A 113,075-nucleotide genomic window follows, 5' to 3' on the forward strand; every position below is an offset into this window, starting at 1 on the left:
AGCGGGCGCATGCGGTCGCCGCGGCCGGCGGCGAAGATCATGACCTTCATCAGAACAGGGCCTCCAGGGCAAGCAGCGTGGCCATGCCGCCGGCGATGGTCCAGCCGACGCTGCGGGTACGCGCGGCGATCAGGATGGCGACCACGCCGGCCACCAGCCGCGCATTGGTTGGGGTGAGCGCGAGTTCGCCGCCCTGCATCAGCAGGTCGGGGGCGATCAGCGCCGACAGCATGGCGGCCGGGACGAACTGCAGCGCGGTTCGGAACCACGCCGGCAGCCGCACGCGGCCTTCCACGGCGATGAATGACAAGCGGATCAGGAAGGTCGCCAGGCCGGCGGCCAGGAAGACCCATAGCAAGGTCAGCGCATTCATGCGACCTCCTTGCCGGCCGGGCCGGCCTGACCCGTCCCAGCCCGGCGCGCGCCGGGGCGGTTGCCGCGGCCCAGCACCAGCATGCCGGCGGCGATGCCGCCCAGCGCCGCCACCATCAGCCCGAGCTTGTGCGGCAGGCCGTAGCAGGCCACCGCCAAGACGCTTGCGGCCACCGCGGCGGCCACGTGCGAGCGGTGCCGGAGACCGGGAACGATGATGCCGATGAAGGTCAGCGGCAGGAAAAAATCGAGCGGCCAGTCGCGCGGCACCTGGGCGCCGACCAGCACGCCGGCCAGCGTCGACACCTGCCAGCTGGCCCACAGCGCAAAGCCGCCGCCGAAGTAGTACCAGTGGCGGTATTGCGCGCGCGGGCCGGTATCGCCCAGCCGGTGCGTCATCGCGGCGAAGGCCTCGTCGGTCAGCAGGTAGGCGATCAACGCTTTCCAGCGGCGCGGCAAGTGGGCCAGCGTCGGCGCGATCGTCGCGGAATACAGGGCGTGGCGCAGGTTGACCATTGCCACTGTCAGCGTGATCACCACCGCGGGCGTGCCGGCGGTCCACAACTGAGTCAGGATCATCTGCGAGGCGCCGCCGAACACGATCGCGCTCATGGCACAGGCCAGCCATGCCGGCATGCCGGCGCCGACGGCCAGCACGCCGTAGATCAGGCCGAACGGCACCACGCCAAGCAGCATCGGCGCGAGCGCGCGTGCGCCAGCCAGCCATTCGCCGAGGGCGGTGATGGAGGAAGTCGGGGCCGGGTCGTTGACGTCAGGCACGCCGTCAGAAGGTATAGCCCGCCGGGCTGGCCACGCCTTCCAGCGCATCCAGCAGGCGGATCAGCTTGCGCAGCTCGGTATAGCGGCCGGCAACGCTGCGGGTGTACTTCAGCACCAGCGGCAGGTTGGCGAGGTAGCCGTCCTTGCCGTCGCGGTGGTACAGGCGAGCGAAGATGCCCAGCACCTTCAGGTGGCGCTGCAGGCCCATCCATTCGAAATCGCGGTAGAACTCGCCGAAATCGGCATTGACCGGCAGGCCGGCCTTGCGCGCGCGCTCCCAGTAGCGGATCAGCCAGTCGAGCTGCTGTTCCTCTTCCCATTCGATATAGGCGTCGCGCCACAGCGAGACCGCGTCATAGGTGATCGGGCCGATCACCGCGTCCTGGAAATCCAGCACGCCAGGATTGGCGCCGCCGTCCAGCACCATCAGGTTGCGCGAGTGGTAGTCGCGGTGGACATAGACCTGCGGCTGCGCCAGATTGTTGGTAAGCAGCGTATCCATCACTTCACGCAGGTCGGCCTGCTGGGCGTCGTTCAGTGTGGCGCCAAGGTGCTTGGCCACGTACCACTGCGGGAACAGGTCGAGTTCGCGTTGCAGCAGCGCGCGGTCGTAGGCGGGCAGCTCGCCGGGGCGGGTGGCGGACTGGATGCGGACCAGCGCCGCGGCGGCGTCGGCATACATGCCATGGGCCGTGGAATCGTCCAGCCGCAACAGGTAAGTCTGGCTGCCCAGGTCCGCGAGCAGCAGGAAACCCTGTGCCAGGTCCTGCGCCAGCACGGTTGGCACGGTCACGCCGGCGTCGCCAAACAGCTGGCAGACATGGATGAAGGGTCGGCAGTCCTCGTGTGCCGGCGGCGCGTCCATGACGATGGCGGTCGGGTGCGCCGGATTGCCGGTGCGTACGCGGAAATAGCGCCGGAAGCTGGCATCGGCCGATGCGGGCACGCAGGAGTCGGGATCGGCGGACCATGCCGGGCCAAGGCCGGACACCCAGGCCTTGAGCTGGTCCAGGCGTGGGTCGTGGGGAAGAGCTGCCATACAGGAAGGGCGCGGAAAAATATCGTGGAGCGGGGGAAGCCGGCCGCGAGGGCAGCTTTGGTTGCCCCGTATAATACCCGACCAGACCCGGGCGCCGGGCGGCCCCCGGGAGGGGCCTTCGTTGCCCCGCAGCCTGCTCTGGCAGGGGCTGGCGGCTTGCAGGCGGCCGCAGCCCACGCCGAGACTGACAACCCGTGCGAATGACCGAACAACGACGAACACCGAATAACAGGGCCTTGCTTTCGCCTGCCCCCACTGGCGCCGCCGCCCGCCCCAGGCTCGCTGGTCGCCTGAACGCGGGCCGGCTGCGCCCGCTGGTGCTGGCCATGGCTGGCCTGTCGGCCGGCGCCCAGGCGCAGATGTCGGGCTCGGCGATTCCGGACCTGGATCAGGTCGAGCCGGTGTTCGAAGCCGCACCGCAGGCGCCCGAGCCGCCCACGGTCTCCGGCGAACTGGTCCCGCGGCTGGCCGAGCCCGCCAAGAAAGCCGAGACCGATTCCAATGCCCCCACCTTTATCGAGGGCGACCGCATGACCGGCTACAGCGAGCGCGGGGTCGAACTCGAAGGCCATGCCGAGCTGCGCCGCGACGGCGGCGTGGTCAAGGGCGACAAGCTGAGCTACGACCAGGATACGGACGAGGCCTTCGCCCAGGGCAACGTGCGGATGTCGCGCAGCGGCATGCTGGCGGTGGGGCCCGAGGCCAAGCTGAAGGTCGAGGCCAACGAAGGCTACATGCTGTCGCCGGACTACTACTTCCAGCAGACCGGCGGCGCCGGCAAGGCCGAGCGCATCGACTTCCTGGACAAGGACCGCAGTACCATCAAGCGGGCGTCGTACACCACCTGCTCGCCCGACAACGCGGACTGGTATTTCAGCGCGAACCAGATCGACCTGGACAGCGACCGCCAGGTGGGCGTTGCCTATGGCGGCGTGCTGAATTTCTTCGGGGTGCCGATCGCGGCAGCGCCGGCGTTCAGCTTTCCGTTGAACGATGACCGTCGCAGCGGCTTCCTGGCGCCGTTGATGGGTTACGGCTCGCGCTCGGGTTTCGACCTGACGATGCCGTACTACTTCAACATCGCGCCGAACCGCGACCTGACCATCTACCCGCGGCTGATGACGGAGCGGGGGCTGCAACTGGGCGGCGAGTATCGCTACCTGGGACAGGGCTACTCCGGCCGCATCCGCGCCGAGTTCCTGCCTGACGACCAGAAGACCAACTCGAACCGCTGGGCCTACTCGATCCAGCATAACCAGAACCTGGCCAAGGGGCTGAACGCCTACCTGAACGTCAACCGGGTCTCGGACGACCGGTACCCGGACGACTTCAACCGCAGCGTGGCGCAGTCCGCGCAGCGCCAGTACGTGCAGGAAGGCGGCGTCACCTACAACTGGCAGGATTTCTTCCTGATGGCGCGGGTGCAGAAGTTCCAGACGCTGCGCCCCAGCGAGCCGTCGTACGAGCGCGTGCCGCAGCTCAACGGCAAGTACATCCGCTACGACCTGGGCGGCTTCGACGTGCAGGTGGAGGCGGACTACACCCGCTTCCGCATCCCGCTGACGTCCACGGGCTTCCAGCAGCCGCAGGGCGAGCGCATGTACATCCAGCCGAGCATCAGCTACCCGATCGTGCGCGCCGGCTGGTACGTGACGCCGAAGGTCACGTTCAACGCGACCCAGTACCAGATGGAGTCGCAGGACAATACGCCCAACGCGCAGACCAATTTCTCGCGCGTGCTGCCGACCGTCAGCCTGGATTCGGGCATGACGTTCGAGCGCGATGCGCCCAGCGTCAGCCGGCTGTTTGGCGTCAACTACGTGCAGACGCTGGAGCCGCGCCTGTTCTACGTCTACACGCCGTTCCGCGACCAGAGCCAGTTCCCGCTGTTCGATACGGTCCAGTCCGACTTCGGCTATGGCCAGATCTTCAGCGAGAACCCGTTCACCGGCTACGACCGCATCGCCGACAACAACAAGATCACTGGTGGCCTGACCACGCGCCTGATCGAGTCGGACTCCGGCATCGAGCGCTTCCGCGGCACCATCGCGCAGCGCTACGATTTCACCGGGCAGCGTGTGCAGATCAATGGCACGCTGGCGGATCCCAAGCCTGGCGCCTCCGACCTGCTCGCGGCGACCACTATCCAGATGTTCCGGGGCTATTACCTGGATATGGGCGTGCAGTACAACCTGGATACCGACCGGGTCAACTACAGTAACGTGGCGTTTTCATACCGCCCCGAGCCGCGCAAGGTCTTCAACGCCGGCTACCGCTACCGCCGTCCGACCGCCGTGACCGACAACACCGCGATCGACCAGTTCGAGCTGTCGGGCCAGTGGCCGATCACGCGGCGCGCCTACGCCATCGCGCGCTTTGCCTTCGACCTGAGCGCGAGCCAGATGGTCGATACGCTGGCCGGCGTCGAATACGCCGCGGACTGCTGGGTCGGCCGCGTGGTCTACCAGCGTTTCCGCAACACCACGCAGGGCTACACCGGGCGGGTCTTCCTGCAGGTGGAGTTCCGTGGCCTTTCCAAGATCGGGTCCAATCCGCTGAACATCCTGCGCCTGAACGTGCCGGGCTACGAGCCCGTGTCCGCCAAGCCGGTACCGACGACCCAGTACGATCACTATGAATGACGGATTAAGATGAAACGTCAAGAATTCGCCGTGTTTTCCTTTCTCATGACGTCGTGGCACCGCCTGCTGCTGCCTGCCGTGCTGGCCGCGATCGCTGTTCCGGCCGCCGCGCAGCTGAAGGCGCCGGGTACGGGGCGTGCCACCGGCATCTTCGTGCCGCAGTCGTCCGACGTCACCGCGCCTGCGAGCCAGCCCAAGCTCGGCGTGCCGCAGCCTGGCGACCAGAAGCGCTCGCAGCTGGTTGACGAAGTGGTGGCCGTGGTCAACAACAGCGTGATCACGCGCCGCGAGTTGCTCGACCGCGCCGACGAGATCGAAGGCCAGCTGCGCGCAGCCGGCCGTCCGATCCCGCCGCGCGCGGACCTGCTCGGCGAGGTGCTGGAGCGCCTGGTGATGGAACGCGTGCAGACCCAGGCCGCTCAGGACGCCGGCATCCGCGTGACCGACCAGGAGATCGACCGTGCCATCGAATCGGTGGCGCAGCAGAACCGCATGAACGCTACCGAGCTTCGCCGCCGCGTGGAAGCCAGCGGCATGACCTGGACCAAGTACCGCGACGAGTTGCGCAAGCAGGTGCAGGTGATCCGCCTGCGCGAGCGCGAAGTCGATTCCAAGGTGCAGGTCTACGACGGCGAGATCGACAACTTCCTGGCTGCCCGCGGCGGCCAGGCCGGCGCCACCGGTCCGACAGAGTACAACGTGGCGCAGATCCTCGTGCGCGTGCCCGAGAATGCCTCGGATGCGCAGAAGCAGGCGCAGCGCGCCAAGGCCGAGGGGCTGCTGAAGCAGGCCCAGGGCGGCGCAGATTTCACGCAGCTGGCGCAAGCCAATTCGGAAGGTCCTGAAGCCGCGCAGGGCGGCGCCATGGGTTTCCGCGAGATCGGCCGCCTGCCGGCGCTGTTCGCCAACTCGGTGGTCGACCTCCAGCCTGGTGCCGTGGCGCCCCAGGTGGTGGAAAGCGCCGCGGGCTTCCACGTGGTCAAGCTGTTGGCCAAGCGCGCCGCGCCGGCGTCCGGCACGGCTGCGGCAGGGAAGATCACGCAGACGCAGGTGCGCCACATCCTGATCCGCACTGGCCCCAACATGCCCGAAGCCGAGGCGCGCCGCCAGCTCAGCACGCTGCGCGACCGCATCACCCACGGCGGCGACTTTGCCGACGCGGCCAAGCGCTTCTCGCAGGATGGTTCGGCACAGAATGGCGGCGACCTCGGCTGGGTTTCGCCAGGCGAGCTGGTGCCCGAGTTCGAGCAGGCCATGAGCCGCCTGCGCCCGAACGAGATCTCCGAGCCGGTGGTCACGCAGTTCGGCGTGCACCTGATCCAGGTGCTGAACCGCCGCGAGACCGAGCTGTCGCCCGAGAAGCAGCGCGACTTTGCCCGCGCCGAGGTCCGCGAACAGAAGCTGCGCGCCGCGTATGATGACTGGGTGCGCCAGCTGCGCTCGCAGGCGTACGTCGAGTACCGCATCAACCGGCAGCGCTGATACGCGCACGTGCCGCTCACCGGCCCTCCCGCCCAAGCCGACATGCCTGACCCGCTATCCCTGGCCATTTCCACCGGCGAACCCGCCGGCATCGGCCCCGATATCACGATCGGGGCGTTGCTGCAGCGCGCCGGGGCCAACCACGGCAACAACGGCGGCAGCGGACACTACCGCTTTCATGTGCTGGGCGATGCCCGCCTGCTGGCCGAGCGTGCCGCGGCACTGGGCGTGACCCATGCCTGGGAGCACCACATCGCCACCGGCGACGTGGTGATCGAGGATATCCCGCTGGCGGTCGCGTGCGAACCGGGCCGCCTGGACGCGCGCAATGGCCGGTACGTGCTGGCGCTGCTGGATGCCGCCATTGACGGTTGCCGCGCGCATGGGAACGCAGCGCCGCGCTATGCGGCCATGGTCACCGCGCCGGTGCAGAAGAGCACCATCAACGACGCCGGCGTGCCCTTCACCGGCCACACCGAATACCTGGCCGACAGCGCCGGCGTGCCGCGCGTGGTCATGATGCTGGCCGGCCCGCAGCCCGCGCACGACAACGCCATGCTGCGCGTGGCGCTGGCCACCACGCACCTGCCGCTGCGCGCGGTGCCCGATGCGCTGTCCATCCCGCTGCTGTTGCAGACCATGACAATCATCGATGCCGACCTGCGCCGCTACTTCGGCATCGCGCGTCCGCGCATCCTGGTCACGGGCCTGAACCCCCATGCCGGTGAAAGCGGACACATGGGCCGCGAGGAAATCGACGTGATCGTGCCCGCGCTGGCGCTGGCAAAAGATGCCGGCATCGATGCGCGCGGTCCCTTTCCCGCCGACACGCTGTTCCAGCCGCGCCACCTGCGCGATGCCGACTGCGTGCTGGCGATGTACCATGACCAGGGGCTGGCGCCGCTGAAATACGGCACCTTCGGCCACGGCGTGAACATCACGCTGGGGCTGCCTTTCATCCGCACTTCGGTGGACCACGGCACCGCGCTGGACCTGGCTGGTACCGGCCAGGCCGAGCATGGCAGCATGATCGAAGCCATCCGCAGTGCGGTCACCATGGCCGGCCATGCCAACGGCCGCCATCCCGATGGCGCCGGCGCCAGCCATCCGGGCCATCCCAATCCTGGCTTGCAGCCGCCTTGCTGAAGCCGGACCTCATGCTGCAACATCGAACCATGCGCTCCAACGTGCACCAGGGCCATGTGGCCCGCAAGCGATTCGGGCAGAACTTCCTGGTCGACGACACCATCATCCACGGCATCGTCAATGCCATCAATCCGCAGGCCGAAGACGTGCTGGTCGAGATCGGGCCGGGGCTCGGCGCACTGACCAGCCCGCTGCTCGAACGGATCCCGCAGATGCAGGTGGTCGAACTCGACCGCGACCTGGTCGAGCGCCTGCGCCGCCGCTACGGCGAGCGCCTGCAGGTACATGCCGGCGACGCCCTGGATTTCGACTTCGGCAAGCTGGAAGTGCCGGACAGGCCGCTGCGCATCGTGGGCAACCTGCCGTACAACATTTCGAGCCCGCTGCTGTTCCACCTGATGCAGTTCGCCGACCAGGTGCGCGACCAGCACTTCATGCTGCAGAAGGAAGTGGTCGAGCGCATGGTGGCGGAGCCAGGCAGCAAGGCCTTCGGCCGGCTGTCGATCATGCTGCAGGTGCGCTACTACATGGAACATGTGCTGGACGTGCCGCCGGGCAGTTTCAACCCGCCGCCCAAGGTCGATTCCGCCGTGGTGCGGATGATCCCGTGGCCGCGCCATCACGATGGCCGCCTGCGCTCGCCGCATGCCGATTGCGACATCACCGTGCTCGGCGACGTGGTCACCGCGGCGTTCTCGCAGCGGCGCAAGGTGCTGCGCAATACGCTTTCGTTCCTGCGCGACCAGGTCGACTTCGACGCGATGGGCTTCGACCTGGGCCGCCGTGCAGAGGAAGTGCCTGTCGGCGAGTATGTCGAACTGGCCCGCCGCCTGGGCGGCGGCGCCGCAGGGCAGGCCGCCTGAAGCCCCAGATAAATGAACCCGAATTCCCGCGACTATTTCGTGCAAGACCGTCCCATGACAGCTCAATCCAGCCAAACCAACCGGCGTCCCGTGATCCTGACCGGCGACCGTCCCACCGGCCCGCTGCACCTCGGCCACTTCGTCGGCTCGCTGCAGAGCCGGGTGGCGCTGCAGGATTCGCATGAGCAATACCTGCTGCTGGCCGACACCCAGGCCATGACCGACAACGCGCACGATCCCGACAAGGTGCGCCGCAACGTGCTGGAAGTAGCGCTGGACTACCTGGCGGTCGGCATCGACCCGGCCAGGACCACCATCACCGTGCAGTCGCACCTGCCGGCGCTGGCCGAGCTGACGCTGATGTACCTGAACTTCGTCACGGTATCGCGGCTGGAGCGCAACCCGACCATCAAGGAAGAGATCCAGGCGCGCGGTTTCGGCCGCGATATCCCGGCCGGCTTCCTGTGCTACCCGGCCGCGCAGGCCGCCGACATTACTGCCTTCAAGGCCCAGGTAGTGCCGGTGGGCGAAGACCAGGCCCCGCTGATCGAGCAGACCAACGAGATCGTGCGCCGCATCAACAACCAGGTCGGCCGCGACATACTGCCGGAGTGCAAGGCTCTGATCCCCAAGTTCGGCCGCCTGCCCGGCGTCGACGGCAAGGCCAAGATGAGCAAGTCGATGGGCAACGCGATCGCGCTGGGCGCGTCGCCGGAGCAGATCAAGGCCGCGGTGCACAGCATGTACACCGATCCGAACCATCTGAAGGTGTCGGATCCTGGCCAGGTCGAAGGCAACGTGGTGTTCACATACCTGGACGCGTTCGACCCCAACACCGAGGAAGTCGAAGCGCTGAAGGAACACTATCGCAAGGGAGGCCTGGGCGACATGGTGCTCAAGCGCCGCATCGAAGGCATCCTGCAGGACATGCTCGCCCCGATCCGCGCCCGCCGCGAAGAGCTGGCGAAGAACCCGGACTATGTGCTCGATGTGCTGCGCCAGGGCACGCAGAAGGCACGCGAGCTGACCCAGCAGACGCTGGAGGAAGTGCGCGACGCGCTGGGGATGTTCTCCTTCGAGGCGCGCCGCTGATCTTGAGGGCGGCCAGAAGAGCCCACCGGTTTTGGGTGCTCCCAGGCCGCCCGAGCTTGCCTAAGCAAGGTGTTCTCCCTCTCCCCTCAGGGGGAGAGGGCCCGGGGTGAGGGGTGGGCTAGCAAGGCGCCACACCAAGCAAGGCCAACGGTTTTAACCCGAACCCTGACGCGCCCCTCACGCCCGCCGATTCACCAGAACAATCCCCGCCAGCACCAGCACGGCTGCCACCGCAAAGCGCGGCCCCACCGCGTCGTGCATCAGCACCACGCCGAAAGCCACCCCGAACAGCGGCGTCAGGAAAGAAAACACCGACAGCCGCGACGCCAGGTAGCGCCGCAGCAGCCAGAACCAAATCAGATAGCTGGCAAACGCAATCAGCACCGACTGGTAGAACAGGCTCGCCAGCACCACGCCGTCGATCTGCACGGTCGCGGTCTGGCCGGCGGCCACCGCCATCGCCAGCAGCAGCACCGCCGATACCGCCAGCTGGTACAGCAGCGTCTTGCTGGCCGGCGCACTCGCCAGCGGGCTGGCGCGCACCACCACGGTGGTAGCCGCCCACAGCGCCCCGGCCACGATGCCCAGCGCATCGCCCAGCAGCGTGCTGCCATGGGCCGACGGCGCTGCGATGCCATCGGCGAACGCCAGTGCCATGCCCACGAAGGCCAGCGCCACGCCGAGCCATTGCCCGGTGTGCAGCCGCTCGCCCGGCACCGCGAAATGCAGTCCCAGCGCGGTGAAGATCGGCGCGGTGTACAGGAACACCGCCATGCGCGAGGCTGTAGTGTGGCCCAGCCCGACAAAGATGCAGAAGAACTCGGCACCGAACAGCAGCCCCGCCAGCAGCCCGGCGTTGAGCGTGCCGTCGCGGCGCCAGATCGGCGTCCCGCGCCAGGCGGCAAAGCCGAACACCAGCAGCGCCGCCACTGCCGATCGCACGCCCGCCTGCAGCACCGCGCCCATCAGCGGCGCGGTTACCTTGATCACCACCTGTTGCAGGCCCCAGGCGGCGCACAGCACCACCATCAGTCCCACCGCCATGCCGTCCAGCGGCCGGCGGGCCAGGGTTTGCGCGTCCACGGTCGCGGTCGATGGACGCGTTACGGGCGGCTGGCGTCGCGGGTGGAATGGCGCTCGATCAGCTCGATCTTGTAGCCGTCCGGGTCTTCGACGAAGGCGATCACGGTGGTGCCGCCCTTGACCGGGCCGGCTTCGCGGGTGACCTTGCCGCCGGCCGTGCGGATGCGCTCGCACGCCGCCGCGGCGTTGTCGGTCTCCAGCGCGATATGGCCGTAGGCGGTGCCCAGGTCATACTGGTCGACGCCGTAGTTGTAGGTCAGCTCCAGCACCGCGGTTTCGCTTTCCGGGCCGTAGCCGACGAACGCCAGGCGGTACTTGTACTCGGGGTTGTCGCTCTCGCGCAGCAGCTGCATGCCGAGAACGCGGGTGTAGAAATCGATGGAGCGCTGCATGTCGCCGACGCGCAGCATGGTGTGGAGGAGTCGCATTTGAGGGCCTTCAACTGTTTTAGGTATTGGAAGGCGCCATTTTAGTGCGTTTGGCCGGAACGCACCGGCTGCTGGCTTAAAAGGTCGGCAGCAGCTCGGGCGGATGCGCGCGCAGCTGCGCGCGGGCGTCGCGGAATTCCGGGAAGATTGATTCCACGGTCTGCCAGAAACGCGGCCCGTGGTTCATTTCCTTCAGGTGGGCGAGTTCGTGCGCTGCGACGTAGTCGATCATCGACAGCGGAAAATGCATCAGGCGCCAGTTCAGCCGGATCTTGCCGTCGGCGGTGCAGCTGCCCCAGCGCGTGGCCGCCGAAGTCAGCGCAAAGCCGGTATGGCGCACGCCCAGCCTCCCGGCATAGACGTCGAGCCGCTCGGCCAGCAGCCGGCGCGCCTGCTGCTGCAGCCAGCCTTGCACGCGGTCCTTGATCTGCTGCTCGTCGGCGTGCGCAGGCAGCGCCAGGTGCAGCACGCGGCGGTCGGCATCGAACAGCAGCGCGCCGATCGGCGACTCCAGCGACAGCGTCAGCGGCTGTCCCAGGAAGGGCAGGCTGGCGCCGTCGCGCCACTGCACCGTGGGCAGCACGCGGCGTGCCTCGCGGTGGCGCCACTCGCCCAGCTTGTTGAAGATCCAGCGCTGCTTTTCCAGGATGGCCGATTCGATGTCGGCCAGCGTGACCCAGCGCGGCGCGGTGACCGACAGGCCGCGGTCGTCGATGGTGAAGCCGATGGTACGCCGCGAAGAGCGCTTGAGCGTGTAGTGCACCGGGCGCTCGCCCACGTGCAGCAGCCGCGCGTTGGGCTGCGGTACCGGCCATGCCGGCTGCGCCGGCACCAGCGGCGCCGCCGGTGCATGGACTCCGGCAGCGGCCTCTGCCAGGGGCAGTTCCAGCTGCGCGCCGTCGGCGTCGGAGGCGGGGCGCAGCAGCTTCATGCGGCAGGCTCTACCCGTGCTTCGCTGCGGTAGCTGTCCGCGTCGATGCGGCGCATGTCGCGCTCGATCCAGTCGGCCACTTCCTGGTTGAGCTGGTCGGCGGTCTTGTTGGCCGAGGCGATTGGGGGGCCGACCGAGATCGTCACCATGCCCGGGTACTTGAGGAATTTGTTGCGCGGCCACACCCGGCCGGAATTGACCGCCATCGGCAGCACCCAGGCACCGGTCTCGACCGCCAGGCGCGCGCCGCCGCTCTTGTAGCGCGTCTTTACCAGCCCCGACGGCGTGCGCGTGCCTTCCGGGAACATGATGATCCAGGCGCCTTCGGCCAGCCGCTCGCGGCCCTGGCGCACGGCCGAGGCGAAGGCGCGGGTGCCTTCCTTGCGGTTGATATGGACCATCTTCAGCATACCTAACGCCCAGCCGAAGAAAGGCACCAGCAGCAGCTCGCGCTTGAACACGAAGCAAAGCGGCCTGGGCATCAGCGCCACGTAGGCCACCGTCTCCCACGCCGACTGGTGTTTGGACAGCAGCACCACCGGCTTGTCGAGCATGCTGTCCATATGCTCATGGCCCTGGATGCGGTACTGGATGCCGCAGATGCCGCGCGCGGCCCAGATCACCAGCCGCGGCCAGCCGCGCACGAAGCGGAAGCGCTGGTCGGCATTCATGAACGGAAACACGATGAAGCAGGTGCAGGCGTAGGGAGGCGTCAGCACCAGCAGGTACAGCGCAAACAACAGGGAACGGAGAAACGTCATGCGTGGGGGCGCAAAAAAGAGGGTCGGTGCCAGCGTCAGCGATGGCTTATTGTGCGGACTCGCGGGTGGCGCCGTCGTTGCCGCCATCGTTGCCGGTCAGCCAGCGCGCAAAGGCGCGCAGGTCGTCATGCACCTGCGTGCCGGGCGGCAGGCCGCCTTTGTCGAGGGTTTTCAGGCCCTTGCCGCTGCGCACCAGGTGCGGCGCGCAGCCGACCGCGACACCGGCCTCCAGGTCGCGCAGCGAATCGCCGACGATCGGCACGCCCCTGAGCTCGATGCCGAAGCGCTCGCTGATCTGCTCGAGCATGCCGGACTTGGGCTTGCGGCAGTCGCAGCCGTCCGCGGCGGTATGCGGGCAGAAGAACACGGCCTCGACGCGCCCGCCAAGGCGCGCCAGCGCCGTGTACATCTTCTCGTGCATGGCGTTAAGCGCGCTCATCTCGAACAGGCCGCGGCCGATGCCGGACTGGTTGCTGGCGATCACCACGCGATAGCCGGCCTGGTTCAGCGCGGCGATGGCTTCCAGGCTGCCGTCGATGGGGATCCACTCGTCGGGCGACTTGATGAACTGGTCGCTGTCGAGGTTGACCACCCCGTCGCGGTCCAGGATGACGAACTTGGGCGGCGTCTGCGGCATGTGCGGCTCCGGTATCGCGTGCTGGCGGCGCTCAGGCGGCCAGCTTGGAGATGTCGGCCACGCGGTTGGCCAGCGCATGCAGCGAGGCCAGCAGCGCCAGGCGGTTGGCGCGCAGCTGCGCGTCCTCGGCCATCACCATTACGTCGTTGAAGAAGCGGTCTACGGCATCGCGCAGCTGGGCCAGGTCGCGCAGCGCGGCGGTGAAATCGCCGCTGGCAAAGGCGGCTTCGACGGCCGGGCGCACCTTCTCGATCGCCGCGTGCAACGCGCCTTCGGCCTCTTCCTGGAACAGCGCCGGGTTCACCGCGCCGACCGGCTCGGTGTTCTTGCGCAGGATATTGGTGATGCGCTTGTTGGCGGCGGCCAGGGCCTCGGCCTCGGGCAGCGCGGCAAAGGTACGCACCGCTTCCATGCGGCCCAGCACGTCGTGCAGCTGGTCCGGGCGCAGGCTGACCACGGCCTCGACCTCGTTGGTGGTGTAGCCCTTGTCCTTCAGGTAGCCGCGCACGCGGTCGTACAGGAAGTCGGCGATGGCATCCGGCGCCGGCTTGACCGCGGCAATGCCCGCGAAAGCCTGCTGCGTCAGCGCCAGCAGCGACGTGACCGACACGGCCAGCGGCTTCTCGATCAGCATGCGCAGGATGCCCAGCGCATGGCGGCGCAGCGCGAACGGATCCTTCTCGCCGGTCGGCTGCAGGCCGATACCCCAGATGCCGACCAGCGTTTCCAGCTTGTCGGCCAGCGCGACGGCGGTGCTGACCGAGCCTTCGGGCAGCGCATCGCCGGCGAAGCGCGGGCGGTAGTGCTCGGAGCAGGCCAGCGCCACGTCCTCGGCTTCGTCGTCGTGGCGCGCGTAGTACGTGCCCATGGTGCCCTGCAGCTCGGGGAACTCGCCGACCATGTCGGTCAGCAGGTCGGCCTTGGCCAGCTCCGCGCCCCGCATTGCGGCCGCCTTGTCGGTGGCCACGCCGGCGGCGTTGAGCGCATCGGCGACATGGCCGGCGATCTGCTGCAGGCGCTGCACGCGGTCCAGCTGCGTGCCGATCTTGTTGTGGTAGACCACGCCGGCCAGCTGTGGCACGCGCGAGGCCAGCGTCTTCTTGCGATCCTGGTCGAAGAAGAACTTGGCATCGGCCAGGCGCGGGCGCACCACGCGCTCGTTGCCGGTGATGATCGACTGCGGCGTCTCGGTGGCCAGGTTCGACACGATCAGGAAGCGGTTGCGCAGGTGGCCTTGGGCATCGGTCAGCGCAAAGTATTTCTGGTTGGTCTGCATCGTCAGGATCAGGCATTCCTGCGGCACCGCCAGGAAGGCTTCCTCGAAGTGGCAGGCGTAGACCACCGGCCATTCCACCAGCGAGTTGACTTCATCGAGCAGCGACTCGGGCATGATCACCTGGTCGGCGCCGGCCTCGGCCAGCAATGCGGCACGCATGCGCTCGCGGCGTTCGGCATAGCTGGCAAGCACGCGGCCGGCCGATTCCAGCTGCTTCGCGTAGTCGTTGGCATGCGTGATCTCGATCGTGCCATGGGACAGGAAGCGGTGGCCCTGCGTCACGTTGCTGGCCTGCAGGCCCAGCAACGACACCGGCAGGATCTCGCTGCCGAACAGCGCGATCAGGCTGTGCGCCGGGCGCACGAAATGCACGGTGCTGCCGTCCGGGCGCTGGTAGCTCATCACCTTGGGGATGGGCAGCTTGGCAATGGTGTCTTCCAGCGCTGCCTGCAGGCCCGCGGCCAGCTCCGCGCCACGCGCGGTGTAGCGGTAGAAAAAGGCTTCTGCCTTGCCGTCCGAGGCGCGCTCCAGCGACTGCCAGTCGATCTCGGCGACGCCGACCGACTTGGCCAGCGCGGCCAGCTTCTTGGCCAGCGGCGGGGTGGGCTCGCCGTTGGCGCCAAGCGCCACCGACAGCGGCAGGACCTTTTCGCGCTGCTCGCGGTCGGGCGCGCTGCGGCGCACGCCCGACACCAGCGCGGCCAGCCGCCGCGGCGTGGCGAACGGCGTCACGGTGGCGCCCGGCTCAAGCAGGTCGCGCTCGCCCAGGCCGCCGAACAGGCCCTGCGCGAAGGCGTCGCCCAGACGCGCCAGCGCCTTGGGTGGCAGCTCTTCGGTGAACAGTTCGATCAGCAGCGAGTCGGTCATGGGTTGCGACATGAATCGTATCCAACAGGTTGTGGCGCGCGCCGCTGTCAGCAGCGCGGCGAATGATTAGGTTCCACTCCGGACAGCAGCCACAGGCCGTTCTGTTGCCGGAATTGCAGCGTGGTGAAGGCGCATTGCGCGGCCGCCGCGGCGCTGGCCGCGCCGTTACTGCCGCCGCGGCTGCCCGCTGCGGGAAAGCGCGCGTCGATACGGCGCAGGCGCTTGTCGTAGCGGATCTCGTCGATGCGCCCGCCCACCCAGAAATCGATCTTCGGCGGCAGCTGTGCCGCCGACCAGTAGGTCTTGGTCTTGCGCCGGGTGCGGCCGTTGGTGGTTTCCACCTCCACCCAGGTCAGCGGGTAACGGATCGCGCTTTCATAGGCGCGCAGCGGCACGCGGTGCCAGCCCAGGTCGCGCTGGCCCGACAGGTCGCAGGCGAACGAGCGCACCAGTTGCGTCCACTGGTCGAGCGCGTTCAGCGACGGGCGCCAGTGGCGCGACATGGCCAGCTGCAGCGCCTGCGGGTCGGCCTCGCATACATTGCTCAGTTCGGCCGGCAGCAGCAACGCCTGCGGGGCGGGGGCGGCCACGGCGCGCGCGGCGGCGGCATTGCCGGCGGCGGACAGCGTGGCGATGGCGAAGGCGCAGCACAGCGCGCTGCGCGCCAGTTGCGTCATGCCCGGGCTCCGCCGTTGCCGCACATCGGGAAGCCGAGGGCCTCGCGCGAATCGTAGTAGGCCTGCGCCACCTGGCGCGACAGGTTGCGGATGCGGCCGATATAGGCGGCACGCTCGGTCACCGAGATGGCGCCGCGGGCGTCCAGCAGGTTGAACGTGTGCGCGGCCTTCAGTACCTGCTCATAGGCGGGCAGCGCCAGGCGCGCGCCGGCGGCCTGGCTCCCGTCGGTGCCGTCGGCGCCTTCGGCATTGCCCATCAGGCGCTTGGCCTCGCCCTCGTGCTCGGCGAAATGGCGGAACAGGATTTCGGTGTTGCTGTGCTCGAAATTGTAGGTCGACTGCTCGACTTCGTTCTGGTGGTACACGTCGCCGTAGGTCAGGCGGCGCGTCTCGCCATTCTCGACCCATTCGGTCCAGACCAGGTCGAAGACGTTCTCGACCTTCTGCAGGTACATCGCCAGGCGTTCGATGCCGTAGGTGATCTCGCCCGTGATCGGCTTGCAGTCGATGCCGCCGACCTGCTGGAAGTAGGTGAACTGGGTCACTTCCATGCCGTTGAGCCAGACTTCCCAGCCCAGGCCCCACGCTCCCAGCGTCGGGTTCTCCCAGTCGTCTTCGACGAAGCGGATGTCGTTCTGCTTCAGGTCCAGGCCCAGTGCCTCCAGCGAGCCCAGGTACAGCTCGAGGATGTTCTCGGGCGCGGGCTTGAGCACCACCTGGTATTGGTAGTAGTGCTGCAGGCGGTTGGGGTTCTCGCCATAGCGGCCGTCTTTCGGGCGCCGTGAAGGCTGCACGTAGGCGGCGCGCCACGGCTCGGGGCCGATCGCGCGCAGGAAGGTATGCACGTGGGAAGTGCCGGCGCCGACCTCCAGATCGATGGGTTGCAACAGCGCGCAACCCTGCCGGTCCCAGTAGGCCTGCAGGGTCAGAATCATTTGTTGGAAGGTCAGCATATGAAGACTAGGTAGTGGCTGATCGGTCGGCTGGGGCGAAGTTGCGCCGCCCCGGCGTACTGGCGGCGCAGCGCGTGCCGGGGCCGCCGCATACGGATTTTGCCAAACCCTGAATTCTATCGGCTTTTTGGCCGCTCGCCCCGATTGGCGGGGTGTGGGCAGGTGCGCGGAGGTGTCAGCGGATGTCGGCCTTTCGCAACGCATGGGGAAAATACCGACCCCGTTTTCAAGTTGCGGGAACGCTAGCCGATAACGTTTTTGTATACAGTATGAGTAAGCAACCCGTTCAGAGTGTTGCGGTTGGCAGGGCTTAGCCGTCCTGCCGGTAGACAATTAATAGTGGGGACTTGGGATCATGACACTCCTTTCTCGCAAACCTTACCTGGTCGCAATCGCGGTCATGATCGCCGCGGCAGCCATATCGGTGGCGACCGGGCTGCTGAACTGACGTAGCCGGCGCGCGCCTGGCGCGCCACGGGTGCCGCGAATTCGCGCGATCAGCGGGATCCGCGGCGGAAAGCCCGACGCGCCAGCAGCGCCACGCCGGGCTTCAGGCTGCGCGCCGCGAGCACCACGCGGCCGCGCCCAGCACCAGCGCAAAGAGCGCCAGCACCGGCGTGTTCCCCCAGCGGATATACGGGGTCAGCCCCTGCATGCCCTGCACCTCGGCCACCAGCGTGCCGACGGTGAAGGTCGGCAGGCGCGCCTGCACAGTGCCGTCCGGGCGCACCACCGCGGTCATGCCGGTATTGGTCGAGCGCAGCATCGGGCGGCGCGTTTCCAGCGCGCGCATGCGCGAGATCTGCAGGTGCTGGTCCAGTGCGATGGTGTCGCCGAACCAGGCCAGGTTGGTCAGGTTGGCCAGCACGTTGGCGGGCGCGGTTTGCTGGCGCAGCGTCTGCGCGATCTCCTCGCCAAACAGATCCTCGTAGCAGATATTGGGCGCCACGTGCACGCCGCGCACCGGCAACGAAGGCTGGTCGAGCCCGCCGCGGCGGAAATCGCCCAGCGGCATCTTCATCATGTCGACGAACCAGCGGAAGCCCAGCGGAATGAACTCGCCGAACGGCACCAGGTGGTGCTTGTTGTAGCGGTACAGCCGCTCCGTCAGCGGCCCCAGCCCGAACACGCTGTTGGTGAAATCGACCGGCGAATCGGCTCCGGCCGCGCCAAACAGCACCGTGGTGCCGCTCTGCAGCGCGTAGTCCCGCACCGCCACGGCGATGTCGACCGGCAGTTCCTGCAGGATCACCGGGAAGGCGGTTTCGGGCGTCACCACCAGGTCGGCGGGCGCGGCGGTGATCATGTCGCGGTATAGCGCGATCGAGCGCTGGATACCGGCGGCCTCGAACTTGATGTCCTGCGGCACATTGCCCTGCAGCAGCCGCACCGTCAGCGGCTTGCCGGCCGGCGTGGTCCAGGCCAGCGGCGACAGCGCGGCGCCAAGTGCCGGTAGCAGAAGTGCCAGCGCCAGCGGCACGACGGCACGCGTGCGCGCACCGTGCCCCAGTCCGCGCACGGCCCCGGCCAGCAAGGCCGCGACCGCGGCCGCCAGCGCCCCGATGCCGTAGACGCCGACCAGCGGCGCAAAGCCGGCAAGCGGCCCGTCGGTATGGGCATAGCCGCCCGACAGCCACGGGAAACCGGTGAAGACAACGCCGCGCAGCCACTCCGACAGCCCCCACGCGGCACCGAACGCCAGTGGCGCCAGCAGCGCCGCGGCCCATGTGCCGGCTCGCAGCCGTGCAGTCTGCCGGTGCCACAGCGCGCCCGCCAGCGCCGGCCACAGTGCCAGGTAGCCCGAGAACAGCACCACCGCCAGCGCTGCCATCCACGCCGGCATCTCGCCGTAGACGTGCATGCTGATATAGAGCCACCAGATGCCGGACAGGAACCAGCCCAGGCCGAAGGCATATCCGGTGGCCGCGGCGATGCGCGCGCGCGGCGCGTCGGCCATCAGTGCGGCCAGGCCGGCCAGCGACAGGATCTGCAGCCACCACCAGTCATGCGGGGCGAAGGCCTGCGTATGGGCAATGCCGAGCACGCCGGCCAGCAGCAGGCGCCCCATGGCGGCGGCGCGCGAGCGCGCGCCGGGCACGCTGCCGGCACCGGCGTCGGCAGCGGCGGCGCCGTTGGGGATCGGGGCGGGACGCTTCATGCGCCGGCAGCGCTCGCGCCGTCAGCGAGGGATTCGCGGCGCACCTGCAGCAGGTGCACCTGCCGCGCGTCGGCGCGCAGCACTTCAAAGCGGATCGGCGGCAGGATGATGACCTCGCCGCGGTGGGGCACGTGGCCCACATGGTTGGACAGCAATCCGCCCACGGTGTCGACGTCGTGGTCGGAAAAGCCGGTGCCGAAGGCCTCGTTGAACTGGGCGATCTCGGTCAGGCCGTGCACGCGCCAGCTGCCGTCGGGCATGAGCAGGATATTGTCCTGGTCTTCGTCCAGGTCGAACTCATCCTCGATATCGCCGACGATCTGCTCGAGCACGTCTTCGATCGTCACCAGCCCGGCCACGCCGCCGTATTCGTCGACGACGATGGCGATATGGTTGCGGTTGATGCGGAACTCGCGCAGCAGGATATTCAGGCGCTTGGATTCGGGGATGAACACCGCCGGGCGCAGCGTGTCGCGCAGGTCGAAGGCGGGATCGGTGTAGTAGCGCAGCAGGTCCTTGGCCAGCAGGATGCCGATGATGTTGTCGCGGCTGCCTTCATAGACCGGGAAGCGCGAGTGCGCGGTCTGCTGCATGAACGGGATGAAGGTCTCCGGCGCGTCGACGATATTGACCATATCCATCTGCGCGCTTGGCACCATGATGTCGCCGGCGGTCAGTTCGGAGACCTGGAACACGCCCTCGATCATCGACAGCGAATCCGCGTCGATCAGGTTGCGCTCATGCGCGTCCTGGAGCACTTCGAGCAGTTCTACGCGGGTGTCCGGCTCAGGGGAGATCAGGTCTGACAGGCGTTCGAGAAGCGATCTGGGGCGATCGACCTGCTTCAGGTAGGCGGGCTTCGAACTGGGATAGGGGTCGTTCATTTCGCGGCGAGCGCGTGGTGGAGATCGACTGAAGGATACACCAAAAGGCTGTCGGTCCCGTGACAGCCGCCGGGTAGCGGCTGCTGAATGTGATGCTGGAGGCGCCAGTCTGGCGCCGCCGGTGCGCCGTCAATCACGCGGTGCCGGTGCGCTCGGCGAGGTAGGGATCCGCGTAGCCCAGCGCCTGCAGGGTCTCGGTCTCGATCGCCTCCATTTCCTCGGCCTCGGCGTCTTCCTCGTGCTCGTACCCCTGGGCATGCAGCACGCCGTGCACGATCAGGTGCGCATAGTGCGCTTCCAGCGGCTTGCGCTGCTCGCGGGCCTCGGCTTCGACCACCGGGCAGCACAGCACGATATCGCCGGTCACCGGGTCGTCATTGTTCTCCGCATAGGCAAAGGTCAGTACGTTGGTGGCGTAGTCCTTGCCGCGGTAGGTACGGTTGAGCAAGCGGCCTTCCTCCTCGCCGACGAAGCGGATCGTCAGCGCGGCATCGGCATACAGCGCCGACTTGACCCAGGTTTCGATCTTCTTGCGCGGCGGCAGGCCGTCTTGCTTGATGCCGTTGCCTTGCTGGATTTCCAGCTCCAGCGCCGGCGGCGTGGCCGGGGTGCCGGTGGTGGTCACGACCGGCGTGGCGGTCACGGCCACGGACAGCGAGTCATGGTTGTCCGGGCGCACCAGCAGGCCGGCCTGCTGGTGGGTGTCGGTGTGCTCGGCCAGCAGCGCGACCACGCCGTCGGCGGCCTGCGACAGGTCCAGCGTCAGGCTGCGGCCGTCGGGCAACTGCACGCGCAGCGCGTGCGCGGTGCTCTTGCGCGCGCGGCCTTCGCCATCGAACAGGGTCAGGCTGACGCCGGGGGCCTTGGATTTCTGGTTTTTCGGGGATTTCAATTACGCGTCCTTGTGCTGGGCGTGGTATTCCTCATAGGCATCAACGATGCGCGCCACCAGCGGATGGCGCACCACGTCGATGCTGGTAAAGCGGGTGCAGGCGATGCCGCGCACGTCGCGCAGCACATGCAGCGCGTCCACCAGGCCGCTCTTCTGTCCCTTGGGCAGGTCGATCTGGGTGATGTCGCCGGTGATCACCGCCTTGGAGCCGAAGCCGATCCGGGTCAGGAACATCTTCATCTGCTCGGGCGTGGTGTTCTGGGCCTCGTCCAGGATGATGAATGCGTGGTTCAGCGTGCGCCCGCGCATATAGGCCAGCGGCGCGATCTCGATCATCTGGCGCTCGAACATCTTCAGCGTGCGGTCGAAGCCAAGCAGGTCGTACAGCGCGTCATACAGCGGCCGCAGGTATGGATCGACCTTCTGCGCCAGGTCGCCGGGCAGGAAGCCCAGGCGCTCGCCGGCCTCCACCGCCGGGCGCGTCAGCACGATGCGCTTGACCGCGTCGCGCTCCAGCGCGTCGACCGCGCAGGCCACCGCCAGGTAGGTCTTGCCGGTGCCGGCCGGGCCGATGCCCATCGTCAGGTCGTGCGACAGGATATTGCGCAGGTACTCGCGCTGCGCCACGGTGCGGCCCTGCAGGCCGGTGCGGCGGGTGTGCAGCACCGGCGATTCGTCGTCGAACTCGCGCTCGTCGTCGTTGCGGTTGTCGTCGTCATTGCCCGGCAGGTAGCTGCCATGCGCGCTGAGCTGGCGTGTCTCGACAAGGCCGAGCTGCACGTCGTCGATCGACAGCGGCGTGCGCGCATGGTTATAGAAGCGCTCCAGCGCCAGCGCGGCGTCCTGCGCATGGTTGCCGCGCACCGTCATGCGATGGCCGCGCCGCTGGATGGTCACGTCCAGCGCCTGCTCGATCTGACGCAGGTTTTCGTCGAGCGGCCCGCACAGGTTCTGCAGCCGGGTGTTGTCGTCCTTGGGGGCGACGAATTCTGCGGAAGGGATCTTCATCGTTCTCGGGTTACTGGCGCACCACGATCTCGCCGCGCAGCGAGTGCGGGAACGCCTGCGTAATGCTGACATCGACCATCTGGCCGACCAGCCGGTCGCGGCCGGCCTGGGGAACACCGGGCAGCGCAAAGTTGACCACGCGGTTGTTCTCGGTGCGGCCATGCAGCTCGGTCGGGTCCTTGCGCGCCGGGCCTTCGACCAGGATGCGCTGCACCGTGCCGACCATGCTCAGGCTGATGCGCTGCACATTTTCCTCGATGGTCGCCTGCAGGCGCTGCAGCCGGCGCAGCTTGACCTCGTGCGGCGTGTCGTCGTGCAGGTTGGCCGCGGGCGTGCCCGGGCGCGGGCTGAAAATGAACGAGAACGAGGTGTCGTAGCCGATCTCCTCGATCATCGCCATCAGCTTCTCGAAGTCGGCATCGGTCTCGCCGGGGAAGCCGACGATAAAGTCCGACGACATCGACATCTGCGGTCGCAGCGCGCGCAGCTTGCGGATGATACTCTTGTACTCCAGCACGCTGTAGCCGCGCTTCATCGCCATCAGGATGCGGTCCGAAGCATGCTGCACGGGCAGGTGCAAATGATTCACCAGCTTGTCGCAGCGGCCGTACAGCTCGACCAGCCGCGAGGTGAATTCCTTCGGGTGGCTGGTGGTGTAGCGGATGCGCTCGATGCCGGGAATCTCGGCTACGTACTCGATCAGCAGCGCGAAGTCGGCGATCTCGGTGGTGTCGCCCATCTTGCCACGGTAGGCGTTGACGTTCTGGCCCAGCAGCGTGACTTCGCGCACGCCTTGGTCGGCCAGTCCGGCCACTTCGGCCAGCACGTCCTCGAACGGACGCGAGACTTCCTCGCCCCGGGTGTAGGGCACCACGCAGTAGCTGCAGTACTTGGAGCAGCCTTCCATGATCGAGACAAAGGCGCTCGGGCCTTCCACGCGCGCCGGCGGCAGGTGGTCGAACTTCTCGATCTCGGGGAAGGAGATATCCACCTGCGACTGGCCGGTGCGCTGGCGGCGCGCGATCAGGTCGGGCAGGCGGTGCAGCGTCTGCGGGCCGAACACCACGTCGACGTACGGCGCGCGCGAGACGATGCTGGCGCCTTCCTGGCTGGCCACGCAGCCGCCCACGCCGATCACCAGGTCGGGCTTGACCGCCTTGAGCGCCTTCATCCGGCCCAGTTCGGAAAACACCTTCTCTTGCGCTTTTTCGCGCACCGAGCAGGTATTGAACAGGATCACGTCGGCGTCTTCGACGTTGTCGGTGGGTTCCAGCCCCTGGCTGGCGTTGAGGACGTCCACCATCTTGTCCGAGTCATACTCGTTCATCTGGCAGCCGTACGTCTTGACGAAAACTTTCTTCATATGCCGATCTCAGTGGTTGACCTGGGGGCATCAGGGTGTTGCAACAACGCGCGGTCGCGTGGGGCACGCCGCGCTTTTCCAGGGACTACGATTTCTGTTTCAGCGCCTTCTGCTCCGGCTCGCTCAGCACCCAGGCGGTCAGCAACTGGCCGTAGAGGTCGAGCTTGTATCGCACCGGCAGCTTCTGGCCTGCCACCGCGGCGGTAGCCAGTAGTTGGTTGTCGGTACCGAACAGGCGCACGCCCGGTGCCACGCCCACGGTCTTGCCGTCCAGCGTGGCGGTCTGCGGCGCGGCGGCCGACGGGGCGGCGAGCACCAGCCTGGCTGCCTGCGCGTCCTCCGGGATCACCCGCACCGGCTGGGCCGAGGCGGCGGCCGCACCGAGCAGCAGGGCGGTTACCGTTACCCTTATGCACGCCAGCCACGGCAACCGCCCGCGCAAGGATCTGGTATTTTCCGGCGCCTCGCGGCGCGTATCACGACCTGCTGGCATGGGGGAACTCCGTCAAGTGAGGCGAAGCGTTGGCGGGAATGGCCCGGAACCGGGCGCAACCCGCCATTTTACTCGCTTGGCGCTTCCCCGGGGCGCCCGGCAAGTCGGCGCTCAGAACAGGCAGGAGGCCTCTTGCAGCACACGCTGCTTTGATACCGTGCCAATGAGCTCACGATCTACCATGTCTCGTACCAGCGGGATCCGGTTGATGCCGTGTGCGGCGAATACCTCAAGCGCGTCGCGCAGGCGTGAGGCGGGCGTCAGCGCCGGGAAGTCGCGCTCGGCCAGCTCCAGCACGCCTTGCTGCGAGCCTTCGCGCTGGGCGCGCTGCACGGCGTGGATCGACAGCGCGCCCAGCAGGCGCCCGTCGAACTGCACCAGATAGAGATAGCGGGTACCGGTCTCGGCGAATTTGTCGGCCGCCTCGGCCAGGCTGGCGTTGGGGTCGAGCACGGTGGCGGTCGGGTCGCACAGCCCCGCCAGCGTCATGGTGCGCGCGTGCTCGGCCGCGGCTGACGCCTGTGCGCGCTCGGCGATCACGCTGTACAGCGATAGCGTCTGGCAGCGCGACGCCGTGTAGTACGCCGCCACCGCTCCGATCATCGACGGCAGCAGCAGCGCCGGCGCCAGCGTCATCTCGAAGACCATCAGCACCGACATCAGCGGCGCCTGGCTGGTCGCCGCCAGGAACGCGCTCATGCCGACCAGCGGCAGCAGCGGCGTGGCGCCGTCGGCGACGCCATGCATGGCCAGCGCCAGCAATTGCCCCAGCGCCGCGCCAACGAACAGAGACGGGGTGAACACCCCGCCGACCGCGCCGGAGCCCATGCTGATCACCGTGGCCACCAGCTTGGCCAGCAGCACCCCGGCCACCGGCACGCTCAGCGGCTGTTCCTGCAGGATGGTCTGGATGGTGTGGTAGCCATTGCCCACGACCTCGGGTACTGCCATCGCCAGCACCCCGACCAGCGCGCCGCCCAGCGCCAGCCGCGCCACCGGCCCGCCCGGCACCGCTGCGAAGCGGCTGCGGGCGAAGCCAGACGCACGCATGAACAGCGCCCCGACGATGCCGGCCGCCACGCCGAGTCCGGCTGCCGCCAGCAAGATATGCGGGCGCAGGTCGGGTGCGATATCCAGCCCCGGATACAGTGGCTGCAATCCGCCGTGCCACTGGCTGACCATGGCGCCGGCTACCGAGGCAAGGAACAGGGGCATCAGCCGCTGGACGGCTAGTGCCCCAAACACCACTTCAGCGACAAAGACGGCGGCGGAGAAGGGGGTGTGATAGACGGTCGCCAGGCCCGCCGCGGCGGCGCAGGCGGTCAGCATCCGGCGCATGTTCGAGCCGCCGCCGCGCTCCAGCCGGGTGGTCGGAAACAGCGAGCCGCACAGCGCCGCCAACTGGATCATCGCGCCTTCCTTGCCGACCGAGCTGCCGCTGACGATGGAGAAGAACGAGGACATGGCCCGCAGCAGCGTGATCCGCACCGGCAGCCGGCCGCTGCCATTTGCCACCGCTTCCATATAGTCGGTCGCGCCGCTGTGACTGCTGGCCAGTCGGTTGGACAGGACCAGCAGCGCGCCGGCCAGGGCACCGCCCACTGCGGGCACCACCACGCGCCAGCCCAGCGCCAGTGCCGCAAAGACGACCACCACGTCGGCATGGCTCGAAAACAGCACCACGCCGGCACCTTCCAGTGCCTCCTCGAACAGCGTGGTCGCAATGGCTGCCACGATGCCGACCGGGATGGCCGCAAAGAGGGTGACTTCCTGGTCTTCAAGGAAACGCAAGCGCATGGCGGACTCCGGGGCGCAGCAGGGCGCCGGGGCAGGCAGGGTAGGCGTGACGGCGGCGACTCGGGGAGGGTCGCCTGCAGAGCCGCCCATGATAGCGCAGCGCCACCTGGCCTCGCCGAGGTGCGCCGCCGCGCATGCGGCACCGCCGCATGTGCAGAACCGGCTCGCGAGGGACTGGTACACTAGCGACCTTTCCCGCGGACGGGCCATTGGCCTGCCAGGCCGGCCTCCCGGCCGCTCCTGTTACCGATACCGAACATCGATTACACGAGCCATCCCGCGATCGGCGCACCGCGTGCGCAGGGATGGCCGAAGCAGCAATTCATGTCTTTTTCCGAACTCGGCTTGTCCGAAAAGATTGTGCGTGCGGTGGCCGAACAGGGCTACACCTCACCGACTCCTATCCAGGCGCAGGCGATCCCCGCCGTCCTCAAAGGCGGCGACCTGCTCGCCGGCGCCCAGACCGGCACCGGCAAGACCGCCGGCTTCACCCTGCCGATGCTGCACCTGCTGTCCGAGTCCGCTGCGGCCCGTGCCGCCGGCAACGCACCGCGCGCGGGCAAGCCGCCGGTACGCGCGCTGGTGCTGACGCCGACGCGCGAACTGGCCGCGCAGGTCGAGGAAAGCGTGCGCAACTACGGCAAGTACCTGCGCCTGCGCTCGATGGTGATGTTCGGAGGCGTTGGCATCAACCCGCAGATCGAGCAGCTCAGGCGCGGCGTCGATATCGTCGTGGCTACGCCCGGACGCCTGCTCGACCACGTGTCCCAGCGCACCATCGACCTGGCCCAGGTGGAACTGCTCGTGCTCGATGAAGCCGACCGCATGCTCGACATGGGCTTCATCCACGATATCCGCAAGATTCTTAACGTGCTGCCGGCCAAGCGCCAGAACCTGCTGTTCTCGGCGACGTTCTCGGACGATATCCGCGCGCTGGCCGACCGCCTGCTGAACAACCCCGCCTCGATCGAGGTGGCGCGGCGCAACACTACCGCCGAGACTGTCGACCAGCGCGTCTACCCGGTCGACCGCGAACGCAAGCGCGAGTTGCTGGCGCACCTGGTGCGCCAGCACGACTGGCACCAGGTGCTGGTGTTCACCCGCACCAAGCACGGCGCCAACCGCCTGGCCGAGCAGCTGGCCAAGGACGGGCTGTCGGCGCTGGCGATCCACGGCAACAAGAGCCAGTCGGCGCGCACCCGCGCGCTGTCCGAGTTCAAGGCCGGCACGCTGCGGCTGCTGGTGGCGACCGATATCGCTGCGCGCGGCATTGACATCGACCAGCTCCCGCACGTGGTCAACTTCGACCTGCCCAACGTGCCCGAAGACTACGTGCACCGCATCGGCCGCACTGGCCGCGCCGGCGCCGAGGGCGAGGCGATCTCGCTGGTCTGCGTGGACGAGCACGCGCTGCTGCGCGATATCGAGCGCCTGATCAAGCGCAAGATCGAGCAGACTGTGCTGCCGGGGTTTGAGGTCGACCCGGCCATCGCTCCCGAGCCGATCCAGAAGGGTCGCCAGCAACGCGGCGGCGGGCAGGGGCAAGGGCAAAGCCAAGGCCGCGGCCGCAGCCAGGCACGCCCGGCCAACGCCGACGGCGAGCCGGCACAACGCGCACGCGCGCCGCGCCAGGCCCAGGACGCACCGCGCCAGGGCCAGGGTGGCCAGCCGCGTCAACGGCAGGCCGAAGGCGGCCAGCGCCGCGGCGGTGGCAACGGCAACGCCGGCAATCATGGCGGCAGCAACGCCGGCAGCAACGCCGGCAGCAACGCCGGCAGCAATGGTGGCGCACGCAGCGGCGCACCGCGCCAGGGCAGCCAGGAGCCGGCACGCGGCCAGCAGCGCGCCGCCGCCCAGCCCGCACGCCAGTCGCACGATGCCGCCCCGGCCCCGGCACGCAACCGCCGCCCGGCGCCGCAGGCTGCGCTGCTCGGCGGTAACCGCAACCGCGACTGACACCATGACAGCGTCCACCGCCCCGGCCGATTCCGGTATTCCCTATGCCGGCCTGACGCCGGAGCTGATGCTGGACGCGCTCGAAAGTACCGGCCTTCGTCCCGACGGGCGCCTGCTGGCGCTCAACAGCTATGAAAACCGGGTGTGGCAGGCCGGCATCGAGGACGCCGCGCCGGTCATCGCCAAGTTCTACCGCCCCGGCCGCTGGACCGACGCGGCCATCCTGGAAGAACACGCCTTTGTGCAGCAGCTGGCCGATGCCGAGATTCCGGCCGTGCCGGCGCTGACCTTGCCCGCGGGTGCGCCGGATGCCGGTACGCTGTGCTACCACGCCGGTTTCCGCTTTGCGGTGTTCCCGCGCCGCGGCGGCCGCGAACCCGCGCTCGACCGCAAGGACACGCTGACCTGGCTCGGCCGCTTTATCGGCCGTATCCATGCCGTCGGCGCGGCGCACCCTTACCAGGCCCGGCCCGCACTGGATATCGACAGCTTCGGCGTTGCCCCGCGCGACTGGCTGCTGGCCAGCGGCTGCATCCCCGCCGACCTGCTGCCGGCGTGGCAGTCGGTCGCCGACCTCGCGCTGGACGGCGTGCGCCGCTGTTACGAACGCGCCGGCGACGTGCTGCTGCTGCGCGTGCATGGCGACTGCCACCGCGGCAATGTGCTGTGGATCGACGAAGACGATGCGCGCGGCGGCAGCCTCGGCGCGCCGGGGCCGCACTTCGTGGATTTTGACGACAGCCGCATGGCGCCGGCGATCCAGGACATCTGGATGCTGCTGGAGGGCGACCGCGCGGCGATGCAGGACCAGCTGGCCGACGTTGTGGCCGGCTATGAGGATTTCGCGGAATTCCGCACGCGCGAACTGTGGCTGGTTGAGGCGCTGCGCACCCTGCGCCTGCTGCACTACAGCGCCTGGCTGGCCAGCCGCTGGACCGACCCTGCCTTCCCGGCCGCGTTCCCGTGGTTCGGCACCGCGCGCTACTGGCAGGACCGCATTCTCGAACTGCGCGAACAGGTAGCCCTGATGGACGAAGCGCCCCTGTGGGGCGCCTGACAAGCGAAACGCGGCGCCGGGCGCGCCGCGTTTCCCGAGATTGCCTTACTTCTTCTCAGGCGCCTTGACCAGCAGCACCGGGCAATCCGCCTGCGCCAGCACGCGTCCGGCCACCGAACCGATCACCGCATCAAAGAAGGAACCGCGGCCATGCGTGCCCATCACGATGGCTTCGGCATTCACCGAACGCGCATAGGCCACGATGCGTTCCGGCGCGAAACCGTGCAGCGCATGCTGCTCGAACGGCACGCCGGCCGCCGACAGGATCTCGCTGACGCCCGCCATCGCCTTGTCGCTGGCCTCCTTGTGCCAGTCGTCGATGGTTTCCTTGCTGACAAAGGCGCGCACCTGGCCGCTCACTTCCGGGGCCACATGCACGACATGCACGGTAAAGCCGTTCTGCAGCAGCTTGCCTTCGGCAATAAAGCGCGCCGCGGCATCGCTGAAGGCCGAGCCATCGGTGGCGAGCACGATATTGGTCATGACGGGAATCTCCTGGATTGGGGGCTGTCGGGACGAGCCAGGTTGAAGAACACCTCCTGACGCTGCCGCCGCGGGGCGTCGGCGCCAACTGAAACCATCATCGCAGCAAGTTTCCCGCTGTGACCCGACTTAGATCAAGTTGGTTCGGAAAACTACGATACCGCCACGGCCTCGCGTGCGATAACCGGCCGCATGGCAAATCCGTCAACCCGGCTGGCAGTTTCGGCCATTGCCGCCCCGGCACCGTGGCGCTTAGCATGGCTTGCGAGCCCCAGTGACAGGCCGGCATGCGGCCGTACTGACGCGGCGCACGACACATCCCACATAGCTGGCCCGGGACCCGGATCCCGGCGCATGGCAACCCGGAGACAACGAAATGAGTGAGCATGGCAAGCTGCTGCCCCTGCGCGGCATCAAGGTGGTGGAATTCGAAGGGATCGGCCCCGGCCCGCTGTGCGGCGCCATGCTGGCCGGCCTCGGCGCCGAGGTAACGCTGGTGACCCGCCCGGTCGCCCCCGACGCGCGCCGCATCCTGCGCGGCCAGTCTGTGCCGCCGGAGATGGAACTGGAGCACGGCAAGCAGGTCGTGCAACTGAACCTGAAATCGCCCGAGGGCGTCGCCGCGGCGCTCGACCTCGTGGCGGGCGCCGATGCGCTGATCGAAGGGCTGCGCCCCGGGGCGATGGAGCGGCTGGGCCTGGGCCCCAAGGCCTGCCACGCCCGCAATCCGCGCCTGGTGTACGGCCGCATGACCGGTTGGGGGCAGAGCGGCCCGCTGGCGCAGAGCGCCGGCCATGACCTGAACTACATCGCGCTGACCGGCCTGCTGTCGATGGCCGCGCGCGACGATGCGCTGCCGATGGTGCCGCCGACCGTGATGGGCGACGCCACCGGCGCGCTCGGCCTGGCCTTCGGCCTGACCAGCGCCATCCTGAGCGCGCGCGCCAGCGGCGAGGGCTGCGTGGTCGATGCGGCGATCACCGACATCGTTGCCATGCTCGGTTCGCTGGTGCAGGTGTCGCGCGCCGCCGGCACGCTCGGCGGACCCGAGCCCAGCCCGTTCCACGATTCGCCGTTCTATGACGTCTACCGCTGCGCCGACGGCCGCGCCATCACGCTGGGCGCACTCGAGCCGCAGTTCTACCGCGAACTGCTCGAACGGCTGGAACTGGCCGACGTCGATCCCGCTACGCAATACGACCGCGCCCGGTGGCCCGCCCTGAAGGCGCGCATCGCCGCCTGCATCGCGGCGCAGCCGAGCAAGCACTGGGAAGCGCTGCTGGGCGGCACCGATGTATGCTTCGCGCGCGTGCTGACTTTGGATGAGGCCGCCCGCCATCCGCACAACCAGGCGCGCGGCACCTACCGGATGTTCCGGCAGGGCGAGCGCGAGGTCCCGCGCTCGGCCCCGGCGCCGCGCTTCCTGCCCGCCGGCACGGAGTGAGCGGCCAGGTCCTGACACGCAGGCCGGCCTGGCACCGCCTGGCTGTTCATCCCTGCGGAATTGCCCGACCGCCGCGCAGATTCTGCTGCTTCCCAGCAGCGAGTATTCCGCGCTTCAGCACGCAGCATGGCCCTTAACCTTGGCAACTACCCAAGCTGTCAAGGAGTTCCAATTGCACCACGCGCTGATCGTCGACGAGCCGTCCCGGTTCCGCACTACGCTGTCCGGTCAACTGGCGGCGGCATTGGATGCCGCCGAGGTGCTGGAAGCCGACGGTGTGCGCGATGCGTTCCGGCTGGTGCGTGATCACCGCCCCGGGCTGGTACTGGTCGATGTCGAGGTTTTCGGCGATCCCGGCGTCGATTTCGTTCGGCGCGTGTCGGCGACCTTTCCCGCGGTGCACGTGCTGGTGCTGTCCGGCACCGACGCCACCGCCGCCCCGGTGCGGGCGCTGCGAGCCGGCGCGCATGGCTTCGTGGTCAAGCACCGCGGCGTGCGCGAGGTGCTGCAGGCCGCGCGCGGCGTGCTGAGCGGCTACCTGGTGTTCCCCATGCACACGCTCGAAGCCGCGCGCCAGCTCGGCGAAGTGGTCAACTCCGGCATCCCGCGGCTCAGCAATCGCGAAATCACCATCCTGCAATACTTGGCGCGCGGCCATTCCAACAAGGCGATCGCCGCGGAGCTGCTGATCAGCAGCAAGACGGTCAGCACGCACAAGGCCAATATCATGGCCAAGCTCAGCGTCAACTCGCTCGTGGAAATGGTCGACTATGCGCGGCGGCGCCAGTTGGTGTGGTGAACGGCTGCATCAGCGTGCGCACAGTGCGTCCCTGACGACCATCGCCGCCACCCGCGCGCATCGACCCGGACAAGAACCTGACGCTGTGCATGTCCGGAGGCGATTTGTCTTGGGCATCCGCTTTACCGAGAGCTGGGCACATGCGGTTCGACACCGTCGCGCTACCCTCCACCATGCGGTCCGAACGCCGCTTCCACAACACGGGTAGACTGTGGGCGTGTGCCACGAAACGGGCCCATCCCCACGATGCCTTCGTTCCCGACAGCCGCCATGCGCCTGACCAGCGCCAGTCTTGCTGCAGCCAAGGCTGCTCTCCCTTCGCTTTGCAATGCCGAGTGTCATGTCAGCGACCACAGCCCGAGGCGCCGTCCCTGCGCCATGAAGCGTGCCCTTGCCGCGCTGCTGCTGGCAGGGGCCGCCGGAGCCCCGGCCCTGGCCCAGCCGCTCCAGACGACCCCGGCCCCGGCAGCACCGCAAGCGTCAGTGCCACAAGCCTCTCCGGCACCCCAGGGACCACTTTGGTTCGCGCAGGGCAGGCCCATACCGGAAGCCAGGCACGCGGTCGACGCGCTGTCCAACGCGGCCGCTGATGGGCTCGATCCCCGCGACTACGATGCCGAGGCACTGCGGCAGGCAGTGCACCAGGCGGCCACTGGGCCGGTACTCGCATCGGATGCCGCCGCCCGTCTTGACGCCGCGCTGACCGCCGCGATGGAGCGCATGCTGGCCGACTTGCACAGGGGCCGTATCAATCCCCGCGCGGTCCATGCCAATTTCGCGCCACAGGAAGAACGCCAATATGACGCCGCGACAGTGCTGCGCGAAGCGGTCGCGCAACACCGCCTGCCGGACGCCGTGCGCCAGGCCGCGCCCACTTTCCCCCTGTATGGCACGCTGCGCGAGGCATTGGCCCGCTACCGCGAGATCGCTGCGCAGCCGGCCTGGGCGCAGCCGCTGCCGGCGCTGCCCGCGGGCAAGCTGACGCCGGGACAGCCGTGGACGGGCACTGCCGCGCTGACAGCGCGCCTGGTGGCACTTGGCGACCTGCCGGCCGGCACGAAGCCGCCGGCGCGCTATGAAGGCGCTCTCGTCAACGGTATCAAGGCGTTCCAGTCGCGGCACGGGCTTCAGGCCGACGGCGTGATCGGCCCCGGGACGCTGGCGCAACTCAATCTGCCCATGGCCAGCCGGGTGCGGCAGATCGAACTGACCATGGAGCGGATGCGCTGGACCCCGCTGGATGGCCCACGCATGATCGTGGTCAACGTGCCGGAGTTCATGCTGCGCGCCTACGAGATCCGCGACGGCAAGCTCGACATCAAGCTGGAGATGAAGGTGATCGTCGGCAAGGCGCTGGACACGCGCACGCCGTTGTTCGAAGAAGACATGCGCTACATCGAGTTCAGTCCGTACTGGAATGTGCCGCCGTCGATCGCCAAGCGCGAAACGGTGCCCCGGCTCCGGCGCGATCCGGCGTATTTCAACCGGCAGGGCTTCGAGTTCGTGAACGGCGACGGCAAGGCCGTGACCACGCTGTCCGAGGACAACCTGGAGGCCGTGCTCAATGGCCGCATGCGCATCCGGCAGCGCCCCGGCCCCATGAATGCGCTGGGCGACATCAAGTTCGTGTTCCCCAACAACGAAAACATCTACCTGCACCACACCCCGACGCCGCAGCTGTTCAAGCGCGACCGGCGCGACTTCAGCCACGGCTGCATCCGCGTGGAATCCCCAGTGGCACTGGCGCAGTTCGTGCTGCAGGATATGCCGGACTGGAACGAGGCGCGTATCCGCGAGGCGATGACGCGCGGGAAGTCGAACACGGTGCGGCTGCAGCAACCGCTGCCGGTGGTGCTGGCCTATGGCACGGTCATCGCCCGGGCCGACGGTCGTGTATCCTTCCTGCCTGACATCTACGGTCACGACAAACTGCTGGACAAGGCGCTGCGGCAACGCACCGGGCGCCCCTCGCCGCCAGCCATCGCGCGCGCCGCTGCCGCCAGGCAATAAGGCGCGCCCAGCACATGCAGAGGAAGTACCATGAATGATGCGACGCGCAAGGCACGCCGCCGCTTTCTACATGCCACCGGAGGCCTGGCCCTGGCGGCTGGCCTGATGCCCCTGGCGACGCGCCAGGCGCTTGCCAGCCTGCCCGATGCGCGCTCGCTGGCTTTTGACCACACCCACACCGGCGAGCGCATCAAGCTCGTCTATGCCGTCGGCGACAGCTTTGTTCCCGACGCACTCACTTCGCTCAATGGCTTTCTGCGCGACCACTATTCCGGCCAGGTAGGGGTGATCGATCCGCAACTGTTCGACCTGCTCTTCCAGTTGCGCCGGGAACTAGGCACCAATGAACCGTTCCAGGTCATTTCGGGCTATCGCAGCCCGGCCACCAATTCGCGCCTGCGAACCTCGCGTGGCGGCGGTGTCGCCAGGCACAGCCTGCACATGGACGGCAAGGCCATCGACATTCGCGTGGCCGGGGTGCCGCTGGGCGACCTGCGCGATGCCGCGAAGACGCTGAAGGGCGGCGGTGTCGGTTTTTACCAGGGCGAGCAATTCGTACACCTGGATACGGGCCGGGTACGCTACTGGTAATTGTCCCGGCAGGTCGTCACAGCCGACGACCGATAACTGGCCGGGCACGTCGATGCCCGTCGCGGCGGCCCTGAACAGGCCGCCCCAACGCCAGCACCTCCTTCCCCTTAACACTGCCGCAGGACGATCCGCAGGTCGCCGATGATCTGCTGCGGCCCCGTGCGCCCGAGGCGCCGATTCACGCTCAACTAAGTGATATATATGAGTTAGTTGACATGGATCTTTTGCTTGCCTAAGATGGTTTCACAGACAGCCCGCAAAGACGACCCACACAGAGGAGACAACGATGATTCACGTAGTGCTGCACGACGCCAAGGACACCGTGGCGGTGGCCGTGGTGGAAGGGATCCAGGCCGGAACCAAACTCAACGCCTGGATCATGGATGAGGACAAGATCGTGACCGTGACCGCGCTGCAGCCGATCCCCATCGGCCACAAGGTGGCGCTGTGCGACATGGATCCCAACGACACCGTCTACAAGTACGGCATCGACATCGGCAAGGTGGTGGCGCCAATCAAGGCGGGCGAGCACGCCCACGTCCACAACATCAAGACCAAGCGCTGGTAAGCCGCGCCCGGTCCGCCACTCATCTCCTACTCATACCCGAGAGACAAGCCATGTCCGTGATCGATCAAAACACCACCTTCCAGGGCTACCGCCGCGACAACGGCCGCGTCGGCGTGCGCAACCACGTCATCATCCTGCCGCTGGACGACCTGTCCAACGCCGCCGCCGAGGCGGTCGCCGCCGCCATCAAGGGCACCATGGCGATTCCCCACCCGTATGGCCGGCTGCAGTTCGGGCCGGACCTGGACCTGCACTTCCGCACGCTGATCGGCGCGGGCAGCAATCCCAATGTCGCCGCGGTGGTGGTGATCGGCATCGAGGATGGCTGGACCAAGAAGGTGGTCGATGGCATTGCCAGGACCGGCAAGCCGGTGGTCGGCTTTGGTATCGAGGGCCATGGCGACCATGACACCATCATGCGGGCGTCGAAGGCGGCGAAAGAGTACGTGCAGTACGCCACCGCGCTGCACCGGGTGGAATGCCCGATCAGCGAGCTGTGGGTGTCGACCAAGTGCGGCGAGTCGGATACCACTTCAGGCTGCGGCGCCAACCCGACCGTCGGCAATGCCTTCGACAAGCTGCATCCGCTCGGCACCACACTGGTCTTCGGCGAGACTTCCGAACTGACCGGCGGCGAACATATCGTGGCGGCGCGCTGCGCCAACGACGAAGTGCGCCACCAGTTCATGGCCATGTTCGAGCGCTACCAGGGCATGATCGACCGCTGGAAGACCTCGGACCTGTCGGAGTCGCAGCCGACCAAGGGCAATATCGCCGGCGGCCTTACCACGATCGAGGAGAAGGCGCTGGGCAATATCCAGAAGATCGGCAAGAAGTGCACGGTCGACGGCGTGCTCGACAAGGCCGAAGAGCCGACGCACCCGGGCCTGTGGTTCATGGATTCGTCCTCGGCTGCGGCAGAGATGGTCACGCTGTGCGCCGCCGCGGGCTATGTGGTGCACTTCTTCCCGACCGGGCAGGGCAACGTGATCGGCAACCCGATCGTGCCGGTGATCAAGCTGTGCGCCAACCCGCGCACGGTGCGGCTGATGAGCGAGCACATGGACGTCGATTGCTCCGGCCTGTTGCAGCGCGAGCTGACGCTGGACCAGACCGGCGACAAGCTGCTCGAGTGCATGCTGGCCACGGTCGACGGTCGCTGGACCGCGGCGGAAGCGCTCGGTCACCGCGAGTTCGTGCTGACCCGCATCCACGAGTCGGCATGATGAAGCGCATCTGCATCAGCGAGTTCATGGACGATGCCGCGGTGCAGGCGCTGCGGGCGGGCTTCGACCTGCGGTACGAGCCGGGCTGGGTGGACCGCCGCGCCGAACTGCTCGATGCGCTGCCCGGCGCGCAGGCGCTGATCGTGCGCAACCGCACGCAGGTCGACGCGGCACTGCTGGCCGGTGCGCCGTCGCTGCGCGTGGTCGGGCGGCTCGGGGTCGGGCTCGACAATATCGATGTCGATGCCTGCCGCGAGCGCGGCATCCGCGTGATCCCCGCGGCCGGGGCCAATGCGCGCTCGGTGGCCGAGTATGTGGTCACCACCGCGGCGCTGCTGCTGCGCGGCGCCTACGGCAGCAGCGCGCAAGTGGCCGCGGGGCAGTGGCCGCGCGCACGCCTGTCGGAGGGCAGGGAGGCACTCGGCAAGACGCTGGGGCTGGTGGGCTTCGGCGACATCGGCAGGCAGGCCGCCGCGCTGGCGCAGGCGTTTGGCATGCAGGTGGCGGCATACGACCCGATGCTGGCCGCGGACGATCCGGTATGGGCCCGGACCGGCGTGCGCAGCGTCGCGCTCGACACGCTGCTGGCGCAGTCCGACGCGGTCAGCCTGCATGTGCCGCTGGTCGCCGCCACGCGGCATCTGATCGACGCGCAGCGGATCGCCGGCATGAAGCGGGGCGCGGTGCTGATCAACACGGCCCGCGGCGGCGTGATCGACGAGGCCGCACTGGCGCAGGCGCTGCGGGACGGACATCTCGGTGGCGCCGCGCTCGACGTCTTCGAGCACGAACCCTTGCCCGCAGGCAGCGCGCTCGCCGACGTGCGCAACCTGATCCTGACCCCGCATATCGGCGGCGTGACGCAGGAGGCCAATGCGCGGGTCTCGATGATGATCGCGCAGCAGGTGCGGCGGACGCTGGAGGACATGACATGAGCCGGGTGCCGATGACGCAATTGGAGCGGATCGCCAACGCCGCGCTGCGGCGTGCGGGCACGAGTCCGCTGCAGGCCGACGCCACTGCTGCGGCGCTGGTGCGTGCCGATGCGGCGGGGCTGGCATCGCATGGCGTATCGCGGGTACCCATGTATGTGGCGCATCTGCACGCCGATCGTGTCGACGGACGCGCCACGCCCACGGTGCGCTCCGCACGCGCCAGTGCCGCGCTGGTCGATGCGGGTTGCGGCTTCGCCTTCCCGGCATGCGACCTGGCAATTGCCGAGGCGATGCGCCGAGCCCACGAAACCGGTGTCGGTGTGGCGGCGGTCACCAACAGCCATCACTTTGGCGCGGCCGCGCTGCCGCTCGATGCGGTGGCGCGCGTCGGCATGGTGGGCATCGCCATGGGCAACTCGCCTGCCGCGATGCCTGCCTGGGGAGGGCGGCGCCCGCTGTTCGGCACCAACCCCATTGCCGCGGTGTTTCCGCGCCGGGGCCGCGCGCCGGTCGTGATCGACCTGTCGTTGTCCGAGGTCGCGCGCGGCAAGATCATGGTGGCGGCGAAGCAGGGCAAGCCGATCCCGCTGGGCTGGGCCCTGGACGAGGCCGGTCAGCCGACAACCGATGCGCAGGCCGCGCTGCGCGGCTCGATGCTGCCCGCGGGCGGCGTCAAGGGCGCGATGCTGGCGCTGATGGTCGAACTGCTGGTGACCTCGCTGGCGGGCGCCAGCTTCGGCGCCGAAGCGGATTCCTTTTTCACCGACGCCGGCAACCGGCCGCGTATCGGCCAGCTCTTCATGGCGCTGGACCCTGGCGCGTTCGCGGGCTCCGACGCTTATGCCGGACGTGTCGAAGCCCTGTTGCAGGCAATGCTGGATGACGGGGGCACGCGCCTGCCAGGCGCGCGGCGCGAGGCCGCGCAGGCCGCCGCGCAGGCCCATGGCATAGACATCCCCGACGCCCTGCTCGATGCGCTGCGCGAACTGGCGGGAGAGGCGGTGCAGGAGGGCAAGGCCTAGCGGTTTTCGATTCGATTCCCACCACGAAAGCGGACCCGACACAGAACGGGCCAGCGACCACAAAACGGAGACACACCATGTATCGAGGTTTGATTCGCACCGCGCTCAGGTATGGAGCCGGCGCGCTTGTCGCGTTGTCCGCAGTATCCACGCTCACCGGACTGGCCTCGGCGCCGGCCGCCGCACAGGGCACCGCGCAGGCGTCGGTGCCCGCCCATGACTATCCAGGCAAGCCGATCCGCTACGTGGTCCCGTTCGCGGCCGGCGGCCTGACGGACATCATGGCGCGCCTGGTCGGGCACCAGCTCGCGGAGGAGTGGAAGCGGCCCGTGGTGGTCGACAACAAGCCCGGCGGCAACGCGAATATCGGCGCCGACCAGGTTGCGAAGGCACCCGCAGACGGCTATACCTGGCTCGCGGTCACGCTGACGCACGCTTCCAATGTCACGCTGTTCCCCAAGCTGCCGTTCAGCATGCAGAAAGACCTGGTGCCGGTGGCGCGCATCGCCTCGTCGCCGATGCTGGTGGTGGTGCCGGCCAGTTCGCCGGTCAAGTCGATGAAGGACCTCGCCGCGGCGGCGCGGAAGGGCAAGCTCAATGCCGGCTCCAGCGGCAACGGTACGCCGCCGCACCTGACGCTGGCCCTGTTCGAAAGCCTGACCGGCGCCAACCTGACCCATGTGCCGTACAAGGGTGGGGCGCCGTCGATGACCGACCTGATCGGCGGCCAGATCGATGTGGTGTTCTCCAATTTCCCGGAATCGCTGGCCTACGTGAAGGGCGGCAAGCTGCGCGCGCTGGCGGTGACCACGCGTGAACGGCACCCCCTGCTGCCCGAGGTGCCGACCGTGGCCGAGGCGGGCTTTCCCGACCTGATCGTCGAGAACTGGACCGGCATGATGATGCCGGCGGGGACGCCGAAGCCGATCGTCGACAAGGTTGCCGCGTCGGTGGCGCGCATGCTCCAGTCCGACGCGATGCGCGAGCGCATCGTGGCGGCCGGATTCAGCCCGGCGCCGCAGACCAGTGGCCCCTTCGCCGAATACTTCAACAGTGAGGTGACGCGGTGGGCAAGGCTGATCGAAGAGAAGCACATCCGCGCCGAATAGCACCGGCTGGCCGCGACAGGCGCAAGATGGCCTCCGGTATGATCTGGCTTATCTAGATGAATCGGCCCGCGCGCGCCGTCAGGCGGCGTGGGCCAGCGAACAGGGATTTCAACGTGGGTGCCAGATTTGATGCCGCCAGCGCGATTGGCGGCGTCCTGTACAAGGACGTCAAGCAGGCCATTCTCTCCGCACTGGCGGAGGGCGAGTGGAAGCCGGGAGAAGCCATTCCGTCCGAGCGCAAGCTGATCGAGCGCTTTGGCGTGTCGATCGGCACGTTGCGCAAGGCAATCGATGAACTGGTGGCCGAAGGCATCATGATCCGGCACCAGGGCCGCGGCACGTTTGTCGCCACGCACCGGCAGGAGGATCACTTCTTCCGCTTCTTCCGTATCGTGCGCCAGGATGGCCATCGCGAATATCCGACCGTCCGCCTGGCCAGGTTCCGCCGCGCGAAGGCCGACAAGGAAGAGGCGGCCGCTCTGGGGCTGGCCGTTGGTGAGCCCGTGTTTCGTTTCGCCAATGTCCTGTCGCTGGAAGGCACCCCGATGATGATCGATGCCATCACCGTGCCGGAAGAGCGCTTCAAGGGCCTGACGGAGAAGCAGTTGCGCGAGCGGCCCAATACGCTCTACAACTTCTATCAGGACACCTTCGGCATCAATATCATCCGCACCGAAGAGCGGCTGCGCTCGGCACTGGCGGACGAAGATGACCACGCGCTGCTGGGCGTTCCCGTGGGCAGTCCGTTGCTGAAGATACTGCGGGTGGCCTCGTCCTACCACGACGAGCGGATCGAGTATCGCGTGTCGCGGCTCGATACCAGCCGGCATGAGTTTCTTTTGTCGCAGCCTTAGGGCGTGCCGCTTCCGGCATCGAAAGGTGCCGGCAGCGCGCCCGGCAAGCCAAAGCAAAAAGCCGCGTTCTCTTGCGAGGACGCGGCTTTTTCAAATAGATGGTGGCGAATCAGGGACTCGAACCCCGGACCTGCGGATTATGATTCCGTCGCTCTAACCGACTGAGCTAATTCGCCAACGAAGACTGAGATTATACAGTGCCTTTCGGCACTGTCAACACCCTCTTGCGAAGTTTTTTGCAGGACACCGGAGCCCATGAAACAACGGCAGGCCGGGGAGGCCTGCCGTTGCGGTCACGGTTTCGTTCCGCCGACCTTTCAGTCGTGGGCGTAGATATCCACGTCCTTGGTTTCCCGCACGAACAGCGCACCGATCACGAAGGTGATGGCCGCGATGATGATCGGGTACCACAGGCCGTAGTAGATATTGCCGTTCTGGGCCACCAGCGCGAACGAGATGGTGGGCAGCAGGCCGCCGAACCAGCCGTTGCCGATATGGTAGGGCAGCGACATCGAGGTATAGCGGATACGGGTCGGGAACAATTCCACCAGCATGGCGGCGATTGGCCCGTAGACCATGGTCACATAGATCACCAGGATGACCAGGATCACCAGCACCATGATCGTGTTCATCTGCGCCGGGTCGGCCTTGGCCGGGTAGCCGGCGGCGGACATGGCGCCGCTCACCTCCTTCTTGAACGCCGCGATCTGGGCCTTGCTGGCATCGTCAAAGGCATGGCTGTTGGCGAGCTTGGCGTCGAACGCCTTGATCTCCTTGTCGCCGATCTTGACCGTTGCCACCGTGCCGGCCGGGGCTTCCACCACCTCATAGCTGGCCGACGACTGGGCCAGGGTACGCTTGGCGATATCGCACGAGCTGCGGAAGTCGATTTCGCGGGCGATCGGGCTGCCCTGGAACGAGCACTGCTTCGGATCCGCGGTCACCACGATCTGCGCGGTCTGCTGGGCGCGCTCCAGCGCCGGGTTGGCGTAGTGGGTCAGCGCCTTGAACAGCGGGAAGTAGGTCAGCACGGCCAGTGCGCAGCCCGCCATGATGATCCACTTGCGCCCGATCTTGTCAGACAGCGAGCCGAAGAAGATAAAGAACGGCGTGCCGATCACCAGTGCGCCGGCGATCAGCAGGTTGGCCGTCTTGGCATCGACCTTGAGCACCTGCGTCAGGAAGAACAGCGCGTAGAACTGGCCGGTGTACCAGACCACGGCCTGGCCGGCGGTCAGGCCGAGCAGGGCCAGGATCACGATCTTCAGGTTGCGCCACTGCCCGAACGACTCGGTCAGCGGAGCCTTGGAGGTCTTGCCCTCGGCCTTCATGCGCTGGAATGCCGGCGATTCATTCATCGACAGCCGGATGTACACCGACACCCCCAGCAGCAGGATCGACAGCAGGAACGGGATGCGCCAGCCCCAGACTTCAAAGTTCGGGCCGGTCAGCTCGCGGCACAGCAGGATCACGATCAGCGACAGGAACAGGCCCAGCGTGGCGGTGGTCTGGATCCACGAGGTATACGCCCCGCGCTTGCCGTGCGGCGCGTGCTCGGCCACGTAGGTGGCGGCACCGCCGTACTCGCCGCCGAGCGCCAGGCCCTGCAGCATGCGCAGGATGATCAGGATCACCGGGGCGGCCCAGCCGATGGTGGCAAAGCCGGGCAGCAGGCCGACGATGAAGGTCGACAGGCCCATGAGCAGGATCGTTACCAGGAAGGTGTACTTGCGCCCGATCATGTCGCCCAGGCGGCCGAACACCAGCGCGCCGAACGGCCGCACGATAAAGCCGGCGGCAAAGGCGAGCAGCGCGAAGATGAAGGCCGAGGTCGGGTCCAGGCCGGCGAAGAACTGCTTGGCGATGATCGCCGCCAGCGAACCGTACAGATAAAAGTCGTACCACTCGAACACCGTGCCCAGCGACGAGGCAAAGATCACCTTGCGCTCCTCGTGTGTCATCGGCGCGTTCTGCGCACCCCCTCCGGGTACCGCAACGTTTTGCACGTTTGCCATCTTGTCTCCTCCGTCTGGATTGGATCTCGGGCAAGGCGCGGCAACATCGCGGAAAAGGCCCGTGCCGCTGGCCGGGAGCCTGAGTTGCAGAGGATTGTGGGTGGCGAAACTTACTGCGTTCTGACAGATTTCGGTGCGCAAGTGCCAAAAATGTCGGGGTATACGCTAGCCGATTTCAGGGCCGCGCATGCTGCGGTGCAGCCAGCATCGGCCATTGCGCGGCATTGCTATGCGCCCGGCAGGCATGTCGCTATGCAGCATCGGAGCCCGGCCCGCGCAAGGTACCCTGCGAAGGCAGGGGGGCGGGCGCGTCAGCTTCATCGGCGCTTTCATCGGCGCGGTTCATGCGCCAGGCGTAGAGGGCGGCCATCAGCACGTAGACCACCAGCGCCCCCTGGGCGCCCACCCAGAACGAGAACGGCCAGCCGAAGAAGTCGAAGCGCAGTTCGCGCGCAAACCACGCCACCACGAAGGTGACCACGAACCAGACTGCCAGCAGCCCGGCGATCCAGCGCAGGTTGCGATGCCAGGCCTGGCGCTGGCGGGCCTCGGCGAGGTCAGGGGCGGGCATGTCGCTCATATGGGGGGAGTTTCGGTGGGGCGGCGCAGTGTCACGCGGAAATGCGCGCCGGCCAGGCGCGGCGATTGCTGGTAGACGTGGTCGGAAATCTGCACATCGCCGCCGTGCTGCTGCACGATCTCGCGCACGATGGCCAGGCCCAGCCCGCTGCCTTCGGTATTGGTGCCGAGCACGCGGTAGAAGCGCTCCATCACGCGTTCGCGCTCGGCCGGCGCAATGCCCGGGCCGGTGTCTTCCACGTCCAGGTAGGCAAACGGCTCGAAGGCATCGGCGCTGACGCGCACCGTCGCGTGCCCGCCGCGCGGCGTGTAGCGGATGGCATTGTCGAGCAGGTTGTTGAGCATCTCCGTCAGCATCAGCCGGTTGCCGAGCACCGTCACCGGGTGGTCGTCCGCCTCCAGCCCCAGGTCGATGTCGCGCGCCCAGGCTTGCGGCAGCCAGTCCTTGACCACTTCGCGCGCCAGCGCGCCCAGGTCGAGCTCGCCCATGCCGCCGGCGCCGGCCAGGTTTTCCATGCGCGCCAGCGACAGCAACTGGGTGACCAGGTGCGCGGTGCGTTCGGAGCTGCCCGCGATCTGCGCCAGCGAGCGCCGCAGTTCTTCCGGCGACTGCTCGCGCTGCGCCAGCTCGGCCTGCATGCGCAGCCCCGCCAGCGGTGTCTTCATCTGGTGCGCGGCATCGGCGATAAAGCGCTTCTGCGTCTGCACTGACTGGTCCAGCTGCGCCAGCAGATCGTTGAACGATCCCACCAGCGGCGTGATCTCCTGCGGTGCGGCGCGTTCGTCGATGGGACTGGTGTCGCCCGGGTTGCGTGCGCGGATGCGCTGCTGGATCGCCGTCAGCGGCGCCAGCCCGCGCGAGAGCCCGAACCACACCAGCACCACCGCCAGCGGCAGGATCACGAACTGGGGCAGGATCACGCCCTTGATGATCTCGTTGGCCAGGCGCGCGCGCTTGTCGAGCGTTTCGGCCACCTGCACCAGCACCGGCTGGTTGCCGCTGACATGGCGCAGGTCGACGTAGGTGTAGGCCACGCGCACGTCGTTGCCGGCGACGCGGTCGTCGCGCAGCGACACCAGGCCGGCGTGGCCCTGGTCGTCTTCCGACGGCAGCGGCAGGTCGTGGTCGCCGGCAATGTATTCGCCGCGCTTGCCGACCACCTGGTAATAGATATTGTCGGTCTCGTCGGCGCGCAGGATCTCGCGCGCCGACAGGGGCAGCTGCAACGTGATGCGGCCGTTGACCTCGCGCACCTGCTGCGACAGCACGATGGCGCTGGCTTCCAGCGCCCGGTCGAACGGGCCGTTGGCGATCGACTTGGCGACCAGGTAGGTCACCGCGATGCTCATCGGCCATAGCAGCAGCAACGGCGCCAGCATCCAGTCGAGGATCTCGCCGAATAGCGAGCGCGGCGCGGGCGTGGCGGTGCTTTCCTCCAGGTGCGGCAGAGCGTCGGCCAGTTCCTGGTCGGTGCCGGGGGTGGCAGGGGAGGGTGGCGGCACGGCGCGGTGCGCGCGCCGCCAGGGCAGTTGCAGCAGGCTCATCTCGACGTTTGTCGCTCGGGTGCGGTCGTGCTCGCCTGCAAGGGTGGGGCTAAGGGACGGGCCGCATAAACAGGGTCGCCTCAGTGCTGCGCGGCCACGGCCGGCTGGAATTTTTCCAGGCAATAACCCAGGCCGCGTACCGTGGCGATGCGGATGCCGCCCACCTCGATCTTCTTGCGCAGGCGATGCACGTAGACTTCGATGGCGTTGTTGCTGACTTCCTCGCCCCACTCGCACAGGTGGTCGACCAGCTGTTCCTTGGACACCAGCCGGCCGCAGCGCGTGAGCAGGATCTCCAGCAGGCCGATCTCGCGCGCCGACAGGTCGAGCATCTGTTCGTTCAGGTAGGCGATGCGGCCGACCTGGTCGAAAGCCAGCGGCCCGTGCCGCATCAGCGTGGCGCCGCCGCCGGCGCCACGGCGCACCAGCGCGCGCACGCGCGCTTCCAGCTCGGACAGCGCAAAAGGCTTGGCCATGTAGTCGTCGGCGCCCAGGTCCAGGCCCTTGACGCGTTCGTCGACGCTGTCGGCCGCGGTCAGGATCAGCACCGGCAGCATCGCGCCGCGGGCGCGCAGGCGCTTGAGCACCTCCAGGCCGGACATGCGCGGCAGTCCCAGGTCCAGGATCAGCAGGTCGAAGGTCTGGGTAGAGAGGGCCGAGTCGGCGCCCTGCCCGTCGGCAACGTGGTCGACGGCATAACCCGAGTGACGTAACGAGCGCGTCAGGCCATCGGCCAGCGTGTCGTCATCTTCGGCGATCAGAATACGCATGGTTGTCTCCACCCTGGCCGGCATAGCCGGGCGCCTGCGGAATAGGCGCGATGGGGCTTGCCAAGCATACTGTTTTTTTATACAGTACCCGCACATTCCGCTGGGGCCGCCCCGGGATGATTCCTGAGTGGCGGCCGCGCAGACAGCCGGGCCGGCGCTGGAGCCGGCAAAAAGCCGGTGCCGCGCCACATGCGGCCTATTTATACACCATTTGATTCAAGGACGACCATGGACGACAAGAAGGCAGGTGCCGGCGTGAGCGCCGAGAAGCAGAAGGCGCTTGCCGCCGCGCTCTCCCAGATCGAGAAGCAGTTCGGCAAGGGCTCGATCATGCGCCTGGGCGACGGCGAGGTCGAAAAGGACATCCAGGTGGTCTCCACCGGTTCGCTCGGCCTCGACATCGCGCTTGGCGTCGGCGGCCTGCCGCGCGGCCGCGTGGTCGAGATCTATGGTCCGGAATCGTCGGGCAAGACCACGCTGACGCTGCAGGTGGTGGCCGAGATGCAGAAGCTGGGCGGTACCTGCGCCTTTATCGACGCCGAGCACGCGCTGGATGTCAGCTACGCCGGCAAGCTGGGCGTCAATGTTGGCGACCTGCTGATCTCGCAGCCGGACACCGGTGAGCAGGCACTGGAAATCACCGACGCGCTGGTGCGTTCGGGCTCGATCGACCTGATCGTGATCGACTCGGTGGCGGCGCTGGTGCCCAAGGCTGAAATCGAAGGCGAAATGGGCGACTCGCTGCCCGGCCTGCAGGCCCGCCTGATGAGCCAGGCGCTGCGCAAGCTGACCGGCACCATCAAGCGCACCAACTGCCTGGTGATCTTCATCAACCAGATCCGCATGAAGATCGGCGTGATGTTCGGCTCGCCGGAAACCACCACCGGCGGCAATGCGCTGAAGTTCTACGCCTCGGTGCGCCTGGATATCCGCCGCATCGGCTCGATCAAGAAGGGCGACGACGTCATCGGCAACGAGACCAAGGTCAAGGTGGTCAAGAACAAGGTCTCGCCGCCGTTCCGCGAAGCCTTCTTTGACATCCTGTACGGCCAGGGCATCTCCCGCCAGGGCGAGATCATCGACCTGGGGGTGGACGCCAAGATCGTCGAGAAGTCGGGCGCTTGGTACAGCTACAACGGCGACAAGATCGGCCAGGGCAAGGACAACGCGCGTGAATACCTGCGCGAGAACCCGGACATCGCCGAAGAGATCGAGAACAAGGTGCGCGTGGCACTGGGCGTGGTGCCGACCAACCCCGTAGCCGCGGAAGCGCTGGAAGGCTGATCGCGTCCACGCAAGACGCAACACGATTGCATCAGCCGGAAGGGCCGGGGCATCAGTCGATGCGCCGGCCTTTTTTATTAGGGACTTTTCACCGAACCGCCAATGGCCCCCCGCCCCCCGCTTTCCCTGAAGGCTCGCGCCGTCGGCTACCTGTCGCGCCGCGAACACAGCCGGGCCGAGCTGACGCGCAAGCTGGCGCCCCATGCCGAATCGCCGGAGCAGCTCGAGCAGTTGCTTGACGCGCTCGAGCGCGAGAACTGGCTGTCCAACCAGCGCTTTGCCGACAGCCTCGTCCATCGCCGCGGCGCGCGCTATGGCGCGGCCAGGGTGATGCAGGAAGCCAAGACCCACAAGCTGGGCAGCGAACAGCTGGGCGAACTGCAGGAAAGGCTGCGCGCCACCGAGACCGAGCGTGCCCGCGAGGTCTGGCGCAAGCGTTTCGGCGTGCCGCCGGATACGCCGGAGGCGCGTGCCAAGCAGATCCGCTTCATGGTGGCGCGGGGATTCTCACGCGCGGTGGTCAGCAAGATCATCCAGGGCGCTGACGAAGCGTACGGCAACGACGATTGAGCGTATGCGTGCGGCATCGTCCGCATTGGTCGGTTCATTACCTGCACTGGCATCAGGTGTAATGGCGCGCCGGTCGCCCGACAATGCGGGGCGACAGTCGCCGCACAAGGATGTTCCCGGGCAAACCAGCGCGGCATGTTAAACTCCCCGGGTTATTCGGTGCTCCGGCGCCCCGTTCCCAAGCCCCCAGCGTTTCCGTTATTCCAGCCTGGCCATGCCTCTGTCCCAGCCCGTCAACCGCTCCCTGCGCCATCGCCGTGCCATTACGGCCGAGGCGTACCAGAGAGAGGACGGCCTGTGGGATGTCGAGGTGCGCCTGACCGACACCAAGCCCCGCGATATCGAACTTGCCGGCGACCGTATCCGCCCGGTGGGCCAGCCCCTGCATGACCTGTGGCTGCGCGTCACGATCAACGAGGACATGACGGTGCTGGACGCCGAGGCCTGCTCTGACTGGGTGCCGTACCCGTCGCAGTGCGACACCATCGGCCCGGCCTACCGCAAGCTGATTGGCCTGAACCTGCGCAAGGGCTTCCGCAAGGCGGTGCGCGAGCGCCTGGCCGGCATCAACGGCTGTTCCCACCTGACTGAAGCCGCCGGCGTGCTGCCCAGCACCGCGATCCAGGCATTTGCCGGCGAAGTCATCAGCATCCGCGACAACGGCGAGGACGATCCGAATCCGGAGCCGCCCTATCAGTTGCACGGCTGCCATGCGCTGCGTTTCGATGGCGAGGTGGTCCGTGAGTTTTACCCGCGCTGGTATGGTCACCAGCCGACGCCCAAGGCAAGGGCCGAGGCCGCACCTGCCGTCGCAACCGCGCCTCGGGCGCCCGCCGTGGCCAATGGCGACCGCGGTGGTCAAGCCAACGACGACGGCAACGACGCTGTCCCGGCCGACAGGCCAACCGGCACTTCCGGCTGATTCTCAGGATCGGCCACCCAGACGAGAGAGTTCGTCTCCTTTTTCAGATTCTTCCCTTCTACCTTTTACGCCTACCCGAAAGGAAACACGCATGAATATCCATGAGTATCAAGGCAAGGAAATCCTGCGCAAATACAATGTGCCGGTTCCGCGCGGCATCCCCGCGTTCTCGGTTGACGAGGCCCTGAAGGCCGCAGAACAGCTCGGCGGCCCGGTGTGGGTTGTCAAGGCACAGATTCATGCGGGCGGCCGCGGCAAGGGCGGCGGCGTCAAGGTTGCCAAGAGCATTGAAGACGTCAAGACCTATGCCTCGAACATCCTGGGCATGCAACTGGTCACGCACCAGACCGGCCCGGAAGGCAAGAAGGTCAACCGCCTGCTGATCGAAGAAGGCGCCGACATCAAGAAGGAACTGTACGTTTCGCTGGTGGTGGACCGCGTTTCGCAGAAGATCGCGCTGATGGCGTCGAGCGAAGGCGGCATGGACATCGAAGAAGTCGCTGCCCACACCCCGGAAAAGATCCACACCCTGATCATCGAGCCGTCGACCGGCCTGACCGACGCTGACGCCGACGACATCGCCCGCAAGATCGGCGTGCCCGACGCAAGCGTGTCGCAAGCCCGCCAGGCCCTGCAAGGCCTGTACAAGGCGTTCTACGACACCGACGCCTCGCTGGCCGAAATCAACCCGCTGATCCTGACCGGCGAAGGCAAGGTCATCGCGCTGGACGCCAAGTTCAACTTCGACTCGAACGCGCTGTTCCGTCACCCGGAAATCGTCGCCTACCGCGACCTGGATGAAGAAGACGCCAACGAAATCGAAGCCTCGAAGTTCGACCTGGCCTACATTTCGCTGGACGGCAACATCGGCTGCCTGGTGAACGGCGCCGGCCTGGCCATGGCCACCATGGACACCATCAAGCTGTTCGGCGGCGAGCCGGCCAACTTCCTCGACGTGGGCGGCGGTGCCACCACCGAGAAGGTGACCGAAGCCTTCAAGCTGATGCTGAGCAACAAGAACGTGCAGGCCATCCTGGTCAACATCTTCGGCGGCATCATGCGTTGCGACGTGATCGCCGAAGGCGTGATCTCCGCTTCCAAGGCAGTGCACCTGACGGTGCCGCTGGTCGTGCGCATGAAGGGCACCAACGAAGAACTCGGCCGCAAGATGCTGGCCGAATCGGGCCTGCCCATCATCTCGGCCGACACGATGGAAGAAGCCGCCCAGAAGGTGGTGGCCGCTGCCGCTGGCAAGTAAGCCGTCGCACGAACGCAACCATACGCGAACGCGAGCCGTGCGCAGGTGCTCCCTTGAGCCCCTGTGCGCGCCGCTCGTAGCCAAGCAAAGGATTACAGCATGTCGATTCTGATCAACAAAGACACCAAGGTCATCACCCAGGGCATCACCGGCAAGACCGGCCAGTTCCACACCCGTGGCTGCCGCGACTACGCTAATGGCAAGAACGCCTTCGTCGCAGGCGTGAACCCGAAGAAGGCCGGCGAAGACTTCGAAGGCATTCCCATCTACGCCAGCGTCAAGGACGCCAAGGCCCAGACCGGCGCCACCGTGTCGGTCATCTACGTGCCGCCCGCGGGCGCCGCTGCCGCGATCTGGGAAGCCGTTGACGCCGACCTGGACCTGGTGGTCTGCATCACCGAAGGCATCCCCGTGCGCGACATGATGGAAGTCAAGGACCGCATGCGCCGCGAGAACAAGAAGACCCTGCTGCTGGGACCGAACTGCCCGGGCCTGATCACGCCGGACGAAATCAAGATCGGCATCATGCCGGGCCACATCCACAAGAAGGGCCGCATCGGCGTGGTGTCGCGCTCGGGCACGCTGACGTACGAAGCCGTGGGGCAGCTGTCCGCGCTGGGCCGGGGCCAGTCGTCGGCTGTCGGCAGCGGTGGCGACCCCGTCAAGGGCCTGAAGCACATCGACGTGATGAAGATGTTCAACGACGATCCGGAAACGGACGCCGAGGTCATGATCGGTGAGATCGGTGGTCCGGACGAAGCCAACGCCGCCCACTGGATCAAGGACAACATGAAGAAGCCGGTGGTTGGCTTCATCGCTGGCGTGACCGCGCCTCCGGGCAAGCGCATGGGCCACGCCGGCGCGCTGATCTCGGGTGGTGCCGATACGGCCCAGGCCAAGCTGGAAATCATGGAAGCCTGCGGCATCAAGGTGACCAAGAACCCGTCGGAGATGGGCCGCCTGCTGAAGGCGATGCTGTAAGACATCGCCGCCGTTCCCGCGATAGCGGGATCGACTGTTCCTGCAATGCCCCCGCCTTGGCGGGGGCATTGTTTTTTCGGGGAAGTGAATCAAGCGCCACGAATGGGCCTGAGCATTACAAAATTGAAATCTAATCGAAAGGTTCATCGGTTAAACAGTCATGTCTGCGCCTTCAGACATCCGAAAACCGGTCAGATGACGGGGCGCACCATCACATAGAACCGCCATTACATAGAACTCGAGGAGCTTCCCCGTGGAACTGCTGTCTTCCACCACTTTCTGGATTGCGTTGGGATCGATCATCCTGACCAACATCGTCCTGTCCGGCGACAACGCGGTGGTGATCGCGCTCGCCTCGCGCAACCTGCCGCCCGCCCAGCAGAAGAAAGCCATCTTCTGGGGCAGCGCCGCCGCCATCATCATGCGCGTGGTGCTGACCGTGGCCGCGGTCAAGCTGCTGAGCCTGCCGTACCTGAAGATCGTCGGCGCCGTGCTGCTGGTCTATATCGGCGTGCAACTGCTGACCGGCGATGACGACGAGGAAGGCCACGACGGCAAGGACAATATCTGGGCCGCCATCCGCACCATCCTGATCGCCGACCTGGTGATGTCGCTGGACAACGTGGTCGCCGTGGCCGCCGCGGCGCAGAAGGGCCCCGAGGGCAGCCAGCTGATGCTGCTGGTCATCGGCCTGGGCCTGTCGATCCCGCTGATCGTGTTCGGCAGCACGCTGCTGCTCAAGGTGATGGAGCGCTTCCCGGTCATCATCGTGCTGGGCGCGGCGCTGCTGGGCTACCTGGCTGGTGAGATGCTGGTCAGCGATCCGGTCGATGCCGCCTGGTTCGAGGTCCACGTGCCGCACGCCCACCTGGTATTCGGTGCAGCTGGTGCGATCCTGGTGGTGATCATCGGCAAGCTGCTGAACCGCCGGTCGGCGCAGACGGCCTGACGGGGGACTGCATCGCAGGAAAGGGCGGCCGGTTGGCCGCCCTTTTTCGTTGCCCCTTGGCGGACGTCCTTTGTCGGTGGGATTTCTAACTAACTCATGTGAGTGATCGCACTTTTTGTCGCTTCGGCCGGTGGTAGCGCTGGCCAGGTGACAAAATTTGGCGCAAGCGGTGGGCTTCCCGTTGCTGGGTGACGAAATTTGTCGCTTTCCGCCCCCTACGGATGGGGGATATGGCTGGCATGCTTACTGCTCATTAGTCCCCGCGTCACGAAACCGAAGACGTGCAACGCTTAACCAAAATCTCTTCGAGGGGTCAAATCATGCAACGGGTACAACAACTGAAGAAGCTGGGCCGTCGAGTCCAGAAGGGCTTTACGCTGATCGAACTGATGATCGTGGTGGCGATCATTGGTATTTTGGCGGCGATCGCGATTCCGCAGTATCAGGACTATGTGACGCGTAGCCGGTGGTCGAGCCCGCTGACGGAAATTGCACCATTGAAGCAGGCGATCGCCCAATGTGCGCAGGTCTCGGGTGGCAACTTGACTGCATGTGGAACTCTTGCTCAGCTCACCGCCGCGACCGGTTACCCGGCAGTACCCGCACCGGCCGGTGTCACCTTGCTGTTTGGCGCTGGCGCGCCGACGGCCCCCACCGCTACAACAACAACCATTGAGTTGACTGCTGCGGCAAACAACCTGGGCTTGGCAAACGGTTGTGTGGTGACTCTGACCGGCACCAGCAATGCGAACTCGATTACTTGGACCGGTGCAACTACGGGCGCAACTTGCACGCGTGCGCAGACGGGTGTCTAAACCACGAATGCAAGAAAGAAAAGCGCCTTCGGGCGCTTTTTCTTTACCCGGCGCCCAAGCTATCATGCGCCTTTCCCCAAATCAGGCGCCTCAATGCCGCCGTCCCGGACCACCCTCCCGTCGGCTGCCCTCATCGCAGCAATCGTCTTCCCGCTGCTAGTCTCCCGGCATACGCTCCCACTCGCGACGTTCTACGGCGAATGGACCGCCGCATGCTGCGCGCTCGCTTTGGTCGCGTTCCCGGCACTCCGCAAGCCCGCCACACCAGCGGCATACGCGACGATTTCGCTGCCGTGGATAGCCTTGCTGTTCTGCTGGCTCGTCGCCGTGGGCCTGACACGCACCGCTCTCGGCCACACTGATATCACCGGCAGCGCCACCCTCACTATCCTGACCCTGTTGCTCGGCGCAGCCGTGACATGCGCCGCATGGTCGTACCGCCGCAGTCCCGCATCCGCGACGCTCAACGCCGGCGACACCCTTGCCATCGCCTTCCTGATTGCCGGCCTTCTCGGCACCGTCACGCAGTGGGTCCAGCTGTTCCATCTGGAGCGCAGCACGTTCGGCCTCGTTTCCACCTACTTCTACGACGACAACCGCCGCCTCTGGGGCAATCTCAACCAGCCCAACCACCAGGCCACCGTCCACGGTCTTGCACTGGTCGCGTCAGTCTGGCTGGCCTCGCGCGGCAGGCTGCGCTTCCCGATGTGGCTGGCCGCTGTGGCGCTGCTGGAAAGCGGCATCGTGCTATCCGGATCGCGCACCGGTGTACTGCACGTCGCGCTGGCCGCCGCCTACGCGCTGGTGGCCGCATGGTTGGCACGCGGCACGCCGCGCGAGGCGGATCCGATGCGGCGCACGACCGGGCTGCTGGTGGCCGCGGTCGCCATGATCGTGATGCTGCTGGTGCTGCAGCCAGCGATCCGTGCCGCCGGCCAGTTGCTCGACTGGCGCCTGTTCGACACCATCGCGCAACTGGAAGCCGAAGACCAGATGTCCGCCCGTGGCGCGCTCTGGGCCCATGCGCTGGCGATGTTCCGCGCGCATCCCTGGCTCGGCGTCGGCTGGGGCGAGTTTGGCTGGGCGCAGTTCATGCAGCTGCCGCAGGTTGGCGTGAAGGTGGAAATGTCCCTGCACGCCCACAATGCCGTGCTCGATCTGCTGGCCAAGACCGGCATCGCCGGCACGCTCGGCGTTGCGCTGATTCTCGCAGCGTGGCTGTGGCGCGTGGTGCGGGCGCGGCTCTGGCAGGCTGAAAATGGGGAACGTCACGAGACGGTGCTGATGCTGGCATGGCTGGCGATGCTGTGCGCGCATTCGATGCTCGAATACCCGTTGCACTACCTGTACTTTTTCCTGCCGTTCTGTTTCCTGCTGGGCTGGCTGGAGCCTGCCGCCGCCGGATCATGGCGCGTTCCGACTGGCGTGGCAAAGGGTTTGAACGTGGCATTCCTGGCGCTTGCCGTCGCCATCCTGGCAACCATGTGGCAGGACTACCGCCGCGCCGAAGCACGCGAATACGCCGCCAGCGAAACCCGCAACACCTTGCCGATGCCGCGCTTCTGGTTCCGCCAGCACGCACAGGCCGATGCCGCGGGGCTGGCCGTCATCACGCCGCAGAACGCAGCGGAACTGCTGCCCGCACATATCGCCGCGGTGCATTTGCTGCCGACCCCGACGATGATCGCGCGCACGGCGTGGCTGCTGGCGCTGACCGGCGATGGCGCGCAGGGCCGGCTATGGATGGAACGGCTGCGCTGGTACTACCTCGGCGATGAAGCGACGCAATACGCCGAGGTAGCAAAGGCATGCCGCGAATTGTCGGAAGGCGAACGCCCGCAGGCGTTCTGCGCCTGGACCACCGACCGCTCGCGGCGGCTCTCGGCGTGGGGCCGCAACTAAGTTAGTAGTAAGGAACGTAGTACGCCGGCGGAGGCGGCGCATAGTAGTAATACCGCGGCGCAGGCGCCGGCGCTGCGGCCACCCGCCCCGATACCGGCACGCGGTTGCCGCTGGCGTACATGCACTGCACATAGGCGGCGTCGTATTGCCGCTGCGTGCCGTATCCCGCGTACTGCGCGTTGCCCGCACCTACCGCGGCGCCCGTCAGCAGGCCCACGCCGGCGCCGACCGCCGCGCCTGATCCGCCATTGAAGGCCGCACCGGCCGCCGCGCCCAGCGCGGTGCCGACCACGGCGCTGCCGACCGCCGCGTTGTTGGCGGCTTGCGAGGAACTCACGCCGCCGACCTGCCCGAAGGCGAACTGGCGGCAGTTGTAGTCGTCGGCACGGAACTGGTCGAAGCTCTTGCCGGTGCCCGGCAACGCCATCACGCTCGGGCCCGAAGGCATCACGACGCAGGCGCCGACGGTCAGGGTGGCCACGGCGAGCGTGGCGCGGATCAGGGCTCGCATGCTGCGCTCCACGCTGTCAGGAGTTGGCCGGCGGCTGGGCCGGTACGCGTTGCCAGCCGCCCGGGCAGGACTGCACATAGGGGTAATAACCTTCCGGCTGGTTGCAGTGGTACCACCAGCCCTGGTCTTGCGGCACTGCCCGCTCGGGCCCCGGGGCGGGCACCGGCCCATCAGGGCCCCGCTCGATGTATTGAGGTGGCTCGGCCGGGACGGTGACGACCGGAGCCGGGTAGTAATAGGGCGCAGGGTAGGCAGGGTAGTAATACGGGTAGCCACCGAACACGACGCTGGGGCCGAAATAGAAGCCCACGCCGACACGCGTCTTGATCATGCCGCCGCGTCTGTCCGCGTCATGCCAGCCGGCATTGTGGATATCGGCCCGCCCGGCAAGGGCGGCGCCGCTCGCGGCCGTGGCCGCCAGTGCCAGTACCAGCGCCAGTACCAGCTGGCAGAGCTTGCGCCCGTTCATGGTATTCACCTTTCCCCCGCGTGGCTGAAAGGCTCGCCGCGGGCAGAGGCAGCCGGCCGCGAAATGCGCCGGCCCGCAATCGTATTGAATACCAAATTGTCGTGCGCAGGCGCCGCGGCGGCGCATGTGGAAATGCGGCGTTACTTTTATTGCCGAGGAACGACAGAGCCGTAGACGCCGTGGCCTGACGCACACGACTAGCCCGTCATCCCCGGATCCGCCCATGCGTGCCGGCCTGTTCGGCAAACAGGCCCAGGCCAAACACCTCGTAATGAATGCGCGACGCATGGGTGCCAGGATTCCCCAGTGCATCATGCTGCATTCGCATGAAGAAAATCCGGCCGCAGAGGTATTGCGCTTATAGAAGTCCAGGTGCCGTGATTGCCGTTTGGCGCATGCCGACCCCGGGCGGCGCAGCCAGGCCAATCACTGTCCTGCGGCTGCCACCCAATCCCCCGACTTGCCCCCATGCTTTTCCAGCAGCTTCACATTGCCGATCACCATGCCGCGGTCCACCGCCTTGCACATGTCGTAGATGGTCAGCAGCGCCACCTGCACGCCGGTCAGTGCCTCCATCTCGACGCCGGTCTGCCCGCGGGTTTCGGTGCGGACGGTGCAGCCGACGGTGGCGTTGGCCTCGTCGAGCGCAAAGTCGACCGCGACCTTGGTCAGCCCGATCGGGTGGCACAGCGGGATCAGGTCGGCGGTGCGCTTGGTGGCCATGATCGCGGCCACGCGCGCGATGCCGAGCACGTCGCCCTTCTTGGCATTGCCGTCGCGCACCAGCGCGAAGGTGTCGGGCAGCATGGTGATGGTGCCGGTGGCCACGGCGACGCGATGCGTGCTGGCCTTGTCGCCGACGTCGACCATGTGGGCCTGGCCGGCGGTATCGAAATGGGTGAGCTGGGTCATGGCTGGGCTTTGTGCAGGACGCCTTGGGCGGGGGGAGGGCCGTCTGATGGGAACGGCCACCGGAGGCCGCTATCATAGCAACATGCCAAAACAACCATCGCTTCGCAGGCCTGCCGCGCCCGGCCATTGTGCCGCGGCGGATGCCGCGCCTGCCGGTTCGGCGTCACATCGTGGTCGCCTTGGGTCGCCATGGCGGCGGTCGCTGGCGGCGCTGCTGGCGCTGAGCATCGCGTCGCCGGCGTGGCCGCAGGCGACGCCGCGCGCGCCGGCCTCGGCCGCGGCAGCGGCAGCGGCAGCGGCAGCGCCGGCCAAGCCGGTCACGTCCACGCGCGCGACGCAGCCGGTGCCATCGTTGTCCGGCGAGGCCAGCGACCAGGTCTACGACAACCTGAACCGCAGCATCAAGGCCGGCCAGAAGTCCGAGTTCGGCCTGCGCACCAACAATGCGGTGGTCGAGGGCGGCGGGGTGCAGCTGCCTGACCTGGGCGACCCGTCCACGGCATCGCTGTCGCCCGACATGGAAAAGCGCCTGGGCGAGCGCATCATGCGCGATATCCGCCGCGATCCGCTGTACGTGCCGGATCCGCTGCTGTCGGATTACCTGAACGCGCTCGGCTACCGGCTGGTGCAGGCGGCGCGGCGGCAGAACATCTCGGGCTCGACCGGCGCCGGCACTTTTGCCACGGGCTTCGACCTGTTCGCGGTGCGTGACCGCAGCATCAACGCCTTCGCGCTGCCGGGCGGCTATATCGGCGTGCATACCGGGCTGCTGGTGCAGTCCGATACCGAGTCGGAGCTTGCCTCGGTGCTAGGCCATGAAATCGGCCACGTGATGCAGCGCCATATCGCGCGCGGCATCACGTCGCAAGACCAGTCGATGTGGATCGCGCTGGCGTCGATGGTGCTGGCCGGGCTCGCCGCCACGCGCAGCCCCGATGCCGCGGCGGCGCTGGCGATGGGCGGGCAGGGCGCCGCCATTGCCAACCAGCTTTCGTTCTCGCGCGGCGCGGAGCGCGAGGCCGACCGCGTCGGCTTCCAGATCATGACCGCGGCGGGCTTCGACCCGCAGGGCATGCCTGACTTCTTCGCGCGGCTGCAGCGCGTGTCCGGCATCTCGGAAAGCTCGGTGCCGTCCTATGTGCGCACCCACCCGCTGACTTCCGAGCGTCTCGCCGACATGCAGGACCGCGTGAGCCACGTCAACGCGCGCAAGGTGCCCAATACGCCCGAGTATGAGTTTGCACGGATGCGCGCGCGCGTGATCCAGGAGTCGTCCCCGAGCGACCTGCAGACCTTGCGCAATGCACTGCGCGCGCAGCTGCCGGGCGCCTCGGCGCTGCGCGCGCCGGCGCTGCTTTACGGCCTCGCCTTCACCGAGCAGCGCCTAGGCCGTCCCGCCGCCGCCGAGCAGGAACTGGCGGAGGCGCGGCGGCTGTACGGCACCATCCCCGGCGCCAGCTCGGGCAGCCCCATGCTGGACGTGATGGCGATCCAGCTGGCGCGCACGCAGGGCCGCGTGCCCGATGCGCTGGCACAGGCCATGGCGTCGATGAAAGCCTTCCCGCTCTCTCATGCGGTATCGGTCGTCTATGCCGAGACCCTGATCGGCTCAGGCCGCTATGACGAGGCGGTGCGTTTCCTGCGCGAACGCACGCGCCAGGAAACCAGCCGCAGCGATTGGTGGGAGATGCTGGCGCGCGCATACGCCGGCCAGGGCAAGCGGGTGCAGCAGCACCAGGCGCTGGCCGAGAAGTACGCGATGGATGGCGCCTACCAGGCCGCGATCGAACAGCTGCAGATCGCCCGCAAGGCCGGAGACGGTGACTTCTATACGCTGTCGGAGGTCGACGCCCGCCTGCACCAGCTGGAACGCCAGTATCGCGAGGACAAGCAGGACAGCAAGGGCATGCCGAACTGAGGCAAGCCCGAGACAAGCCCAGTCAGGGCCGGCCAGGGCCTGGACGACGTCAGGCCGCCGGCTGGCGCACGAAGCCGAAGCGCTTGGGCACCTCGCTTTCCGCGATGGGCTCGATCGGGAGGTCGCGGCCGTCGTGGTGGAACAGGCCGAGTTCGGTGCCGCAGGCCTCGCCATGCCAGGTGCTGCTGCCGCTGAAGGTCTCCAGGTCATGGTCGTGCAGCAACGCGGCCTGCGTACCGTCCACGCCGTCGACCTTCCCGGCCAGCACCACGTTGCCATGCTCGTCCGCGTAGCAGGCCTGCAGCGCAAAGGGCTGCCGCGAGGTGGTGCAAAGCGTGCCCTGGTGCAGCCGCACGATCCACGGCGCGTATGCCAACCCGACGAACACCTTCTGCGGCCCGTTCTGGAAATACCACGCGCCGCGCTCGTCGCACAGGTAGTTGCGTTCGATGAAGGCGACCAGCGCTTCGTTGCGCACCGGCTCGCCGGACAGCCCGTGCTGCTGGGCGTATTCATTGCGCAGGCGCCACTGCCCGCGCCGGTCCAGCGCGAGCCAGCCATAGGCGTTGGGCACGTTGGGCCAGCGCGCCATGGCCTGCCTGACGATGTCGTCCATCTCCGTCTCCTCTGCCGGCAAGGGGCCAAGCACGCCGCCGCCGGCTTTACATCATGCTGTCGAAAAAGCGCAGGATCCGCGCCGGCAGCCATTCGATATGGCCGCCGAACGCTATCCCTGACTGGCTGTCGGGCAGCCACAGATGGCGCCGCCAGCCTTCATGCGGGGTCATGAAGCCGACGTGGCCGCCGTGCTCTGGCTGCTCCAGCCAAACCTGCGGGCTGACGTCGGCCGCGCCGGGCAGGTGCCGCGCGGGCAGGAAAGGGTCGTTGCGCGCATTGAGCACCAGCGTGGGTACGGCGATCGCGCCGAGCACCGGCTTGCTGGCGGCGCGGCGCCAGTAGTCGTCGGTGTCGGCATAGCCGTGCAGCGGCGCCGTGACCACGTTGTCGAAGGCGTACAGGTCGCGGCTGGCCAGCATCGCCTCGCGGTCGAACAGGCCGGGGAACTGCGCGAGCTTGGCCAGCGACTTGCGCTTGAGCGTCTGCAGGAACATGCGCGTATAGAGCAAGTTGAAGCCGGCCGACAGCGCCGCGCCGCCCGCGGCCAGGTCCAGCGGCGCCGAGATCGCGGCAGCGGCGTGTATATGGCTGGCACCGTTGCCGTCCTCGCCCAGCAGGCGCAGCAGCGCGTTGCCCCCCAGCGAGATGCCGACCACCAGCAGCTTGCGGCCTTGGGCGCAGTGCTGGCGGTGCACGCGTTCCAGCACCCAGCGCAGTTCGGCCGAGTCGCCGGAGTGGTAGAAGCGGGGCGCCAGGTTGAGCTCGCCCGAGCAGCCGCGGAAATGCGGGACCACGCCTTGCCAGCCGCGCGTGCCCAGCGCGTGCATCAGTGCCTGCGCGTAGTGGCTGTTCGAATCGCCCTCCAGCCCATGGAACATCACCACCAGCGGCGTGTCCGGCTGCACCGGGTGGGTGGTCCAGTCCAGGTCGATGAAGTCGCCGTCAGGCGTGTCCCAGCGCTCGCGCCGGAACGCCACGCGCGGCGGGCGGCGCGTGAAGCGGGCAGGGATGATGGTCTGGGCATGGCCGCCGCGCAGCCACCAGGGCATGGCGATGCCGTCGCCGTAGCCGTGGGCATGCTCGTGCGGCGTGGCGGCGACAGGCAAACGATGCGTCAGGAAATCGGGGCGCTGCGTCATGCCAGCTCGTTCATGCAGTAATGCAGTCTTGCTCGGTTGCCACCGGGCCGTGCGGCCCGGCTGGCTCAGTGCAGCGCCTGGCCAGGTGCCGCAGCCACCGCGGCCACCTGCACGGCATTGGCCGGGCTGCAGTGGATATGCGCCAGCCGCCAGCCTTCGTGGTTCTGCATCAGCACATAGGTGGTGTGCACGTACAGGTCGGCCTCGACCCGGTCGCTGCCGAAGCGCAGCGCCTCGGTCACGTCGAAGATCGACACGGCCATCGATGCGTGGCTGCTGGTTTCGATCGCGTCGACCAGCACCGGCTGCTCTTCCAGCAATTGCGAGAACGCGTGGCGCAGCTGTTCGTGGCCAATCATGCGTTGGCCGTCGGGCAGCACGCAGGTGATCGAGTCCTCGTCCAGCCACAGGCGCAGCGCGCCCTCGGCATCGCGCAGCTTGAGCGCCTCGCGAAAGGCTTCGACGATGTCTTCGGCAGAATCGAACAGGCGGGCAAAACGAGGCATGGTGGCAGTGTCAGGGTGTCAGGGCCGGTGCAGCAGCTTGCGCAGCTCAACGAAGACCATTTCGGGTTCGATCTCTTTCAGGCAGCGCAGGTGGCCCAGCGGGCACTCTCGCTTAAAGCACGGGCTGCACTCCAACTGCAGCCACATGATACTCGCAGCCTGTGACAGCGGCGGCGTGTGTCGCGGATCGCTCGAGCCATAGACCGCCACCTGCGGCCGGTTCAGCGCCGCGGTCACGTGCATCAGCCCGGAATCGTTGCAAACCGCGGCCTCGGACAGCGCCAGCAGGTCCACGGCATCATCGAGCGAGGTCTGCCCGCACAGGTTGCGCACGAACGGTGCGTCCTTGACGATCTCGGCGGCGATCTCGGCGTCCTTGGCCGAGCCCAGCGTAATCATCTGCGCGTACGGGTAGGAGCGCCGCAGCATCTGCGCCAGCCTGGCAAAGTGGCCGGCGGGCCAGCGCTTGGCGGGGCCGAACTCGGCGCCCGGGCAGAACGCGATGACGCGCGTGTGCGGGGCAATGCCGAAGCGCTCCGCGGTCGCCGCCATGCGCGCCGGGTCGACGCGCAGGCGGGGTTCGGGGATGTTCTCGGGCAAGCGCGCGCCGGGCTTGAGCGCGAGGCGGGCATAGTGCTCGACCATCGGCGGGCGGTGGTCGCGCGGCGGGTTGGCATGGCGTACGTTGAGCATGCCGAAGCGCGCTTCGCCACGGTAGCCGATGCGCAGCGGAATGCCGGCCAGCCACGGGATCAGCGCCGACTTGAGCGAATTCGGCAGCACGTAGGCGAGGTCGTAGCCTTCGTTCTTGAGCTGCTGCGCGAACATCAGCCGCGCCGACAGCTGCAGCTTGCCGTGCGCCAGGTCGGACGGGAACACGCGGCCGATCTCGGGCATGCGCGCGAGCACCGGCGCCACCCACTTGGGCGCGAGGGCGTCGATGACCAGGCGCGGATGGCGCGCCTTGAGCAGCGCGAACAGCGGCTGCGCCATCAGGGCGTCGCCGATCCAGTTGGGGGCGATGACGAGGGCTTTCTTCATGGGCGGGGCGCGGGAAGCCGGTTTGCCGGCACGATCGCAGACACGAGCGCCGACACATTCTCCGGTAACAGCAACGCTCCGGGGCGCCTGCGGGCGGCCCGGAGCGTCAAAGTCGTGCGAAAACCGGCGGCTCGGGTCAGTGGTGGCCCTTCAGCACGGTGCCCGGCTTGAGCTTGTAGACGGTACCGCAGTACGGACACTTGGCTTCGCCGGTGTCGGCCACGTCCAGGAACACGCGCGGGTGGTGGTTCCAGGCCGGGGTGTTGGCGGTGGGGCAGTGCAGCGGAATGTCTTCGGCGCCGATTTCGATGATGGTGGCGGTTTGCGTCATGGTGTTGCGGGGATTGAGGCTGATTGTTCGTCAAAACTAGGCATGCCCCGCGCGCATGGCGGCGGGAGCGGGGCACGCGGGCTGGCGGCCGGTGCTCAGACCAGCGTCAGCCACTTCTTGTACTGTTCGTTGGTGCCGCCCACGGCGGCAAAGAACGCGTCCTGGATCTGCTTGGTCACCGGGCCGCGGCGGCCTTCGCCGATGATGCGGTCGTCCAGTTCGCGGATCGGCGTGACTTCGGCGGCGGTGCCGGTGAAGAAGGCTTCGTCGGCGCAGTACATCTCGTCGCGGGTGATGCGCTTCTCGCGCACCTCGATGCCCAGGTCGCGCGCGATGGTCAGCGTGGCGTCGCGCGTGATGCCATCCAGGCACGAGGCCAGGTCAGGGGTGTAGATCACGCCGTTGCGCACGATGAAGACGTTCTCGCCCGAGCCTTCGCTGACGTAGCCCTCGGTGTCGAGCAGCAGCGCTTCGTCGTAGCCCAGGCCGGTCGCCTCCTGGTTGGCGAGGATCGAGTTGATGTAGTAGCCGCTGGCCTTGGCGCGCACCAGCGACACGTTGACATGGTGGCGGGTGAAGGACGACGTCTTCACGCGGATGCCGCGCTCCATGCCTTCCTCGCCCAGGTAGGCACCCCACGGCCACGCCGCGATCGCCACGTGGATGGTGTTGCCCTTGGCCGACACGCCCAGCTTTTCCGAGCCGATCCACACCAGCGGGCGGATGTAGCAGGATTCCAGGTTGTTGGCGCGTACCACTTCGCGCTGGGCGGCTTCCAGGGTGGCCTCGTCGAACGGCATGGCCATCTGGAAGATCTTGGCAGAATTGAACAGGCGGCGGGTGTGCTCTTTCAGGCGGAAGATGGCGGTGCCTTCAGGCGTCTTGTAGGCGCGCACGCCCTCGAACACGCCCATGCCGTAATGCAGCGTATGCGTCAGCACGTGGATCTTGGCGTCGCGCCATTCGATCAGCTTGCCGTCCATCCAAATCTTGCCGTCGCGATCCGCCATCGACATGTCTTTTCTCCCAGCGCCGTGAAAGTAGCAAAAACGACATTGTAAGCCCGGGGGGCATGGGTGCCAACGCGAGCGGCGGGGGGAGGGCGGAGGAAAAGGACACGGCGGGGCGCGGCGGGGCGCGGCGGCGGACTAGAATCCTCATTTCCGTGCGTTTGCCGGCGCCCCTGTTGCATCGTCGGGGCCTGCCCAGGCGCCAGTCCATTCCCTCGTGCCTTTGACCACACATTCCGACCCGCATGCCGAACCCGGCCAGCCTGGCTGGGAGCAGGCGCTGGAAGCGCTGCGCGCCCTCGCCAGCGCCGAACCCGCCGCTGCCAGCGAGGGCGGCCGCCGCCTGCTGTGGGCGCTGACGCTGGAACCGGACGGCGGCGTGGCCACCATCGAACCGCTGGAGCAGGTGCGCGGGGCACGGGGCTGGGGCAGGCCCAAGCCCGTGCCGCTGGCGCGCGTGGCCGAGGACGACCGGCTCGAGCCGTGGGACGCACGCATCGCGCGCGCGATCCGGCGCGATGCCTCGCACAACCGGCGCTATGTGCTGGATCGCGCGGCCGCCGCCATGGCGCTGGTCGGCCACCCGGCCGTGGTGCTCGGCCACGCCCCGTCGCAGACGCTGGAGGTGGTCGAAGATGCGCCCGCGCTGGAGGCCGTGCACAGCGCCGGCCGCTATGTGCTGCGCCTGTATCCGCCGCTGCGCGAGGCGCCGGCGATGGAGGCTCTCCTGCCCGCCGCGGCGCGCCAGGAGGCCGAGGCGCTGCGCCAGGTCACGGTGCTGCGAGACGGGCCGCACCGGCTCAAGGTGCTTCGCTTCACCCCGGCGCAATTCGACGCCGCGCGGCTGATCGGCGACGGGCTGGCAATCCCGGAGGACGGCCAGGCCCAGCTCGACCGCACGCTGCGGGCGCTGGCCGGCCACTTCCAGGTCCATGCCGACCGGGCCGCCGGCACGCGTCCGGTCGAAGCCGAAGCGCGCTTGCGCGCCGAGGTCGCGCCGATCGGCGGCTTGGCCGGGCGCGGCATTACCATGCGGCTGGTGGTCACGCCGCTGGGTCAGCTCGGGCCGCGGCTCGCGCCGGGCGCGGGCAGGGAACGCCTGATGGCCGCGGTGCGCGGCGAGACGCTGGTCACCCAGCGCGATCTCGATGCCGAACTGGCCAGCGTGGCCGAGGTCTTCGCCGCGCTGCCGGTGCTGGTCACGCAGTCGCCGCCGGGCGGCGAATATACCTGGACGCTGGACGATCCCGAAGACGCGCTGACGGTGCTCGAAGCGCTGCACGGCCTGCCCGCGGTGCAGGCCGTGGAATGGCCGCGCGGCAAGGAAATCCGCATCGTGCCCGCCGACCTGCCGCAACTCGGCGTCCACATCGAAAGCCGCGGCGCCTGGTACCGGCTGGCCGGCGAGCTGCGCGTGGCCGAAGGACTGGTGCTGGAGCTGGGCAAGCTGATCGACTGGACCGGCAGCCACGCCGGCCGCTTCGTGCCGATGGGGCAGGGTGTCTTCGTGGCGCTGACGCGCGCGCTGCGCGGCCAGTTGCGCGACCTGGCATCGGTAGCCGAGCGCATCCCTGACGGCATCCGCGTGCCGCAGATGGCCACGCCGTGGCTGGATGACGTGCTGGCCGGCGCGGGCGTCGATCCGGACGCGCATTTCCGCCAGCGCATCGCCCGCCTGCGCGCGGCGCGCGACACGCCAATCACCGTGCCCGCCACGCTGGCCGCGGAACTGCGCCCCTACCAGGAGGCCGGCTACCGCTGGGCCATGACGCTGGCCGCCTCGGGGCTGGGCGCCTGCCTGGCCGACGACATGGGACTGGGCAAGACCGTGCAGTCGCTGGCGGTGCTGGTGGCGCGCGCGGCCGGCGGCGCCGCGCTGGTAATCGCGCCCACCTCGGTGTGCGGCAACTGGGCGGCCGAGGCGCGCCGCTTCGCGCCCACGCTCAATGTCCATGTCTATGCCGAAGGTGCAGACAATGCGCGCGAAACGCTGCTGGCACAGGCCGGGCCGCATGACCTGGTGATCGTCTCGTACACGTTGCTGCAGCAGGCGCGCGAGGACTTCTGCGCGCGCGACTGGCATACCGTGGTCGCCGACGAAGCGCAGGCATTCAAGAACGCCATCACGCGGCGCGCCCAGGCGATGTTTGATCTGCGGGCCGATTTCCGCATGGCATTGAGCGGTACCCCGGTAGAAAACCGGCTGGCCGAGCTGTGGTCGGTGATGCGCTTCTGCAACCCGGGTTTGCTGGGCTCGCTGGCCCGTTTCAACGAGCATTTCGCCAACCCGATCGAGCGCGGCGGCGGTGTGTGCGGCATGAGCGAGGCCCGCCAGCGCCTGCGCCGCATGATCGGGCCCTTTGTGCTGCGCCGGACCAAGGCCCAGGTACTCGACGAACTGCCGCCGCGCACGGAGCTGGTGATCCGGGTCGAGCCCGAAGCGGTGGAAGCCGCGCACTACGAAGCGCTGCGCCGGCAAGCGCAGACCCAGGCCGAAGCCGCGCTGGCGCGCGTGGAGGCGGCGCGCAAGGCCACGCAAGGCGCGCCGGCCGGGGCCAAGGCACGCGCCCTCGCGCAGGCGCAGCAGCAATCGCAGGCGCGCATCCATGTGCTGGCGCAGATCATGCGCCTGCGCCGCGCCGCGTGCGACCCGCGCCTGGCCACGCCTGAAATCGGCAGCCAGCTCGAAGCGGGCGCCAAGCTGCGCGCCTTCGTGGCACTGGCCGGCGAACTGGCCGCCAGCGGGCACAAGACGCTGGTGTTCAGCCAGTTCGTCGACTTCCTGCAGCTGCTGCGCCAGGGCCTGGAGCGCGCCGGGCTGGCGCTGCAGTACCTGGACGGTGCCACCCCGGCGGCAGAGCGCACGCGCCGCGTGGCCGCGTTCCAGGCGGGCGAGGGCGATGTCTTCCTGATCAGCCTGAAGGCCGGAGGCTTCGGCCTGAACCTGACCGCGGCGGACTACGTGATCATCGCCGATCCGTGGTGGAATCCCGCCGCCGAGGACCAGGCGATGGGCCGCGCGCACCGTATCGGCCAGCAGCGCCCCGTGACCGTGTATCGGTTGATCAACGCCGGCACCATCGAGGAGCGCATCGTCGACCTGCACCGCGACAAGCGCGCGCTGGCCGACGGGCTGCTGGAGGCAGATGACGAAAGCGCCGCCGGGACAGGCGCGCCGTTGCCGGATACCGACGAGCTGGTGGGGCTGCTACGCCGCTAAACGTCACGGCAGGCGCACATATGCCCCCACGGCATACCTTCAAGCGAACTGGTTCGTTTGGTTTTGGCAGGATCCTTGCTATCTTGTGGCGCTGGCCCGGGGCTCAGACCCCGGCCGCTTTATTGTGCTGACTTTCCTGACGGTGCCCCCATGCCCATTTCGTCCCGCCTGCCGCGCTTGTCCTTCCATTCCGCTTCCCGCCTGGCCTCAGGCATGGCCGCCCTGTGCGCCGTCGCTGCCGTCAGCGCGCCCGCCCAGGCCCAGGGCGAGTGGCCGACGCAGCCGGTGACCATCCTGATGGGCTTCACCGCCGGCTCCGGCGTCGACATGGTGGGCCGCGCGCTGCAGGAATCGCTGCAGAAGTCGCTCAAGACCACGATCATCTATGACTACCGTCCTGGCGCCGGCGGCAACGTTGCCTCCGAGGTGGTGGCGCACGCCAAGCCGGACGGCTACACGCTGCTGCTTGGCACCGCGGCAACGCACGGCATCAACCCGGTGCTGTACAAGAACCTGCCGTTCGACGCCGAAGCCGATTTCACGCCGGTGGCGCCGCTGGTCGAAGTGTCCAACGTGCTGACCGTCAATCCGGCCGTGATCGACGTGAAGACCGTGAAGGAATTCATCGAGAAGGTGAAAGCCAATCCGGGCAAGTACAACTATGCATCGACCGGCAACGGCACCGGCACGCACCTGGCCTTCGCGGAATTCAATGCCCGCGCCGGGCTCGATATGGTCCACGTGCCGTACAAGGGCGGCCCCGATGCGCTGCAGGCTGTGGTGAAGGGCGAAGTCTGCTGCATCTTCAACCAGGTGCAGAGCGTGCTGCCGCAATACCGTGCCGGCAAGGTGCGGCTGCTGGGTGTGACCACCGGCAAGCGCGTGCCGGTGATTCCGGACGTGCCGACCATTGCCGAGAGCGGCGTCGCTGGCTACAACAGCACCATCTGGTTCGGCTTCTTCGGGCCCAAGGGGCTGGATCCGAAGATCGCCCGCAAGATCAACGACGCGGTCAAGGTCGCGCTGGAAACGCCGTCGATCCGGCAGAAGCTGGTCGATGCCGGCAACACGCCGCGGATCGAGTCGGTGGAGCAGTTCAAGGCCACCGTCAAGGCGGACCGGCAGAAGTGGGCGGGGGTGGTGAAGACGGTGGGGGCTTCGATCGATTGAGGGCACATCGGGGGCTTCACTTCGTTGAGGCTCCGGCCCTCTCCCCCGGCCCCTCTCCCGCGAGCGGGAGAGGGGAGCAAGCATGCGGGTGCCCTAAGCCCTGACCCCCAGTCGCGTCAACAAGTGCGCCAACTGCGCCTGCGTCCCCGTCGCGGTCTTATTAAAGATAGCCTTCAACTGCGTTCTCCCGGTCTCCCTCCGGATCCCGATCTGCTCGCAAGCCTCAGGCAGCCCGATCCCCGTTGACAACTGCAGCGCCAACCGCGTCTCCGCCGGCGTCAGCCCATACAAGTCCCGCAGCACCCCCGGCAACGTCATCGGCGCGACCCCTGGTTCATGGATCGCCACCAGCACGCTGGGCCGCTGCCAATCCATCGACAGTTGATGCGCCGGTGGCAAAGGCAACAAAATTATCTGTGCCTGCCGCCCGCCACCATCCACTGCCCGCAGCGCCTGCGCCGGCTGCGGATTGCCCGGATCGCACGCCGCCTTCAGCGCATCGGCAAACGGCCGCGACAGCCGCCATCCTTCAGCAAGCCCGCCCGCCGACACCGCCGCCGCGCTGGTCTCGATCGACACCACCGGCAGCAGCCGCCGCACCCACGCCTCTCCCGTACTGTTGGCGAGCAGCGTCTTGCCATCGTCCCGCAACACGATCACCCCAAACGGCAGCCGCTCCAGCAACTGGCTCGACGCATGCGCCAGCGCTGATACCTGGTGCGTGCGGTCGCGCAGCGCCATGGCGTGGCGCACATGCGGAATCGCCCAGTCGAGTGCGCGCGCGTCCTCGGGCGAATACTGGTTGCCGCCCTGCGGCCGCTGCAGCGACAGGAACACTTCATAGTGCGGCTTGCGCTCGATCAGGCAGGCCATCACCGACGATTGCTCGAACTGGCGCAGGAACTCGCCGTAGAACGGCGACTGGCGCATCGTCTGCGAACCCAGCTCGCGCGAATCGATATACCAGTTGCCCACCGACATGCGTTGGGCGAAGGGCAGGGCCGGATCGATGGCTGCGTAGTATTCGCTGTAGGCGGCTACCGCTTCGGGCACGGGATTGACCACCTGGTTCACCAGTACGCGTTCGTGGACCGTATCGCGCACCAGCAGCAGTGCATGCGAGCTGTCGCTGGCCTGGCAAAGCGCGCCCAGGCTGCGGCGCCAGGCATCGGCGTCGAAGATCCCCTCGTACAGCGCGCGGATGGTGTCATGCATCGGCGTGTCGCTCATGGTTTTTCTTTCTTCTTTTTCGTACTTTTGATACTTCCTTCGCGCGGCTGTGCCAGGGCTGCCGGTGTTGCCGGCCGGCGTACCGCGCGAGGATGGAATTCAGGCCGCTTCCAGCGCCGCGCCCAAGCGCGAAAGCAAGTAGGTGAGCTGGGCCTGGCTGTTGGTGCCGGTCTTGTGGAAGACGGCCTTGAGCTGCGTGCGCGCCGTTTCGTGGCGGATGTTCAGCTGCTGGCTGGCTTCGGGCAGGCCCTGGCCGCCGGCGAGCTGGGTCGCCAGCCGCGTTTCCGCCGGCGTCAGGCCGTACAGGTCGCGCAGCACGGGAGCCAGCAGCAGCGGCGCGCTATCGTCCTCGTGCACTACCACCAGCGCCGCCGGCTCCTGCCACTGCGCGGCAAAGGCGTGCGAGGGCGGCAGCGGCAGCACGATCACCTGCGCGCTGGCGCCGTTGCCGTCGGTGGCGCGCGCGGCCTGGGCGGCCACCGCGCGCTGCGGATCGCAGGCCGCGGCCAGCATTTCACCGAAGGGGCGCGACAGGGTCCAGTCCGAGACCTTGCCCGCCGGGTCCAGGCGCCGCACCCATCGTTCGCCGGCGCGATTGCCCAGCAGCACCTGGCGCTGCGGCGAAAACACCAGCAGCGCAAAGTTGAGCCGCTCCACCAGCTGCGACGACAGCCGCGCCAGCACGGTCAGCCCCAGCGTGCGGTCGCGCATGGCCATGGCGCTGCGCATATGCGGGATGATCCAGTCCATGCCGCGGGTGTCGTCGGTCGAGAACAGCGGCTGCGTGCGACCGCGCTGCATCGAGAAATAGACTTCGTAATGCGGCTGGCGCGCGACCAGGCATGCCACGTAGGAGCGCAGGCCGTAGCGGTGGAAGAAATCGCGGTAGAACGGGTGGCGCGCCATGGCGCCTTCGCCCAACTCGCGCGCGTCGACGTACCACGCGCCCGGCTGCAGCCGCGGCGCGAATTGCTTGGCCGGGTCGATGGCCTGGAAATCCGATTCGTACTCGGTGAACAATTCCACCACCGGATTGACGATTTCATTGACGGTGACCTGGTCGCGTACCGTGTCCCAGACCATCATCGAGGCGTGCGCCGAGCCGGCCATATCGGTCAGGGTGCGCAGGCTTTGCTGCCAGGCACCGGGATCGAGAATGCCCTCGTACAAGCCACGGATCGCTCCGTGCATGTCGGCTTCTTTCATCTGATTACCCCCTGCATTCGCGACAAAACAATGCGCGGCGCCGGCTGTGCGCCCCCGCGCACGCCGGCATGCCTTGTTGTTATCCGCCTGGTGCTATCCTGGCCGTTTGTTTGACCGGCTCTGGTGTCAGTGCGTGTCTGTTGTAGCAGACGTTGCATACATTACCGCACTCGGGGGAGCAAGGGGACATTCCCTTGACCCTTCTTTCGTGGGGAGGCAGCGAAGCGCGTCGGCCGGGGAGAAAGTCCAATTGTGCGTGTTGATTCACATTGAAAGTTGGTTGCAGCCGGAATCGCCAAAGCGTTGACCGCGATCAGGTAAAATCCCCGTTTCCCCGATTTTTCAGCGAAATCTCGCGCCTTTCACCGTCATGACCACTGTCCTGCGTCTTTCCGATCTGATTTCCCAAGGCAAAATCTCCGGCAAGCGGGTGTTCATCCGCGCCGACCTGAACGTGCCGCAGGACGACGCCGGCAATATCACCGAGGACACCCGCATCCGCGCCTCGGTGCCCGCGATCGAGGCCTGCCTGGCCGCCGGCGCCGCAGTGATGGTCACCTCCCACCTGGGCCGCCCGACCGAAGGCGAGTTCAAGCCGGAAGACTCCCTGGCGCCGATCGCCACGCGCCTGTCCGAGCTGCTGGGCAAGCAGGTCAAGCTGGTGCAGGACTGGGTCGACGGCGTCGAGGTCGCGCCCGGCCAGGTGGTTCTGCTGGAAAACTGCCGCGTGAACAAGGGCGAGAAGAAGAACAGCGACGAGCTGGCGCAGAAGATGGCCAAGCTCTGTGACGTCTATGTGAACGACGCTTTCGGCACCGCGCATCGCGCTGAAGCCACCACCCATGGCATCGCCAGGTACGCCCCGATCGCCTGCGCCGGCCCGCTGCTGGCGGCCGAGATCGACGCGCTGGGCAAGGCCCTGGGCCAGCCGGCCCGTCCGCTGGTGGCGATCGTGGCCGGCTCCAAGGTCTCGACCAAGCTGACCATCCTGAAGTCGCTGGCCGACAAGGTCGACAACCTGGTCGTCGGCGGCGGCATCGCCAACACCTTCATGCTGGCTGCCGGCCTGAAGATCGGCAAGTCGCTGGCGGAAGCCGACCTGGTCGGCGATGCCAAGGCCATCATCGACATCATGGCCAGGCGCGGCGCCTCGGTGCCCATTCCCGTCGACGTGGTCTGCGCCAAGGAATTCAGCGCAACCGCCGCGGCGATTGTCAAGGACGTCAAGGACGTGGCTGACGACGACATGATCCTGGACATCGGCCCCAAGACGGCCGCCCTGCTGGCCGAGCAACTGAAGGCCGCCGGCACCATCGTCTGGAATGGCCCGGTGGGCGTGTTCGAGTTCGACCAGTTCGGCAACGGCACCAGGGTGCTGGCGCAGGCCATCGCCGATTCCAAGGCATTCTCGATCGCCGGCGGCGGCGACACGCTGGCCGCCATCGCCAAATACGGCATTGCCGATCGCATCGGTTATATCTCCACCGGCGGCGGCGCGTTCCTGGAATTCCTGGAAGGCAAGAAGCTGCCCGCCTTTGAAGTGCTGGAACAGCGCGCAGCAGGCTGAAGCATCCGCCAGGCCCGGCGCCGTGCCGGGCCCCCGTCCTTCACCAAGGAAACCCGCGCATGACCCGTTCCACCAAGATCGTTGCCACCATTGGCCCCGCCTCCAGCTCGCTGGAGATCCTGACGCGCATGATTGCCGCGGGGGTCGACGTGGTGCGGCTGAATTTCTCGCACGGCACCGCGCAGGACCATATCGACCGCGCCCGCCTGGTGCGCGAAGCCGCCCAGGCTTGTGGCCGCGAAGTGGCGATCATGGCGGACCTGCAGGGCCCCAAGATCCGCGTCGGCAAGTTCGAGCAGGGCAAGGTCACGCTCAAGCCGGGCGACCCCTTTGTCCTCGATTCCGCCTGCCAGCTCGGCAATCAGGAACGCGTTGGCCTGGACTACCAGGACCTGCCGCGCGACGTCGGCCCGGGCGACCTGCTGCTGCTGAACGACGGCCTGATCGTGCTGGTGGTGGAGCGGGTGCTTGGCACCGAGATCTTCACCACCGTGCGCATCGGCGGCGACCTGTCCAACAACAAGGGCATCAACCGCCAGGGCGGCGGCCTGTCGGCGCCGGCTTTGACAGCCAAGGACATGGACGACATCAAGACCGCCATGGCCCTGGGCGCGGACTATGTCGCGGTCAGCTTCCCGAAGAACGCCACCGACATGGAAATGGCGCGCCAGCTGGCCGCCGTGGCCGGCCAGCCGCACGGCCACAAGGCCCGCATGATCGCCAAGATCGAGCGCGCCGAGGCCATTCACCCGGGCGTGCTGGAAGAAATCCTGCAGGCATCCGACGGCATCATGGTGGCACGTGGCGACCTCGCCGTTGAAGTCGGCAACGCCGCAGTGCCCGCGCTGCAGAAGCGCATGATCAAGCTGGCGCGCGAAGCCAACAAGCTCACCATCACCGCGACGCAGATGATGGAAAGCATGATCGTCAATCCGGTGCCGACGCGCGCCGAGGTGTCGGACGTGGCCAACGCCGTGCTGGACGGCACCGACGCCGTGATGCTGTCGGCCGAGACCGCCGCCGGGCGCTACCCGATCGAGACCGTCGAGGCCATGGCCGCGGTCTGCATCGAGGCCGAGAAGTCCGAGGTGGTGCAGCTCGACACCGACTTCCTCAACCAGACCTTCTCGCGCATCGACCAGTCGGTGGCGATGGGTGCGCTGTTCACGGCCTATCATTTGCAGGTGAAGGCGATTGCCGCGCTGACCGATTCCGGCGCCACCGCGCTGTGGATGAGCCGCCACCGCATCCATGTGCCGATCTACGCCATGACGCCCAACCTGGCCTCGCAGCGCAAGATGCAGTTGTACCGCAACGTGGTGCCGCTGCCGCTGCAATCCAGCGCCGACCGCGACACCGCGCTGGAGCAGGCCGAAGAGCTGCTGCTGGCGCAGGGCGTGGTGCAGCGCGGCGATTTCATCGTGCTGACCATCGGCGAGCCGATGGGGCAGCCCGGCGGTACCAACACCCTGAAGATCGTCAGGGTGGGGCATTGAGCGCCGACAGAAGAATACAGAGACACCCCATTTTTATTTAGGAGTTAGACATGCCACTCGTTTCGATGCGCCAACTGCTGGACCACGCAGCCGAGAACAGCTACGGCCTGCCGGCCTTCAACGTGAACAACCTCGAGCAAGTGCAGGCCATCATGCAGGCGGCCGACGAGGTCAACGCTCCGGTGATCATGCAAGCTTCGGCCGGCGCCCGCAAATACGCCGGCGAGCATTTCCTGCGCCACCTGATCGAAGCCGCGGTCGAAGCGTACCCGCACATCCCGGTGGTGATGCACCAGGACCACGGCCAGTCGCCGGCGATCTGCCAGGGCGCGATCGACCTGGGCTTCTCGTCGGTGATGATGGACGGCTCGCTGCGCGAAGACGGCAAGACCCCGGCCGAGTACGACTACAACATCGACGTCACCCGCAAGGTGGTGGAACTGGCCCACGCCGTCGGCGTGACCGTGGAAGGCGAGCTGGGCTGCCTGGGCTCGCTGGAAACCGGTGAAGCCGGAGAAGAAGACGGCATCGGCGCCGAAGGCGTGCTGGACCACTCCATGCTGCTGACCGATCCGGAGCAGGCCGCCGACTTCGTCAAGGCCACCCAGCTGGACGCGCTGGCCATCGCCATCGGCACCTCGCATGGCGCGTACAAGTTCACCCGCAAGCCGACCGGCGACATCCTGGCGATCAGCCGCATCAAGGAAATCCACGCCCGCATCCCCAACACCCACCTGGTGATGCACGGCTCGTCGTCCGTCCCGCAAGAACTGCTGGAAGAAATCCGCAAGTTCGGCGGCGACATGAAGGAAACCTACGGCGTGCCGGTCGAGGAAATCCAGGAAGCCATCAAGTACGGCGTGCGCAAGATCAACATCGATACCGACATCCGCCTGGCCATGACCGGCGCGATCCGTCGCTTCTTTGTCGAGAACCCGAGCAAGTTCGACCCGCGCGAATACCTGAAGCCGGCCCGCGAAGCCGCCAAGCAAGTGTGCAAGGCGCGCTACATTTCCTTCGGCTGCGAGGGCCAGGCCAGCAAGATCAAGCCGGTCACGCTGATCGACGTCGCGCAGCAGTACAAGTCGGGCAAGCTGGCGCAGGTCGTGCAGTAAGCAGTGCCTGGCCCCGCACCGCCGGGGCCGACGCTGACGCCTGGGGCTTCGCTACCGCACGAAGCCCCGCATTGTTTTCTCCCCTCTCCCGCTAGCGGGAGAGGGGTCGGGGGAGAGGGCAGGCGGTTGCCCGTGCCACGGTGCCGTTGATGCGCTCCCCCTCTCCCCCAGCCCCTCTCCCGCAAGCGGGAAAGGGGAGCAAACCGGACGGCGATTCGCCAACTACATCATGTCCAACGCTCTCTACCAGTCCTCCATCAACTCGCTGCCGCTGCTGGGCCACGGCAAGGTGCGCGACAACTACGCCGTCGGCGCCGACAAGCTGCTGATCGTCACCACCGACCGCCTGTCGGCCTTCGACGTCATCATGGGCGAGCCGATCCCCGACAAGGGCCGCGTGCTGAACCAGATGGCCGACTTCTGGTTCAAGAAGCTGGCGCACATCGTGCCGAACCATGAGACCGGCATCGCGCCCGAAACCGTGGTCGCGCCGGAGGAAGTGGAGCAGGTCAAGGGCCGCGCCGTGGTGGTCAAGCGCCTGAAGCCGATCCTGGTCGAGGCCGTGGTGCGCGGCTACCTCGCCGGCAGCGGCTGGAAGGACTACCAGGCTACCGGCAAGGTGTGCGGCATCGCGCTGCCTGCCGGCCTGCAGAACTCGCAGAAGCTGCCTGAGCCGATCTTCACACCGGCCGCCAAGGCTGAAATGGGCGAGCACGACGAGAACATCTCGTTCGTCGAGGTCGAGGCCCGCATCGGCATCGCGCTGGCGCGCCAGATGCGCGAAATCTCGATCCGCCTGTACAAGGAAGCGGCTGAATTTGCCGCCACGCGCGGCATCATCATCGCCGACACCAAGTTCGAATTCGGCCTGGACGACAACGGCGTACTGACGCTGATGGACGAAGTGCTGACCGCCGATTCGTCGCGCTTCTGGCCGGCCGATTCGTATCAGGTGGGCACCAACCCGCCGTCGTTCGACAAGCAGTTCGTGCGCGACTGGCTGGAAGCCGTGCGCATCGACGGCAAGCCGTGGCCCAAGACCGCGCCGGCGCCGCAACTGCCGGATGACGTGATCGAGAAGACGGCGGCGAAGTATCGTGAGGCGCTGACGCGCCTGACGGGTGAAGAATTAAAGTAATTTCGTTGCCACCGGCTTTCAATAGCCAACGGTGTTCTCCCTCTCCCCTCAGCGGGAGAGGGCCGGGGAGAGGGGTGGTCTAGCAAGGCGCCAAGCGTCGAGACGCGCCGGCCCTCTCCCCCGGCCCCTCTCCCGCAGGCGGGAGAGGGGAGCAAACAAGAAGGATCTTGAAGTGAGCAATAATCAAAAGCCGCTGGTCGGCGTCGTGATGGGCAGCAGTTCCGACTGGGACGTGATGCAGCACGCGGTGGCCATGCTGAAGGATTTCGGCGTGCCGTTCGAAGCGCAGGTGGTGTCCGCGCACCGCATGGCCGACGACATGTTCCGCTACGCCGAGACCGCGCGCAGCCGCGGCATCCGCGCCATCATCGCCGGCGCCGGCGGTGCCGCACACCTGCCGGGCATGATCGCCGCCAAGACCATCGTGCCGGTGTTCGGCGTGCCCGTGCCGTCGAAGTACCTGCGCGGCGAGGACTCGCTGCTGTCGATCGTGCAAATGCCCAAGGGCGTGCCGGTCGCCACCTTCGCGATCGGTGAAGCAGGCGCCGCCAATGCCGCGCTGCATGCGATCGCCACGCTGGCGACCACCGATGACGCGCTGGCCGCCGCGCTGGAAGCCTTCCGCGCGAAGCAGACCGAAGCCGCGCGCGCCATGACTTTGCCGCTGTAATGCTGCCGCTGTAATTCTCCGGACCCACACGGAACCGAGCAATGCCCACCGATATCCATCCCTACCTCTCCGAAGCCCACACGCCGGAATCGCGCGCCGAGTTCGGCGTCGACCGTCCCGACGCGCCCATCCTGCCCGGCGCGTGGCTGGGCATGCTCGGCGGCGGCCAGCTCGGCCGCATGTTCACGCATGCTGCGCAGACGATGGGCTATCGCGTGTGCGTGCTCGATCCGGACCAGGACAGCCCGGCGGGCGCGGTGGCCGACAAGCATATCTGCGCCCAGTACACCGACGAGGCCGCGCTGGCCGAGATGGCCAAGCTGTGCCAGGCGGTCAGCACCGAGTTCGAGAACGTGCCGTCGCTGTCGCTGGACCGGCTCGAGCAACTGGGTTCGTTTGTCGCGCCGCGCGGCTACTGCGTGTCGATCGCGCAGAACCGCATCGGCGAGAAGAAGTTCTTCGCCGCCTGTGCCGAGCGCACCGGCGTGCCGACGGCCCCGCACTGGGTGATCCAGCACGACGCCGACGTCGACCAGTTGCCCGACCACGTGCTGCCCGGCATCCTCAAGACTGCGCGCATGGGCTACGACGGCAAGGGCCAGGCCCGCGTGAAGACACGCGACGACGTGCGCGCCGCCTGGAAGGCGATGCAGCATGTGCCGTGCGTGCTGGAACAGATGCTGCCGCTGGCCTATGAAGTCTCGGTACTGGCCGCGCGCGCCGCGGACGGCTCCACCGCGACCTGGCCGCTGGCCGAAAACGTGCACCGCGACGGCATCCTGTTCTCGACGGAAATGCCGTCGACCAGCGTCTCGCCCGCCATCGCCGACCGCGCCCGCGCGGCGGCTGCCGCCATCGCCACGGAAATGGGCTATGTCGGCGTGCTGTGCATCGAGTTCTTCGTGCTGACCGACGGCTCGCTGGTCGCCAACGAAATGGCGCCGCGCCCGCACAACTCGGGCCACATCACCATGGATGCGTGCGAGACCAGCCAGTTCGAGCAGCAGGTGCGCGCCATGGCCCGCCTGCCGCTGGGCAGCACGCGCCAGCATTCGGCCGGCAAGATGCTGAACCTGCTGGGCGATGTGTGGTTCGAGTTCGGGCTGGAACGCACCCCCGCGTGGGACGAGGTGGTGGCGCAGCCCGGCGCCAAGCTGCACCTGTACGGCAAGAACGATGCGCGTCCGTCGCGCAAGATGGGGCACGTCAACTGCATCGGCGAGCATGCCGAAGCGGCCGACGCGGCCTTTGCCGCCGCCGCGCAGGCACTGCATATTTCGCTCTGATATCCCGCTTTGATTCGACGCAAGGAACACGATGTCGCCGCGCACGCCTACGACTGCTGAACTCGATGAAGCCGTCCGCCTGCTCGAGGCGGGGCAACTGGTCGCTTTCCCGACCGAGACGGTCTACGGGCTTGGCGCCGACGCCGAGAATCCCGAGGCGGTCGGCCGCATCTTCTCGCTCAAGGGACGGCCACCCAACCATCCGCTGATCGTGCATGTGGTGGATGGTGCCGATATCGGCTACTGGACCGATGAGGTGCCGCAAGCCGCGCAGCAGCTGATCGACGCCTTCTGGCCCGGCCCGCTGACACTGATTCTGAAGCGCGCGGCGCATATCGATGCCACGGTTGCCGGCGGCCAGGACAGCATCGGCCTGCGCTGCCCGTCGCACCCTGTAGCGCAGGCATTGCTGTCGCGCTTCAAGCGCGGCCGTGGCGGCGTTGCGGCGCCATCGGCCAACAAGTTCGGCCAGGTCAGCCCGACCACCGCGCAGCATGTGCGCGACGAGTTTGGCGATGCGGTCTATGTGCTGGACGGCGATGGGGTGGAGATCGGGATTGAATCGACCATCGTCGACCTGTCGCGGCTCGGCCAGGGCATCGGTCCGGTGCTGCTGCGTCCGGGCGCCATCACCGTGGGGATGCTCGCGCAGGTGCTGGGCGAGGCGCCGCTGCCGCCCGACGCTGCGGCACCGCGCGCGTCTGGCACGCTGAAGGCCCACTACGCCCCGCATACGCCGCTGTTGCTGGCGGATGCGCAGTCGGCATCGGCGCGTCTGACCGCGCTGCCTGACGATGCCCGCGTGGCATGGGTCGGGCGCGCGCCGCTGGCGGACCAGCGCTGCACCTGGGTGCAGGCGCCAGTTGATGCGGCTGCGTACGCGCGCGAGTTGTACCGGCTGCTGCGCAAGCTCGACAAGCAGGGCTATACGCAGTTGGTGTTCGAGCCCTTGCCCGAAGGACAAGAGTGGGCGGGCGTGCGGGACCGGTTGGAGCGGGCAGCGGCGGCGTTCGCCGGCTAAGGCCGCGCCGGGCCTCAGGCGCAATTCCGCTGCAAGGAAAGTGGGAAATCCAGCAGCATCTGCGCGTAGCTCTTGCCAAGCGGGTCGGAGCGCAGGCTGGCGACGCCGCCACCGCCCAGCGCGGCGTGCAGCAGGAAGTTGAGGGCATGCAGGCCCGGCACTTCGAAACGCTCGACCTCTGCCCGAGATCCTGGCTGGCGAGAATGTCTCCGCGCTGGCCATCACTGAACCCGCCGCCGGCTCCGATGCCGCGCAACTCGCGACCAGCGCGAGGGCGGCCACTACCTGGTCAACGGCACCAAGCTGTACATCACCTCCGGCATGCGCACGGACTACTACACCGTGGGACCTGGCGGCACGGCAGTTGGGAATCTAGTTCCCATACCTTGGTTGAGTGCCGGTAGGACGCTTCCAGTCAGCCATGTCCACCCAGCCAGCTAACCAAGCAACTGACGACAGGAAAATTCCCAATCGCATGGCAACGTTGCCAAATCATGATCTGAAGCAATGATCCCTTTGGGGAGATGTCGGATATCTCACGGGCGAACTGTCGCGCAGCAACCAGCACATCTCTTGCCATGAGACCGCAACTGGCCCCGCCCCGCCCGGAGGAATCATGACATTGCCCGGATCACCCCCGTCCTCGGACACGCCCGCCGGCCAGACGCTGGTTACGGTTTCCGAGTTGCATCGCCTAACGGACCTCCTTCACTGCCGCTATGAGATCGACGTTCAGTGCGACAGCGAAGGATTGTGGTTCGTCACCTTTACGTCGCAACCAGGCCGTAGCGATTTCGACCCATGTGCTATCCAGCCCCACACGCGGGGCTCGCAGGAAGCCTTTAGCCAACAACCAGCCGCAATGCCGTATACACTGCCATCCCCACCGCAATCATCCCCACCATGCGCCGCGTCAGCAGATAGAACACCGTCGCAGCAACCGCGGCCACCAGCTTGTAGTTCGACAACGCCACCGTGAAATGCCCCTGCCACGTCATCAGGTCCGGCAGGATGATCGCCGCCAGTGCCGCGGCCGGCGCATAGCGCAGTGCGCGCTGGATACGGTCCGGCACCGTGACATGCTCGCCGGCCATCAGGAACAAGGCCCGCGTGACCACGGTAACGATCGCCATGCCGACCAGCGCGATCCAGACTTCGGTATGGCTCATGCGCGGTCTCCCGGCGGCGCGTCCGCTGCGTTAGCTGCACTGCTGGCCGCTGTGTTGGCCGCTTTGTTGGCGATCGGCGCGGGCCTGTGCCGGCGGATGCCGCGCAGCGTGGCGCGTGCAGCCAGCTCGTCGCTGGCCATGCCCGCGGCAATCGCACCGACCACCGCCACCACCAGCCCGAGCCGGTACGGCAGGTCAAAGCACAACAACGCCAACACCGCCGAAATCACCACAGCCATCAGCGTGGAGCGCGAATTGATGGTGGCGATCATCACCGGGATCAGCGCCATCGTGCCCGCCAGCCCCAGCCCCCAGCTGTCCGGGAACAGGCTCGCCAGCACGATGCCCAGGATCGACGACACCTGCCACATCGCAAAATTGGTCAACGCCATGCCCCAGAAGTAGCCTTCCTTGCCGGGCTCATAGCCCGGCGTCGAATACTTCTGCATGAAGTAGACGAAATGCAGGTCGCCGTTGAAGAAGCCCAGCACCGTGCGCCGCGCCAGCGACAGGTAGCTGAAATGCGGCTGCATGGCGGCGCTGAAGATGACGAAGCGCAGGTTGACCATGGCCGCGGTCAGCCAGATGGTCCACAGCGGCAGCCCGGCGGCGAACAGCGGCAGCACCGCCAGCTGCGCCGAGCCGGCATAGACCAGCAGCGACATGCCGATGGCTTCGGGCACGGTCAGCACCGATTTGCTCATCGCCACGCCGGTGACGAGGCCCCAGGAGAAAACCGCGGGAAGGGAGGGGGCAAAGCGGCGCACGCCGGCCATGAAGCCGTCGCGCTCGGCGGGTGCGAAGCGATGCCAGAAGCGCAACCACACCGAGGGTTGTCGGGAAGTCATGTCAGAGGAAAGGGGCAATGCAGGCCCGGCGCCGAGGGCCGGGCCGGAAAGCTGCCGCCGCAGGACGCGGCCGGCACCTTGGCATTATAGGGTCGGAACGCGCCCTGGTAAGTGGGCACTTAACAAAATGACGCGCCGGCGTTGGCGGCAGGCCACGCGGGGTGGTCTATCCGCCAACGCCGGCGCGATCTCAGGGCGCGCCGCGATACACCCACTGCATCAGCGCGTCGTGCGCCTCCTGCGCCTGCGAGGCGTTGGGGTGGTTGATCATGCTCACCAGCACGTAGCGGTTGCCGTCTTCCGCGTCGACATAGCCGGCCAGCGCCCGTACGTCGGCCAGCGTGCCGGTCTTGAGGTAGCCGCTGCCGGCCGCATTGGCGCGGGTCAGCCGGTTGCGCAGCGTCCCGTCGACGCCCAGCACCGGCAGCGAATCGACCAGCACCGGGCCCACGTTGCTGGCCGCGGCCTGCTGCAGCAGGCGCGCCATGTCGTAGGCGCTGATGCGTTCCTCGCGCGACAGGCCGGAGCCGTTGTCCAGCACCAGCCCGGGCATGTCCAGCCCCTGCTTCGCGAGCCAGCGCCGCACCACGCGGATCGAGCGCTCGGGGCTGGCCGGGCCACCGCGGTCCAGTTCGGCGCCGATGGTCAGGAACAGCTGGCGCGCCATCACGTTGTTGGAAAACTTGTTGATGTCGCGCACGATGTCGGCCAGCGGCAGGCCATAGTGGCGCGCCAGCAGCACCGCGCCGCGCGGCACCTTGCCGCTGCGCAACGCCGGCAAGTGGGTAAAGCGCCCGCCGGCGCGCTGCCATTCGGCGACAAAGCCGCCCCAGGTGAATTCCGCATGCGACAGCGTGGCGATATTGAGCACGTGCTCGCCGCAGTCGCTCGAATAGTCGCCGGCGAACGATGCCAGCACGGTGCCGTCGGATTGTGGCTGCACGCTGGGAGTGGCGCGGCTCTGCCAGTCGCCGCAGCGGCCGTTGGTCAGCGTCAGCTGGTTGTCGAGCTTGAGTTGCGCCAGCTCCGGCGTGACGCTGACCGCCACCGTCTGCGTGACGGGATCCGGCGTCAGCGTGAACGACAGCGTCTTGAAGGCATAGAGCAGGGCATCGGGGCCGACGTTATAGGCGCGCTGCACTTCGCCGTCGATGGTGCCGTTGCCGTTCAGGCCATCGGCAAAGTAGCTGCGGTCCAGCACCAGGTCGCCGTTGATGGCGGCGGCCCCCCCGGCGTGGGCGCTGGCGACCAGCTTGGCCATTTCCTCCGGCACCAGCTTGGGATCGCCGCGGCCGCGCAGGTAGACATTGCCGTTGACGGTGCCGTCGAAGCCGGGCTGCGCGTCGGCGTAGAGCGCGGTCTGCCAGCGGTACTCGGGTCCCAGCAGCTGCAGGCCGGCGAAGGTCGTGACCAGCTTCATGGTCGAGGCCGGATTCATCGGCTGCTGCGCGTTCCAGCTGGCGCGCGCGCTGGGTGCGCCCAGTTTGACTACGTAGAAGCTCGCGGCCGAAGCCGGCACGCCGGCGCGGCGCAAGGCCGCGGCCACCTGCGCCGGCACGCCGGCCTGCACCAGGCCAGGATTGGCGGAAGGCGTGGCTTTTGCCGCCTTGCCGGCAATCTGGTCCTTCTGTGCCTTCCCGCTTTTATGGACCTTCTGGGATTTCTGTACCTTGGCCGACGGCTTGGCCAGCGCCGGCGCGATGACAGGCCCACCGGCCATCAGCAAGGCGGCGGCAAGAAGAGGCGACAGGCGGCGCAGCAGCGCGCCAGGCCGCGATGCGGTTCGCGTGGTGGTTGTTCTTGGCATGGCGGCCATGTTAACGCATGGCAAGCGCCTGCCGGATGACGGTAGCTGTGGCGCTCAGCCGGCGCGCGGCGGCGCCAGCCGGGACAGCAGCGATTTCAGCGTGGCCTGGTCGCTGTCGGACAGCGCGCTGCCTACATGCGCGTCATGCTCGACCACTGCGCGCGTGGCAGCGTCCAGCGTCTTGCGGCCCGATGGCGTCAGCACCAGGCTGTAGGCGCGCCGGTCGCCCGCCGCCGGGCGGCGCGCGACCAGGTTCATCTCTTCCAGCGCATCGACCAGCAGCACCGCACCCGAGCGCGCAATGCCCAGGATACGCGCCAGATCGGTCAGTTTCAGGTGCGGATTGCGCGAGATGATCACCAGGGCCGAGAAGCGCGGCGGGGTGATCTGCCACTGCGACAGCGACAGCACGAAATCCTCGTAGATGCGGATCTGCGCGCGCCGGATGGCGTAGCCGATCAGGCTGTCGAGCACGCCATAGTCGACATTGGGTACATGCGGATCGAAGCCGCCGTCAGCCACCGCCGGATCCGGCGCAAGCGGCTCGCGCGGCTTGCGCCGCGAGCTGGCGGTGTGCGTGCTGCCAGTCTTGCCTGCCGGTGCGTCGGATGCACCGGATGCGTGGGGGATCATTGAAGTAGTTTCCAGTTGCCGTTGTCGATCGTCAGCATAACGCGGCCGCGCTGGTCAAAGCCATAGTGGTCTTGCCCACTGTAATTGAGCACGCCGTGCGACACCACGATGTCCCTCTCGGTCTCCAGCGCGTGTCGCAGCGCCTGGCGGAATGCCGGCGTCCCCGGTTTGGCGCTTTTCAGCGCCACCGGCACGATCCGCTCAAGCACCAGCCCCGCATCGTAGGCATGCGCGCCGAACTGCGTGCGCGATTCGGCGCCGTATTGCTTCTCGTAGCGGGTGACGTAGTCGAGTCCCGGCTTGCGTACCGGATCGCCGGCTGGCAACTGCTCCGGCACGATCACCGGCCCCGCCGGCAGGATCGCACCATTGACCAGGCGTCCGCCGATGCGGATCAGGTCCTTGGTGGCGGCGCCGTGGGTCTGGTAGATGGCGCCGCCGTAGCCGCGCTCGCGCAGCGTGGTGTGCGGCAGCGCAGCACCGGTGCCGGCGCCGGCGATCAGGATGGCATCGGGTTTGGCGGCGATCAGCTTGATGGCCTGCGCGGTCACGCTGGTATCGGCGCGGCCGTAGCGCTCGGTGGCGATCAGGCGCAGGCCGTTGGCGGTGGCGGCAGCGGTGAAATCCTTCAGCCAGGTTTCGCCGTATGCGTCGGCAAAGCCGATAAAGCCGATGGTCTTGACGCCCTTGGTCTTGGCGGTGGCGGCGACGGCATTGGCCATCAGCCGCACCGGCTGCGCCAGCCGGAAGGTCCAGGCACCCCGGCCGGGCTTGAGTTCGATCGGCGAAAAGGCGAGCTGGACGGTCTGGCTTTCCTCGGCGACCTCGGCAATGGCGATCGACGGCGCGACCGCGGATGAGCCGAGGATGATGTCGACCTTGTCCTCGGATATGAAGCGGCGGGCGACCTTGGCACCCTGGGTGGGATCGGAGGCGTCGTCCAGTACGATGTAGCGCACGTCCTCGCCGCCGATCTTCTGCGGCAGGTACGGCATCGAATTCTTCTGCGGGATGCCGAGCGAAGCGGACGGGCCCGTCGTCGACAGGCTGACGCCGACGGTGATGTCGGCCAGTGCGGCGGTGGCGGTGAAGGCCGCGGCGACGACAATGGCGAGACGGGTGAGCCTGGCAGTGGTATGGGGCGCCATGGTTGTTCTCCTCGATGCTAGATGATCTTATGGGTTTTCAATTCCTGACGGTTTGCTCCCCTCTCCCGCTTGCGGGAGAGGGGCCGGGGGTGAGGGCAGGCGGGTCAAAGGCTGATGTCCGTGGGCTCAAAACAGCTGGCCTTGCTTGATGTGGTGCCTAGCTAGCCCACCCCTCACCCCAACCCTCTCCCCATGAGGGGAGAGGGAGAACACCTTGCTTAGGCTAGTTCGGGCGGCTTGGGTGCATCCAAAACCGTTGGCCTCCGATCTACTTCGTTCCCTGCATCGACTGCCGGTCGAACCCCGCCAGCTGCTTGTACCGCAGCGAAATCGCCTCCAGCTCGGCGCGCGGAATCACCTGCCCGATATCGCTGAACCCCTGCGGCGCGCGCTCCTCCGCCAGCTGCATCACCTGCTCCGGCCCGTTCATGCGGTTGCGCAGCACGATACCAGCAGTGCGCGGCAGGCGTTCCGCCTCGTATTCGCGCAGTGCGTAAGAGGTATCCTGCGTACCCAGCAGACTGTCGAGCAGGTAGCGCGCATCCAGGATCGCCTGTGCGCTGCCGTTCGAGCCGATCGGGTACATCGGGTGCGCGGCATCTCCCAGCAACGTGACGCAATCGAAGGTCCAGCGCGGCAGCGGATCCTTATCGACCATCGGGAATTCGTAGATCGCCTCGGCACCGTCGATCAGCGCGGGAATGTCGATCCAGTCCCACCGCCAGTCAGCAAACTGCGCCCGGAACACTGACTTGTCGACCTGCTTGTTCCAGTCGCTGCGCGGCGGGGTGTCCGGCACGCTGTCGGGCACGCGCAGCTCGGCGATCCAGTTGACCAGCGAGCGGCCCTGCCGGCGCAGTGGTTCGGAGATGGGATAGGCGACGAACTTCTGGTCCTGGTGACCGGCCATGAACATCGAGCGCCCGTCGAGGTAGGGCGGCGCTTCGGTAACCGCGCGCCACAGCATGCGGCGCGAGAAGCGCGGCGCGTCGCCGGTGGGGTAGAAGTGGCGGCGCACGGTGGAGTGGATGCCGTCGGCGCCGACCAGCACATCGGCGCTGGCTTGCACCTCGGCACCATCGCCGCGGCGGCGCAGACCGAACCGAACCGGCCCGCGCGCCCCGGTATCGAGCATGGTCTCGAACGCATGCCCGGTGTGGACTGCATCGGCACCCAGTCGCTCGACTACGGTGCGATGCAGCAACATCTGGAACTCGCCGCGATGGATCGAGAACTGCGGCCAGTCGTAACCCGCCGCCAGCCCGCGCGGCTCATGCCAGATTCGCTGGCCCAGCTTGTTGTAGTACGAGAGCGACGAGGTCTCGACCGCGATCTCGGCCAGCGCATCGCGCAGACCGAGATCGGACAGGATGCGTACCGCGTGTGGCAGCAGGTTGATGCCCACGCCCAGCGGGCGCAAGGATTCGCTGGCTTCCCAGACTTCGGCGTCGATGCCGTGGCGGTGGCACAGCAGCGCCAGCGTCAGCCCGCCGATGCCGCCGCCGGCGATTGCGATCTTCATGTTGTCTCCCCGCTTGCGGCGCGCAGGCACGCGCCCGGTCGTCGAATTTTGTTATGGAGTATAACAATTCGCGTCCGCGCGGCAAGGCGGGGAAACACCCCGGAGTGGCCTGTCCGGGGTCAGGAAAAACCCGGCCTCAGCCGGCCGCCGCGCCGTCGGGCCTGGCGGCGTGCTTCAGCGACGGCACCGGGAAAATGATGTCATACAGCCAGTTGTACACCAGCGCGTAGACCATGTAGAAGACGGCCACGGCGATATCCATGATCAGGGCATCGATCAGGCTGATATTCAGGTACCACGCCAGCGCCGGCAGGAACACCACCAGCAGGCCCAGCTCGAACAGGATCGCGTGCAGCACCCGCACCTTGACCGATTTGCGGACCTGCCCGGTCATGCGCAGCATGGCCTTGTCGAACAGCAGGTTGTACAAGTAGTTCCAGCCGGTCGCGATCAGCGACGCGACCGCGCCGATCAGGCCCATCTCGTGCAGCTTGTAGCCAAAGGCCCAGCTGGCCAGCGGCGCGAAGATCAGCAGGCCGACAACCTCGAAGCCAACGGCGTGGCGGATCCGGTCCCGGGTAGTGCGCATGGTTTTCTCCTGCGAGGCAAGAATTTCAGACCGGGCCAAGTCTATCTGCTTTGCAGGGATTGCCAAGTTGGATACTATCGCCAGAACCGATAGATCTCGCAGAAGGGCGTCGTATGAGTCTCTCACTAGACCAACTCCAGGCTTTCGTCGCTGCTGCGGAAGCCGGCTCTTTTTCCGCCGCCGCGCGCCGGCTCGGCAAGGCCCAGTCCGTGGTCAGCGCCGCCGTGTCGAACCTGGAGATCGACGTCGGCAACGCACTGTTCGACCGCACCGGCCGCTATCCCGTGCTGACGCCGGCCGGCGAGCGGCTGCTGGCGGAGGCGCGCGTGATCCTGGAGCGCTGCGAGCACTTCCGCGGCGTGGCCAAGAGCCTGGGCGAGGGCGTGGAGACGCGGCTGGTGCTCGCCGTCGATGAACTCTATCCCGAAGAAACGCTGGGCCAGTTGCTCGAAGCGTTCTCCGGCCGCTTCCCGGCGGTCGAACTGGAAGTGCTGTTCCCTTTGATGGAAGACGTCAGCCGGCTGGTGCTGGAGGGCGGCGCCGACCTCGGCATCATGTGGCGGCAGGAAGTGCTGCCGCCCGAACTGGGCTTCCATGCGCTGGGCTGGATGCCGATGCAGATCCTGTGCGCGCCCGACCATCCGCTGGCGTCGCAGCGCGTGGACTGGGAAGAACTGAAGCGCTACCGGCAGCTGATGGTTGCCACGCGTACCGACAGCGAAGAGAAGATGCGCCTGCGCGTGGCGGCGGACGTGTGGTGGGTGGAAAGCCAGTGGGTCATCGTGGAGCTGGTCAAGCGCGGGCTCGGCTGGGCGTTCGTGCCGTGGCACGTGGTGGCCAACTCGCCGGCCGCAGCGCAACTGGTGTCGCCGCCGCTGGCGTTCCAGCAGCAGGACTGGCCGGTGGCGATGGAACTGGTGTGGCACAAGCAGCGGCCGCTGGGCAAGGCCGCCACCTGGCTGCGCGAGCGCATCTGCGCGCAGCCATTGCCGAACGCGCCGCAGCGCGGCGCCTAGCGCTGGCCGACTGTGGTGGCGGGTGCGGCGGGTGTAGCGGGCGTAGCGGGTGTGGCGCCGGCGGGCCTGCCGCCGGTCGCGCCATCCAATGGCTGCGGATGCCAGTTGCCGCCCAACGCCTTGATCAGTACCACCGCCGCCGTGTACTGGCGCCCGGCGATAGACAGCGCGGTGCGCTCGGCGGTGTAGGCCGCGGTCTGCGCCGTCAGCACGTCGAGCAGGCCCGCGGTGCCGGCGCGGTAGCGGTTGTTGACCAGTACCAGCGCCTCGCGCGCGGAGCGCAGCGCGTCGTTCTGCACCACCGCTTCCTGCTCCAGCAGGCGCTGCGCGGCAAGGTTGTCCTCCACTTCCTGGAACGCCGACAGCACGGTCTGGCGATAGTTGGCCACGGTCTGGTCATAGGCGGCCACGGCCTGCGCCTTGGCCGCGCTGCGTAGCCCGCCGTCGAACAGCGTGCCGGCCAGCCCGCCGCCGATCGACCAGATGCGGTCCGGCAGCGACATCCAGCGCGCCAGCGTGCTGGCGGTCAGCCCGCCGCTGGCCGACAGCGACAGCGTCGGGTAGTAAGCGGCCTGCGCCACGCCGATCTGCGCGTTGGCGGACGCCATGCGGCGCTCGGCCGCGCCGATGTCGGGGCGGCGCTCCAGCAGTTCCGACGGCACCGCGCCCGGCACGAGCGGCGGGGCCTTGCGGAAATCGTCCGCGGCCAGCGATAGCGCCGCGGGCGGCTTGCCGACCAGCACGGCAATGGCGTGCTCCAGCTGCGCGCGCGTGATCTGGATGTCGATCTGTTGTGCCTGCGCGCTCTTGAGCTGGGTCTCCGACTGCAGCACGTCGGAGCGTTGCGCGGTGCCGGCGGCGTACTGGTTCTGCACCAGCTGCAGCGACTTCTGGTAGTCGGCCACGGTGCGGTCGAGCAGCGCCTTCTGCGCATCGGCCACGCGCAGCAGGAAATAGCTCTGCGCCAGCGTCGCCTGCGTCGACAGCAGCGTCGAGGCCAGGTCGGCCTGGCTCGCCTGCGCGCTGGCTTCGCTGCTTTCCACCTGGCGGCGCACGCGGCCCCACACGTCGATCTCCCAGGTCGCGCCCAGCGTCAGGCTCTGACCGTTGAGCGTGTTGCCGCTGGCGCCGCGCGCGCGCGACGCACCCGCCTGCGCATCGACGGTCGGGAAGAAGCCGGCACGCGCGGCCTGCAGCGCGGCCACGGCCTGGCGATACTGCGCTTCCGCCGCCTTGATGTTCTGGTTGGAAATCTGCACTTCCGACATCAGCGCATCGAGCTGCGGATCGCCGAAGACCGTCCACCAGTCGGCACGCGCGATGGCATCCTGCGGCTCGGCGGTCTTCCAGTCGCCGCGCCAGGCATTGGCATCGGTAGTGGTGTCGGTCGCTTCCTTGAACGCTTCCGGCACCGGCGCATCGGGCCGGTTGTAGTCGGGGCCGACCGCGCAGCCGGCCAGCAGCAGCGCGCACGCCAGCGGCAGCGGCAGGGCATGGGTCAGCATTCGGCTAAACACAGGGCTAAACACAGGGTGAAACACAGTCATGTGGAATCTCTGCAAATTCAGACAGCGGCCGGTTGGTCAGGCGTGCCGCGATCGCCGCGGCGGCGCTCGCGCCAGGCCTTGACCTTCAGGCGCCAGCGGTCCAGCGTCAGGTAGACCACCGGCGTGGTGTACAGCGTCAGCAACTGGCTTACCACCAGGCCGCCGACAATGGAGATGCCCAGCGGCGCGCGCAGCTCGGCACCGTCGCCGCGGCCGATCGCCAGCGGCACCGCGCCCAGCAGCGCGGCCATGGTCGTCATCAGGATCGGGCGGAAGCGCAACAGGCAGGCGCGGTAGATGGCTTCGCGCGGAGACAGCCCTTCGCGGCGCTCGGCGTCGATGGCGAAGTCGATCATCATGATCGCGTTCTTCTTCACGATGCCGATCAGCAGGATCACGCCGATCAGCGCGATGATGCTGAAGTCCGTCTTCGACGCCATCAGCGCCAGCAGCGCGCCCACGCCGGCCGAAGGCAGCGTCGACAGGATGGTGAGCGGGTGCACGTAGCTTTCATACAGCACGCCCAGCACGATGTAGATCGTGATCAGCGCGGCCAGGATCAGGATCGGCTGGCTCTTGAGCGAATCCTGGAACGCCTTGGCGCCGCCCTGGAAGTTGGCGCGCAGCGTTTCCGGCACGCCGATGCGCGCCATCTCGCGGTGGATCGCATCGGTCGCCTGCGACAGCGAAGTCCCTTCCGCCAGGTTGAACGAGATCGTCGATGCCGCGAACTGGCCCTGGTGGTTCACGCCCAGCGGCGTGCTGGTCGGGGTCACGCGCGCGAATGCGGACAGCGGCACGCGGTTGCCGTTGCCGGTAACAACGTAGATGTCCTTGAGCGCGTTCGGGCCCTGCAGGTATTCCGGGCTCAGCTCCATCACCACGCGGTACTGGTTGAGCGGATGGTAGATGGTCGACACCAGCCGCTGGCCGAAGGCGTTGTTCAGCACCGCATCCACCTGCTGCGCGGTCACGCCCAGGCGCGACGCCGCGTCGCGGTCGATGATCACGGAGGTCTGCAGTCCCTTGTCGTTGGTGTCGGTGTCGATGTCCTCCAGCCCCTTCAGGTTGGACAGCGCCGCGCGCACCTTGGGCTCCCACGCGCGCAGCACCTCCAGGTCGTCGGACTGCAGCGTGAACTGGTACTGCGAGCTGCTTTGCCGCCCGCCGATGCGGATGTCCTGCACCGGTTGCAGGAACAGGCTCGCGCCAGGTTCCTTGGCCAGCTTGCCGCGCAGTCGCGCGATGATCGCATCGGCAGACTCCTTGCGCTCCGACAGGGGCTTGAGCGTGACGAACATCTGTCCCGTGTTGCGCTGCGAGCCGCCGGTAAAGCCGGTCACGTTGTCCACCGCCGGGTCCGACTGCACGATCCTGATAAAGCTGTCGAGCTTGCCGCGCATGGCCTGGAACGAGGTCGCCTGGTCGGCGCGGATAAAGCCGATCAGCCGGCCCGTGTCCTGCTGCGGGAAGAAGCCCTTGGGCACGATCACATACAGCCAGACATTGAGCGCGATGGTGGCGATCAGCACGAGCCACACCAGCGGGCTGAAGCGCAGCGCCGTCGACAGCGAGCGCGCGTAGCCGTCATGCATCCACTGGAACATGCGCTCGGTGGCACGGAAGTAGCGGCCTTGGTTCTGCGGCTCGGCCGGACGCAGCAGGCGTGCGCACATCATCGGCGTGGTGGTCAGCGACACCACCAGCGACACCAGGATCGCCACCGACAGCGTGATCGCGAATTCCTGGAACAGGCGCCCCACGATGCCGCCCATCATCAGCAGCGGAATGAACACCGCGATCAGCGACAGGCTCATCGACAGTACCGTGAAGCCAACCTCGCGCGCGCCGCGCAGCGCGGCCGCCAGCGGCTTCATGCCTTCCTCCAGATGGCGCGAGATATTCTCCAGCACCACGATGGCATCGTCGACGACGAAGCCGGTGGCGATCGTCAGCGCCATCAGCGACAGGTTGTTCAGCGAGAACCCCGCCAGGTACATCACCGTGAAGGTGCCGATCAGCGAGACCGGCACCGCCACGCTGGGGATCAGCGTCGCGCGCACGTTGCGCAGGAAGATGAACACCACCATGATCACCAGCGCCACCGAGATCATCAGCGTGTGCTCGACCTCGCGCAGCGAAGCGCGGATGGTGGGCGTGCGGTCCATCATCACGTCCATCGAGATCGCTGCCGGGATCATCTTCTGCAGGTTCGGCAGCATCTCGCGCACACGGTCGACGGTCTCGATGATGTTGGCGCCGGGCGAGCGGTTCAGCACCAGCAGCACCGACGGCTTGCCGTTGGCCGAGCCCGCGTTGCGGATGTCCTGCACCGAATCGACCACGTTGGCCACGTCGCGCAGCCGCACCGGCACCGCGAACGAGTTGGGGCCGCTGGTGGCGCTGGTGCCCCCGGTGGCGCCGCTGGTGATGGTGGTGGTGCCGCTGCTGGTGGTCAGCGTGGTCACGGTGACGCCGTTGACCACCTTGGTGCTGACGCCGCCGCTGGCGGTCGCATTGGCCGTGCTGGCGATCAGCGCGCCCGCCGACGCCGACGAGTACGTGCCCGGCGTGGCGTAGCGAATGATCAGCGGCATGTAGTCTTCCGCCTTCATCATCTGGTCGTTGGCGTAGACCTGCCAGTTGTTGCTGGTGTTCTCCAGCGTGCCGAGCGGCCGGTTGGCGTTGGTCGCGCTGATGGTGTTGCGCACATCCTCCAGCGAGATGCCGTAGTTGTTCAGCGCGGTCGGGTTCAGCTCGACCCGCACCGCCGGCAAGGAGGCGCCGCCGATGGTGACCTGTCCCACGCCTTCCACCTGCGACAGCTTCTGCGCGAGGATGGTCGATGCCGCATCGTAGAGCTGCCCGCGCGTCATTGTCGGCGAGGTCAGCGCGATGATCATGATCGGCGCGTCGGCGGGGTTGACCTTGCGGTAGGTCGGGTTGTTGGGCAGGCTGGTCGGCAGCGTCGCGCGCGAGGCGTTGATCGCCGCCTGCACGTCGCGCGCCGCGCCATCGATATTGCGCGACAGGTCGAACTGCAGCGTCACGCGGGTCGAGCCGAGCGAGCTGCTGGAGGTGATTTCCGTCACGCCGGCAATGGTGCCCAGCGCGCGCTCCAGCGGCGTCGCCACGGTGGCGGCCATCGTTTCCGGGCTGGCGCCGGGCAGCGACGCAGACACCGAGATGGTGGGGAAGTCCACCTGCGGCAGCGGCGACACCGGCAGCAGCCGAAGCGCGGCCAGCCCCGCCAGCAGGATGCCGAGCGTCAGCAGCGCGGTCGCGACCGGGCGATGGATAAAGGCAGCCGAAAGATTCATGGTCAGACCGGCTCCTCGCCCGTACCGCCTTCCTCCGGATCACCGAAGCGGCGCTTGCGCCAGCCCTTCACGCGCGTCGCCACGCGGTCGAACGCCAGGTAGATCACCGGCGTGGTGAACAGCGTCAGCACCTGGCTGAGCAGCAGGCCGCCTACCATGGTCACGCCCAGCGGCTGGCGCAGCTCGCTGCCGATGCCGGAGCCCAGCATCAGCGGCAGCGCCGCCAGCAGTGCCGCCATCGTCGTCATCAGGATCGGGCGGAAACGCAGCAGGCAGGCCTGGAAGATCGCGTCGCGCGGCGTCATGCCGCCTTCGCGCTCGGCCTCGAGCGCGAAGTCGATCATCATGATCGCGTTCTTCTTGACGATGCCGATCAGCAGGATGATGCCGATGATGGCGATGATGCCCAGGTCCATCCCCGCCACCAGCAGCGCCAGCAGTGCGCCCACGCCGGCCGACGGCAGCGTCGACAGGATCGTGACCGGGTGGATGGTGCTCTCATACAGCACGCCCAGCACGATATACATCGTCACCACCGCGGCCAGGATCAGCCACAGCGTGTTCGACAGCGACGCGCGGAACGCCAGCGCCGCGCCCTGGAAGCTGGTCTGCATCGAGATCGGCAGGCCCAGCTCCTGTTCCACGCTGGTGATCTTGTCGACCGCGGCGCCAAGCGATTCGCCATGCGCCAGGTTGAACGAGATCGTCGCCGCCGGGAACTGGCCCTGGTGGTTGATCACCAGCGGCCCGGTGCGCTCGGTGATGCGCGCGAACGCGCCCAGCGGCACCTGTCCGCCGGAAGAGGAGGGCAGGCGCAGTTCGGCCAGCGATTGCGGGCTCTTGCGGAATTCCGGCATGGTCTCCAGCACCACGCGGTACTGGCTCGACTGCGTGAAGATGGTCGATACCAGCCGCTGGCCGAAGGCGCTGTACAGTGCGCTGTCGATCACCGCGGTGGTGATGCCGAAGCGCGCCGCGGCGTCGCGGTCGATATCGACATAGGCGCGCAGGCCGTTGTTCTGCTGGTCGCTGGTGACGTCGCGCAGCTCAGGCTCCTGGCGCAGGCGCTCCACCAGCTTCGGCACCCAGGTGGCGAGCGTCTCGGGATCGGGATCTTCAACCGTGAACTGGTATTGCGTGCGCGAGACCTTGTCCTCGATGGTCAGGTCCTGCACCGGCTGCGTGAACAGCGACACACCGCCGAGGCTTTGCACCGACTGCTGCAGGCGCTGCGTGACCACTTCGATCGGGTCGCGCTCGCCCTTGGGCTTGAGGTTGATCAGCATGCGTCCGGCGTTGAGCGTGGTGTTGCTGCCATCCACGCCGATGAACGACGACAGGCTCTGCACCGCCGGGTCTTGCAGCACCACCTTGGCCACCGCCTCCTGCTTGCGCGCCATGGCGCTGAACGAGGTGGTCTGCGCGGCCTCGGTGATGCCCTGGATCACGCCAGTGTCCTGCACCGGGAAGAAGCCCTTGGGCACCAGCAGGTACAGCAGCACAGTCAGCACCAGCGTGGCCACGGCCACGATCAGCGTCGCCTTCTGGCGCTCCAGCACCCACTCCAGCGCGCGGCCGTAGCGGTCGATCACATTGTCGAGGAAGCGGCCGGTGGCGCGGTGGAAGCGCGACTGGTTCTCTTCCGGCACATGGTGCAGCAGGCGCGCGCACATCATCGGCGTGAGCGTCAGCGACACCACCGCCGAGATCAGGATCGACACCGCCAGCGTGATCGCGAACTCGCGGAACAGCCGCCCCACCACATCGCCCATGAACAGCAGCGGGATCAGCACCGCCACCAGCGAGAAGGTCAGCGAGATGATGGTGAAGCCAATCTGTTTGGAACCCTTTAGCGCCGCCTGCCTCGGCGAATCGCCCTTCTCGATGTAGCGCATGATGTTCTCGATCATCACGATCGCATCGTCGACCACGAAGCCGGTGGCAATGGTCAGCGCCATCAGCGTCAGGTTGTTGATCGAGAAGCCGGACAGGTACATCACGCCGAAGGTGCCCACCAGCGACAGCGGCACCGCCACGCCCGGGATGATGGTGGCGGGGATATTGCGCAGGAACAGGAAGATCACCAGCACCACCAGCGCGATCGCCAGCAGCAGCTCGAACTGCACATCCTCGACCGAGGCACGGATGGTGGTGGTGCGGTCGGTCAGCAACTGCACGTGGACCGATGCCGGCAGCGCGTTCTGCAGCTGCGGCAGCAGGGCCTTGATGCGGTCGACCACCTCGATCACGTTCGCACCGGGCTGGCGCTGGATGTTGAGCACGATCGCGGGCTTGTCGTTGGCCCACGCGGCCAGGCGGCTGTTCTCGGGGCCGTCGACGATCTCGGCCACGTCGGTGATGCGGATCGGCGCGCCGTTCTTGTAGCCCAGGATGATCTGGCGGTATTCGTCGGCGGAGCGCAGCTGGTCGTTGGCGTCGATGGTCGAGGCGCGCTGCGGGCCGTCGAAGCTGCCCTTGGCGCCGTTGACGTTGGCCGAGCCGATCGCGGTGCGCAGGTCGTCGATCGACATGCCGAGCGATGCCAGCGCGGCCGGGTTGGCCTGGATGCGCACCGCGGGGCGCTGCCCGCCGCTGATGGTGACCAGGCCCACGCCCTGGATCTGCGAGATCTTCTGCGCCACGCGCGTGTCGACCATGTCCTGCAGCTTGGGCAGCGGCATGGTGTCGGACGTCATGGCGATGGTCATGATCGGCGCATCCGCCGGGTTGACCTTGCTGTAGACCGGCGGCATCGGCAGGTCGGACGGCAGCAGGTTGCTGCCGGCGTTGATGGCGGCCTGCACTTCCTGTTCGGCCACGTCCAGCGGTAGCGTCAGCTCGAACTGCAGCGTGATCACCGAGGCGCCGCCCGACGAGGACGACGACATCTGCTTCAGGCCGGGCATCTGGCCGAACTGCCGCTCCAGCGGCGCGGTCACCGACGAAGTCATCACGTCGGGGCTGGCGCCGGGGTAGAGCGTGGTGACCTGGATCGTCGGGTAGTCGACCTCCGGCAGCGCCGACAGCGGCAGCAGCCGGTAGGCCACCAGCCCGGAGAGCAGGATGGCCAGCATCAGCAGCGCCGTCGCGACCGGGCGCTCGATGAAGAGGCGTGAGGGGTTCATGCGCGGTCCTTACTGCTGCTGCGGCGGCTGGCGGCGCGGGCCTTCCGCAGCCGGGGCACCTGGAGCGCTGGCGCCGCCGTCGCGCTGGCGCCGATGTTCGCCCGCCACGCCGGATGCGCTCGCCGCTGCCGCGCCGCTGGCATCGCCGTGCGGCGCGCTGGCACCGCCCCAGCCCGCGCCGTCGCGGCTGCGCCGGGCGCGTCCGCGCGGCTGGCTGGCCGGCACCGTCGCCGCGGCGCGCGCGGCCGGGTCGACCGCTTCAACCGTCATGCCTTCCTTGAGCCGGTCGGCGCCATCCACCACCACGCGCTGGCCGGGCTCCAGGCCCTTGAGTACCGCATTGAGGCTGCCATCGCCAGGCCCGAGGGTGATCACCTGCACCTTGACCTTGCTGGCGTCGTCGACGGTGTAGACAAAGGTGCCCTGCTGGCCGCGCTGGATCGCCGCCACCGGGATCACGGTGGCGTCCCTGAGCGTGTCCACGCGCGTGCGCACGTTGACGAACTGGTTCGGGAACAGCATGCCGTCTTCATTGGGGAAGACCGCCTTGAGCTTGACCGTGCCGGTGGTGGTGTCGATCTGGTTGTCCGTGGTCAGCAGCGTGCCTTCGCCCAGCTGGTTGCGCACCTGGCGGTCCCAGGCCTGCACCGGCAGCTTTTCGCCGGCGTTGAGCTTCTTCAGCACCGACGGCAGGTTGTCCTCGGGGATGGTGTACATCACGGCGATCGGCTGGATCTGCGTGATCAGCGCGATGCCGTTGGTGTCGCTGGTGTTGACGATATTGCCCGGATCGACCTGGCGCAGGCCGATGCGGCCGGACACCGGCGCCACGATCCTGGTATAGCCCAGTTGCAGGCGCGCGTTGGCGACATTGCCCTGATCGGTCTTGACCACGCCCTCGTACTGGCGCACCAGCGCATCCTGGGTGTCGACCTGCTGCTTGGAGATCGAATCCTGTCCCAGCAGGGTGCGGTAGCGCTGCTGGTCCAGCCTTGCGTTCTGCAACAGCGCCTGGTCACGCGCCAGTTGGCCCACGGCCTGGTCGAGCGCGGCCTGGAACGGGCGCGGGTCGATCTCGGCCAGCACGTCGCCGGCCTTGACCATCTGGCCTTCCTTGAACAGCACCTTCAGCAGCGGGCCGGAAACCTGCGCGCGCACGGTCACGTTCGAAACCGGGGTCACGTTGCCCAGCCCGTTCAGGACCACGTCCATGTCGCGCTGGGCGACCGTGGCGACCACTACCGGCGAGCGCGGCATGCCGGCGCGTCCGCCCGGGCCGCCGGGACCGGCGGGACCTCCAGGGCCTCCTGCAGCGGGTCCGCTGGCGCCGCCCGGGCCGCCTGCGGTGCCTTTGGGGGCGTCGCCGCGGTGCGCATACCAGTACCAGCCGCCGCCGGCCAGCAGCAGCACCAGCAGCCCGGCATACAGCCGGCGCCGGCTCCTGCGCGGTGGCGTGCCGCCGGGCGGCAGGGGCGGGCGGGAAGACGGGGGCGGGGACGGGGAAGGGTTAGGTTGGCCTTGTTCGGGGTTGGACATGTCCGCAATCCTGGGAACGGCGCGCCCGGCGCGCCGCGGTGTTCTGCTGGCAAGTGACGATGCAGCAGTATGCCGCAACGCAATGGGCGCCGGCCGGCCGCGGGGGCAGCGCGCCCAAGGGCCGCCGGCGTGCCGGCAAGTGCCGTGCGGCGCGCATGGAGCGGCGCCGACGGCAAGTCATGCGGCAAGGATAATGTGCGGGCGCGGACGCCCGTATTTCGGCGCCCGGCGCTTTTATTACAGAGGATTACCAGCGCCCCAGGTGTAACCTCCGGAAACAAAACCGCCCGGCCGATCCGGCATGTGCGCCGCCCGGGCTGATTATCATGTGCCTATGCGAACGAACCAGCCTACCCAGATCCTCGTCGTCGACGACGATCCCGAACTTCGCGACCTGCTGCGCGAGTACCTGACCCAGCAGGGCTTTGCCGTCTCGGTGCTGCACGACGGCGATGGCCTGCAGGCGCGCCTGGAGCGCGAACGGCCGGCGCTGATCGTGCTCGACCTGATGATGCCCAAGGTCGACGGCCTCACCGCGCTGCGCAACCTGCGCGCCAAGAACGACGACATCCCGGTGATCCTGCTCACAGCCCGCAGCGACGAGATCGACCGCATCGTCGGCCTGGAGATCGGTGCTGACGACTACCTCGGCAAGCCCTTCTCGCCGCGCGAGCTGCTGGCGCGCATCAACGCCGTGCTGCGCCGCAAGCTGGCCCGCCCGGCCGCGGCGCCAGAGGACCGCGAATCGGTCGCGTTCGGCCCGTTCCGCGTCAATTTCCGCCAGCGCACGCTGATTCGCGCCGGCCAGCCGCAGTCGATCAGCGATACCGAATTCGCGCTGCTCAAGCTGCTGCTGATGCATCCGCTTGAAGTGCTGTCGCGCGAGCGCATCGTCGAACTGATGTACGGCAGCGCCAGCGGCATCAGCGACCGCGGCATCGACGTGCAGATCTGGCGCCTGCGCCGCCTGCTGGACGAAGACGCGCAGCGCCCGCGCTATATCCAGACCGTGCGCGGCCGCGGCTACACCTTCGTGCCCGATGAAGCGGAAGAGATTCCCGCCGAGCTTTCCGATTAAAGCGCGCGGCGGCTGGCCGCCTTATCGCCGGACTTGCCGCCGCGTGCCACCCGAGCCTGCTTCCTGATGAAGTTGCGACGTATCGACACCCTGTTCGGCCGCATTGCCCTGTTGATCGCGGCCGTGCTCGTCATCAGCCACTTCTCGTGGCTGGCCATCCTGCGCATGGACCGGCGCCAGCAGCAGGTCGACTATTCCGTGGAGCAGATGCTGTTCCAGCTCGACAGCATCGAGCGCGCCCTCGATGCGCGCCCGCCGGCGAAGCTGCCCAGCCTGGTGGAGACCGCCGATACCGCGAGCGCCGACGAGCACGCCACCGCGCCCAAGGGCGGCCGCTCGCGCCGCCTGGTCGAACAGTTCATCTCCCGGCTGCCGCAGGGCACCGAGATCCGGCTCGAGGACGAGACCACGCCGCGCATCTGGATCAAGCTGCCGAGCCGCGACGACTGGATCGCCATGCCGATTCTCTGGGTCCACAACCCGCCGCCGGATAACCGCCTGGTGCCGGGCGTGATGCTGGTGGTGGGCGTGGCGATCGTGTTTGCGCTGTTGATCGCGTGGCAACTGCAGCGGCCGGTGCGGGACATGGCCAATGCGGCCGAACTGCTGTCGCGCCAGCGCGAGGTGCCGCCTTTGCGCGAGCGCGGGCCGCATGAATTGCGGCAGTTGATCGAGCGCTTCAACCGCATGGTGGCGGATCTTGCACGCATCGACCAGGAGCGGAATACGATGCTGGCGGGCATCGCGCATGACCTGAAGACGCCGCTGGCGAGGCTGAGGCTGCGAGCGGAGATGATGTCTGATCCCAAGGCTGCGGCGGGGGTTACCCGCGACGTCGATTCGATGCAGGCGATTGTCGAGCAGTTCTTGAGTTTCGCACAGACCAGTGAATCGAAGGCGCGGCCGGTGCCGGTGGACCGGCGGGTCAACGAACTGGCGGCTTCGCTGGCTGAGCAGGAGCGGCAGGTGGTGTTGTCGCTGGGGGCGGGGGATGGGTTCCGGATGATTGCTACGCAGCTGGACCGGATTATCGGCAACCTCGTTGACAATGCTTATGCCTATGGCAAGCCGCCGGTGTGCATCGCTACGACGCGTACAGCCAATGGTTATTTGCTGGTGGTCGAAGACCAGGGGGCCGGGATTCCTGAAGAGGACAAGGAGCGCGTCACGCTGCCGTTCGTGCGGCTGGACCCCGCTCGGGGCGGTAATGCGCATTCCGGGTTGGGATTGGCGATTGTGGATCGGCTGGTGCGGCAGGCTGGGGGGAAGCTCAATCTGGTCAATGCTGACGGGGGTGGGTTTAGGGTGGAGATGGTGTTTGGGGTTGTGGCTTGATATGGGTGGGATTGGGGCTGCGGCTGGGGACCTGGTGGATATTTGATATGCCCGGTTCCGCCCTGAAGGGCGGGTAACTTTTTGTCCGAGCGACAAAGAGTCACCAAAAAGCGCATTTACGGCCCTGCGGGCGATCACTCTTATCGTAGAGTGCAGGGGCTTTCGTACGGGGCTGGGCTTCGTTGCAGGGTAGGACTGCCTGACGCCTTGGTGCGCTACCGTGGTTTGGGATTGATGCAGTTTTTGAACGAGCCCAGAGCTGTTGGGTGGCCCCTGCTGCGGGCGTCGTGGTAGAACGCCTACGGCTGCGCTACGCGCGGGTCCTAGTCGGTTTTTTCCGGGCTGGCGATATGGCTATCGTTAATGAGGATCCGCGCCCGGCCCGAGCGAACTGGTTGATTCACTTCGTGGAGGCTCTGGCCCTCTCCCCCGGCCCCTCTCCCGCAAGCGGGAGAGGGGAGCAAACCAGCGTGCAGGCCCAGGCGCCGTGGCTCATCAGCGATAGCGTCTAGCGAGCGCAGAGACGCGTTCTGTGCCAGGAGCCCTGACCTGAGATGCTGCCGGCGCGCAGCGCAGCCGCAGGCGTTCCTACGTTGCCGCTGGCAGTAGGGGCCACTCACAGCTCTGGGCTCGTTCAAACATCGCTTCAACGCCGAGCCACAGTAGCGCACCACGGCGTCAGGCAGTCCTACCCTGCAACGAAGCCCAGCCCCGCACGAAAGCCCCAGCACACTACGATAAGAGTGGCCGCCCGCCCAGGGCAGTAAAACGCGCTTTTTGGTGACTTTTTGTCGCTCGGACAAAAAGTTACCCGCCCTTCAGGGCGGAACCGGGCATATCAAATAGCCACCAGATGCCTAGCCGCAGCGAGATAGAGAGACAGAGAGATCCCCTCATTCCTCCGCCACAAACCCCGTAGCCTCAACAATCGGCTTCCAGGCAGCCCTCTCCACCTGAATCCTGCGCTTCGCCTCCTGCCCCGGCCGTGCCACAACCTCCAACCCCAGCGCCTCCAGCTTGCCCGCCGTAGCAGCATTCCCCGATGCCGCAATAAACATCTTCTCAACCTTGGCAACCACGTCAGGCTGCGTGCCTGCCGGCACGAACACCCCATACCAGCTTGTCGCATACTCATACTGGCTGAAGCCTTGCTCCTTCATGGTAGGTACTTCAGGCAACGCCTTGGCCCGCCGTGTTCCACTGACGCCGAGGAACTGCAGCTTGCCTCCCTTGTAGAGCGGCATCATGCTGGCTACAGCATCCCACCCGATCGACACATTGCCGCTGACCACGTCGACCAGCATCGGCGCCGCGCCGCGATAGGCGGCTGGCGTGATGGCGATGCCTGCCGCCTTGCCGAGCGCCACCGTGCCCAGGTGCCCGGCGCTGCCGATGGTTGCCAGGCCCAGGCTCGCGCCCGAAGGGTTACGCTTCGCCCACTCCAGGTATTCCTTCATGTTCCGGTAGGGCTGTTGCACCCCGGCGGCTACTACGGTCGGCACGTCGGTCAGCACGGCCGCCGGCACCAGGTCCTTGTCGGCGTCGTAGCCGAGCTTCTTGTACGTCAGCGGAAAGATCGTGAACAGCGGCGATGGCCCGATGAACACCGTCTTGCCATCCGGCCTGGATCGCTTCACATAGTCCAGCGCCAGCCGTGCTGACGCACCCGGCCGGTTCTCGACCACCACGGTGCCGTGGCCGTCCTGGCGCAGTTGCTCGGCGTACAGGCGCGCCAGGCTGTCGGCCGCGCCGCCGGGCGCGTATCCGACGATGATATGCATCGGTTCGGCATCGGCCGCACGGGCAGGACCCGCGACGGCAATGGCGGCTGCGGCAGCCGCGGTGGTCATTGCGGCCAGCAGGCCGCATGCGAAACGGGAGTCAGCAGTCATGGCGTTCGGGATGCGTTGAGTTTGGCGGCGCGGGACAGGGGTGTTCATGGCAGCGTGGGCCAGCGGCCGCGGAAGTCGTGCGTGGACTCGAACAGCGCTGCGGCCTGCAGCAGGTCAGCGTCGTGCCGGAACTTGCCGACCAGCTGCAGGCCGATGGGCAGGCCGTCATTGCCAAAGCCACAGGGCAGGCTGATCGCAGGATGGCCGGTCATGTTGAACGGCATGGTCCACGGAAACCAGCACGCGCGCACATTGTCGTAATGCTGGCCGTCGATCTCGATCTGGCCGAACAGGTCCTGGTCGAGCGGCAGGGCCGTGCGCGTGAGCGTGGGCATCGCCAGCAGTTCGGCATCCGCCAGCAGGTCTTGCACGCGCAGGAACAGCTTCGAACGCTCGAACATGGCCTGCTGGTATTCCATGCCGGTCACGTGCGCGGCGGATTCCACCTGCCGCACAAAGGTCGCGCTGAGGGCCTCGCGATGCTGGGCCACGATCGGCGCGAAGCGGGTGCGCCAGACCGTATGGTTGATGGCGCGCCAGATTGGCTCGACTTCAAAGCCGTCGCCGGAAAACGGCTCCAGCACGGCGCCCAGTTCGCGCAGCCGCTCCAGGCTGGCCTCGAACGCCGCGGTGACATCGGTGGCCACCGCGCGGCCCGGCGGCGCCAGGCAATAGCGGATGCGCACGCCGCGCAGGTCGCCGTGCGGCTGCGCGGCTGCCACATAATCGGGGGCCGGCACGCCCAGCGACCAGGGGTCGCAAGGATGCTCGCCGCCCATTGCCTGCATCATCAGCGCAGTATCCATCACCGTGCGCGTGGTCGGCGTGACATAGGTCTGGTTGCCAAACAGGTCCTGCGCCTGGCTGTGCGGGATCACGCCCTGGCTCTGCTTGATGCCGACCACGCCGTTGCAGGCTGCCGGGATGCGAGTCGAGCCGCCGCCATCGGTCGCCACCGCCAGCGGCGCGATACCGCTCGCCACAGCCACCGCGGCGCCGCCGCTCGAGCCGCCGCTGGTGCGCTGCGCATGCCAGGCATTGCGCGTGCGGCCAAACAGCGGCGAATCGGTCAGGCACTTGGAGCCGAACTCCGGCGTGGTGGTCTTGCCGATCAGGATCGCGCCATGAGCGCGCAGGCGTGCCACCGAGACAGCGTCTTCGCCCGGCACATTGCTGCGCATCGGAACGGCGCCAAAGGTCGTGCGCACGCCGCGCGTGTTGACGATGTCCTTGACGGTGAAAGGGATGCCATGCAGCGGAGCGAGGGGGCGGCCCGCCATCACGTCCTGCTCGGCGGCGCGGGCGGCGGCCATGGCCTCGTCGGCACATAGCGTGATGAAGCAGTTCAGCTCGGGCTGCAACCGTGCGGCGCGGGCCAGCACGGCGTCCATCAGTTCGACCGGAGAGATGTCCTTGCGGCGGATGCGGGCCTGCAGTTCAGCGGCGGAAAGAAAGCAAAGCGCTTCGCTCATCGGCGTGCGTCTCCTGGCACGGGCCGGTACCTGGCCGGCCGCGATGGGACGGCGGGGACAGGCCCGCCGCCATGGATCAGCGGGAAAGACCCGCCGTGGCAGCGCCCGGCCGCGGAAAGCGCGCGCCGGACGCCGGCGCTGGCAGTGTAACCCGCTCAGACCTTCTTCTTGTCACCGATCCGGCTTTCCTTGCCGGCCAGCAGCTTGGCGATATTCTGCCGATGCCGCGCGATCAGCAGCACGCTGATCGCGAAGATGGCACCAGCCATCACATCCACACTATTCATCAGCACATAAAAGAACGGCGCGAAGATAGCCGACACCAGCGCCGCCAGCGACGAATAGCGGAAGAAGAACGCAATGATCAGCCAGGTGGCCAACGTCGCCAGCCCCAGGATCGGATCGATCGCCAGCAGGATACCGGCCGCGGTGGCTACGCCTTTGCCGCCGGCAAAGCGGTGGTACACCGGGAACAGATGGCCGAGGAATACCGCCAGCACGACCATGGCCAGGCCAGTTTCATTCAGCCCATAGCCCGGGCCGAAGCGAGCCGCCAGCCACACCGCCAGCCAGCCCTTCAGCGCATCGCCGATCAGCGTCAAAATCGCGGCCTTCTTGTTGCCGGTGCGCAGCACGTTGGTCGCCCCCGGGTTGCCTGAGCCGTACGAATGCGGATCCGGCAGCCCCATCAGCTTGCTGACGACTACAGCAAAGGAAATCGAGCCGATCAGGTAGGCGGCGAGGGCGAAAAGCAGGTTGGCCATGTGCAGTGGGGTGTTTTCAAGCTGGCGGGATTGTAGCGCGGCGGCGCCTTCACCACGTCCGTGACTTCCCGGATTGGCAGGCGCGGCCGCCATGCGCGTGGCACCAGGTGGCGTCAGGTGAAGGATGCGGCGCCTGGCAGGTGCCTCAGTCGGGAAGCGCGCACTGGACCGGCTGTGCATCGACCAGTCCTTGCAGCAGCTTCGGATCCAGGCTGACGAGGTAACCGCGCCGCCCGCCGTTGATGTAGATGCGCTCCAGCTCCAGCACCGTGGCCTCCACATACACCGGCATGCGCTTGCGCGTGCCGAACGGCGAGGTGCCGCCGACCAGGTAGCCGCTGTGGCGCTGCGCCACATCCGGCTTGCACGGCTGCACGCTCTTGCGCCCGGTCTGGCGCGCCAGGTTCTTGGTCGAGACCGAGCAGTCGCCGTGCATCAGCACCACCAGCGGCTGCGCGCGCTCATCTTCCATGATGAGGGTCTTGACCACGTCGTGCTCGGGAACGCCGAGCTGGCGCGCCGATTCCTCGGTGCCGCCATGCTCGACGTACTCATAAGGGTGTTCGCCGAAGGCCACGCCTTGCATGCGCAGGAACTGGGTGGCAGGGGTTTCGGAGACGTGCTTGCTCTTGCTCATGGCGATGGTGTCGCTCTGTGTCGTCAGTATTGCTCAGCCGCGCGGATGGTGCTGCTGGTGCAGCTCGCGCAGGCGCTCGCGCGCGACGTGCGTGTAGATCTGCGTGGTGGAAATATCGGCGTGGCCGAGCAGCAACTGCACCACGCGCAGGTCCGCGCCGTGGTTGAGCAGGTGCGTGGCAAAGGCGTGCCGCAGCGTGTGCGGCGACAGCGGCGCGTGCACGCCGGCATCGCGCGCGTGGCGCTTGATCAGGTGCCAGAACGCCTGCCGCGTCATGCCTTCGCCGCGCTGCGTGACGAACAGCGCGTCGCAGGCGCGCCCGGCCAGCAGCGCGGGGCGCGCGCTGGCGAGGTAGCTGCGCAGCCAGTCGGCGGCCTGCTGGCCGAACGGGACCAGCCGTTCCTTGTCGCCCTTGCCGCCGACCACGCGCGCCACGCCCTCGTTCAGGCCGATCTCGATGGTCTTCATCTGCGTCAGCTCGGACACGCGCAGGCCGCTGGCGTACATCAGCTCCAGCATGGTGCGGTCGCGCAGGCCCAGCGGCGTGCTGGTGTCGGGCGCTTCCAGCAGCGCATCGACCTGCGCCTCGGTCAGTGTCTTGGGGTAGCGCGGCGGCTGCTTGGCGGGGCGCAGCAGCAGGCAGGGATCGGCTTCGACGATGTGCTCGCGCAGCGCCCACTGGTAGAAGCGCCGGAACACCGCCAGCCGGCGGTTGGCCGACGACGCGCGCGTCTGCGTGTGGCGCGCGTTGAAGTAGGCCGACAGCATGCTGTCGTCCACGCCCGGCAGCTCGCCACGGCCTTCGTGGCGCAGCCAGCGCGCCAGCAGGGTCAGGTCGCGCCGGTAGGCGTCGATGGTGTTCTGCGACAGGCCGTCTTCCAGCCACAGCGCATCGCAGAAGCGGCTGACCAGCGCGGCGTCGGTATCGCTGGGAGCCGTGGCGAGGTCCGGCGGTGCGTCCGCCGCTGCCGTCCGTGACACGGGGCTCATATCAGCATGGCGCCTTCATGGCGCAGCAGCCAGCGTTTGACGTCGAGGTGGAAACCATCTTCGGCATGATGGGAGAAACCGCCGATGCCGCGGGCCGAGACCACGCGATGGCAGGGGATCACGATCGGGAACGGGTTCTGGCCGCAAGCCTGGCCTACCGCGCGCGGCATCGCGCCGATGGCCTCGGCAATGGTGCCGTAGGTGGTGGTGGCGCCGCGCGGCACGGCTGCGATGGCCTGCCAGACGCGTTGCTGGAAATCGCTGCCCGCCGGTGCGAGAGGCAGGTCGAAGCGCGCGTCGGGGTTGGCGTAGTAGGCCTCCAGTTGGGCTTCCAGCCGGGCTACAAGCGCCTGCGCCAGTGCATCGGCCGCCGCGCGTGCTTCGACGTGCCCCGGCAGGTACACGATGGCCCGGATGCGGGGGCCGTCCGTGCGTACGCCGACCTTGCCGAATGGGGCAGGGAGGATGGCATCGTAAGTGGCAGGCATGGCGGTCTGACTGGGGAGAATGCTGGATTTTAGTGCTTTTTGCGTTGGCAAGAAGAAAGGCCGCCTTTCCGGCGGCCTTCTGCAAGTGCGGCAAGTGCTGCAAGCCGGGTTACTGCTCCAGCTTGATGTTCTGCACCTTCACCAGGTTCTTCATCTTGTCGAACTCTTTCTTGATCTCGGCCGCGTGCTGCGCCGGCGTATTGCCCGACGGCTCGGCACCGGCGGTGCGCAGGCGCTCCTGGAAGCCCTTGTCCTGCAGCGCCTTGACCGCGGCGTCGTTCAGCTTCTTAATGACGTCGTCAGGCGTGCCGGCCGGCGCCACCAGGCCGTACCAGGCCGGGTCGTTCGGCTCCTTCAGGCCCATTTCGCCGAAGGTCGGCACGTCCGGCAGCGAGTCCAGGCGCTTGTTCCAGGCCACCACCAGCGGGCGCAGCTTGCCGGCCTTGATGTAGGGCATGGACGACGGCAGGTTGTCCACCATGATCGGCACCTGGCCGGCCAGTACGTCGTTGAGCGCCGGGCCCGCGCCGCGGTACGGGATATGGACCATGAAGGTCTTGGTCGAGACCTTGAACTGCTCGCCCAGCATGTGGCCGAAGCCGCAGGTGCCCGACGACGCGTACGAATACTTGCCCGGATTGGCCTTCAGCACGGCCAGGAACTCCTTGTAGTCCTTGGCCGGGAAGTTCGGGTTGACCGCGATCACGTTGGCCACGTTGGCCAGGTTGGTGACGGGCTTGAAGTCCTTGATCGGGTCGTACGACAGCTTGGGGTTGCAGGCCGGGTTCACGGCCATGGTCGACACCGTCGAGATACCGATGGTGTAGCCGTCCGGCGCCGCCTTGGCGATCGCGTCCGCACCGATCGAGCCGCCCCCGCCGGCGCGGTTTTCCACGACCACCGGCTGGCCCAGGATGCGGCTCATCTGGTCGGCGGCACCGCGGCCGACGATGTCGGTGGTGCCGCCCGGTGCGAACGGAATAATCAGGCGGATCGGCTTGGTCGGATAGCTCTGGGCGTGCGCCGTGGTGGCGGCCGCGGCCAGGGCCAATGTCAGAGCGAGTTTGCCAGCTTGCATGAGGTCATATCTCCCGTCAGAAATCCGGGCAGGGTGCTGCCCGGAAGCAAAGAAACCGTCGCGATGCCACAGGTAATGGCACGGGCGGCGGCAGCGTTAAAGAGGGCGGCCATGTCAGCCGCCGAGCAGTCCGCGCTTGACGTCCTGGTCGACCGGGCGGTCGCCCAGGAACACTCGCAGCACGGCCTGATAGAAGTCTTCGCCAGGGATCGGACGGCCGCGCGGCGTGCCGTTGATGGCGATGACGGTGCCAGTCTGCGGGGTAAAGTCCAGGTTGATCACGTCGCCCTTGTGCGCGTTGCCAACCTCGCCAAGGGTGCGCTCGAACTGTACCAGCCGCGCGGCCAGTCCCTGCATCTGCGATTCGCTGTGGTTGTCGCGGATGCCCTGGCGGATGGCGCGGGCAAAGGCAGGCGGTTCGGCCTCGCGCAGCATGCGCAACTGTAGCCGCTTGGCGCCCGGCGTGCCGAGTACCACGGTCGCGTTGCGGGCTTTTTCCTGCAGGTACAGCGCCGCTACGTAGCCCTTGGTCAGGAAGCGCGCGCGCAGCGCGGTGCCGTTGAGTTGCAGTTCCTTGCCGCCCACGCGCGCGGCATCGTCGAAGCGGATCCCTTCCATCTCGACGGCGCGCGCCGGCATGGCACCGGCAGCAGGGGTGGCGCACAGCAGCATCACCAGCAGGGCGGCCGCGCGCGAGCGCAGGCCGGTAGGCAGGCCAGGGCGTGAACGGGAGCGAAGGCGGGTGTCCGGGCCTGGCGGCGCGGAACGGATGCGGGACAACATGGCGGCAGGACGTACAACTTGGCATGCCATGCTGACCTAAATCTGGAAAAATACCTATCCGTATCTGCCCTAGTCTGCACATTCCCGGTCGCCAGCCGTTATTTCCATCCCCCATGCGGCCGGGATCGCGGACCGGATGCCTGGCAGATTACGAGCCGTGCCCTCGCCACTACAACAACGACAATGTCTTCTGCTCTCCTGCTGGTGCCGGACTTCAGCCTGATCCTGATCGGCTGGCTGCTGGTGCGCTATTCCCCCTTCGACCGCGCCTTCTGGGGCGGGGTGGAGCGGCTGGTCTACTTTGTGCTGTTCCCTGCGCTGCTGCTGCAGTCGACCAATGCCGCGGTCTTCGATTTCTCCTCAACCTCGGCGATGCTGGGTCTGGCCCTGCTGGCGATGGCCGTCGGCATGGCTGGCGGCTACGCCGTCAAATGGGTGCTGAAGCCCGATGCGCTGAGTTTTGCCTCGGGCCTGCAGACCGCCTTTCGCTTCAACTCTTATATCGGCCTGGCGCTGGCGTCTCGCCTGGGGGGCAGCGAGGGACTCGCGCTGATGGCGGTGATCGTCGGTTGCTCCGTGCCGCTGTGCAACGTGGCGGCGGTGTGGGCGCTGGCCCGGCACGGCGAGACCGCGCTCTGGAAGGAACTGGCGCGCAACCCGCTGATCCTGGCCACCGCAGGCGGCCTCGTGACCAACCTGCTGGGCTTGCACCCGCCCGAGGTGGTGGCGATGACGCTGAACCGGCTTGGTTCGGCCTCGACCGCGCTGGGACTGATGACGGTGGGCGCGGGGCTGCAGATGAGCGGGGCGACCGGCACGGTGGGGCCGGTGGCGTGGTGGACCGGGGTCAAGCTGCTGGCAATGCCGTGCGTGGCCTGGCTGGTGGGCCGGCACCTGCCGCTGACCACGCTGCAGTACCAGATCGTGGTGCTGTATGCCTCGCTGCCGACCGCGTCGAGCGCCTATATCCTGGCGGTGCGCATGGGCGGCAACGGGCCAATGGTAGCTGCGACGATCTCGGTGATGACGGTGGGGGCCATCGTCACCACGCCGCTGTGGCTGGCGCTGGTCAGCTAGGTTCGGTCAGCTGGATTCGGTCAGCTGGATTTGGTCAGCGGGTGCGTGCCGGTTCGCCTTGTGCGAGCGCCCAGTCGATGTGCTCTTGCACCAGCGGCGAAGCGGACTCGCGCCGCGCCTGCAACGCCTCGCGGATGCGCGCGGCCAGGGCGGCGTCTTCCGCGCGGGTGCCGGAAAGCGCCGCGCGCAGACTGTTGCCAAGCCCGACGGCCAGGTTGCGCAGCCAGCGCTCATGGCCGATGCGGCGGATCGGGCTGCCCTCCAGGCGCTGGTTGAACTCGTCCTCGGTCCATTGGAACAGCGCCACCATGTCAGGCGCGTCCAGGCCATTGCGCACGTCGAAGTCCGGCACGCTGGCCACGTGCGCAAACTTGTTCCACGGGCAGGCCAGCTGGCAGTCGTCGCAGCCATAGACGCGGTTGCCCATCGGCGCGCGGAATTCGACCGGGATCGGGCCCTTGTGCTCGATGGTCAGGTAGGAGATGCAGCGGCGCGCATCGAGCCGGTAGGGCGCGACGATGGCGCGCGTGGGGCAGATGTCGAGGCAGCGGTGGCAATTGCCGCAGTGGTCCGGTTCGGGCGCATCGGCCGGCAGCGGGATATCGACCAGGATCTCGCCCAGGAAGAACATCGAGCCGCCGTCGCGGTCGAGCAGCAGCGTATGCTTGCCGCGCCAGCCAAGTCCGCCCTGGCTGGCCAGCGCCACTTCCATCACCGGGGCGGAATCGGTAAAGACACGATAGCCGAATTTGCCGATTTCGGCCTCGATCCGGCTGGCCAGTTGCTGGAGACGGCTGCGCAGGACCTTGTGATAGTCGCGGCCGCGCGCATACAGCGACACCACCGCGGTGGCCGGATCGCCCAGCCGCGCCAGTTCGCGCCGGCGCCAGTCGGGCGCGCCCGGTGGGGTTTCGGTGGCAGGGACATAGGGCATGCGCGCCACGATGGCGCGTACCGTGCCCGGCACCAGTTCGGCCGGCCGGGCGCGCCGCAAGCCGTGGTTCGCCATATAATCCATGTCGCCGTGGCAACCCTGCTCCAGCCATGCCAGAAGCCCCGGCTCGGCGTGGCCAAGATCGACGTCGGCGATGCGCACCGACGCAAAACCCAGCGCGGCGCCCCATGCGCGGATGGACTCCGCAAGCGCCGCCAGCTCCCGCGGGCCGGCCTGGCCGGATTGCCCTGGAGCGCTTGCGGGAACACTGTGCGCGCCTGGCGCGCTGGCCGGCGGCTTGACTGCTGGGTCGATCATTCCTGAATTGTACGCAATGCCCTTGCTCGAAGAACGCACACTGACGCTGCCCGACGAAGCCGCCACCGCGCGCCTGGGCGCCGCGCTGGCCGCCACGGTGCAGGCCATGCCGCCGCGCACGGTGCATGTGCAGATGTCCGGCGACCTGGGCGCCGGCAAGACCACGCTGACGCGCGCGGTGCTGCGCGCGCTCGGCCATGCCGGCAAGGTCCGCAGCCCCACCTACACGCTGTGCGAGCCTTACGAGGTGGCCCGCGCCGACGGCTCGCCGCTGACGGTCTACCACTTCGACCTGTACCGCTTCGCCGATCCGGAGGAGTGGATCGACGCGGGATTCCGCGACTGTTTCGCCGAACCGGCCTTCAACCTGGTCGAATGGCCGGAGAAGGCGGGCCGCCTGCTGGGGGAACCCGACCTGCTTGTGTTGCTCCAATCGGACATGGCACGGCCGGACGACAGCCAAAGCGATGCCGGCGAGCGGCGAATCGTGACGCTGCGCGCCTATACTCACACTGGACTTACCTTGCTGAACGCATGCTGATCAAGCGACTTGCCACCGACCGCCCCGATGGACCCGACGGCCTGATGCAGGCGCGCCGCAAATGGATGTCGCAGGCGCTGAAGCTGGGCGCGGGCACTGCCGTGCTGACGCTTGCCGGCCCGCAGATCGCGTTCGGCGCCGGCATCGTCGCGGTGCGCGTGTGGCCGGCCGAGGACTACACCCGCGTCACCATCGAATCCGACTCGCCGCTGGCCGCGGTGCACCAGATGATTCGCGATCCGGACAGGCTGGTGGTGGATATCGAAGGCCTGGACCTCTCGCCCACGCTGCGCGAACTGGTGGCCAAGATTACCCCCAACGACCCGTATATCCAGACCGTGCGCGTCGGCCAGAACCGCCCGCGCGTGGTGCGGATGGTGTTCGACCTGAAGGAGAACGTGGCGCCGCAGGTGTTCACGCTTTTGCCGATCGGCAGCTACCGCAACCGGCTGGTGTTCGACCTGTACCCGGTCAACCCGCCCGACCCGCTGTGGAAACTGGTGCGCGACACCGAGGACAAGCAGCGCCGCTTCGCCACCATGGACCCGGCCCCGGGTCCGGACAGCATCGCCGGTGCCCCGGCCGGTGCCGAGGAAGATGCCATCGGCGCGCTGGTGCGCAAGTTCGACGAGAAGGGCGAAGTGCCGGCCACCACCGCGCCGCCGCCGCCGGTGGTGGCCGCCCGGCCCAAGCCCTCGGCGCCGGTGGTGCCGAAGCCCGATGCGCCCGTGGTGCCCCCTGTCGCGCGCGACAACCCGACTGCCGACCGCCCGTTCAAGATGCGCCGCCTGCTGACGGTGGCCCTCGATCCCGGCCACGGCGGCGAAGACCCCGGCGCGATCGGCGCCGCTGGTTCTCGCGAGAAGGACGTGGTGCTGCAGATCGCGCACCGGTTGCGCGCCAAGATTGACGCCCAGCCCAATATGCGCGCGATGATGACGCGCGATGCGGATTTCTTCGTGCCGCTGAACGTGCGCGTGCAGAAGGCGCGCCGCGTGCAGGCCGACCTGTTCGTGTCGATTCACGCCGATGCCTTCCTGTCGCCGGAAGCCAATGGTGCTTCGGTGTTTGCGCTGTCCGAGCGCGGCGCTTCGAGTACCGCGGCGCGCTGGCTGGCCAACAAGGAAAACGCTTCCGACCTGATCGGCGGCGCCAACATGGGCAACAAGGATGCGCAGGTTGCGCGCGTGCTGCTGGACCTGTCCACCACTGCGCAGATCAACGACAGCCTGCAGGTCGGCAAGTCCGTGCTGGGCGAGATCGGCGGCATCAACCGGCTGCACAAGGCGCACGTGGAACAGGCCGGGTTTGCGGTGCTGAAGGCGCCGGACATCCCGTCGATCCTGATCGAGACCGCGTTTATCAGCAACCCGGCGGAGGAGCGCAAGCTCAACGACAGCGCGCACCAGGAACAGCTGGCGAATGCCATCCTGCGCGGGATCAAGGCGTACTTCGCGAAGAATCCGCCGCTGTCGAAGAACCCGTCGGTCTGACCGTGGCGCCGCCACGGCGCAAGGTCAGCTCTCGCCGAATTCCTTCTCGCTGCGTGGCGCATCAGGGCATTGCCGGTCCAGCGATTCGCGGTATTTCACGCAGCCGCGCATGAACTGGGGCCACGCCGGAACCGTCGGGACCTGGTCGCCCGGCTCGGGCAGCAACGCCCACAGATCCGGATGGTGCCAGCACAGGCCGTGACCCGAAGCATCCCGATGGCGGCGTATGCCCGCGCGCAGTACCTTCACTTCTTCGATCAGCCGCTCGCGGCTCATCGTATCGAGGTCGTCGTCCATATCCACTCCTCAACCCTCGGGGGTTGCACGCCTTGCAGCGGGCCGGCGCGAGCGCGACGACGGCGGATGGCGCGGATCAGGCGCGCGCCGCGGCGCGGTCCTCCAGCAGCGCATCGCGGTTGGCATAGCGCGAGGCAATCACCGAGCAGACGATCAGCTGCAGCTGGTGATAGACCATCAGCGGCAGCACCAGCAGCCCCAGCGCGGGATGTCCGGCAAACAGGATCTTTGCCATCGGAATGCCGTTGGCCAGGCTCTTCTTCGAGCCGCAGAACACCGCGGTGATTTCGTCCTCGACCGAGAAACCCATCCGGCGGGCGGTCAGCGTGGTGAAGCCCAGCACCACGAACAGCAGCACTGCGGCAATCAGCATCACCGCGCCGATGGTCTGCCACTGGTACTGGTGCCACAAGCCTTCGGCAGTCGCATCGCAGAACGACGAATAGACGATCAGCACGATCACGCCGCGGTCGATCTTGGTGGTGATCTGCTTCTTCTTCGCCAGCCAGCTGCCGATCAGCGGGCGCAGCAGCTGACCCAGCGCGAACGGCAGCAGCAGCTGCAGCGCCACGCCGGTGAGCGCCTTGCCCAGCGGCATCGAGGCGCCGCTGGCGCTGATCACCAGCCCCATCAGCAGCGGCGTGACCAGCATGCCGATCAGGCCCGAGATGGTGGCATTGAAGATCGCACCGGACACGTTGCCGCGCGCCATCGAAGTCATGGCCACCGACGACGACACCGTCGAGGGCAGCGCGCACAGGAAGAACACGCCCAGCAGCAGGTCCGCCGGCAGCGTATTGTGCAGGGCCAGCATCAGCAGTGCGCCGACCACCGGGAAGACCACGTAGGTGAACGACTGCACGAACGCATGCAGGCGCCAGTTCTTGGCGCCTGCCACCAGCTTGTCGCGCGACAGTGCCGCGCCATGCAGGAAGAAGACCAGGGCCACGCCCACGCTGGTGACCACGCCCAGGTGCAGCGGGCCCTTGCCGGTGCCGATTTCCGGAGCCGCCAGGGCGATCGCGATGGCGGTCAGCATGATGAGGACGAAGCCGTCGATCAGGTCATAAAGTTTCTTGAGCTTGGCAAAAAGGCGAGACATGACTGCGGTTGGTTAGGGTTTTGCCTAGTATTGGACGCCAGCCGGGTCTAGAATGCAAATTCATTTATAGAATCTATTTATCCGGTCGTTGCATGAATTACACACTGCGCCAGCTGCGCGTCTTCCTGGCGGTGGCCAGCAGCGGCGGTTTCAGCCGCGCCGCCGACGTGGTGGGACTGACCCAACCGGCCGTCAGCCGTGGCGTGGCGGAGCTGGAAGAGGCACTTGGCGTCAAGCTGCTTGACCGCACCACGCGTGAAGTGGTGCTGACCGATGCTGGCCATGCGCTGGTGCCCGCGCTTGAGCGGCTGCTAGGCCAGCTCGACGACACCCTCGAAGAAACGCGTCAGTTAGGTGAGCGCTATCGTGGGCGCGTTGTGATAGCCGGCGCTCCGACCATTTCCGCGCGGCTGATGCCGATGTATGTCGCCGCCTGCGCCGCGCAGTACCCCGAAATCCGCCTGACCGTGCGCGACAACGTGCAGGCCGACGGCCTCGAGCAGATCCGCGCCGGCGCCGTCGATTTCGGCGTGCTGATCGATCCGCTGGCGCGCGAAGGGCTGGCGGTGGAGCCGGTGGCGACCGACCCGTTCTGCTTTGTGTGCCGGCGCGACCACCCGCTGGCGCAGTCGGCGACGGTGCCGTGGTCGGCGCTGCATGGCATGCGGCTGGTGCTGCTGGACTTTGCCTCGGGCAGCCGGCCGCTGATCGACCGCATCTTCGGGCGCCACGGTGTGGCGCCGCAGGTGGTGCAGGAACTGGGGCACTCGGCCAGCGTGTTCGGCATGGTCGAGGCCGGCATCGGCGCTTCTGTGCTGCCCACTTTCTCGCTGCCGTTGCCCGCCGCGTCGCCGCTGGTGTGGCGGCCGCTGGTGCCGCGCGAAGAGCGCAGCATCGTCATGGTCCGGCGCGAGGACCGCTCGCTCTCGCCGGCCGCGGCGGCGGTGTGGGCGCTAGTGCGGCGCCTGACGGTTCGTGCCGAGGCGCCCGCGATGGGCGCTGCGGCCTGAGCGTTGCCGTGTTGCGGGTCAGCGCGCGGTGACCATCACCGCTTCCAGTTCAAAGCTGCCATCTGCCTGCACGCGATAGTGCTCACGCACTTCGGCTGGCGCAACCTGCCACAGGTGGCGGATCGCGTCGACCGCTACCGGCGGTGTGCGCATGCGCTGGACCCAGCTGTCGAACTCGATGCCGATGCGCCAGGGCTCGCACACGCTGATACCTTGCGTGGCGAAGCCCGCCGCCTCGAACAGCGCGCGCCAGCCGGCCGGCGTGTAGTCGCGCACATGCGACGGATCGCGCAGCAGTTCGACCGACTGCAGCCAGGTATCGCGCAACGGATCCTCCGACCCGGTGATATCGATCAACACCACCTTGCCGCCCGGCTTGAGTACGCGGCGCACTTCAGCCAGCGCCGCGGGAACATCGCCGAACAGGGCCGTCCGGTCTCGATGTCGGCACGCGCGTTGGCCAGCCTGGCGGCGGCACTGCGGCTGTCGCGCGCCGAACGCGCCTTTTTGTTTGAACTTGCCGGCCGGCGCGATCCGCAGCAGGCCGCCGACGAAGCCGTTCCGCCTGCGGTCCTGGCAAGCGTGCATGCGGTCTCGGGCCCGGCCTACCTGCTAGACCGGCAATGGACCGCGCTGGCCTGGAATGACGCCGCGGCGCGGCTGTTCACCGGCTGGCTCGACGAC

The 113,075-nt window shown here is 67.5% G+C and carries 102 protein-coding genes, 1 tRNA gene and 2 pseudogenes (2 of these 105 cut by a window edge); 44 read left to right on the top strand and 61 right to left on the bottom strand.

Annotated elements, in window-relative coordinates:
* From murU to ACIP1U_RS01085, 4 genes are all read right to left on the bottom strand, one after another.
* Positions 1-50, bottom strand: the start of a protein-coding gene (gene murU / locus ACIP1U_RS01070; protein ID WP_400310635.1) for an N-acetylmuramate alpha-1-phosphate uridylyltransferase MurU. The gene continues 688 nt to the left of window position 1, outside the view; the window shows 50 of its 738 coding nt (coding positions 1-50); its start codon is at positions 48-50; its stop codon lies off the left edge, out of view.
* Positions 50-373 carry an AzlD domain-containing protein gene (locus tag ACIP1U_RS01075; protein WP_063236806.1) on the bottom strand — a complete coding sequence of 108 codons (324 nt, stop codon included), beginning with the start codon at positions 371-373 and terminating at the stop codon, positions 50-52. Before ACIP1U_RS01075 ends, murU begins: the two co-directional genes overlap by 1 nt.
* A complete protein-coding gene (locus tag ACIP1U_RS01080; protein ID WP_400311718.1) occupies positions 370-1,068 on the bottom strand; it encodes an AzlC family ABC transporter permease in 699 nt (232 codons plus the stop codon). The genes ACIP1U_RS01075 and ACIP1U_RS01080 overlap by 4 nt, the downstream gene beginning before the upstream one ends.
* 88 nt (positions 1,069-1,156) lie before the next feature.
* Positions 1,157-2,191, bottom strand: coding sequence for an aminoglycoside phosphotransferase family protein (locus ACIP1U_RS01085; RefSeq protein WP_400310638.1), 1,035 nt, complete (start codon positions 2,189-2,191; stop codon positions 1,157-1,159).
* 200 nt (positions 2,192-2,391) lie between these two features.
* On the opposite strand from ACIP1U_RS01085, the gene ACIP1U_RS01090 reads away from it, so the two are divergent.
* The 5 genes from ACIP1U_RS01090 to trpS are packed head-to-tail and all read left to right on the top strand — an operon-like array spanning position 2,392 to position 9,416.
* A complete protein-coding gene (locus ACIP1U_RS01090; protein ID WP_400310641.1) occupies positions 2,392-4,833 on the top strand; it encodes an LPS-assembly protein LptD in 2,442 nt (813 codons plus the stop codon).
* A gap of 9 nt (positions 4,834-4,842) precedes the next feature.
* Complete coding sequence (locus ACIP1U_RS01095) at positions 4,843-6,315, top strand: peptidylprolyl isomerase (protein WP_400310643.1); 1,473 nt, start codon at positions 4,843-4,845, stop codon at positions 6,313-6,315.
* A 42-nt stretch (positions 6,316-6,357) separates the two neighbouring features.
* On the top strand, positions 6,358-7,461 hold the full coding sequence (gene pdxA / locus ACIP1U_RS01100; protein ID WP_400310646.1) for a 4-hydroxythreonine-4-phosphate dehydrogenase PdxA: 1,104 nt from the start codon (positions 6,358-6,360) through the stop codon (positions 7,459-7,461).
* 29 nt (positions 7,462-7,490) lie between these two features.
* Positions 7,491-8,324 (top strand): 16S rRNA (adenine(1518)-N(6)/adenine(1519)-N(6))-dimethyltransferase RsmA, encoded by an 834-nt coding sequence (rsmA, locus tag ACIP1U_RS01105; RefSeq protein WP_400311721.1) that lies wholly within the window; start codon positions 7,491-7,493, stop codon positions 8,322-8,324.
* A 54-nt stretch (positions 8,325-8,378) separates the two neighbouring features.
* The gene (gene trpS / locus ACIP1U_RS01110; protein WP_400310648.1) at positions 8,379-9,416 is read left to right on the top strand and encodes a tryptophan--tRNA ligase; all 1,038 of its coding nucleotides are present in this window, start codon (positions 8,379-8,381) and stop codon (positions 9,414-9,416) included.
* A gap of 177 nt (positions 9,417-9,593) precedes the next feature.
* Here trpS and ACIP1U_RS01115 read toward each other — a convergent pair whose 3' ends face one another.
* The 15 genes from ACIP1U_RS01115 to ACIP1U_RS01185 all read right to left on the bottom strand — a co-directional run bounded on the left by ACIP1U_RS01115 (position 9,594) and on the right by ACIP1U_RS01185 (position 25,624).
* On the bottom strand, positions 9,594-10,460 hold the full coding sequence (locus ACIP1U_RS01115; RefSeq protein ID WP_400311723.1) for a DMT family transporter: 867 nt from the start codon (positions 10,458-10,460) through the stop codon (positions 9,594-9,596).
* A gap of 59 nt (positions 10,461-10,519) precedes the next feature.
* Positions 10,520-10,927, bottom strand: a complete 408-nt coding sequence (gloA, locus tag ACIP1U_RS01120) for a lactoylglutathione lyase (RefSeq protein WP_400310650.1) — start codon at positions 10,925-10,927, stop codon at positions 10,520-10,522.
* A gap of 76 nt (positions 10,928-11,003) precedes the next feature.
* Positions 11,004-11,858 (bottom strand): M48 family metallopeptidase, encoded by an 855-nt coding sequence (locus ACIP1U_RS01125; RefSeq protein WP_400310652.1) that lies wholly within the window; start codon positions 11,856-11,858, stop codon positions 11,004-11,006.
* A complete protein-coding gene (locus ACIP1U_RS01130; RefSeq protein WP_400310653.1) occupies positions 11,855-12,619 on the bottom strand; it encodes a lysophospholipid acyltransferase family protein in 765 nt (254 codons plus the stop codon). The genes ACIP1U_RS01125 and ACIP1U_RS01130 overlap by 4 nt, the downstream gene beginning before the upstream one ends.
* A 46-nt stretch (positions 12,620-12,665) precedes the next feature.
* Positions 12,666-13,256: a D-glycero-beta-D-manno-heptose 1,7-bisphosphate 7-phosphatase gene (gene gmhB, locus ACIP1U_RS01135; protein WP_400310656.1), complete on the bottom strand. Its 591-nt coding sequence runs from the start codon at positions 13,254-13,256 to the stop codon at positions 12,666-12,668.
* 31 nt (positions 13,257-13,287) lie between these two features.
* Entirely contained in the window at positions 13,288-15,411 is a 2,124-nt protein-coding gene (gene glyS / locus ACIP1U_RS01140; protein WP_400310659.1) for a glycine--tRNA ligase subunit beta, read from the bottom strand.
* 35 nt (positions 15,412-15,446) lie between these two features.
* A complete protein-coding gene (locus ACIP1U_RS01145; protein ID WP_400310662.1) occupies positions 15,447-16,076 on the bottom strand; it encodes a hypothetical protein in 630 nt (209 codons plus the stop codon).
* Complete coding sequence (glyQ, locus tag ACIP1U_RS01150) at positions 16,073-17,029, bottom strand: glycine--tRNA ligase subunit alpha (protein WP_400310664.1); 957 nt, start codon at positions 17,027-17,029, stop codon at positions 16,073-16,075. Before glyQ ends, ACIP1U_RS01145 begins: the two co-directional genes overlap by 4 nt.
* Before the next feature lie 550 nt (positions 17,030-17,579).
* On the bottom strand, positions 17,580-19,187 hold the full coding sequence (gene lnt, locus ACIP1U_RS01155; protein WP_400310667.1) for an apolipoprotein N-acyltransferase: 1,608 nt from the start codon (positions 19,185-19,187) through the stop codon (positions 17,580-17,582).
* Entirely contained in the window at positions 19,184-20,071 is an 888-nt protein-coding gene (locus ACIP1U_RS01160; protein ID WP_400310670.1) for an HlyC/CorC family transporter, read from the bottom strand. The genes lnt and ACIP1U_RS01160 overlap by 4 nt, the downstream gene beginning before the upstream one ends.
* Before the next feature lie 133 nt (positions 20,072-20,204).
* Entirely contained in the window at positions 20,205-20,963 is a 759-nt protein-coding gene (gene ybeY, locus ACIP1U_RS01165; protein ID WP_400310672.1) for an rRNA maturation RNase YbeY, read from the bottom strand.
* A complete protein-coding gene (locus tag ACIP1U_RS01170) occupies positions 20,964-21,971 on the bottom strand; it encodes a PhoH family protein (RefSeq protein ID WP_400310675.1) in 1,008 nt (335 codons plus the stop codon).
* A gap of 10 nt (positions 21,972-21,981) precedes the next feature.
* Complete coding sequence (gene miaB, locus ACIP1U_RS01175) at positions 21,982-23,334, bottom strand: tRNA (N6-isopentenyl adenosine(37)-C2)-methylthiotransferase MiaB (RefSeq protein WP_400310678.1); 1,353 nt, start codon at positions 23,332-23,334, stop codon at positions 21,982-21,984.
* Positions 23,335-23,419: 85 nt separating this feature from the next.
* Complete coding sequence (locus ACIP1U_RS01180; RefSeq protein ID WP_400310680.1) at positions 23,420-23,827, bottom strand: hypothetical protein; 408 nt, start codon at positions 23,825-23,827, stop codon at positions 23,420-23,422.
* Between the two features lie 111 nt (positions 23,828-23,938).
* Positions 23,939-25,624, bottom strand: coding sequence for a ClcB-like voltage-gated chloride channel protein (locus tag ACIP1U_RS01185; protein ID WP_400310682.1), 1,686 nt, complete (start codon positions 25,622-25,624; stop codon positions 23,939-23,941).
* A 324-nt stretch (positions 25,625-25,948) separates the two neighbouring features.
* On the opposite strand from ACIP1U_RS01185, the gene ACIP1U_RS01190 reads away from it, so the two are divergent.
* Entirely contained in the window at positions 25,949-27,580 is a 1,632-nt protein-coding gene (locus ACIP1U_RS01190) for a DEAD/DEAH box helicase (RefSeq protein WP_400310685.1), read from the top strand.
* A gap of 4 nt (positions 27,581-27,584) precedes the next feature.
* Positions 27,585-28,637 (top strand): serine/threonine protein kinase, encoded by a 1,053-nt coding sequence (locus ACIP1U_RS01195; RefSeq protein WP_400310688.1) that lies wholly within the window; start codon positions 27,585-27,587, stop codon positions 28,635-28,637.
* 45 nt (positions 28,638-28,682) lie between these two features.
* On the opposite strand, the gene ACIP1U_RS01200 is transcribed toward ACIP1U_RS01195, so the two are convergent.
* Positions 28,683-29,120 (bottom strand): universal stress protein, encoded by a 438-nt coding sequence (locus ACIP1U_RS01200; protein WP_400310691.1) that lies wholly within the window; start codon positions 29,118-29,120, stop codon positions 28,683-28,685.
* A gap of 376 nt (positions 29,121-29,496) precedes the next feature.
* On the opposite strand from ACIP1U_RS01200, the gene ACIP1U_RS01205 reads away from it, so the two are divergent.
* From ACIP1U_RS01205 to ACIP1U_RS01250, 10 genes are all read left to right on the top strand, one after another.
* Entirely contained in the window at positions 29,497-30,564 is a 1,068-nt protein-coding gene (locus ACIP1U_RS01205) for a CaiB/BaiF CoA transferase family protein (RefSeq protein ID WP_400310694.1), read from the top strand.
* Between the two features lie 172 nt (positions 30,565-30,736).
* Positions 30,737-31,363 (top strand): LuxR C-terminal-related transcriptional regulator, encoded by a 627-nt coding sequence (locus ACIP1U_RS01210; protein ID WP_400310696.1) that lies wholly within the window; start codon positions 30,737-30,739, stop codon positions 31,361-31,363.
* Positions 31,364-31,741: 378 nt separating this feature from the next.
* Positions 31,742-33,373 (top strand): murein L,D-transpeptidase, encoded by a 1,632-nt coding sequence (locus tag ACIP1U_RS01215; RefSeq protein WP_400310699.1) that lies wholly within the window; start codon positions 31,742-31,744, stop codon positions 33,371-33,373.
* Positions 33,374-33,403: 30 nt separating this feature from the next.
* Positions 33,404-33,964, top strand: coding sequence for a YcbK family protein (locus ACIP1U_RS01220; RefSeq protein ID WP_400310701.1), 561 nt, complete (start codon positions 33,404-33,406; stop codon positions 33,962-33,964).
* 286 nt (positions 33,965-34,250) lie between these two features.
* Positions 34,251-34,532, top strand: coding sequence for a UxaA family hydrolase (locus ACIP1U_RS01225; RefSeq protein ID WP_029048819.1), 282 nt, complete (start codon positions 34,251-34,253; stop codon positions 34,530-34,532).
* 50 nt (positions 34,533-34,582) lie between these two features.
* Entirely contained in the window at positions 34,583-35,758 is a 1,176-nt protein-coding gene (locus ACIP1U_RS01230) for a UxaA family hydrolase (protein WP_400310704.1), read from the top strand.
* Positions 35,758-36,693, top strand: a complete 936-nt coding sequence (locus tag ACIP1U_RS01235; protein WP_400311725.1) for a hydroxyacid dehydrogenase — start codon at positions 35,758-35,760, stop codon at positions 36,691-36,693. Before ACIP1U_RS01230 ends, ACIP1U_RS01235 begins: the two co-directional genes overlap by 1 nt.
* The gene (locus ACIP1U_RS01240) at positions 36,690-37,715 is read left to right on the top strand and encodes an Ldh family oxidoreductase (RefSeq protein WP_400310706.1); all 1,026 of its coding nucleotides are present in this window, start codon (positions 36,690-36,692) and stop codon (positions 37,713-37,715) included. The genes ACIP1U_RS01235 and ACIP1U_RS01240 overlap by 4 nt, the downstream gene beginning before the upstream one ends.
* 77 nt (positions 37,716-37,792) lie before the next feature.
* Entirely contained in the window at positions 37,793-38,824 is a 1,032-nt protein-coding gene (locus ACIP1U_RS01245) for a Bug family tripartite tricarboxylate transporter substrate binding protein (protein ID WP_400310709.1), read from the top strand.
* Positions 38,825-38,937: 113 nt separating this feature from the next.
* On the top strand, positions 38,938-39,678 hold the full coding sequence (locus ACIP1U_RS01250; protein WP_400310712.1) for a GntR family transcriptional regulator: 741 nt from the start codon (positions 38,938-38,940) through the stop codon (positions 39,676-39,678).
* A gap of 99 nt (positions 39,679-39,777) precedes the next feature.
* Here the strand turns inward: ACIP1U_RS01250 and ACIP1U_RS01255 are convergent.
* The 5 genes from ACIP1U_RS01255 to ACIP1U_RS01275 all read right to left on the bottom strand — a co-directional run bounded on the left by ACIP1U_RS01255 (position 39,778) and on the right by ACIP1U_RS01275 (position 44,587).
* Positions 39,778-39,854, bottom strand: a tRNA-Met gene (locus tag ACIP1U_RS01255).
* 141 nt (positions 39,855-39,995) lie between these two features.
* A complete protein-coding gene (locus tag ACIP1U_RS01260; RefSeq protein ID WP_400310715.1) occupies positions 39,996-41,693 on the bottom strand; it encodes an MFS transporter in 1,698 nt (565 codons plus the stop codon).
* 250 nt (positions 41,694-41,943) lie between these two features.
* Complete coding sequence (locus tag ACIP1U_RS01265; protein WP_400310718.1) at positions 41,944-42,273, bottom strand: DUF4212 domain-containing protein; 330 nt, start codon at positions 42,271-42,273, stop codon at positions 41,944-41,946.
* Complete coding sequence (locus tag ACIP1U_RS01270) at positions 42,270-43,817, bottom strand: sensor histidine kinase N-terminal domain-containing protein (RefSeq protein WP_400310721.1); 1,548 nt, start codon at positions 43,815-43,817, stop codon at positions 42,270-42,272. Before ACIP1U_RS01270 ends, ACIP1U_RS01265 begins: the two co-directional genes overlap by 4 nt.
* A gap of 80 nt (positions 43,818-43,897) precedes the next feature.
* On the bottom strand, positions 43,898-44,587 hold the full coding sequence (locus tag ACIP1U_RS01275; RefSeq protein ID WP_400310723.1) for a response regulator: 690 nt from the start codon (positions 44,585-44,587) through the stop codon (positions 43,898-43,900).
* Positions 44,588-44,815: 228 nt separating this feature from the next.
* Between ACIP1U_RS01275 and recA the strand changes: the two genes are divergently transcribed.
* The 8 genes from recA to ACIP1U_RS01315 all read left to right on the top strand — a co-directional run bounded on the left by recA (position 44,816) and on the right by ACIP1U_RS01315 (position 53,268).
* On the top strand, positions 44,816-45,871 hold the full coding sequence (gene recA, locus ACIP1U_RS01280; protein ID WP_400310726.1) for a recombinase RecA: 1,056 nt from the start codon (positions 44,816-44,818) through the stop codon (positions 45,869-45,871).
* Positions 45,872-45,973: 102 nt separating this feature from the next.
* The gene (gene recX / locus ACIP1U_RS01285) at positions 45,974-46,441 is read left to right on the top strand and encodes a recombination regulator RecX (RefSeq protein ID WP_400310729.1); all 468 of its coding nucleotides are present in this window, start codon (positions 45,974-45,976) and stop codon (positions 46,439-46,441) included.
* A 214-nt stretch (positions 46,442-46,655) separates the two neighbouring features.
* On the top strand, positions 46,656-47,363 hold the full coding sequence (locus ACIP1U_RS01290) for a DUF2889 domain-containing protein (RefSeq protein ID WP_400310731.1): 708 nt from the start codon (positions 46,656-46,658) through the stop codon (positions 47,361-47,363).
* Positions 47,364-47,454: 91 nt separating this feature from the next.
* Positions 47,455-48,621, top strand: a complete 1,167-nt coding sequence (gene sucC / locus ACIP1U_RS01295) for an ADP-forming succinate--CoA ligase subunit beta (protein ID WP_400310734.1) — start codon at positions 47,455-47,457, stop codon at positions 48,619-48,621.
* A 99-nt stretch (positions 48,622-48,720) separates the two neighbouring features.
* The gene (sucD, locus tag ACIP1U_RS01300; RefSeq protein WP_400310736.1) at positions 48,721-49,602 is read left to right on the top strand and encodes a succinate--CoA ligase subunit alpha; all 882 of its coding nucleotides are present in this window, start codon (positions 48,721-48,723) and stop codon (positions 49,600-49,602) included.
* 253 nt (positions 49,603-49,855) lie between these two features.
* Positions 49,856-50,551 (top strand): TerC family protein, encoded by a 696-nt coding sequence (locus ACIP1U_RS01305; protein ID WP_400310738.1) that lies wholly within the window; start codon positions 49,856-49,858, stop codon positions 50,549-50,551.
* Between the two features lie 320 nt (positions 50,552-50,871).
* Positions 50,872-51,366 (top strand): prepilin-type N-terminal cleavage/methylation domain-containing protein, encoded by a 495-nt coding sequence (locus tag ACIP1U_RS01310; RefSeq protein WP_400310739.1) that lies wholly within the window; start codon positions 50,872-50,874, stop codon positions 51,364-51,366.
* A 93-nt stretch (positions 51,367-51,459) separates the two neighbouring features.
* Positions 51,460-53,268, top strand: coding sequence for a PglL family O-oligosaccharyltransferase (locus ACIP1U_RS01315; RefSeq protein ID WP_400310742.1), 1,809 nt, complete (start codon positions 51,460-51,462; stop codon positions 53,266-53,268).
* A gap of 1 nt (position 53,269) precedes the next feature.
* On the opposite strand, the gene ACIP1U_RS01320 is transcribed toward ACIP1U_RS01315, so the two are convergent.
* From ACIP1U_RS01320 to moaC, 4 genes are all read right to left on the bottom strand, one after another.
* Positions 53,270-53,779 (bottom strand): hypothetical protein, encoded by a 510-nt coding sequence (locus ACIP1U_RS01320; RefSeq protein ID WP_400310744.1) that lies wholly within the window; start codon positions 53,777-53,779, stop codon positions 53,270-53,272.
* A gap of 16 nt (positions 53,780-53,795) precedes the next feature.
* Entirely contained in the window at positions 53,796-54,248 is a 453-nt protein-coding gene (locus ACIP1U_RS01325; RefSeq protein ID WP_400310747.1) for a hypothetical protein, read from the bottom strand.
* A 205-nt stretch (positions 54,249-54,453) separates the two neighbouring features.
* A complete protein-coding gene (locus ACIP1U_RS01330) occupies positions 54,454-54,576 on the bottom strand; it encodes a hypothetical protein (protein WP_400310749.1) in 123 nt (40 codons plus the stop codon).
* 98 nt (positions 54,577-54,674) lie between these two features.
* Positions 54,675-55,160 (bottom strand): cyclic pyranopterin monophosphate synthase MoaC, encoded by a 486-nt coding sequence (gene moaC, locus ACIP1U_RS01335; protein ID WP_400310751.1) that lies wholly within the window; start codon positions 55,158-55,160, stop codon positions 54,675-54,677.
* A gap of 82 nt (positions 55,161-55,242) precedes the next feature.
* On the opposite strand from moaC, the gene ACIP1U_RS01340 reads away from it, so the two are divergent.
* Positions 55,243-57,078 carry a M48 family metalloprotease gene (locus ACIP1U_RS01340; RefSeq protein WP_400310754.1) on the top strand — a complete coding sequence of 612 codons (1,836 nt, stop codon included), beginning with the start codon at positions 55,243-55,245 and terminating at the stop codon, positions 57,076-57,078.
* Between the two features lie 49 nt (positions 57,079-57,127).
* On the opposite strand, the gene ACIP1U_RS01345 is transcribed toward ACIP1U_RS01340, so the two are convergent.
* The 6 genes from ACIP1U_RS01345 to ACIP1U_RS01370 all read right to left on the bottom strand — a co-directional run bounded on the left by ACIP1U_RS01345 (position 57,128) and on the right by ACIP1U_RS01370 (position 61,729).
* Entirely contained in the window at positions 57,128-57,694 is a 567-nt protein-coding gene (locus ACIP1U_RS01345; protein ID WP_400310756.1) for a DUF2946 family protein, read from the bottom strand.
* 46 nt (positions 57,695-57,740) lie between these two features.
* A complete protein-coding gene (locus ACIP1U_RS01350; RefSeq protein ID WP_400310759.1) occupies positions 57,741-58,835 on the bottom strand; it encodes a YheT family hydrolase in 1,095 nt (364 codons plus the stop codon).
* A 65-nt stretch (positions 58,836-58,900) separates the two neighbouring features.
* Entirely contained in the window at positions 58,901-59,341 is a 441-nt protein-coding gene (locus ACIP1U_RS01355) for a YybH family protein (protein ID WP_400310762.1), read from the bottom strand.
* A gap of 18 nt (positions 59,342-59,359) precedes the next feature.
* Complete coding sequence (gene waaF / locus ACIP1U_RS01360; RefSeq protein ID WP_400310764.1) at positions 59,360-60,382, bottom strand: lipopolysaccharide heptosyltransferase II; 1,023 nt, start codon at positions 60,380-60,382, stop codon at positions 59,360-59,362.
* Positions 60,383-60,518: 136 nt separating this feature from the next.
* A complete protein-coding gene (locus ACIP1U_RS01365) occupies positions 60,519-60,713 on the bottom strand; it encodes a zinc-finger domain-containing protein (protein WP_209756767.1) in 195 nt (64 codons plus the stop codon).
* A 95-nt stretch (positions 60,714-60,808) separates the two neighbouring features.
* On the bottom strand, positions 60,809-61,729 hold the full coding sequence (locus tag ACIP1U_RS01370) for a branched-chain amino acid transaminase (protein WP_400310767.1): 921 nt from the start codon (positions 61,727-61,729) through the stop codon (positions 60,809-60,811).
* 211 nt (positions 61,730-61,940) lie between these two features.
* Here ACIP1U_RS01370 and ACIP1U_RS01375 point away from each other — a divergent pair, with 211 nt between their 5' ends.
* Both ACIP1U_RS01375 and ACIP1U_RS01380 read left to right on the top strand, forming a co-directional pair.
* Positions 61,941-64,943, top strand: a complete 3,003-nt coding sequence (locus tag ACIP1U_RS01375) for a DEAD/DEAH box helicase (protein ID WP_400310770.1) — start codon at positions 61,941-61,943, stop codon at positions 64,941-64,943.
* Between the two features lie 150 nt (positions 64,944-65,093).
* Entirely contained in the window at positions 65,094-66,113 is a 1,020-nt protein-coding gene (locus tag ACIP1U_RS01380) for a Bug family tripartite tricarboxylate transporter substrate binding protein (protein WP_400310772.1), read from the top strand.
* Positions 66,114-66,206: 93 nt separating this feature from the next.
* On the opposite strand, the gene ACIP1U_RS01385 is transcribed toward ACIP1U_RS01380, so the two are convergent.
* Both ACIP1U_RS01385 and ACIP1U_RS01390 read right to left on the bottom strand, forming a co-directional pair.
* Positions 66,207-67,343 (bottom strand): helix-turn-helix transcriptional regulator, encoded by a 1,137-nt coding sequence (locus ACIP1U_RS01385; RefSeq protein ID WP_400310774.1) that lies wholly within the window; start codon positions 67,341-67,343, stop codon positions 66,207-66,209.
* A 99-nt stretch (positions 67,344-67,442) separates the two neighbouring features.
* Positions 67,443-68,549, bottom strand: coding sequence for a helix-turn-helix transcriptional regulator (locus ACIP1U_RS01390; protein WP_400310777.1), 1,107 nt, complete (start codon positions 68,547-68,549; stop codon positions 67,443-67,445).
* 370 nt (positions 68,550-68,919) lie between these two features.
* Between ACIP1U_RS01390 and ACIP1U_RS01395 the strand changes: the two genes are divergently transcribed.
* The 7 genes from ACIP1U_RS01395 to ACIP1U_RS01425 all read left to right on the top strand — a co-directional run bounded on the left by ACIP1U_RS01395 (position 68,920) and on the right by ACIP1U_RS01425 (position 76,842).
* A complete protein-coding gene (locus ACIP1U_RS01395) occupies positions 68,920-70,116 on the top strand; it encodes a phosphoglycerate kinase (RefSeq protein ID WP_400310779.1) in 1,197 nt (398 codons plus the stop codon).
* A gap of 59 nt (positions 70,117-70,175) precedes the next feature.
* A complete protein-coding gene (gene pyk / locus ACIP1U_RS01400) occupies positions 70,176-71,612 on the top strand; it encodes a pyruvate kinase (protein WP_400310781.1) in 1,437 nt (478 codons plus the stop codon).
* A gap of 50 nt (positions 71,613-71,662) precedes the next feature.
* Positions 71,663-72,727 (top strand): class II fructose-bisphosphate aldolase, encoded by a 1,065-nt coding sequence (gene fba / locus ACIP1U_RS01405; protein WP_400310782.1) that lies wholly within the window; start codon positions 71,663-71,665, stop codon positions 72,725-72,727.
* Positions 72,728-72,956: 229 nt separating this feature from the next.
* Positions 72,957-73,865, top strand: coding sequence for a phosphoribosylaminoimidazolesuccinocarboxamide synthase (locus tag ACIP1U_RS01410; protein WP_400310784.1), 909 nt, complete (start codon positions 72,957-72,959; stop codon positions 73,863-73,865).
* A gap of 172 nt (positions 73,866-74,037) precedes the next feature.
* Positions 74,038-74,535, top strand: coding sequence for a 5-(carboxyamino)imidazole ribonucleotide mutase (gene purE / locus ACIP1U_RS01415; protein WP_400310787.1), 498 nt, complete (start codon positions 74,038-74,040; stop codon positions 74,533-74,535).
* 41 nt (positions 74,536-74,576) lie between these two features.
* Positions 74,577-75,821, top strand: coding sequence for a 5-(carboxyamino)imidazole ribonucleotide synthase (locus ACIP1U_RS01420; RefSeq protein WP_400310789.1), 1,245 nt, complete (start codon positions 74,577-74,579; stop codon positions 75,819-75,821).
* A 31-nt stretch (positions 75,822-75,852) separates the two neighbouring features.
* Positions 75,853-76,842: an L-threonylcarbamoyladenylate synthase gene (locus ACIP1U_RS01425; RefSeq protein ID WP_400310791.1), complete on the top strand. Its 990-nt coding sequence runs from the start codon at positions 75,853-75,855 to the stop codon at positions 76,840-76,842.
* A 14-nt stretch (positions 76,843-76,856) separates the two neighbouring features.
* Here ACIP1U_RS01425 and ACIP1U_RS01430 read toward each other — a convergent pair whose 3' ends face one another.
* The gene (locus tag ACIP1U_RS01430; protein ID WP_400310794.1) at positions 76,857-77,003 is read right to left on the bottom strand and encodes a hypothetical protein; all 147 of its coding nucleotides are present in this window, start codon (positions 77,001-77,003) and stop codon (positions 76,857-76,859) included.
* Positions 77,004-77,011: 8 nt separating this feature from the next.
* On the opposite strand from ACIP1U_RS01430, the pseudogene ACIP1U_RS01435 reads away from it, so the two are divergent.
* Positions 77,012-77,187 (top strand): annotated as a pseudogene (locus tag ACIP1U_RS01435) (acyl-CoA dehydrogenase family protein); the annotation flags it as partial.
* Positions 77,188-77,684: 497 nt separating this feature from the next.
* Here the strand turns inward: ACIP1U_RS01435 and ACIP1U_RS01440 are convergent.
* The 7 genes from ACIP1U_RS01440 to ACIP1U_RS01470 all read right to left on the bottom strand — a co-directional run bounded on the left by ACIP1U_RS01440 (position 77,685) and on the right by ACIP1U_RS01470 (position 84,558).
* A complete protein-coding gene (locus tag ACIP1U_RS01440) occupies positions 77,685-78,011 on the bottom strand; it encodes an AzlD domain-containing protein (RefSeq protein ID WP_400310796.1) in 327 nt (108 codons plus the stop codon).
* The gene (locus ACIP1U_RS01445; protein ID WP_400310798.1) at positions 78,008-78,859 is read right to left on the bottom strand and encodes an AzlC family ABC transporter permease; all 852 of its coding nucleotides are present in this window, start codon (positions 78,857-78,859) and stop codon (positions 78,008-78,010) included. Before ACIP1U_RS01445 ends, ACIP1U_RS01440 begins: the two co-directional genes overlap by 4 nt.
* 190 nt (positions 78,860-79,049) lie before the next feature.
* On the bottom strand, positions 79,050-80,675 hold the full coding sequence (dacB, locus tag ACIP1U_RS01450; RefSeq protein ID WP_400310801.1) for a D-alanyl-D-alanine carboxypeptidase/D-alanyl-D-alanine-endopeptidase: 1,626 nt from the start codon (positions 80,673-80,675) through the stop codon (positions 79,050-79,052).
* A 45-nt stretch (positions 80,676-80,720) separates the two neighbouring features.
* Positions 80,721-81,299, bottom strand: coding sequence for a MarR family winged helix-turn-helix transcriptional regulator (locus ACIP1U_RS01455; protein WP_400310803.1), 579 nt, complete (start codon positions 81,297-81,299; stop codon positions 80,721-80,723).
* Positions 81,296-82,447, bottom strand: coding sequence for an ABC transporter substrate-binding protein (locus tag ACIP1U_RS01460; RefSeq protein ID WP_400310806.1), 1,152 nt, complete (start codon positions 82,445-82,447; stop codon positions 81,296-81,298). Before ACIP1U_RS01460 ends, ACIP1U_RS01455 begins: the two co-directional genes overlap by 4 nt.
* Positions 82,448-82,715: 268 nt before the next feature.
* Positions 82,716-83,969 carry a flavin-dependent oxidoreductase gene (locus ACIP1U_RS01465; protein ID WP_400310808.1) on the bottom strand — a complete coding sequence of 418 codons (1,254 nt, stop codon included), beginning with the start codon at positions 83,967-83,969 and terminating at the stop codon, positions 82,716-82,718.
* 136 nt (positions 83,970-84,105) lie between these two features.
* Entirely contained in the window at positions 84,106-84,558 is a 453-nt protein-coding gene (locus ACIP1U_RS01470) for a PACE efflux transporter (RefSeq protein WP_400310811.1), read from the bottom strand.
* A 113-nt stretch (positions 84,559-84,671) separates the two neighbouring features.
* Between ACIP1U_RS01470 and ACIP1U_RS01475 the strand changes: the two genes are divergently transcribed.
* On the top strand, positions 84,672-85,574 hold the full coding sequence (locus ACIP1U_RS01475; RefSeq protein WP_029048134.1) for a LysR family transcriptional regulator: 903 nt from the start codon (positions 84,672-84,674) through the stop codon (positions 85,572-85,574).
* Here the strand turns inward: ACIP1U_RS01475 and ACIP1U_RS01480 are convergent.
* Genes ACIP1U_RS01480 through ACIP1U_RS01495 form a run of 4 tightly spaced genes read right to left on the bottom strand, consistent with a single transcriptional unit; the run spans position 85,571 to position 95,102 of the window.
* Entirely contained in the window at positions 85,571-87,079 is a 1,509-nt protein-coding gene (locus ACIP1U_RS01480) for an efflux transporter outer membrane subunit (protein ID WP_400310813.1), read from the bottom strand. The two genes, ACIP1U_RS01475 and ACIP1U_RS01480, sit on opposite strands and share 4 nt — an antisense overlap.
* A gap of 59 nt (positions 87,080-87,138) precedes the next feature.
* Positions 87,139-90,441 (bottom strand): efflux RND transporter permease subunit, encoded by a 3,303-nt coding sequence (locus tag ACIP1U_RS01485; RefSeq protein WP_400310816.1) that lies wholly within the window; start codon positions 90,439-90,441, stop codon positions 87,139-87,141.
* 2 nt (positions 90,442-90,443) lie between these two features.
* Entirely contained in the window at positions 90,444-93,566 is a 3,123-nt protein-coding gene (locus ACIP1U_RS01490; protein WP_400310819.1) for an MdtB/MuxB family multidrug efflux RND transporter permease subunit, read from the bottom strand.
* Positions 93,567-93,575: 9 nt separating this feature from the next.
* Positions 93,576-95,102, bottom strand: coding sequence for an MdtA/MuxA family multidrug efflux RND transporter periplasmic adaptor subunit (locus ACIP1U_RS01495; protein ID WP_400310822.1), 1,527 nt, complete (start codon positions 95,100-95,102; stop codon positions 93,576-93,578).
* 334 nt (positions 95,103-95,436) lie between these two features.
* Here ACIP1U_RS01495 and ACIP1U_RS01500 point away from each other — a divergent pair, with 334 nt between their 5' ends.
* Positions 95,437-96,180 carry a response regulator gene (locus ACIP1U_RS01500; protein ID WP_400310825.1) on the top strand — a complete coding sequence of 248 codons (744 nt, stop codon included), beginning with the start codon at positions 95,437-95,439 and terminating at the stop codon, positions 96,178-96,180.
* Between the two features lie 66 nt (positions 96,181-96,246).
* Positions 96,247-97,515, top strand: a complete 1,269-nt coding sequence (locus ACIP1U_RS01505) for an ATP-binding protein (RefSeq protein ID WP_400311727.1) — start codon at positions 96,247-96,249, stop codon at positions 97,513-97,515.
* A gap of 893 nt (positions 97,516-98,408) precedes the next feature.
* Here the strand turns inward: ACIP1U_RS01505 and ACIP1U_RS01510 are convergent.
* The 8 genes from ACIP1U_RS01510 to ACIP1U_RS01545 all read right to left on the bottom strand — a co-directional run bounded on the left by ACIP1U_RS01510 (position 98,409) and on the right by ACIP1U_RS01545 (position 105,619).
* Positions 98,409-99,365: a tripartite tricarboxylate transporter substrate-binding protein gene (locus ACIP1U_RS01510; RefSeq protein WP_400311730.1), complete on the bottom strand. Its 957-nt coding sequence runs from the start codon at positions 99,363-99,365 to the stop codon at positions 98,409-98,411.
* 86 nt (positions 99,366-99,451) lie between these two features.
* Positions 99,452-100,879 (bottom strand): amidase, encoded by a 1,428-nt coding sequence (locus tag ACIP1U_RS01515; protein WP_400310828.1) that lies wholly within the window; start codon positions 100,877-100,879, stop codon positions 99,452-99,454.
* A gap of 155 nt (positions 100,880-101,034) precedes the next feature.
* Positions 101,035-101,643, bottom strand: coding sequence for a glycerol-3-phosphate 1-O-acyltransferase PlsY (gene plsY / locus ACIP1U_RS01520; RefSeq protein ID WP_400310831.1), 609 nt, complete (start codon positions 101,641-101,643; stop codon positions 101,035-101,037).
* Between the two features lie 145 nt (positions 101,644-101,788).
* Complete coding sequence (locus tag ACIP1U_RS01525; protein WP_400310834.1) at positions 101,789-102,280, bottom strand: aminoacyl-tRNA deacylase; 492 nt, start codon at positions 102,278-102,280, stop codon at positions 101,789-101,791.
* Between the two features lie 33 nt (positions 102,281-102,313).
* Positions 102,314-103,270: a site-specific tyrosine recombinase XerD gene (xerD, locus tag ACIP1U_RS01530; protein WP_400310837.1), complete on the bottom strand. Its 957-nt coding sequence runs from the start codon at positions 103,268-103,270 to the stop codon at positions 102,314-102,316.
* Entirely contained in the window at positions 103,267-103,758 is a 492-nt protein-coding gene (locus tag ACIP1U_RS01535) for a methylated-DNA--[protein]-cysteine S-methyltransferase (RefSeq protein WP_400310840.1), read from the bottom strand. The genes xerD and ACIP1U_RS01535 overlap by 4 nt, the downstream gene beginning before the upstream one ends.
* A gap of 109 nt (positions 103,759-103,867) precedes the next feature.
* Complete coding sequence (locus tag ACIP1U_RS01540) at positions 103,868-104,836, bottom strand: tripartite tricarboxylate transporter substrate binding protein BugE (RefSeq protein WP_400310844.1); 969 nt, start codon at positions 104,834-104,836, stop codon at positions 103,868-103,870.
* A gap of 114 nt (positions 104,837-104,950) precedes the next feature.
* Positions 104,951-105,619, bottom strand: a complete 669-nt coding sequence (locus ACIP1U_RS01545) for a chalcone isomerase family protein (protein WP_400310847.1) — start codon at positions 105,617-105,619, stop codon at positions 104,951-104,953.
* Positions 105,620-105,802: 183 nt separating this feature from the next.
* Here ACIP1U_RS01545 and ACIP1U_RS01550 point away from each other — a divergent pair, with 183 nt between their 5' ends.
* A complete protein-coding gene (locus ACIP1U_RS01550; protein WP_400310850.1) occupies positions 105,803-106,696 on the top strand; it encodes an AEC family transporter in 894 nt (297 codons plus the stop codon).
* A 34-nt stretch (positions 106,697-106,730) separates the two neighbouring features.
* On the opposite strand, the gene queG is transcribed toward ACIP1U_RS01550, so the two are convergent.
* Positions 106,731-107,948, bottom strand: coding sequence for a tRNA epoxyqueuosine(34) reductase QueG (queG, locus tag ACIP1U_RS01555; RefSeq protein ID WP_400310851.1), 1,218 nt, complete (start codon positions 107,946-107,948; stop codon positions 106,731-106,733).
* A 16-nt stretch (positions 107,949-107,964) separates the two neighbouring features.
* Between queG and tsaE the strand changes: the two genes are divergently transcribed.
* Positions 107,965-108,489, top strand: coding sequence for a tRNA (adenosine(37)-N6)-threonylcarbamoyltransferase complex ATPase subunit type 1 TsaE (tsaE, locus tag ACIP1U_RS01560; protein ID WP_400310854.1), 525 nt, complete (start codon positions 107,965-107,967; stop codon positions 108,487-108,489).
* Positions 108,483-109,982, top strand: a complete 1,500-nt coding sequence (locus tag ACIP1U_RS01565) for an N-acetylmuramoyl-L-alanine amidase (protein WP_400310857.1) — start codon at positions 108,483-108,485, stop codon at positions 109,980-109,982. The genes tsaE and ACIP1U_RS01565 overlap by 7 nt, the downstream gene beginning before the upstream one ends.
* Positions 109,983-110,006: 24 nt before the next feature.
* Here ACIP1U_RS01565 and ACIP1U_RS01570 read toward each other — a convergent pair whose 3' ends face one another.
* The gene (locus tag ACIP1U_RS01570) at positions 110,007-110,279 is read right to left on the bottom strand and encodes a hypothetical protein (protein ID WP_400310859.1); all 273 of its coding nucleotides are present in this window, start codon (positions 110,277-110,279) and stop codon (positions 110,007-110,009) included.
* A gap of 76 nt (positions 110,280-110,355) precedes the next feature.
* A complete protein-coding gene (locus tag ACIP1U_RS01575; protein WP_400310861.1) occupies positions 110,356-111,381 on the bottom strand; it encodes a bile acid:sodium symporter family protein in 1,026 nt (341 codons plus the stop codon).
* 92 nt (positions 111,382-111,473) lie between these two features.
* Between ACIP1U_RS01575 and ACIP1U_RS01580 the strand changes: the two genes are divergently transcribed.
* Entirely contained in the window at positions 111,474-112,391 is a 918-nt protein-coding gene (locus ACIP1U_RS01580; protein WP_400310864.1) for a LysR family transcriptional regulator, read from the top strand.
* Between the two features lie 18 nt (positions 112,392-112,409).
* Here ACIP1U_RS01580 and ACIP1U_RS01585 read toward each other — a convergent pair.
* Positions 112,410-112,808: pseudogene (locus ACIP1U_RS01585) on the bottom strand (methyltransferase domain-containing protein); the annotation flags it as partial.
* Here ACIP1U_RS01585 and ACIP1U_RS01590 point away from each other — a divergent pair.
* A protein-coding gene (locus ACIP1U_RS01590; protein WP_400311733.1) for an XRE family transcriptional regulator crosses the window boundary here: on the top strand, positions 112,698-113,075 show its 5' portion. 339 nt of this gene lie beyond the right edge of the window; only the first 378 of its 717 coding nucleotides appear in the window; it begins with the start codon at positions 112,698-112,700; its stop codon lies beyond the right edge, outside the window. The pseudogene ACIP1U_RS01585 and the gene ACIP1U_RS01590 sit on opposite strands and share 111 nt — an antisense overlap.

The sequence above is a fragment of the Cupriavidus sp. NPDC089707 genome (assembly GCF_044748965.1).
Taxonomy (GTDB): domain Bacteria; phylum Pseudomonadota; class Gammaproteobacteria; order Burkholderiales; family Burkholderiaceae; genus Cupriavidus.

Coding starts and splice junctions, on each gene's coding strand:
- ACIP1U_RS01075 (WP_063236806.1), bottom strand. CDS start 373: ATGAATGCGCTGACCTTGCTATGGGTCTTCCTGGCCGCCGGCCTGGCG.
- ACIP1U_RS01080 (WP_400311718.1), bottom strand. CDS start 1,068: ATGCTGCTTGGCGTGGTGCCGTTCGGCCTGATCTACGGCGTGCTGGCC.
- ACIP1U_RS01085 (WP_400310638.1), bottom strand. CDS start 2,191: ATGGCAGCTCTTCCCCACGACCCACGCCTGGACCAGCTCAAGGCCTGG.
- ACIP1U_RS01090 (WP_400310641.1), top strand. CDS start 2,392: ATGACCGAACAACGACGAACACCGAATAACAGGGCCTTGCTTTCGCCT.
- ACIP1U_RS01095 (WP_400310643.1), top strand. CDS start 4,843: ATGAAACGTCAAGAATTCGCCGTGTTTTCCTTTCTCATGACGTCGTGG.
- pdxA (WP_400310646.1), top strand. CDS start 6,358: ATGCCTGACCCGCTATCCCTGGCCATTTCCACCGGCGAACCCGCCGGC.
- rsmA (WP_400311721.1), top strand. CDS start 7,491: ATGCGCTCCAACGTGCACCAGGGCCATGTGGCCCGCAAGCGATTCGGG.
- trpS (WP_400310648.1), top strand. CDS start 8,379: ATGACAGCTCAATCCAGCCAAACCAACCGGCGTCCCGTGATCCTGACC.
- ACIP1U_RS01115 (WP_400311723.1), bottom strand. CDS start 10,460: ATGGCGGTGGGACTGATGGTGGTGCTGTGCGCCGCCTGGGGCCTGCAA.
- gloA (WP_400310650.1), bottom strand. CDS start 10,927: ATGCGACTCCTCCACACCATGCTGCGCGTCGGCGACATGCAGCGCTCC.
- ACIP1U_RS01125 (WP_400310652.1), bottom strand. CDS start 11,858: ATGAAGCTGCTGCGCCCCGCCTCCGACGCCGACGGCGCGCAGCTGGAA.
- ACIP1U_RS01130 (WP_400310653.1), bottom strand. CDS start 12,619: ATGACGTTTCTCCGTTCCCTGTTGTTTGCGCTGTACCTGCTGGTGCTG.
- gmhB (WP_400310656.1), bottom strand. CDS start 13,256: ATGCCGCAGACGCCGCCCAAGTTCGTCATCCTGGACCGCGACGGGGTG.
- glyS (WP_400310659.1), bottom strand. CDS start 15,411: ATGTCGCAACCCATGACCGACTCGCTGCTGATCGAACTGTTCACCGAA.
- ACIP1U_RS01145 (WP_400310662.1), bottom strand. CDS start 16,076: ATGACGCAACTGGCGCGCAGCGCGCTGTGCTGCGCCTTCGCCATCGCC.
- glyQ (WP_400310664.1), bottom strand. CDS start 17,029: ATGCTGACCTTCCAACAAATGATTCTGACCCTGCAGGCCTACTGGGAC.
- lnt (WP_400310667.1), bottom strand. CDS start 19,187: ATGAAGCGTCCCGCCCCGATCCCCAACGGCGCCGCCGCTGCCGACGCC.
- ACIP1U_RS01160 (WP_400310670.1), bottom strand. CDS start 20,071: ATGAACGACCCCTATCCCAGTTCGAAGCCCGCCTACCTGAAGCAGGTC.
- ACIP1U_RS01170 (WP_400310675.1), bottom strand. CDS start 21,971: ATGAAGATCCCTTCCGCAGAATTCGTCGCCCCCAAGGACGACAACACC.
- miaB (WP_400310678.1), bottom strand. CDS start 23,334: ATGAAGAAAGTTTTCGTCAAGACGTACGGCTGCCAGATGAACGAGTAT.
- ACIP1U_RS01180 (WP_400310680.1), bottom strand. CDS start 23,827: ATGCCAGCAGGTCGTGATACGCGCCGCGAGGCGCCGGAAAATACCAGA.
- ACIP1U_RS01185 (WP_400310682.1), bottom strand. CDS start 25,624: ATGCGCTTGCGTTTCCTTGAAGACCAGGAAGTCACCCTCTTTGCGGCC.
- ACIP1U_RS01190 (WP_400310685.1), top strand. CDS start 25,949: ATGTCTTTTTCCGAACTCGGCTTGTCCGAAAAGATTGTGCGTGCGGTG.
- ACIP1U_RS01195 (WP_400310688.1), top strand. CDS start 27,585: ATGACAGCGTCCACCGCCCCGGCCGATTCCGGTATTCCCTATGCCGGC.
- ACIP1U_RS01200 (WP_400310691.1), bottom strand. CDS start 29,120: ATGACCAATATCGTGCTCGCCACCGATGGCTCGGCCTTCAGCGATGCC.
- ACIP1U_RS01205 (WP_400310694.1), top strand. CDS start 29,497: ATGAGTGAGCATGGCAAGCTGCTGCCCCTGCGCGGCATCAAGGTGGTG.
- ACIP1U_RS01215 (WP_400310699.1), top strand. CDS start 31,742: ATGAAGCGTGCCCTTGCCGCGCTGCTGCTGGCAGGGGCCGCCGGAGCC.
- ACIP1U_RS01220 (WP_400310701.1), top strand. CDS start 33,404: ATGAATGATGCGACGCGCAAGGCACGCCGCCGCTTTCTACATGCCACC.
- ACIP1U_RS01225 (WP_029048819.1), top strand. CDS start 34,251: ATGATTCACGTAGTGCTGCACGACGCCAAGGACACCGTGGCGGTGGCC.
- ACIP1U_RS01230 (WP_400310704.1), top strand. CDS start 34,583: ATGTCCGTGATCGATCAAAACACCACCTTCCAGGGCTACCGCCGCGAC.
- ACIP1U_RS01235 (WP_400311725.1), top strand. CDS start 35,758: ATGAAGCGCATCTGCATCAGCGAGTTCATGGACGATGCCGCGGTGCAG.
- ACIP1U_RS01240 (WP_400310706.1), top strand. CDS start 36,690: ATGAGCCGGGTGCCGATGACGCAATTGGAGCGGATCGCCAACGCCGCG.
- ACIP1U_RS01245 (WP_400310709.1), top strand. CDS start 37,793: ATGTATCGAGGTTTGATTCGCACCGCGCTCAGGTATGGAGCCGGCGCG.
- ACIP1U_RS01260 (WP_400310715.1), bottom strand. CDS start 41,693: ATGGCAAACGTGCAAAACGTTGCGGTACCCGGAGGGGGTGCGCAGAAC.
- ACIP1U_RS01265 (WP_400310718.1), bottom strand. CDS start 42,273: ATGAGCGACATGCCCGCCCCTGACCTCGCCGAGGCCCGCCAGCGCCAG.
- ACIP1U_RS01270 (WP_400310721.1), bottom strand. CDS start 43,817: ATGAGCCTGCTGCAACTGCCCTGGCGGCGCGCGCACCGCGCCGTGCCG.
- ACIP1U_RS01275 (WP_400310723.1), bottom strand. CDS start 44,587: ATGCGTATTCTGATCGCCGAAGATGACGACACGCTGGCCGATGGCCTG.
- recA (WP_400310726.1), top strand. CDS start 44,816: ATGGACGACAAGAAGGCAGGTGCCGGCGTGAGCGCCGAGAAGCAGAAG.
- recX (WP_400310729.1), top strand. CDS start 45,974: ATGGCCCCCCGCCCCCCGCTTTCCCTGAAGGCTCGCGCCGTCGGCTAC.
- ACIP1U_RS01290 (WP_400310731.1), top strand. CDS start 46,656: ATGCCTCTGTCCCAGCCCGTCAACCGCTCCCTGCGCCATCGCCGTGCC.
- sucC (WP_400310734.1), top strand. CDS start 47,455: ATGAATATCCATGAGTATCAAGGCAAGGAAATCCTGCGCAAATACAAT.
- sucD (WP_400310736.1), top strand. CDS start 48,721: ATGTCGATTCTGATCAACAAAGACACCAAGGTCATCACCCAGGGCATC.
- ACIP1U_RS01310 (WP_400310739.1), top strand. CDS start 50,872: ATGCAACGGGTACAACAACTGAAGAAGCTGGGCCGTCGAGTCCAGAAG.
- ACIP1U_RS01315 (WP_400310742.1), top strand. CDS start 51,460: ATGCCGCCGTCCCGGACCACCCTCCCGTCGGCTGCCCTCATCGCAGCA.
- ACIP1U_RS01320 (WP_400310744.1), bottom strand. CDS start 53,779: ATGCGAGCCCTGATCCGCGCCACGCTCGCCGTGGCCACCCTGACCGTC.
- ACIP1U_RS01325 (WP_400310747.1), bottom strand. CDS start 54,248: ATGAACGGGCGCAAGCTCTGCCAGCTGGTACTGGCGCTGGTACTGGCA.
- ACIP1U_RS01330 (WP_400310749.1), bottom strand. CDS start 54,576: ATGCGAATGCAGCATGATGCACTGGGGAATCCTGGCACCCATGCGTCG.
- moaC (WP_400310751.1), bottom strand. CDS start 55,160: ATGACCCAGCTCACCCATTTCGATACCGCCGGCCAGGCCCACATGGTC.
- ACIP1U_RS01340 (WP_400310754.1), top strand. CDS start 55,243: ATGCCAAAACAACCATCGCTTCGCAGGCCTGCCGCGCCCGGCCATTGT.
- ACIP1U_RS01345 (WP_400310756.1), bottom strand. CDS start 57,694: ATGGACGACATCGTCAGGCAGGCCATGGCGCGCTGGCCCAACGTGCCC.
- ACIP1U_RS01350 (WP_400310759.1), bottom strand. CDS start 58,835: ATGACGCAGCGCCCCGATTTCCTGACGCATCGTTTGCCTGTCGCCGCC.
- ACIP1U_RS01355 (WP_400310762.1), bottom strand. CDS start 59,341: ATGCCTCGTTTTGCCCGCCTGTTCGATTCTGCCGAAGACATCGTCGAA.
- waaF (WP_400310764.1), bottom strand. CDS start 60,382: ATGAAGAAAGCCCTCGTCATCGCCCCCAACTGGATCGGCGACGCCCTG.
- ACIP1U_RS01365 (WP_209756767.1), bottom strand. CDS start 60,713: ATGACGCAAACCGCCACCATCATCGAAATCGGCGCCGAAGACATTCCG.
- ACIP1U_RS01370 (WP_400310767.1), bottom strand. CDS start 61,729: ATGTCGATGGCGGATCGCGACGGCAAGATTTGGATGGACGGCAAGCTG.
- ACIP1U_RS01380 (WP_400310772.1), top strand. CDS start 65,094: ATGCCCATTTCGTCCCGCCTGCCGCGCTTGTCCTTCCATTCCGCTTCC.
- ACIP1U_RS01385 (WP_400310774.1), bottom strand. CDS start 67,343: ATGAGCGACACGCCGATGCATGACACCATCCGCGCGCTGTACGAGGGG.
- ACIP1U_RS01390 (WP_400310777.1), bottom strand. CDS start 68,549: ATGAAAGAAGCCGACATGCACGGAGCGATCCGTGGCTTGTACGAGGGC.
- ACIP1U_RS01395 (WP_400310779.1), top strand. CDS start 68,920: ATGACCACTGTCCTGCGTCTTTCCGATCTGATTTCCCAAGGCAAAATC.
- pyk (WP_400310781.1), top strand. CDS start 70,176: ATGACCCGTTCCACCAAGATCGTTGCCACCATTGGCCCCGCCTCCAGC.
- fba (WP_400310782.1), top strand. CDS start 71,663: ATGCCACTCGTTTCGATGCGCCAACTGCTGGACCACGCAGCCGAGAAC.
- ACIP1U_RS01410 (WP_400310784.1), top strand. CDS start 72,957: ATGTCCAACGCTCTCTACCAGTCCTCCATCAACTCGCTGCCGCTGCTG.
- ACIP1U_RS01420 (WP_400310789.1), top strand. CDS start 74,577: ATGCCCACCGATATCCATCCCTACCTCTCCGAAGCCCACACGCCGGAA.
- ACIP1U_RS01425 (WP_400310791.1), top strand. CDS start 75,853: ATGTCGCCGCGCACGCCTACGACTGCTGAACTCGATGAAGCCGTCCGC.
- ACIP1U_RS01440 (WP_400310796.1), bottom strand. CDS start 78,011: ATGAGCCATACCGAAGTCTGGATCGCGCTGGTCGGCATGGCGATCGTT.
- ACIP1U_RS01445 (WP_400310798.1), bottom strand. CDS start 78,859: ATGACTTCCCGACAACCCTCGGTGTGGTTGCGCTTCTGGCATCGCTTC.
- dacB (WP_400310801.1), bottom strand. CDS start 80,675: ATGGCCGCCATGCCAAGAACAACCACCACGCGAACCGCATCGCGGCCT.
- ACIP1U_RS01455 (WP_400310803.1), bottom strand. CDS start 81,299: ATGATCCCCCACGCATCCGGTGCATCCGACGCACCGGCAGGCAAGACT.
- ACIP1U_RS01460 (WP_400310806.1), bottom strand. CDS start 82,447: ATGGCGCCCCATACCACTGCCAGGCTCACCCGTCTCGCCATTGTCGTC.
- ACIP1U_RS01465 (WP_400310808.1), bottom strand. CDS start 83,969: ATGAAGATCGCAATCGCCGGCGGCGGCATCGGCGGGCTGACGCTGGCG.
- ACIP1U_RS01470 (WP_400310811.1), bottom strand. CDS start 84,558: ATGCGCACTACCCGGGACCGGATCCGCCACGCCGTTGGCTTCGAGGTT.
- ACIP1U_RS01475 (WP_029048134.1), top strand. CDS start 84,672: ATGAGTCTCTCACTAGACCAACTCCAGGCTTTCGTCGCTGCTGCGGAA.
- ACIP1U_RS01480 (WP_400310813.1), bottom strand. CDS start 87,079: ATGCTGACCCATGCCCTGCCGCTGCCGCTGGCGTGCGCGCTGCTGCTG.
- ACIP1U_RS01485 (WP_400310816.1), bottom strand. CDS start 90,441: ATGAATCTTTCGGCTGCCTTTATCCATCGCCCGGTCGCGACCGCGCTG.
- ACIP1U_RS01490 (WP_400310819.1), bottom strand. CDS start 93,566: ATGAACCCCTCACGCCTCTTCATCGAGCGCCCGGTCGCGACGGCGCTG.
- ACIP1U_RS01495 (WP_400310822.1), bottom strand. CDS start 95,102: ATGTCCAACCCCGAACAAGGCCAACCTAACCCTTCCCCGTCCCCGCCC.
- ACIP1U_RS01500 (WP_400310825.1), top strand. CDS start 95,437: ATGCGAACGAACCAGCCTACCCAGATCCTCGTCGTCGACGACGATCCC.
- ACIP1U_RS01505 (WP_400311727.1), top strand. CDS start 96,247: ATGAAGTTGCGACGTATCGACACCCTGTTCGGCCGCATTGCCCTGTTG.
- ACIP1U_RS01510 (WP_400311730.1), bottom strand. CDS start 99,365: ATGACCACCGCGGCTGCCGCAGCCGCCATTGCCGTCGCGGGTCCTGCC.
- ACIP1U_RS01515 (WP_400310828.1), bottom strand. CDS start 100,879: ATGAGCGAAGCGCTTTGCTTTCTTTCCGCCGCTGAACTGCAGGCCCGC.
- plsY (WP_400310831.1), bottom strand. CDS start 101,643: ATGGCCAACCTGCTTTTCGCCCTCGCCGCCTACCTGATCGGCTCGATT.
- ACIP1U_RS01525 (WP_400310834.1), bottom strand. CDS start 102,280: ATGAGCAAGAGCAAGCACGTCTCCGAAACCCCTGCCACCCAGTTCCTG.
- xerD (WP_400310837.1), bottom strand. CDS start 103,270: ATGAGCCCCGTGTCACGGACGGCAGCGGCGGACGCACCGCCGGACCTC.
- ACIP1U_RS01535 (WP_400310840.1), bottom strand. CDS start 103,758: ATGCCTGCCACTTACGATGCCATCCTCCCTGCCCCATTCGGCAAGGTC.
- ACIP1U_RS01540 (WP_400310844.1), bottom strand. CDS start 104,836: ATGCAAGCTGGCAAACTCGCTCTGACATTGGCCCTGGCCGCGGCCGCC.
- ACIP1U_RS01545 (WP_400310847.1), bottom strand. CDS start 105,619: ATGTTGTCCCGCATCCGTTCCGCGCCGCCAGGCCCGGACACCCGCCTT.
- ACIP1U_RS01550 (WP_400310850.1), top strand. CDS start 105,803: ATGTCTTCTGCTCTCCTGCTGGTGCCGGACTTCAGCCTGATCCTGATC.
- queG (WP_400310851.1), bottom strand. CDS start 107,948: ATGATCGACCCAGCAGTCAAGCCGCCGGCCAGCGCGCCAGGCGCGCAC.
- tsaE (WP_400310854.1), top strand. CDS start 107,965: ATGCCCTTGCTCGAAGAACGCACACTGACGCTGCCCGACGAAGCCGCC.
- ACIP1U_RS01565 (WP_400310857.1), top strand. CDS start 108,483: ATGCTGATCAAGCGACTTGCCACCGACCGCCCCGATGGACCCGACGGC.
- ACIP1U_RS01570 (WP_400310859.1), bottom strand. CDS start 110,279: ATGGACGACGACCTCGATACGATGAGCCGCGAGCGGCTGATCGAAGAA.
- ACIP1U_RS01575 (WP_400310861.1), bottom strand. CDS start 111,381: ATGTCTCGCCTTTTTGCCAAGCTCAAGAAACTTTATGACCTGATCGAC.
- ACIP1U_RS01580 (WP_400310864.1), top strand. CDS start 111,474: ATGAATTACACACTGCGCCAGCTGCGCGTCTTCCTGGCGGTGGCCAGC.